This window comes from Nocardioides sp. Z38_18 (genome assembly GCF_058215695.1).
In genome coordinates this window covers 342,594-452,668 of sequence record NZ_JBZAJE010000003.1, presented here as the reverse complement: position 1 = coordinate 452,668, position 110,075 = coordinate 342,594, and the positions used below count along the sequence as shown (strand labels likewise).

The 110,075-nt window shown below is 71.1% G+C and carries 111 protein-coding genes, 1 tRNA gene, 1 pseudogene and 1 riboswitch (2 of these 114 cut by a window edge); of the genes and pseudogenes, 29 read left to right on the top strand and 84 right to left on the bottom strand.

Annotated elements, in window-relative coordinates; all coding sequences use genetic code 11:
• A protein-coding gene (locus AC4BGC_RS21450) for an FAD-binding and (Fe-S)-binding domain-containing protein (protein WP_490557586.1) crosses the window boundary here: on the top strand, positions 1 to 1,380 show its 3' portion. The gene continues 1,368 nt to the left of window position 1, outside the view; only the last 1,380 of its 2,748 coding nucleotides appear in the window; its start codon lies beyond the left edge, outside the window; the stop codon is at positions 1,378 to 1,380.
• A gap of 6 nt (positions 1,381 to 1,386) precedes the next feature.
• Here AC4BGC_RS21450 and AC4BGC_RS21445 read toward each other — a convergent pair whose 3' ends face one another.
• From AC4BGC_RS21445 to AC4BGC_RS21370, 16 genes are all read right to left on the bottom strand, one after another.
• A complete protein-coding gene (locus tag AC4BGC_RS21445) occupies positions 1,387 to 1,572 on the bottom strand; it encodes a nuclear transport factor 2 family protein (RefSeq protein ID WP_490557585.1) in 186 nt (61 codons plus the stop codon).
• Positions 1,517 to 3,997 (bottom strand): phenylalanine--tRNA ligase subunit beta, encoded by a 2,481-nt coding sequence (gene pheT, locus AC4BGC_RS21440; protein WP_490557584.1) that lies wholly within the window; start codon positions 3,995 to 3,997, stop codon positions 1,517 to 1,519. The genes AC4BGC_RS21445 and pheT overlap by 56 nt, the downstream gene beginning before the upstream one ends.
• Complete coding sequence (gene pheS / locus AC4BGC_RS21435; RefSeq protein ID WP_490557583.1) at positions 3,994 to 5,100, bottom strand: phenylalanine--tRNA ligase subunit alpha; 1,107 nt, start codon at positions 5,098 to 5,100, stop codon at positions 3,994 to 3,996. The genes pheT and pheS overlap by 4 nt, the downstream gene beginning before the upstream one ends.
• A 112-nt stretch (positions 5,101 to 5,212) precedes the next feature.
• Positions 5,213 to 6,256 carry a sensor histidine kinase gene (locus tag AC4BGC_RS21430; protein ID WP_490557582.1) on the bottom strand — a complete coding sequence of 348 codons (1,044 nt, stop codon included), beginning with the start codon at positions 6,254 to 6,256 and terminating at the stop codon, positions 5,213 to 5,215.
• Between the two features lie 119 nt (positions 6,257 to 6,375).
• Positions 6,376 to 7,407: a phosphatase PAP2 family protein gene (locus AC4BGC_RS21425; protein ID WP_490557581.1), complete on the bottom strand. Its 1,032-nt coding sequence runs from the start codon at positions 7,405 to 7,407 to the stop codon at positions 6,376 to 6,378.
• 87 nt (positions 7,408 to 7,494) lie between these two features.
• Positions 7,495 to 8,343, bottom strand: a complete 849-nt coding sequence (locus AC4BGC_RS21420) for a PIG-L deacetylase family protein (protein ID WP_490557580.1) — start codon at positions 8,341 to 8,343, stop codon at positions 7,495 to 7,497.
• Positions 8,340 to 9,428, bottom strand: a complete 1,089-nt coding sequence (locus tag AC4BGC_RS21415; RefSeq protein ID WP_490557579.1) for a glycosyltransferase family 4 protein — start codon at positions 9,426 to 9,428, stop codon at positions 8,340 to 8,342. Before AC4BGC_RS21415 ends, AC4BGC_RS21420 begins: the two co-directional genes overlap by 4 nt.
• Positions 9,425 to 10,450, bottom strand: coding sequence for a lysylphosphatidylglycerol synthase transmembrane domain-containing protein (locus AC4BGC_RS21410; protein ID WP_490557578.1), 1,026 nt, complete (start codon positions 10,448 to 10,450; stop codon positions 9,425 to 9,427). The genes AC4BGC_RS21415 and AC4BGC_RS21410 overlap by 4 nt, the downstream gene beginning before the upstream one ends.
• 52 nt (positions 10,451 to 10,502) lie before the next feature.
• Positions 10,503 to 13,073: a DUF4153 domain-containing protein gene (locus AC4BGC_RS21405; protein ID WP_490557577.1), complete on the bottom strand. Its 2,571-nt coding sequence runs from the start codon at positions 13,071 to 13,073 to the stop codon at positions 10,503 to 10,505.
• Complete coding sequence (locus AC4BGC_RS21400; RefSeq protein ID WP_490557576.1) at positions 13,073 to 13,780, bottom strand: response regulator transcription factor; 708 nt, start codon at positions 13,778 to 13,780, stop codon at positions 13,073 to 13,075. Before AC4BGC_RS21400 ends, AC4BGC_RS21405 begins: the two co-directional genes overlap by 1 nt.
• Positions 13,781 to 13,889: 109 nt before the next feature.
• Complete coding sequence (locus tag AC4BGC_RS21395; RefSeq protein WP_490557575.1) at positions 13,890 to 14,393, bottom strand: hypothetical protein; 504 nt, start codon at positions 14,391 to 14,393, stop codon at positions 13,890 to 13,892.
• A gap of 389 nt (positions 14,394 to 14,782) precedes the next feature.
• Entirely contained in the window at positions 14,783 to 15,616 is an 834-nt protein-coding gene (locus tag AC4BGC_RS21390) for a TrmH family RNA methyltransferase (RefSeq protein ID WP_490557574.1), read from the bottom strand.
• Between the two features lie 134 nt (positions 15,617 to 15,750).
• Entirely contained in the window at positions 15,751 to 16,134 is a 384-nt protein-coding gene (gene rplT / locus AC4BGC_RS21385; protein WP_490548864.1) for a 50S ribosomal protein L20, read from the bottom strand.
• Between the two features lie 87 nt (positions 16,135 to 16,221).
• Positions 16,222 to 16,416: a 50S ribosomal protein L35 gene (rpmI, locus tag AC4BGC_RS21380; RefSeq protein ID WP_490548863.1), complete on the bottom strand. Its 195-nt coding sequence runs from the start codon at positions 16,414 to 16,416 to the stop codon at positions 16,222 to 16,224.
• A gap of 21 nt (positions 16,417 to 16,437) precedes the next feature.
• Positions 16,438 to 17,139, bottom strand: coding sequence for a translation initiation factor IF-3 (infC, locus tag AC4BGC_RS21375; protein ID WP_490548862.1), 702 nt, complete (start codon positions 17,137 to 17,139; stop codon positions 16,438 to 16,440).
• Positions 17,140 to 17,400: 261 nt separating this feature from the next.
• Entirely contained in the window at positions 17,401 to 17,913 is a 513-nt protein-coding gene (locus tag AC4BGC_RS21370; RefSeq protein ID WP_490557573.1) for an SseB family protein, read from the bottom strand.
• Positions 17,914 to 17,960: 47 nt separating this feature from the next.
• Between AC4BGC_RS21370 and AC4BGC_RS21365 the strand changes: the two genes are divergently transcribed.
• Genes AC4BGC_RS21365 through AC4BGC_RS21355 form a run of 3 tightly spaced genes read left to right on the top strand, consistent with a single transcriptional unit; the run spans position 17,961 to position 20,223 of the window.
• A complete protein-coding gene (locus AC4BGC_RS21365; RefSeq protein ID WP_490557572.1) occupies positions 17,961 to 18,446 on the top strand; it encodes a hypothetical protein in 486 nt (161 codons plus the stop codon).
• Between the two features lie 2 nt (positions 18,447 to 18,448).
• Positions 18,449 to 19,666 (top strand): amino acid deaminase/aldolase, encoded by a 1,218-nt coding sequence (locus AC4BGC_RS21360; protein ID WP_490557571.1) that lies wholly within the window; start codon positions 18,449 to 18,451, stop codon positions 19,664 to 19,666.
• Positions 19,663 to 20,223: a nucleoside/nucleotide kinase family protein gene (locus tag AC4BGC_RS21355; protein WP_490557570.1), complete on the top strand. Its 561-nt coding sequence runs from the start codon at positions 19,663 to 19,665 to the stop codon at positions 20,221 to 20,223. The genes AC4BGC_RS21360 and AC4BGC_RS21355 overlap by 4 nt, the downstream gene beginning before the upstream one ends.
• Positions 20,224 to 20,235: 12 nt before the next feature.
• Here AC4BGC_RS21355 and AC4BGC_RS21350 read toward each other — a convergent pair whose 3' ends face one another.
• The 8 genes and pseudogenes from AC4BGC_RS21350 to ribD form a co-directional block, all read right to left on the bottom strand.
• Positions 20,236 to 20,715, bottom strand: coding sequence for a PH domain-containing protein (locus tag AC4BGC_RS21350; protein WP_490557569.1), 480 nt, complete (start codon positions 20,713 to 20,715; stop codon positions 20,236 to 20,238).
• Positions 20,699 to 21,574: an ATP phosphoribosyltransferase gene (gene hisG, locus AC4BGC_RS21345; protein WP_490548856.1), complete on the bottom strand. Its 876-nt coding sequence runs from the start codon at positions 21,572 to 21,574 to the stop codon at positions 20,699 to 20,701. The genes AC4BGC_RS21350 and hisG overlap by 17 nt, the downstream gene beginning before the upstream one ends.
• A 9-nt stretch (positions 21,575 to 21,583) precedes the next feature.
• On the bottom strand, positions 21,584 to 21,847 hold the full coding sequence (locus AC4BGC_RS21340) for a phosphoribosyl-ATP diphosphatase (RefSeq protein WP_490548855.1): 264 nt from the start codon (positions 21,845 to 21,847) through the stop codon (positions 21,584 to 21,586).
• Between the two features lie 63 nt (positions 21,848 to 21,910).
• Positions 21,911 to 22,348, bottom strand: coding sequence for a hypothetical protein (locus AC4BGC_RS21335; RefSeq protein WP_490557568.1), 438 nt, complete (start codon positions 22,346 to 22,348; stop codon positions 21,911 to 21,913).
• Positions 22,349 to 22,355: 7 nt separating this feature from the next.
• Positions 22,356 to 22,832, bottom strand: coding sequence for a 6,7-dimethyl-8-ribityllumazine synthase (ribH, locus tag AC4BGC_RS21330; protein ID WP_490548853.1), 477 nt, complete (start codon positions 22,830 to 22,832; stop codon positions 22,356 to 22,358).
• Complete coding sequence (locus AC4BGC_RS21325) at positions 22,829 to 24,130, bottom strand: bifunctional 3,4-dihydroxy-2-butanone-4-phosphate synthase/GTP cyclohydrolase II (protein WP_490557567.1); 1,302 nt, start codon at positions 24,128 to 24,130, stop codon at positions 22,829 to 22,831. Before AC4BGC_RS21325 ends, ribH begins: the two co-directional genes overlap by 4 nt.
• The gene (locus AC4BGC_RS21320; protein ID WP_490548851.1) at positions 24,127 to 24,726 is read right to left on the bottom strand and encodes a riboflavin synthase; all 600 of its coding nucleotides are present in this window, start codon (positions 24,724 to 24,726) and stop codon (positions 24,127 to 24,129) included. Before AC4BGC_RS21320 ends, AC4BGC_RS21325 begins: the two co-directional genes overlap by 4 nt.
• Positions 24,727 to 24,877: 151 nt before the next feature.
• Positions 24,878 to 25,873: pseudogene (gene ribD / locus AC4BGC_RS21315) on the bottom strand (bifunctional diaminohydroxyphosphoribosylaminopyrimidine deaminase/5-amino-6-(5-phosphoribosylamino)uracil reductase RibD); the annotation flags it as partial.
• Between the two features lie 73 nt (positions 25,874 to 25,946).
• Positions 25,947 to 26,077, bottom strand: a riboswitch (FMN riboswitch).
• 147 nt (positions 26,078 to 26,224) lie between these two features.
• On the opposite strand from ribD, the gene AC4BGC_RS21310 reads away from it, so the two are divergent.
• The 5 genes from AC4BGC_RS21310 to AC4BGC_RS21290 all read left to right on the top strand — a co-directional run bounded on the left by AC4BGC_RS21310 (position 26,225) and on the right by AC4BGC_RS21290 (position 30,590).
• Positions 26,225 to 26,812: a carboxymuconolactone decarboxylase family protein gene (locus AC4BGC_RS21310; RefSeq protein WP_490557566.1), complete on the top strand. Its 588-nt coding sequence runs from the start codon at positions 26,225 to 26,227 to the stop codon at positions 26,810 to 26,812.
• A gap of 4 nt (positions 26,813 to 26,816) precedes the next feature.
• Complete coding sequence (sigJ, locus tag AC4BGC_RS21305; RefSeq protein WP_490557565.1) at positions 26,817 to 27,704, top strand: RNA polymerase sigma factor SigJ; 888 nt, start codon at positions 26,817 to 26,819, stop codon at positions 27,702 to 27,704.
• A 65-nt stretch (positions 27,705 to 27,769) separates the two neighbouring features.
• Positions 27,770 to 28,081, top strand: coding sequence for a hypothetical protein (locus AC4BGC_RS21300; protein ID WP_490557564.1), 312 nt, complete (start codon positions 27,770 to 27,772; stop codon positions 28,079 to 28,081).
• Complete coding sequence (locus AC4BGC_RS21295) at positions 28,081 to 30,036, top strand: hypothetical protein (RefSeq protein WP_490557563.1); 1,956 nt, start codon at positions 28,081 to 28,083, stop codon at positions 30,034 to 30,036. The genes AC4BGC_RS21300 and AC4BGC_RS21295 overlap by 1 nt, the downstream gene beginning before the upstream one ends.
• Complete coding sequence (locus AC4BGC_RS21290; RefSeq protein WP_490557562.1) at positions 30,033 to 30,590, top strand: hypothetical protein; 558 nt, start codon at positions 30,033 to 30,035, stop codon at positions 30,588 to 30,590. Before AC4BGC_RS21295 ends, AC4BGC_RS21290 begins: the two co-directional genes overlap by 4 nt.
• Here the strand turns inward: AC4BGC_RS21290 and rpe are convergent.
• From rpe to AC4BGC_RS21175, 23 genes are all read right to left on the bottom strand, one after another.
• The gene (gene rpe / locus AC4BGC_RS21285) at positions 30,584 to 31,240 is read right to left on the bottom strand and encodes a ribulose-phosphate 3-epimerase (protein ID WP_490548845.1); all 657 of its coding nucleotides are present in this window, start codon (positions 31,238 to 31,240) and stop codon (positions 30,584 to 30,586) included. The genes AC4BGC_RS21290 and rpe overlap by 7 nt on opposite strands.
• A gap of 13 nt (positions 31,241 to 31,253) precedes the next feature.
• The gene (locus AC4BGC_RS21280) at positions 31,254 to 32,663 is read right to left on the bottom strand and encodes an RsmB/NOP family class I SAM-dependent RNA methyltransferase (protein ID WP_490557561.1); all 1,410 of its coding nucleotides are present in this window, start codon (positions 32,661 to 32,663) and stop codon (positions 31,254 to 31,256) included.
• Positions 32,660 to 33,097 (bottom strand): MmcQ/YjbR family DNA-binding protein, encoded by a 438-nt coding sequence (locus tag AC4BGC_RS21275; protein WP_490557560.1) that lies wholly within the window; start codon positions 33,095 to 33,097, stop codon positions 32,660 to 32,662. The genes AC4BGC_RS21280 and AC4BGC_RS21275 overlap by 4 nt, the downstream gene beginning before the upstream one ends.
• Positions 33,098 to 33,107: 10 nt before the next feature.
• Positions 33,108 to 34,034, bottom strand: coding sequence for a methionyl-tRNA formyltransferase (gene fmt, locus AC4BGC_RS21270; RefSeq protein ID WP_490548842.1), 927 nt, complete (start codon positions 34,032 to 34,034; stop codon positions 33,108 to 33,110).
• Positions 34,034 to 34,579, bottom strand: coding sequence for a peptide deformylase (gene def / locus AC4BGC_RS21265; RefSeq protein WP_490557559.1), 546 nt, complete (start codon positions 34,577 to 34,579; stop codon positions 34,034 to 34,036). Before def ends, fmt begins: the two co-directional genes overlap by 1 nt.
• Positions 34,580 to 34,684: 105 nt before the next feature.
• Positions 34,685 to 36,769 carry a primosomal protein N' gene (locus tag AC4BGC_RS21260; protein ID WP_490557558.1) on the bottom strand — a complete coding sequence of 695 codons (2,085 nt, stop codon included), beginning with the start codon at positions 36,767 to 36,769 and terminating at the stop codon, positions 34,685 to 34,687.
• A gap of 48 nt (positions 36,770 to 36,817) precedes the next feature.
• The gene (locus AC4BGC_RS21255) at positions 36,818 to 38,467 is read right to left on the bottom strand and encodes an alkaline phosphatase family protein (protein ID WP_490557557.1); all 1,650 of its coding nucleotides are present in this window, start codon (positions 38,465 to 38,467) and stop codon (positions 36,818 to 36,820) included.
• A gap of 180 nt (positions 38,468 to 38,647) precedes the next feature.
• Positions 38,648 to 39,850: a methionine adenosyltransferase gene (metK, locus tag AC4BGC_RS21250; protein WP_490548838.1), complete on the bottom strand. Its 1,203-nt coding sequence runs from the start codon at positions 39,848 to 39,850 to the stop codon at positions 38,648 to 38,650.
• Between the two features lie 102 nt (positions 39,851 to 39,952).
• Positions 39,953 to 41,218 (bottom strand): bifunctional phosphopantothenoylcysteine decarboxylase/phosphopantothenate--cysteine ligase CoaBC, encoded by a 1,266-nt coding sequence (gene coaBC, locus AC4BGC_RS21245; protein WP_490557556.1) that lies wholly within the window; start codon positions 41,216 to 41,218, stop codon positions 39,953 to 39,955.
• A 13-nt stretch (positions 41,219 to 41,231) separates the two neighbouring features.
• A complete protein-coding gene (gene rpoZ, locus AC4BGC_RS21240) occupies positions 41,232 to 41,585 on the bottom strand; it encodes a DNA-directed RNA polymerase subunit omega (RefSeq protein WP_490548836.1) in 354 nt (117 codons plus the stop codon).
• 60 nt (positions 41,586 to 41,645) lie between these two features.
• Complete coding sequence (gene gmk / locus AC4BGC_RS21235) at positions 41,646 to 42,218, bottom strand: guanylate kinase (protein WP_490548835.1); 573 nt, start codon at positions 42,216 to 42,218, stop codon at positions 41,646 to 41,648.
• A 22-nt stretch (positions 42,219 to 42,240) separates the two neighbouring features.
• The gene (gene mihF, locus AC4BGC_RS21230) at positions 42,241 to 42,558 is read right to left on the bottom strand and encodes an integration host factor, actinobacterial type (protein ID WP_490548834.1); all 318 of its coding nucleotides are present in this window, start codon (positions 42,556 to 42,558) and stop codon (positions 42,241 to 42,243) included.
• A 235-nt stretch (positions 42,559 to 42,793) separates the two neighbouring features.
• A complete protein-coding gene (locus tag AC4BGC_RS21225) occupies positions 42,794 to 43,213 on the bottom strand; it encodes a hypothetical protein (RefSeq protein ID WP_490557555.1) in 420 nt (139 codons plus the stop codon).
• A gap of 11 nt (positions 43,214 to 43,224) precedes the next feature.
• Positions 43,225 to 44,094 (bottom strand): orotidine-5'-phosphate decarboxylase, encoded by an 870-nt coding sequence (gene pyrF / locus AC4BGC_RS21220; protein WP_490557554.1) that lies wholly within the window; start codon positions 44,092 to 44,094, stop codon positions 43,225 to 43,227.
• Positions 44,091 to 45,176, bottom strand: coding sequence for a quinone-dependent dihydroorotate dehydrogenase (locus AC4BGC_RS21215; RefSeq protein WP_490557553.1), 1,086 nt, complete (start codon positions 45,174 to 45,176; stop codon positions 44,091 to 44,093). The genes pyrF and AC4BGC_RS21215 overlap by 4 nt, the downstream gene beginning before the upstream one ends.
• On the bottom strand, positions 45,173 to 48,475 hold the full coding sequence (gene carB, locus AC4BGC_RS21210; protein ID WP_490557552.1) for a carbamoyl-phosphate synthase large subunit: 3,303 nt from the start codon (positions 48,473 to 48,475) through the stop codon (positions 45,173 to 45,175). Before carB ends, AC4BGC_RS21215 begins: the two co-directional genes overlap by 4 nt.
• Positions 48,475 to 49,689, bottom strand: coding sequence for a glutamine-hydrolyzing carbamoyl-phosphate synthase small subunit (gene carA / locus AC4BGC_RS21205; RefSeq protein WP_490557551.1), 1,215 nt, complete (start codon positions 49,687 to 49,689; stop codon positions 48,475 to 48,477). The genes carB and carA overlap by 1 nt, the downstream gene beginning before the upstream one ends.
• Entirely contained in the window at positions 49,686 to 50,183 is a 498-nt protein-coding gene (locus AC4BGC_RS21200; protein ID WP_490557550.1) for a PH-like domain-containing protein, read from the bottom strand. Before AC4BGC_RS21200 ends, carA begins: the two co-directional genes overlap by 4 nt.
• The gene (locus AC4BGC_RS21195; protein ID WP_490557549.1) at positions 50,184 to 51,473 is read right to left on the bottom strand and encodes a dihydroorotase; all 1,290 of its coding nucleotides are present in this window, start codon (positions 51,471 to 51,473) and stop codon (positions 50,184 to 50,186) included.
• Entirely contained in the window at positions 51,470 to 52,405 is a 936-nt protein-coding gene (locus tag AC4BGC_RS21190) for an aspartate carbamoyltransferase catalytic subunit (RefSeq protein ID WP_490557548.1), read from the bottom strand. The genes AC4BGC_RS21195 and AC4BGC_RS21190 overlap by 4 nt, the downstream gene beginning before the upstream one ends.
• A complete protein-coding gene (pyrR, locus tag AC4BGC_RS21185) occupies positions 52,402 to 53,040 on the bottom strand; it encodes a bifunctional pyr operon transcriptional regulator/uracil phosphoribosyltransferase PyrR (RefSeq protein ID WP_490557547.1) in 639 nt (212 codons plus the stop codon). The genes AC4BGC_RS21190 and pyrR overlap by 4 nt, the downstream gene beginning before the upstream one ends.
• Before the next feature lie 118 nt (positions 53,041 to 53,158).
• Positions 53,159 to 53,311 (bottom strand): hypothetical protein, encoded by a 153-nt coding sequence (locus AC4BGC_RS21180; protein WP_490557546.1) that lies wholly within the window; start codon positions 53,309 to 53,311, stop codon positions 53,159 to 53,161.
• A gap of 130 nt (positions 53,312 to 53,441) precedes the next feature.
• Positions 53,442 to 53,651, bottom strand: a complete 210-nt coding sequence (locus tag AC4BGC_RS21175; RefSeq protein WP_490557545.1) for a cupin domain-containing protein — start codon at positions 53,649 to 53,651, stop codon at positions 53,442 to 53,444.
• A 58-nt stretch (positions 53,652 to 53,709) separates the two neighbouring features.
• Here AC4BGC_RS21175 and AC4BGC_RS21170 point away from each other — a divergent pair, with 58 nt between their 5' ends.
• The 3 genes from AC4BGC_RS21170 to AC4BGC_RS21160 are packed head-to-tail and all read left to right on the top strand — an operon-like array spanning position 53,710 to position 56,039.
• A complete protein-coding gene (locus AC4BGC_RS21170; protein ID WP_490557544.1) occupies positions 53,710 to 54,369 on the top strand; it encodes a TetR/AcrR family transcriptional regulator in 660 nt (219 codons plus the stop codon).
• A gap of 9 nt (positions 54,370 to 54,378) precedes the next feature.
• Complete coding sequence (locus AC4BGC_RS21165) at positions 54,379 to 55,332, top strand: aminotransferase class IV (protein ID WP_490557543.1); 954 nt, start codon at positions 54,379 to 54,381, stop codon at positions 55,330 to 55,332.
• Positions 55,329 to 56,039 (top strand): sulfotransferase-like domain-containing protein, encoded by a 711-nt coding sequence (locus AC4BGC_RS21160; protein WP_490557542.1) that lies wholly within the window; start codon positions 55,329 to 55,331, stop codon positions 56,037 to 56,039. Before AC4BGC_RS21165 ends, AC4BGC_RS21160 begins: the two co-directional genes overlap by 4 nt.
• 28 nt (positions 56,040 to 56,067) lie before the next feature.
• On the opposite strand, the gene AC4BGC_RS21155 is transcribed toward AC4BGC_RS21160, so the two are convergent.
• From AC4BGC_RS21155 to efp, 6 genes are all read right to left on the bottom strand, one after another.
• Complete coding sequence (locus tag AC4BGC_RS21155) at positions 56,068 to 57,420, bottom strand: dihydrolipoyl dehydrogenase family protein (RefSeq protein WP_490557541.1); 1,353 nt, start codon at positions 57,418 to 57,420, stop codon at positions 56,068 to 56,070.
• Between the two features lie 141 nt (positions 57,421 to 57,561).
• Entirely contained in the window at positions 57,562 to 58,188 is a 627-nt protein-coding gene (locus AC4BGC_RS21150; protein ID WP_490557540.1) for a hypothetical protein, read from the bottom strand.
• Between the two features lie 7 nt (positions 58,189 to 58,195).
• Complete coding sequence (locus AC4BGC_RS21145) at positions 58,196 to 59,005, bottom strand: DUF1206 domain-containing protein (RefSeq protein WP_490557539.1); 810 nt, start codon at positions 59,003 to 59,005, stop codon at positions 58,196 to 58,198.
• The gene (locus AC4BGC_RS21140) at positions 59,002 to 60,057 is read right to left on the bottom strand and encodes a GNAT family N-acetyltransferase (RefSeq protein ID WP_490557538.1); all 1,056 of its coding nucleotides are present in this window, start codon (positions 60,055 to 60,057) and stop codon (positions 59,002 to 59,004) included. The genes AC4BGC_RS21145 and AC4BGC_RS21140 overlap by 4 nt, the downstream gene beginning before the upstream one ends.
• Positions 60,058 to 60,082: 25 nt before the next feature.
• A complete protein-coding gene (nusB, locus tag AC4BGC_RS21135) occupies positions 60,083 to 60,487 on the bottom strand; it encodes a transcription antitermination factor NusB (protein ID WP_490557537.1) in 405 nt (134 codons plus the stop codon).
• 13 nt (positions 60,488 to 60,500) lie between these two features.
• Entirely contained in the window at positions 60,501 to 61,064 is a 564-nt protein-coding gene (gene efp, locus AC4BGC_RS21130; RefSeq protein WP_490548815.1) for an elongation factor P, read from the bottom strand.
• Between the two features lie 153 nt (positions 61,065 to 61,217).
• Here efp and AC4BGC_RS21125 point away from each other — a divergent pair, with 153 nt between their 5' ends.
• Positions 61,218 to 62,717, top strand: coding sequence for a family 14 glycosylhydrolase (locus AC4BGC_RS21125; RefSeq protein WP_490557536.1), 1,500 nt, complete (start codon positions 61,218 to 61,220; stop codon positions 62,715 to 62,717).
• Between the two features lie 16 nt (positions 62,718 to 62,733).
• Here the strand turns inward: AC4BGC_RS21125 and AC4BGC_RS21120 are convergent, their stop codons facing one another.
• Positions 62,734 to 63,363, bottom strand: a complete 630-nt coding sequence (locus AC4BGC_RS21120; protein WP_490557535.1) for an FMN-binding negative transcriptional regulator — start codon at positions 63,361 to 63,363, stop codon at positions 62,734 to 62,736.
• 142 nt (positions 63,364 to 63,505) lie between these two features.
• Here AC4BGC_RS21120 and AC4BGC_RS21115 point away from each other — a divergent pair, with 142 nt between their 5' ends.
• Positions 63,506 to 64,180, top strand: a complete 675-nt coding sequence (locus AC4BGC_RS21115) for a histidine phosphatase family protein (protein WP_490557606.1) — start codon at positions 63,506 to 63,508, stop codon at positions 64,178 to 64,180.
• A gap of 21 nt (positions 64,181 to 64,201) precedes the next feature.
• Here AC4BGC_RS21115 and AC4BGC_RS21110 read toward each other — a convergent pair whose 3' ends face one another.
• On the bottom strand, positions 64,202 to 64,867 hold the full coding sequence (locus tag AC4BGC_RS21110; protein ID WP_490557534.1) for a response regulator: 666 nt from the start codon (positions 64,865 to 64,867) through the stop codon (positions 64,202 to 64,204).
• A gap of 148 nt (positions 64,868 to 65,015) precedes the next feature.
• Between AC4BGC_RS21110 and AC4BGC_RS21105 the strand changes: the two genes are divergently transcribed.
• From AC4BGC_RS21105 to AC4BGC_RS21095, 3 genes are read left to right on the top strand one after another with little or no spacing between them, the layout of a single operon-like run.
• A complete protein-coding gene (locus tag AC4BGC_RS21105) occupies positions 65,016 to 65,558 on the top strand; it encodes a hypothetical protein (protein WP_490557533.1) in 543 nt (180 codons plus the stop codon).
• Between the two features lie 12 nt (positions 65,559 to 65,570).
• Positions 65,571 to 66,740, top strand: coding sequence for a sensor histidine kinase (locus tag AC4BGC_RS21100; protein WP_490557532.1), 1,170 nt, complete (start codon positions 65,571 to 65,573; stop codon positions 66,738 to 66,740).
• A gap of 12 nt (positions 66,741 to 66,752) precedes the next feature.
• On the top strand, positions 66,753 to 67,895 hold the full coding sequence (locus AC4BGC_RS21095; protein WP_490557531.1) for a sensor histidine kinase: 1,143 nt from the start codon (positions 66,753 to 66,755) through the stop codon (positions 67,893 to 67,895).
• A 19-nt stretch (positions 67,896 to 67,914) separates the two neighbouring features.
• On the opposite strand, the gene AC4BGC_RS21090 is transcribed toward AC4BGC_RS21095, so the two are convergent.
• Entirely contained in the window at positions 67,915 to 69,177 is a 1,263-nt protein-coding gene (locus tag AC4BGC_RS21090) for an HNH endonuclease signature motif containing protein (RefSeq protein ID WP_490557530.1), read from the bottom strand.
• Between the two features lie 121 nt (positions 69,178 to 69,298).
• Between AC4BGC_RS21090 and AC4BGC_RS21085 the strand changes: the two genes are divergently transcribed.
• The 3 genes from AC4BGC_RS21085 (at position 69,299) to AC4BGC_RS21075 (ending at position 71,778) form a co-directional block, all read left to right on the top strand.
• Complete coding sequence (locus tag AC4BGC_RS21085; RefSeq protein WP_490557605.1) at positions 69,299 to 69,673, top strand: VOC family protein; 375 nt, start codon at positions 69,299 to 69,301, stop codon at positions 69,671 to 69,673.
• Between the two features lie 162 nt (positions 69,674 to 69,835).
• On the top strand, positions 69,836 to 70,201 hold the full coding sequence (locus AC4BGC_RS21080) for a response regulator (RefSeq protein WP_490548807.1): 366 nt from the start codon (positions 69,836 to 69,838) through the stop codon (positions 70,199 to 70,201).
• The gene (locus AC4BGC_RS21075; RefSeq protein WP_490557529.1) at positions 70,198 to 71,778 is read left to right on the top strand and encodes a sensor histidine kinase; all 1,581 of its coding nucleotides are present in this window, start codon (positions 70,198 to 70,200) and stop codon (positions 71,776 to 71,778) included. The genes AC4BGC_RS21080 and AC4BGC_RS21075 overlap by 4 nt, the downstream gene beginning before the upstream one ends.
• Before the next feature lie 4 nt (positions 71,779 to 71,782).
• Here the strand turns inward: AC4BGC_RS21075 and dctP are convergent, their stop codons facing one another.
• Complete coding sequence (gene dctP, locus AC4BGC_RS21070; protein ID WP_490557528.1) at positions 71,783 to 73,264, bottom strand: TRAP transporter substrate-binding protein DctP; 1,482 nt, start codon at positions 73,262 to 73,264, stop codon at positions 71,783 to 71,785.
• A 176-nt stretch (positions 73,265 to 73,440) separates the two neighbouring features.
• On the opposite strand from dctP, the gene AC4BGC_RS21065 reads away from it, so the two are divergent.
• The 3 genes from AC4BGC_RS21065 to AC4BGC_RS21055 all read left to right on the top strand — a co-directional run bounded on the left by AC4BGC_RS21065 (position 73,441) and on the right by AC4BGC_RS21055 (position 76,294).
• Complete coding sequence (locus tag AC4BGC_RS21065; RefSeq protein ID WP_490557527.1) at positions 73,441 to 75,153, top strand: histidine kinase; 1,713 nt, start codon at positions 73,441 to 73,443, stop codon at positions 75,151 to 75,153.
• Between the two features lie 2 nt (positions 75,154 to 75,155).
• Complete coding sequence (locus tag AC4BGC_RS21060) at positions 75,156 to 75,806, top strand: response regulator transcription factor (protein WP_490548803.1); 651 nt, start codon at positions 75,156 to 75,158, stop codon at positions 75,804 to 75,806.
• Positions 75,807 to 76,036: 230 nt separating this feature from the next.
• Positions 76,037 to 76,294, top strand: a complete 258-nt coding sequence (locus AC4BGC_RS21055; protein ID WP_490557526.1) for a hypothetical protein — start codon at positions 76,037 to 76,039, stop codon at positions 76,292 to 76,294.
• A gap of 83 nt (positions 76,295 to 76,377) precedes the next feature.
• On the opposite strand, the gene AC4BGC_RS21050 is transcribed toward AC4BGC_RS21055, so the two are convergent.
• The gene (locus AC4BGC_RS21050) at positions 76,378 to 77,292 is read right to left on the bottom strand and encodes a DUF480 domain-containing protein (RefSeq protein WP_490557525.1); all 915 of its coding nucleotides are present in this window, start codon (positions 77,290 to 77,292) and stop codon (positions 76,378 to 76,380) included.
• Between the two features lie 172 nt (positions 77,293 to 77,464).
• Between AC4BGC_RS21050 and AC4BGC_RS21045 the strand changes: the two genes are divergently transcribed.
• Positions 77,465 to 77,538 (top strand) — tRNA-Gly (locus AC4BGC_RS21045).
• 157 nt (positions 77,539 to 77,695) lie between these two features.
• On the opposite strand, the gene AC4BGC_RS21040 is transcribed toward AC4BGC_RS21045, so the two are convergent.
• From AC4BGC_RS21040 to AC4BGC_RS21025, 4 genes are all read right to left on the bottom strand, one after another.
• Positions 77,696 to 77,965: a thiolase C-terminal domain-containing protein gene (locus tag AC4BGC_RS21040; protein WP_490557524.1), complete on the bottom strand. Its 270-nt coding sequence runs from the start codon at positions 77,963 to 77,965 to the stop codon at positions 77,696 to 77,698.
• 99 nt (positions 77,966 to 78,064) lie between these two features.
• Entirely contained in the window at positions 78,065 to 79,426 is a 1,362-nt protein-coding gene (locus tag AC4BGC_RS21035; RefSeq protein WP_490557523.1) for a Tim44 domain-containing protein, read from the bottom strand.
• Positions 79,427 to 80,019: 593 nt separating this feature from the next.
• Positions 80,020 to 80,340 (bottom strand): PadR family transcriptional regulator, encoded by a 321-nt coding sequence (locus AC4BGC_RS21030; protein ID WP_490557522.1) that lies wholly within the window; start codon positions 80,338 to 80,340, stop codon positions 80,020 to 80,022.
• Positions 80,337 to 81,341 carry a hypothetical protein gene (locus AC4BGC_RS21025; protein ID WP_490557521.1) on the bottom strand — a complete coding sequence of 335 codons (1,005 nt, stop codon included), beginning with the start codon at positions 81,339 to 81,341 and terminating at the stop codon, positions 80,337 to 80,339. The genes AC4BGC_RS21030 and AC4BGC_RS21025 overlap by 4 nt, the downstream gene beginning before the upstream one ends.
• 593 nt (positions 81,342 to 81,934) lie before the next feature.
• Here AC4BGC_RS21025 and AC4BGC_RS21020 point away from each other — a divergent pair.
• Positions 81,935 to 82,744 carry an SGNH/GDSL hydrolase family protein gene (locus tag AC4BGC_RS21020; protein WP_490557520.1) on the top strand — a complete coding sequence of 270 codons (810 nt, stop codon included), beginning with the start codon at positions 81,935 to 81,937 and terminating at the stop codon, positions 82,742 to 82,744.
• Between the two features lie 668 nt (positions 82,745 to 83,412).
• Here AC4BGC_RS21020 and AC4BGC_RS21015 read toward each other — a convergent pair.
• The 4 genes from AC4BGC_RS21015 to AC4BGC_RS21000 are packed head-to-tail and all read right to left on the bottom strand — an operon-like array spanning position 83,413 to position 88,167.
• The gene (locus AC4BGC_RS21015) at positions 83,413 to 84,576 is read right to left on the bottom strand and encodes a lipid-transfer protein (RefSeq protein WP_490557519.1); all 1,164 of its coding nucleotides are present in this window, start codon (positions 84,574 to 84,576) and stop codon (positions 83,413 to 83,415) included.
• Entirely contained in the window at positions 84,573 to 84,965 is a 393-nt protein-coding gene (locus tag AC4BGC_RS21010) for a MaoC family dehydratase (RefSeq protein WP_490557518.1), read from the bottom strand. Before AC4BGC_RS21010 ends, AC4BGC_RS21015 begins: the two co-directional genes overlap by 4 nt.
• The gene (locus tag AC4BGC_RS21005) at positions 84,962 to 85,948 is read right to left on the bottom strand and encodes a bifunctional MaoC family dehydratase N-terminal/OB-fold nucleic acid binding domain-containing protein (RefSeq protein ID WP_490557517.1); all 987 of its coding nucleotides are present in this window, start codon (positions 85,946 to 85,948) and stop codon (positions 84,962 to 84,964) included. The genes AC4BGC_RS21010 and AC4BGC_RS21005 overlap by 4 nt, the downstream gene beginning before the upstream one ends.
• Entirely contained in the window at positions 85,945 to 88,167 is a 2,223-nt protein-coding gene (locus tag AC4BGC_RS21000) for an acyl-CoA dehydrogenase family protein (RefSeq protein WP_490557516.1), read from the bottom strand. The genes AC4BGC_RS21005 and AC4BGC_RS21000 overlap by 4 nt, the downstream gene beginning before the upstream one ends.
• An 81-nt stretch (positions 88,168 to 88,248) precedes the next feature.
• Between AC4BGC_RS21000 and AC4BGC_RS20995 the strand changes: the two genes are divergently transcribed.
• The gene (locus tag AC4BGC_RS20995; RefSeq protein ID WP_490557515.1) at positions 88,249 to 89,211 is read left to right on the top strand and encodes an alpha/beta fold hydrolase; all 963 of its coding nucleotides are present in this window, start codon (positions 88,249 to 88,251) and stop codon (positions 89,209 to 89,211) included.
• Between the two features lie 108 nt (positions 89,212 to 89,319).
• On the opposite strand, the gene AC4BGC_RS20990 is transcribed toward AC4BGC_RS20995, so the two are convergent.
• The gene (locus AC4BGC_RS20990; RefSeq protein ID WP_490557514.1) at positions 89,320 to 90,756 is read right to left on the bottom strand and encodes a WS/DGAT/MGAT family O-acyltransferase; all 1,437 of its coding nucleotides are present in this window, start codon (positions 90,754 to 90,756) and stop codon (positions 89,320 to 89,322) included.
• Positions 90,757 to 90,853: 97 nt separating this feature from the next.
• Between AC4BGC_RS20990 and AC4BGC_RS20985 the strand changes: the two genes are divergently transcribed.
• Positions 90,854 to 92,113 carry an alpha/beta hydrolase fold domain-containing protein gene (locus AC4BGC_RS20985; RefSeq protein WP_490548784.1) on the top strand — a complete coding sequence of 420 codons (1,260 nt, stop codon included), beginning with the start codon at positions 90,854 to 90,856 and terminating at the stop codon, positions 92,111 to 92,113.
• Here AC4BGC_RS20985 and AC4BGC_RS20980 read toward each other — a convergent pair.
• Positions 92,099 to 94,234: an acyl-CoA dehydrogenase family protein gene (locus AC4BGC_RS20980; protein ID WP_490557513.1), complete on the bottom strand. Its 2,136-nt coding sequence runs from the start codon at positions 94,232 to 94,234 to the stop codon at positions 92,099 to 92,101. The genes AC4BGC_RS20985 and AC4BGC_RS20980 overlap by 15 nt on opposite strands.
• A 148-nt stretch (positions 94,235 to 94,382) precedes the next feature.
• Here AC4BGC_RS20980 and AC4BGC_RS20975 point away from each other — a divergent pair, with 148 nt between their 5' ends.
• Positions 94,383 to 95,027, top strand: coding sequence for a class I SAM-dependent methyltransferase (locus AC4BGC_RS20975; protein ID WP_490557604.1), 645 nt, complete (start codon positions 94,383 to 94,385; stop codon positions 95,025 to 95,027).
• Here the strand turns inward: AC4BGC_RS20975 and AC4BGC_RS20970 are convergent.
• From AC4BGC_RS20970 to AC4BGC_RS20960, 3 genes are read right to left on the bottom strand one after another with little or no spacing between them, the layout of a single operon-like run.
• Positions 94,998 to 96,122: a prenyltransferase gene (locus AC4BGC_RS20970; RefSeq protein ID WP_490557512.1), complete on the bottom strand. Its 1,125-nt coding sequence runs from the start codon at positions 96,120 to 96,122 to the stop codon at positions 94,998 to 95,000. The genes AC4BGC_RS20975 and AC4BGC_RS20970 overlap by 30 nt on opposite strands.
• A complete protein-coding gene (locus AC4BGC_RS20965; protein WP_490548781.1) occupies positions 96,119 to 96,841 on the bottom strand; it encodes a class I SAM-dependent methyltransferase in 723 nt (240 codons plus the stop codon). The genes AC4BGC_RS20970 and AC4BGC_RS20965 overlap by 4 nt, the downstream gene beginning before the upstream one ends.
• Entirely contained in the window at positions 96,828 to 98,093 is a 1,266-nt protein-coding gene (locus tag AC4BGC_RS20960; RefSeq protein ID WP_490548780.1) for a glycosyltransferase family 4 protein, read from the bottom strand. Before AC4BGC_RS20960 ends, AC4BGC_RS20965 begins: the two co-directional genes overlap by 14 nt.
• 181 nt (positions 98,094 to 98,274) lie before the next feature.
• Between AC4BGC_RS20960 and AC4BGC_RS20955 the strand changes: the two genes are divergently transcribed.
• The gene (locus tag AC4BGC_RS20955) at positions 98,275 to 98,877 is read left to right on the top strand and encodes a TetR family transcriptional regulator (RefSeq protein ID WP_490548902.1); all 603 of its coding nucleotides are present in this window, start codon (positions 98,275 to 98,277) and stop codon (positions 98,875 to 98,877) included.
• Between the two features lie 127 nt (positions 98,878 to 99,004).
• On the opposite strand, the gene AC4BGC_RS20950 is transcribed toward AC4BGC_RS20955, so the two are convergent.
• The 13 genes from AC4BGC_RS20950 to AC4BGC_RS20890 form a co-directional block, all read right to left on the bottom strand.
• On the bottom strand, positions 99,005 to 99,583 hold the full coding sequence (locus AC4BGC_RS20950; RefSeq protein ID WP_490557511.1) for a DUF6226 family protein: 579 nt from the start codon (positions 99,581 to 99,583) through the stop codon (positions 99,005 to 99,007).
• Positions 99,584 to 99,741: 158 nt separating this feature from the next.
• Positions 99,742 to 100,863, bottom strand: coding sequence for an MFS transporter (locus tag AC4BGC_RS20945; RefSeq protein ID WP_490557510.1), 1,122 nt, complete (start codon positions 100,861 to 100,863; stop codon positions 99,742 to 99,744).
• A gap of 89 nt (positions 100,864 to 100,952) precedes the next feature.
• Complete coding sequence (locus tag AC4BGC_RS20940; protein ID WP_490557509.1) at positions 100,953 to 101,720, bottom strand: glucose 1-dehydrogenase; 768 nt, start codon at positions 101,718 to 101,720, stop codon at positions 100,953 to 100,955.
• Positions 101,717 to 102,640: a 3-oxoacyl-ACP reductase gene (locus AC4BGC_RS20935; RefSeq protein WP_490557508.1), complete on the bottom strand. Its 924-nt coding sequence runs from the start codon at positions 102,638 to 102,640 to the stop codon at positions 101,717 to 101,719. Before AC4BGC_RS20935 ends, AC4BGC_RS20940 begins: the two co-directional genes overlap by 4 nt.
• 4 nt (positions 102,641 to 102,644) lie before the next feature.
• Complete coding sequence (locus tag AC4BGC_RS20930; protein ID WP_490548775.1) at positions 102,645 to 102,842, bottom strand: ferredoxin; 198 nt, start codon at positions 102,840 to 102,842, stop codon at positions 102,645 to 102,647.
• 69 nt (positions 102,843 to 102,911) lie between these two features.
• Positions 102,912 to 103,916, bottom strand: coding sequence for an NAD(P)/FAD-dependent oxidoreductase (locus AC4BGC_RS20925; protein ID WP_490557507.1), 1,005 nt, complete (start codon positions 103,914 to 103,916; stop codon positions 102,912 to 102,914).
• 47 nt (positions 103,917 to 103,963) lie between these two features.
• A complete protein-coding gene (locus tag AC4BGC_RS20920) occupies positions 103,964 to 104,704 on the bottom strand; it encodes a VirB8 family type IV secretion system protein (protein WP_490557506.1) in 741 nt (246 codons plus the stop codon).
• Between the two features lies 1 nt (position 104,705).
• Positions 104,706 to 105,245, bottom strand: coding sequence for an Rv1363c family protein (locus AC4BGC_RS20915; RefSeq protein WP_490548772.1), 540 nt, complete (start codon positions 105,243 to 105,245; stop codon positions 104,706 to 104,708).
• Positions 105,242 to 106,534: an MCE family protein gene (locus AC4BGC_RS20910; RefSeq protein WP_490557505.1), complete on the bottom strand. Its 1,293-nt coding sequence runs from the start codon at positions 106,532 to 106,534 to the stop codon at positions 105,242 to 105,244. Before AC4BGC_RS20910 ends, AC4BGC_RS20915 begins: the two co-directional genes overlap by 4 nt.
• On the bottom strand, positions 106,531 to 107,814 hold the full coding sequence (locus AC4BGC_RS20905) for an MCE family protein (RefSeq protein ID WP_490557504.1): 1,284 nt from the start codon (positions 107,812 to 107,814) through the stop codon (positions 106,531 to 106,533). Before AC4BGC_RS20905 ends, AC4BGC_RS20910 begins: the two co-directional genes overlap by 4 nt.
• 8 nt (positions 107,815 to 107,822) lie before the next feature.
• Positions 107,823 to 109,022: an MCE family protein gene (locus AC4BGC_RS20900; RefSeq protein ID WP_490557503.1), complete on the bottom strand. Its 1,200-nt coding sequence runs from the start codon at positions 109,020 to 109,022 to the stop codon at positions 107,823 to 107,825.
• Positions 109,019 to 109,999, bottom strand: coding sequence for an MCE family protein (locus AC4BGC_RS20895; protein ID WP_490548768.1), 981 nt, complete (start codon positions 109,997 to 109,999; stop codon positions 109,019 to 109,021). Before AC4BGC_RS20895 ends, AC4BGC_RS20900 begins: the two co-directional genes overlap by 4 nt.
• Positions 109,999 to 110,075: the end of an MCE family protein gene (locus AC4BGC_RS20890; RefSeq protein ID WP_490557502.1), read on the bottom strand. 1,003 nt of this gene lie beyond the right edge of the window; only the last 77 of its 1,080 coding nucleotides appear in the window; its start codon lies off the right edge, out of view — the gene reads right to left on this strand; it ends in the stop codon at positions 109,999 to 110,001. The genes AC4BGC_RS20895 and AC4BGC_RS20890 overlap by 1 nt, the downstream gene beginning before the upstream one ends.

The window sequence follows — 110,075 nt, the reverse complement described above, 5'->3', positions numbered from 1 at the left end:
GGCACCGGGCGGATCATGGCGCCCTTCGTGGAGCGGCAGTACGGCGCCGACCTCACCGCGGTGATGCGCGACCTCAAGCGGCTGGTCGACCCGGCGCAGACGCTGAACCCCGGCTCGGTGCTCACCGACGACCCGCGCGGCTGGCTGAGCGACCTCAAGCCCAGCACCCGGGTCGAGGAGGAGGTCGACCGCTGCGTGGAGTGCGGCTTCTGCGAGCCGGTGTGTCCCTCCCGGTCGCTGACCACCACGCCCCGGCAGCGGATCGTGCTGCGCCGGGAGATGGCGCTCGCCGAGGCCCGCGGGGACGACGACCTGGTCCTGGAGCTGCGCCGCGACTTCGAGTACGACGGCATCCAGACCTGTGCGGTGGACGGGATGTGCGCCACCGCCTGCCCGGTGCTGATCAACACCGGCGACCTGGTCCGCCGGTTGCGGGCCGCCACCGAGAGCCCCCGGGAGCGCCGGGCCTGGTCGTTCGCGGCCGGGCACTGGTCCGCGGCCACCCGCGGGGCCGCCGCCGCGCTCACCGTCGCCGACCGGCTCCCGGCCCCGGTGCCGGTGGCGCTCTCCCGGCTCGGTCGCGAGGTCGCCGGTGCCGAGCAGGTGCCGCTCTACGACCCGGGCCTGCCCCGGGGCGGCAGCGCCCGCTCCCCCGGCCCGTCCGCTGCTCCCACCGCATCGCAGGGCGAGCCGGAGGCGGTCCTGTTCGCCGCCTGTGTGGGGACGATGTTCGGCGGCGGGAGCACCGCCGCGCTGCGCCGGGTGTGCGAGCGCGCCGGGGTGGTCCTGCGAACCCCCGACGACCTCGACGGGCTGTGCTGCGGGACCCCGTGGAAGTCCAAGGGCCACCTCGACGGCTACGCCCGGATGGCCGACCGCGTGCGCGCGTCGGTGCTGGCCGCCACCGACGGGGGCCGGCTGCCGGTGATCGCGGACGCCAGCTCGTGCACCGAGGGGCTGGTGCAGATGCTCGCCCCCTCCGGGGTCGAGGTGCGCGACGCCACCGACTTCGTCGCCGACCGGGTGCTGCCCGGCCTGCGGGTCAGCACGCCGGTGCCGGCGGTGGTGGTGCACCCGACCTGCGCGAGCACCGCCCTGGGCAGCACCGACGCGCTCGTGCGGATCGCCGGCTTCCTCTCCGAGGAGGTCGTCGTCCCGGCCAGCTGGGGGTGCTGCGGGTTCGCCGGCGACCGGGGGCTGCTCCACCCCGAGCTCACCGCGTCGGCCACCGCCCCCGAGGCGGCCGAGATCGCCGGACTCGCGACACCGGCCGGGACGGCGTACGTCTCCAGCAACCGGACCTGCGAGCTCGGGATGCACCGCGCCACCGGCCAGGAGTACCGCCATGTCCTCGAGGTCCTCGACGAGGCCACCCGCTGACCCGGCTCAGGCGTCGGGGACCGAGCCGTGGAAGTGCCCGATCCTCCAGTCGTCGTCCCCGCGCACCAGCCACAGCGAGAGCCGGTGGCCGCACCCCAGTGGCTCTCCGAGAGCCTCGCCGGAGTTCGGGAGGAGATCAGGCGCGCCGCTCGGCCCCGTGCCGCTCGACCGCCAGCGCCACCGCTGCGTCACGGGCGGCCGAGGTCTCCGGCTCGGTCAGCGTCCGGTCCGGTGCCCGGAAGCGCAGCGCGAACGCCAGTGACTTGCGGCCCTCACCCACCTGCTGCCCGGTGTAGACGTCGAAGAGACGCACCGACTCGCACAACGTCCCCGCTCCCTCGCGCAGCGTCGCCGCGAGCTCCTCGGCCGGCAGGTCGGCTGCCACCACGAGGGCGACGTCCTCCTTGGCGACCGGGTAGGTCGAGAAGTCGGGCGCGGCCGGTACGACGTCCGCGCGGGACAGCAGCGCCTCCAGGTCCAGCTCGGCGACCGAGGTGCGCGGCGGAACCCCGAAGTCCCGGCACACGTGCGGGTGCAGCTCACCGGCGTGGCCGACCGAGATCTCGCCGACGAGCAGCTCGGCGCAGCGACCCGGGTGCCACGGCGCAACAGCCGCCGACCTCACGGTGAGCTCGAGACCGAGCGCCTCCGCGAGGACCCGCGCGGTCTCGATGACGTCGCTCCAGCCGGCTGCCCGGCCCTTGCCCCACCAGCCACCACGGTCGCGCTCACCGCACACGGCGAACGCGAGGTGGAGCGGCTGGTGCGGGACGGCTCGGTTCAGCGCCTCCCACTCCTGCTCGCTCGGGCGGCGGTCGACAGGCAGGATCGGTGCGCCGCCTCCGCGCGGGAGCGTGACCGGGGACGCCTCGAACAGGGCCAGGTCGTTCGCGCCGCGGCTGACGTTGCGGGCCACGGTGCGCAGCAGCCCGGGCAGCAGCGTCGTGGTCATCAGCGGCTCCTCGCTGCTCAGCGGGTTCGCCAGCCGCAGCGTCGTACGCCGGGCGTCGTCGGCCTCGAGCCCGAGCCGGTCGAGGTCGGCCTCCCCGACGAACGGGAAGTTCAGCACCTCGACGTACCCCTGGCCCGCGAGCGTGCGACCCACGCGGCGGCGCAGGGACTGCTCAACGGTGAGGCCGCGTCCGGGCGGCGCCTGCGGGAGCACGCTGGGGATGTCGTCGTACCCGACGATCCGGGCGACCTCCTCGACGAGGTCGAAGGGGTCGTTGAGGTCGGGACGCCACGGCGGCACCGTCGCGGTCAGCGTGTCCGCCGCCGCCTCGACCTCGCAGCCGACCGCCTCGAGGTTCGCGATCGAGGTGTGCGAGGCGATGTCCATCCCGGTGACGCGGGCAGGCAGGTCGATCGGGATCGTGATCGAGGGCTGCACGGGCGGCTCGCCGACGACGGTCACGCCGTCCTCGATGGTGCCGCCGCCGTACTCCGCAAGCAGCTCGGCGACCCGGTCGGCCGCGGCCTCGCAGATCGTCGGGTCGACGCCGCGCTCGTTGCGCTTGCCGGCCTCCGAGGTCAGCTTGTGGCGCCGGCCGGTGCGGAACATCGAGCGCGCGTCCCAGTGGGCCGCCTCGATCAGCACGCGAGTGGTGGTCTCGGACATCTCCGTGGTCTGGCCGCCCATCACCCCGCCGAGGCCGATGATGCCCGAGTCGTCGGTCACCACCAGGTCCTCCGGTGACAGGGTGCGGTCGTTGCCGTCGAGCGTGGTCAGGTGCTCGCCTTCGGTGGCGCGGCGTACCCGGATCGGGCCGGCGAGCTTGTCGGCGTCGTAGCCGTGGATCGGGCGCCCCAGCTCGAACATCACGTAGTTGGTGACGTCGACGGCCAGGGAGATCGGCCGCTGCCCGACGAGCAGCAGGCGCCGGGCCATCCAGTCCGGGGTCGGCGCGCTCGGGTCGAAGCCGGAGACGGTGCGGGCGACGAAGACCGGGCAGCCCTCGGCGTCGTCGACGACGACCGGGTAGCCGTCCGCGTTCGGCGCCGGGGTCTTCCGGTCGGCGGGGTCGTGGAACGCGACTCCGTGGGCGAGCGCCGCCTCGCGGGCGACGCCGCGCAGCGACAGCGCGTAGGCACGGTCGGGGTTGATCTCGAACTCGATCACCTCCTCGCGCAGCTTCAGCAGCTCGAAGACGTCGTCGCCCGGCTCCCCCGCGTCGGCGGGGAGCACCAGGATGCCGTCGTGGTCGTCGCCGAGGCCGAGCTCGCGGGTGGAGCAGATCATCCCGGCGGAGAGGTGCCCGTAGGTCTTGCGCGCGGAGATCTCGAACCCACCGGGCAGCACGCCGCCCGGGAGCACGACCACCACCAGGTCGCCGGGGGCGAAGTTGTGCGCGCCGCAGACGATCCCCTGGGGCTCACCGGTCCCGTTGGCCGCACCGACGTCCACGGTGCACCAGTTGATGGTCTTGCCGTTCTTCTGCGGCTCGGGCTCCATCGTCAGCACGCGGCCGATCACCAGCGGGCCGGTGATGTCGTGGCCGGGGCGCTCGATCGCCTCGAGCTTGAGGCCGAGCGCGGTCAGCCGAGCGGCGAGCTCGTCGACGGAGACGTCGGCCGGGAGGTCGGCGTACTCGCGGATCCAGGAGACGGGGGCCTTCATGACAGATCCGATCCGAAAGCGTTGGAGAAGCGGACGTCACCCTCGAACATGTCGCGCATGTCGGCGACTCCGTGACGGAACATCAGGGTGCGGTCGATGCCCATGCCGAAGGCGAAGCCGGTGTAGCGCGCCGGGTCGACGCCGCAGGCGGTGAGCACCCGCGGGTTCACCACGCCGCAGCCGCCCCACTCGATCCAGCCCTCGCCCTTGCAGGTGCGGCAGTCCTCCACGGCGGGCGACTGGCCGCGGCACACGAAGCAGCGCAGGTCGACCTCGGCGCTCGGCTCGGTGAACGGGAAGTACGACGGCCGGAACCGGGTCGTGATCCCGGCGCCGAAGATCGACTCGGAGAAGTGGTCCAGCGACCCCTTCAGGTGGGCCATCGTGATCCCGCGGTCGATCACGAGTCCCTCGACCTGGTGGAACATCGGGCTGTGCGTGGCGTCGTACTCGTCGGTGCGGAACACGCGGCCCGGGCAGACGACGTAGATCGGGGGCTCGCGGGTCAGCATCGTGCGCGCCTGCACCGGGGAAGTGTGCGTACGCAGCACCAGGTGGTCCTCGGGCGGGTCGGCCCAGAACGTGTCCTGCATCGTCCGCGCCGGGTGGTCCGGGCCGAGGTTGAGCGCGTCGAAGTTGAGCCACTCGGCCTCGACGAGCGGGCCCTCGGCGACCTCCCAGCCCATCGCCACGAACACGTCGGCGATCCGCTCGGACAGCGTCGTGATCGGGTGCCGGGCGCCCTTGGTGGCCCGGTCCCAGGGCAGCGTGACGTCGACGGCCTCCTCGACGAGCATCCGGGCCTCGGCCTCGGCCTCGAGCTCGGCCTGCTTCTTCGCGAGCGCCTGGTTGACCGCGCCGCGTGCCTGCCCGACCCGGCGGCCGGCGTCCTTGCGCGCCTGCGGGGGCAGCGCCCCGATCTCCCGGTTCGCCAGCGCCAGCGGCGACCGGTCCCCGGCGTGCTCGGTCCGCACCTGCTTGAAGCTCTCGAGGTCGGTGGCCGCGGCGATCGCCGCGAGGGCGCTCTCCCGCATCGCGTCCACCTGCTCCTCCTCCAGCGGGGTCACCTGGACCGGGTCGTACTCGGAGTTGGGGCCCGACATCGTTGCCTCTCGCTGGACTCACACGGAACAGTGCGCCTGCCAGTCTAGGAAGTCGGAGCCCGGACCGGCGAACCGACCGGCCAACCCACCGGCCAGCCGGTACCGCCTGCGGCTAGCTCCGCAGGTCCTCGCAGGGCCAGCGGACCTCGATCCGGGCGCCGCCGGAGTCGGAGTCGGTGATCTCGACCTCGCCGCCGTGGACCCGGACGAGGCCGTTGACGATGTACATCCCCAGGCCGCTGCCCCCGCGGACGCCGTGCTTCCAGAACTTGGTGAACACCCGTGCACGGATGGGCTCGGCGATGCCCTCGCCCTCGTCGTCGACGCGGATCCGCACGCCGGCGAAGGGCTCGGTGATCGCCGAGACGCTGACCTGGACGGTGCCCTCCCCGTGGCGCAGGGCGTTGTCGACGAGGTTGGTCACGACCTGGGTGCACTTGTCGGGGTCCGCGGACACCTGCGGGAGGTCGTCGTCGTACGCCGACTCGATGGTGCGGTGCGTACCGACCCGCAGCGACTCCACGCACCGCTCCACCAGGGCCTGCGGGTCCACCGGCCGGGGGTAGAGCGGGAGCCGCCCGGTGTCGATGCGGGCCACGTCGAGGAGCTCGGTGATCAGCCGGGACAGTCGCTCGGCGTCGGAGTGCACCGTGTGCAGCATCAGCTTCTTCTGCTCGTCGTTGAGCCGGTCCCACTTGCTGAGCAGGGTGGAGACGAACCCCTTGACCCCGGTCAGCGGGGAGCGCAGCTCGTGCGCGACGGTGGCCACCAGGTCGGAGCGGTCCCGGTCCAGCCGGGCCCGCCCGCGACCGGAGCGGATCACCAGGCCGACGCTGCCGACGGGGCCGAACCGGCCCACTCGGTTGATCCGTCCGGTGACCAGGACCTCGACGCCGGCAGAGGTCAACCAGGACTGCTCGGTGAGGCCGACCCGGCTGCCGAGCCCGTCGAAGGGGTTGTTCACGGAGTACCAGTCGTGGCTCTCCTGGTCCTGCAGCGCCATCACGTCGCGGAGGTGCTGACCGGGTTTAGCACTACGGCCGAGCAGCCGCTTCGCGACCGCGTTCACCACGGTGACCACGCCGTCGGCGTCCGCGATCACGACCCCGTCTGGCAGCTGGTCGACGACACTGGCGCTGGGCTCCTCCTGGTCCACGGGCGTCAGCCTAGGGTGCGGGCGCCGTCTCGACGGCCGACGCGCTGCCGCCGAGAAGGCGCTTCTCCCGACCAGCGCTCAACGCACGGGCCTCAACGCACGGGCCTCATCGCACCGGCTCACCGAACGGGAGCAGCCACGGCCCCGCGGTCGGACACCCGGGGCGAGACGGTCCACCGGCCGAGCCGCACGCTGACCCAGGCGATGAGCAGGCCGGCCACGTCGTCGAGGGCGAAGTGCCAGCCCAGGTAGACGGTCGCCACGATCGTGGCGACCAGGTAGACGGCGAGCACGCGGGCGGTGCGGCGCAGGCCGTAGTACGCCGCCATCAGCACGATCACCGCGGTCACGCCCACGTGCAGGCTGGCGAAAGCGGAGACCTGCGCGAAGGCGTCCGGCGCCCCCGGGTCCGCGAGCAGGTGGGCGCGCTGGGCCAGGTAGCGGGCCTGGGTGTCCTGGATCATCGTGTGCGGCAGGCCGGCGAACTCCTGGGGGGCCGACCAGAACGGGCCCAGTGACGGGATCGCGTAGTAGCAGGCGACGCCGAGGATCCACACCCACACCATCGAGGCGACGTAGACAGCGCCCTCACGGAGCCGCTCGGTGAGCACCACCGCGGCGACCAGCGCCACCGAGACCAGCGAGGAGAACGACTCGTAGACGACCATCAGCACGTAGGCGGCAACGTGCTCGCCCAGCAGGTCGTGCAGCAGCACCGCCGGGCTGTGCCCACCGAGCAGCCAGCGGTCCGCGGCCAGGAGCAGGTCGTCGCGGGGCCGGTTGAACACGTCCCAGCTCTTCAGGTTGTGGTAGCACAGGTAGACCAGCTGGTAGGCCAGCAGCAGGCTGCCGGCCCCGGCCAGCCGCAGCCAGGTCCACCGCGCCCGCGCCGCTCCCCAGGCCGCGCGGGGCGTACGCCGTCCGCCGGCGCGACCGGCCCGGACCCAGCCGTCGAGCAGCACCAGCACGACCAGGATCCACAGCAACTCGGCCCCGCGGCCCCAGAAGAAGCCCCCGTGGGGGTCCCGCACCGGGATGCCGACCTGCGCCGAGCGCACCAGGGTGATCGCGGCGAACACGGCGACCACGGCCCACAGCCGCAACATCCACCCCGGCGGCCCACCGAGCGGCGACCCTGCGCTGTGCTGCATCTGCGCCTCCCTGGTCGTTTGTCCTGTCCTGGTCTGGAGGGGTCTGGTCGGGTCTGTCTCGCGGCGCCGTCCGGTGGGCGGCCGGCCTCAGTCGCGTAGCGAGGCGAACACGTCCTCGAGCCGGTCGGGGGCCCGGCGGCCGTGCTCGACGTACCACTCCCGGCCGAAGACCACCCAGAACAGCGGCAGCGGTAGCCGCGCGAACCGGTCGAGCGCCCGGACACCTCCTCCACCCCGCCGCTGCGAGCCGTGTGCCGCGATCGCTGCCCGCTTCTGGCGCAGCGCCCCCCGCACCCCGACCCGGTGGGTGATCGTCCCGGGGTCGGCGAAGACCCGGGTGGTCGCCACCGGCGGGGCGCCGAGCGGGTGGCCGAGCAGGGCGAGCAACCGCAACCCGGTGGAGAACAGCCGCCCCGGGACCGTCGCCTCCAGCACGACCGGCGTCCCCGCCAGCCGAGCAGCGAGCACGCCCACCCGGTGCACCTGGACGTGGTCGGGATGCCCGTAGCCGCCGTTGGGGTCGTAGATCGTGAGCACGTCGGCCTGCTCCTCGTGCAGCACCGCGGCCAGGTCGGCCGCGCACCGGTCGGCGTCGGCGCGGCTGAACGACTCAGGCCCACCCAGCCCATGGTCGGGCCCAGAATCCAGCCCGGAATCCAGCCCAGAATCCAGCCCGGAGTCGGCGTGGCCCAGCCCCACCACCCGGGCACAGCCCAGGATCCGTGCGGAGGTGGCGAGCTCGGTCATCCGTACGCCGGCGAGGGTGTCGCCGGAGCCGTCCCGCTCACCGGCCAGCCCGCGCTCCCCCGCGGTCGCCGTGACCAGGACGACGCGGTGCCCCTGCGCCGCCGCCCGGGCGAGCAGTCCGCCGGTCAGCAGGGCCTCGTCGTCGGGATGGGCGTGGAAGGAGACCATCGTGAATCGCTGCCCGCTCATCGCGACTGCTCCACGCGTGGTGCCGCGCCCCGCGCCTCGGCGTAGACGCGCTCGTGGGTCCCCAGGGACCGCTCCCAGGAGAGGCCGTGCGCGACGGTGCGGTTGTGCTCGGAGATCTCCTGGCGCAGCGGCGCGTCCTCGACGAGGCGGACAAGGGCACGCCCCAGGCCGGTGTCGTCGACGCCGAGCAGCCCGTCGACACCGTCCTCGATGAACTCCACCAGGCCCGTGCCGCGCCGCCCCACGACCGGCAGCCCCACCGCACGTGCCTCGAGCGCAGCCAGTCCGAAGGACTCCAGGACCGCCGGGGCGACGTAGACCTCGGAGTGCGCCAGCTCCTCCAGCACTCCCTCGGGGTCGAGCCGGCCGGTGACCCGCACCCGGTCCGCGACGTGCAGCCGTCGCGCGAGCCGCTCCAGCCCGCGCCGCTGCGGACCGTCCCCGACGACGGTGAGCCGGACCGGTCGGCTGGTCGCCTCGCCGACTGCCGCGAAGACCCGCAGCAGCTCCAAGGGGCGCTTGCGGTGGGCGACCCGCATGGTGCTCACCAGCCGGACCTCCTGGCCCTCGGCCGGCGTGCGCGCGCGGGGTGCGGCGTCGACCGCGTTCGGGATCACCTGTACCCGGGTGCCGACGGGCAGCCGGCGGCGTACCTCGCCCGCCGCCACCCCGCTCACCGCCGTCCAGGTGACTGGCGCCGAGCGCAGCCCGCTCAGTGCCGCGGCCAGCGCCGGGACCGGTCCCATCCCGCTCCACAGCGAGTGCACCGTCACCACCGTGGGCACCCCGCGGCGGGCCAGCACCCCGGCCAGCGGAGCGGTGAACGGTGCGACCACCGAGACGTGGGCGTGCACCAGGTCGAAGTCCTCGGCGCGGACCCGGAGGCCCTGGGCCAGCGACCGCGCCCGGATCACCTGCACCGGTCCGGCGTCCGCGCTGGTCACGGTCTCCGCGGTGCGGGGGCTGGAGGTGAGCACGGTGACGCGGGCACCGTCGAGCGCCTGCTGCAGCGCCAGGCAGGCGACGTGCGCCTCGATGCCGCCGACCACCGGGGGGTAGTGGTCGGTCAGGTGCAGGATCCTCATGCGGCCGCCCCGGCCCGGGAGCGCGTCCCTCGCTGGCACCACAGCCAGCCCGCGAGCATGGCGCCGCCGAGCGGGATCTCCATCACCACCAGGAAGACGCGGCACAGCAGCACCCCGGCCACGGCCTGGACCGGCGAGAGACCGGACCCGACCAGCCAGGCGATGGCGCCCACCTCGGCGACCCCCGCGCCCCCGGGCGTGATCGGGACCAGAGTGCCGAGCCGCTCGATCGCCGCGGCCATCAGCACGACTGTCACCGGGGCCTGGAGACCGACCGCGCGCAGGCTGACGTCGAGCAGCGCCACCTGGGCCGCGATGTAGCCGACGCTGGCGAGGAGCAGCCGCGGTGCCCCGGCGCGGAGCAGCCCGCGGACCCGGGACCAGCACTCCACCGTCTGCTGCCGCAGCCGTCCGAGCACCACGACCCGGCTGCTCGTGCCGGGGCTGAGCCGGCGCAGCGCTGGCACCAGCAGCGCCGCCACCAACAGGGCCACCGCACAGCAGGCGGCCATCGCCCAGACGGTGGTCGGCACCTGCGCGGAGACCAGGACCAGCCCGGCCACCGCCACCAGCGGCAGCACCAGCTTGGTGAGCGCGTCCAGCGCGTTGGTGAGCAGGCAGTACGCCGCGAACGCATGGTTGCTGTGCCCCCACCGGGTCACCATCCGCCAGTTCAGCGCCGTACCGACGGCCCCGCCGAGCGGCACCACGTTGGCCACGGCGCTGCCGCTGAGGTTGAGCAGCAGGCTGCGGGAGACGCCGAGGCCGGGAAGCGCTGCGGAGAGCACCAGGCAGTAGACGGCCAGCCCGCCGAGCCAGATCGTGGTCAGCACGAGGAGCTGCTCGGCAGAGACACCCCGCAGGATCGCGGCGACCTCGCCCCACCCCACGTGGGCGACGCCGTGGGTGGCGGTCCACAGCCCGCCGCAGAGCACCGCCGCCACCAGGAAGGTCCTTCCCAGCAGCCGCGCACACGCACTGCGCCGCGACCTGCGGATCCGAGGCACAGGAGTGATCTCCATCACTTCAGTACAGCAGGGCACGCCTGACCTGCACAGGTGGACCTTCGGCGGGCTACGGGCAGCTCTGCCTGCCGACCGGCGTCCCGGGTCCGGGCAGGACCAGCCTCGCCCACGTGTCGTCGGCCCGGGCCCGGGACAGGTTCCAGCCCTGCCAGGAGTCCTCGGCGGGACGGAACCCCCGGAGCGCGCATGCTGCCTGCTCGGGCGGGAGCTCGGCGAGGGTGGGCACCGCGTCCGCGCTCAGCCCGCGCAGGTAGCCCCAGTCGACCTTGCCGGTGGCCTCGTACCGCTCGAGGTTGTGCCGCGCGATCCACGCGTCCGGGTTGGCGACCGCCAGGCCCAGCAGCATCGCGGCGCCGGAGAGCAGCGCCATCCGGGGCAGCCACCAGCCGCGCAGCCGGATGCCCGCCACCACGACCGCGACCACCACCAGCCCCAGCCAGAGCTCGAACACGTCGACGAGCAGCCGAAGCCGGGTGAAGCCGTAGGCGTCCTGGTAGAGGTCCATCCGGTGCAGCGCGGAGACCACGACCACCAGGGTGAGCAGGCACAGCACCCCCAGCGACCCTCGCAACCACCACTGGTCGGCGGGGGTCGTGCCCGCCTTGCGCGATGCCACCCACACCACCAGCAGGGTGAGCGCGGTGGCGACCGTGAGCTGGCCGAACCCCTGGTGCACGTACTGCGCGTAGGTCAGTCCCGTGACCCGGCGCACGTAGTCGTGCCCGCCGAGGAACGCGGCGGCCTGCGCCGCGAGGAAGAGCACGAACACCGCGTCGACGAGCAGCACCGGCGCCAGCCACTCGAAGCGGTGCTGGGCCGGTCGGCGTACGACGGGAGACTCGACGGCCGGCGGGTTGATGGCGAGGTACGCCGCCGCGAGCACCACCCCGCCGACCGCCACGGTCACGAACACCCGCAGGAGCACGCTGTCCCGCACGTCGGGGACGACCGTGTTGACCCAGTGGCCGAAGATCGCGTCCCCGCTGGCGAACAGGACGCCGAAGACGAGCACGCCCAGCACGGAGAGCGCGACCGTCCTGGCCACGGCCGCGCTGTTGCTGCCGCCGGCGAGGACCCGCATGGTGCGGCCCAGCCAGGGCAGTCCGCGCAGCCCGGCGAACGGCCAGGCGATCGCCGCGAGCACCATCCCCCAGGCCGACCTGGCGCCGGTCACGGCCGCGGTGACCAGCACGACGGAGACCAGGACGCCGAGCGCCGTGAGCCACCCGGCGTCACGGAACGTGGGCAGCAGGGCGAAGCCGGTGGCCAACGCGGCGCACGCCCAGGCGAACGGCGTACGCCGCCGCCGGCTGACCCAGAGCACCACCAGGCCGGAGGCCAGCATCACCAGCGACGCCCCCAGGCCCAGGGCCGCGAACGGGAGCGCGAGCCCGGCGAAGACCCCGATCGCCAGGCAGGCGAGCAGCACCCCGCGCCTCGGCGGCACGCCGCGGTCCGGCCACACCTGGCCGAACAGGGAGTCCAGGACGCCCTCAGGCATCGGACGCGGCGGCAGCGGTCGCACCACTGGCGGGGACGCAGGCCCCGGGGCCGTGGGAGGTGGGGTCATCGTGGGGTTCCTCTCGTGGTTTCCGGGGGGTGCGGTGGGCGTGGCGTGCGCCGGCAGCTCGACGCGGAACCGGGCGCCGGCCTCACCGGCCCCGGGCTCCACCAGCCGGATCTGCCCCCCGTGCAGATGCGTCACCCACCGGGCGATGGCCAGTCCCAGACCGGTCCCGCCACCCAGCGGGTCGTGCAACGTGCCGAACCGCTCGAAGACCCGTTCCCGGTCCTCCGGCGCGATTCCCGATCCCTCGTCCGACACCTCCATGCGCACCAGCTCGCCGACCCGGCTCGCGTGCACCCGCACGGTCGCGCCGGCAGGGCTGTGCCGCACGGCGTTGTCCAGCAGGTTGGCCAGCAGCTGGTGCAGTCGCGAGCGGTCGGCGTGCACGACCAGGTCGGCCGGCTCGACACGTACGTCGAACCGCACCTCTCGCGCCGGGGCACCCGCCTCCCCCACGGCCTCGGCGACCAGCTCGGCCACCGGCACCTCGGTGCGGTCCAGGGGCACCACGCCGGCATCGACGCGGGAGAGGTCGAGGAGGTCGGCGACCAGGTTGCTCAAGCGCTCCGCCTGGCCGAGCGCGACCCGGATCGTGGCCGGGTCGGGCTCGCTGACCCCGTCGTCGAGGTTCTCCAGGACGGCGACGAGCGCCGTCAGCGGCGTACGCAGCTCGTGGGAGACGTTCGCGACCAGGTCGCGGCGCTGCCGGTCGACCCCGGCCAGGTCGGCGGCCATCCGGTTGAAGGCACGCGCCAGCTCCCCCACCTCGTCGTTCGAGGAGGTCTGCACCCGCACGTCGTAGTCGCCGGCGGCCATCCGCCGGGCCGCCTCGGTCATCTGCCGCAGCGGGGAGGTCATCCCCACGGCGAGGAGCTGGGTGACGCCCAGTGCGAGCAGCACCGTCACCGGGATGCTCAGCGCCGCGGGCACCGTCCCTGCGCCCAGGGTCGCCAGGACCGCGGCGACCAGCACGCTGACGGCCACGAGCAGACCGAGCTTCACCTTGATCGAGGTGAGCTGGCGCAGCGGCTCGCGAGGGGCCGGAGCCGACATCAGCAGGCCTCGAGCGCGTACCCGACGCCGTGCACCGTGCGCACCCGCTCCGCGCCGATCTTCGAGCGCAGCGCCTTCACGTGGCTGTCCACCGTGCGGGTGGCGCCGGCACCGCCGTCCCAGCCCCAGACGTCGGCCAGCAGCCGCTCCCGGGTCAGGACCTGGCCCGGCTTGCTGGCCAGGGCGCCGAGCAGGTCGAACTCGGTGGGGGTCAGGTGCAGCTCCACGCCCTGCAGCCAGGTACGCCGGGCGCCGGGGTCGATCCGCAGGGCGCCGACCTCCATGCTCCGGGGCGGGCTCGCCGCTGCCTGGTCCACCAGCTGCTGGGCGCGGCCCACCCTGCGCAGCAGGGCGGCGACCCGGGCGACCAGCTCGCGCATCCGGAACGGCTTGGTCAGGTAGTCGTCGGCCCCGACCCCGAGCCCGACGAGCACGTCGGCCTCGTCGTCGCGGGCGGTGAGCATCAGCACCGGGACGGGACGGCGCTGCTGGATCCGCCGGCACACCTCGAGGCCGTCGAAGCCCGGCAGCATCACGTCGAGCACCACCAGGTCGGGGTGGTGCTCCTCGAAGGCGGCGACCGCGCCAGGGCCGTCGTACGCCGAGACGACACGGTGCCCCTCCGCCCGGAGCCGGTCCCCCACGGCCTGGTTGATCAGCGGCTCGTCCTCGACGACCAGCACGGTCGTGGGGTTCTCCGGGTCCATGTCAGGAGCGTAGGAGCGCCGGTGGTCGGGAGGTGTGCGCGCAACGTGAAGGTTGTGTGCAGATCGCGCGGTCCCGGCCGCCCGGTGATGCGTAGTGGGGCCGGGACGCCTACGGCAGGCGTGCCACGTAGTCGGTGAGCAGCTTGCGGGCGAGGTCCTCGGCGTGCCCGGCTGGGTGACCGTCGTCGTCGGAGCCCACGTTGACGGTGATGGTCACGCGGCCCTTGGCCACACGCAGGTTCACGGACTGGCGCTGCATGGTCCTGCCGTCGAAACCGAAGGAGCCCGAGCGAGAGCTGATGAAGCCCTCCCAACCGTCCAGGGACAGGTCCTCGTTGACGCCGGTACCTCGTTCTCCCGGGATGATGTAGTCGTCCTTCCGAGCCTCCTTGATGGAGTACTTCCCGGCGTAGACGGCGACTGCATCCTTCGCGGTCCGCACATTCCTCTGCGCTGCTCCTGGACTCGCGTGCCGCCACACGTCGATGCTCGCGTCGTCCTCGATGACGGCCTCAGCGGCCGCGCGTTCGAGGTCGGCGCCCTTCGGGCTGCCCGGGAGCTCGAGCGCGAAGCTCACGCTGACGGAGGCACCCTCGTCGCGCTCAGGGCACATCGGGCTGTCCTTCTTCGGGCAGACGATCAGAATCTTCCTGGCCCCCGGAACGTCCGCCCTGGACGGCAGGGTCGCCTTCAGCTCCTGGAGGGTGTAGTCCCTCTCGGTGGCCGGAGCAGCAGACGTCGCCACCGGTTGACTCGGTGATGCCGCCGGAGCTGGCTTGTCCTGGGCGGGGGTTCCTCCACACCCAGCCAGCAGCGTGATCGTGGACAGGGCAGCCGCGACGCGCGCGAGAGTGTTGATGGTCGTCCCACCTTCTTGGTGTAGTTCGCTGACGGGCTGCTGTGCGAGATCGGCGGCGCAGCTGGGATCACGACCAGCCATGGCCCAGGCGCGCGGCCGGGCGGCAGGTTCGAGGACCCTGGACCTGGTGCCGGCGGCGAACGCTAGCGCAGAGCGCGCGCGCTCGCATAGAGGCAGATCGCGGCTGCGGTGGAGAGGTTGAGGCTCTCGGCGCGCCCCAGGATCGGGATCGAGACGCGGTGGTCGGCCAGCGCGGCGAGGTCCTCGGGCAGGCCCCAGGCCTCGTTGCCGAACAGCCAGGCGACCGGCTGCCGGAGCAGGCCGGAGGACTCAGCCTCGAACAGGTCGGTCTCCCCTGCCCCGTCAGCGGCAAGCACGGTGAAGCCCGCTGCCTGCGCGGCACCCACGCACTCGGCGGGGCTCTCGGCCCGGGCGATCGGGAGGTGCCACAGGCTGCCGACGCTCGCCCGGACGGTCTTGTCGTTGTAGGGGTCCACGCTGTTCCCGGCGAGCACCACCCCCCGCGCTCCCGCCGCGTCCGCGGTGCGGATCACGGTGCCGGCGTTGCCCGGGTCTCGTACGTCGGCACAGATCACGAGCGTGGGCGCCTCGACCTCGGGGCTCGGCCCGCTGGCGTCGAGGAGGAGGTCGAGCTCGACGTCGAGGAACCGGCACACCGCCACGATCCCCTGGGGCGTGACCGCTCCGCTCAGGGCGGCGACGGCTCCCTCGTCCGCCTCCCGCCACGGGACCCCGAGGTCGTCGACGGCCTTGCGCAGCGCGGCGTACTGCTCGGTCGCGGCCTCGGTCGCATAGACCTCGACCACCCCGCCGGGCAGGTGCAGCGCCTCGGTGAGCGCCTTGGCCCCCTCGGCGAGGAACAGCCGCTCCTCGGCCCGCGCACTGCGCCGCGTGAGCCGGCGTACCGCCTTGACCCGCCCGCTCTTCGCCGACAGCGGCCGCTCGGGTGGGGTCACTGGGTTGCCTGGGTGGTTGCGTCGGCGGCGGCAGTTTCCCAGGTCATGAACCAAAACTGCCTCTTCACACACGGGGTGGTGTGTGTGAAGAGGCAGTACGGGTTCATAACCTGGGAAACTGGACGAGCGTCAGGTCACGCCGAGACGGGCGCGTTGACGTCCTCGGGCAGGTTGGCCTTGGCGGTCTCGACGAGGGCGACGAAGGCCGGGAGGTCGTTGACGGCCAGGTCGGCCAGGATCTTGCGGTCGACCTCGACACCCGCGGCCTTGAGGCCCTGGATGAAGCGGTTGTAGGTGAGGCCGTTGGCGCGGGCGCCAGCGTTGATCCGCTGGATCCAGAGCTTGCGGAAGTCACCCTTGCGCTTCTTGCGGTCGTTGTAGCTGTAGACCAGCGAGTGGGTGACCTGCTCCTTGGCCTTGCGGTAGAGCCGCGAACGCTGACCCCGGTAGCCGGAGGCGCGCTCGAGGACGACCCGGCGCTTCTTGTGGGCGTTTACTGCCCGCTTGACGCGTGCCATTTCAGTACTCCTTTGAGATTCTTCGTGGTCCGCTGGTCGCGACCACCCGGGTGTGCACCCGGTGTGTCAGGGGGTGAGCGGGGTGACTTACAGGCCGAGCAGCTTCTTGGCGCGCTTCACGTCGGCCTTGGCCACCTCGGCGGTGCCCGACATGCGGCGAGTCACCTTGGAGGACTTCTTCTCGAGGTTGTGGCGCAGGCCCGTCTTCTGGCGACGGATCTTGCCGGAGCCCGTCACGCGGAAGCGCTTCTTCGCACCGGAGTGCGTCTTGTTCTTCGGCATCTGTGTCTATTCCTTTTCTCGTTACGCTTCGATCTCGGGGTCGAGGTTCTCGGAGCGACCGCGCTCCTTCTTCGGAGAGGGAACCGGGTGCGCTGCCTTGATCTCGGCACGCTCCGCCTCCCGCTCGGCCGTGCGCTCGGCAGCTCGTGCGTCGCGCTCGGCCTTCACCTCGGCCTTGGCCTCGGACTTCTTCTTGTGCGGGCCGATCACCATGGTCATGTTGCGGCCGTCCTGCTTGGGCGAGGACTCGACGAAGCCGAGGTCACTCACGTCCTCGGCCAGACGCTGCAGCAACCGGTATCCCAGCTCGGGACGGTGCTGCTCGCGACCGCGGAACATGATCGTGATCTTGACCTTGTCGCCCGAGCGAAGGAACCGTACGACGTGACCCTTCTTGGTCTCGTAGTCGTGCGCGTCGATCTTCGGTCGGAGCTTCATCTCCTTGATGACCGTGTTGGTCTGGTTACGCCGGGCTTCACGGGCCTTCTGGGCGTTCTCGTACTTGAACTTGCCGTAGTCCATGAGCTTGCAGACCGGGGGTCGCCCCATCGGCGCGATCTCGACGAGGTCGAGGTCCGCCTCCTGGGCCAGCCGTAGGGCATCGCTCGTGGAGACGATGCCGACGGTTTCGCCGTTGGGTCCAACGAGCCGGACTTCCGGTACCCGGATCCGATCGTTGATTCGCAGCTCGGTGCTGATGGGTCCTCCTGTGGTGGTCTTCATGGTTGACCCCGGGAGAACATCCGCTGCGGCGCATTTCTGCCCCGACATGGAAGAAGGCTCCCGGCGTGACGCACGGGAGCCTCAGTCGTCGAGCTGATCGGCGACAGGCGTCACCCAACTCGTTGACCAGAACCCGACGACCTGGTGGAGAACGGTCGATGCGGGTGGGAGAAGGCCTCCGCTTGTCAGATCGGCCCCACCCTCACGGGCAGGACTGATCGGTCACAGACAACTCTACTAGGCGGGGCCCGGTAATGCACATCAGCCGAGCACCCAGGCCCAGCCTTCCGCGTCGCGGACCAGCCGGTGGCCCTGGGCCAGGGCGGCGAGCTCCTCGGAGTCGATCACGAACATCACCGGTCCCGCGAGGTCGAGGAGCAGCGCCGACGCCTCGTCCTGGATCGCCGACCGGGCCGCCTCCCGCAACGTCACCGGCACCGGTCGCGGGTCGCTGCCGGGCTGGGTCTGCGCCCAGCGCTGGAGAGGCTGGGTCCCGGTGAACCCGAGCAGCGCCGTGCGTCCGTCGCGGCCGGTGATCAGCACCGCGGCCATGTCGCTGGTCTTGTCGTGGGCCAGGCCCTGCTCGTCGTACTCGACCTCGCCGAGCACGGCCACCACGGGGACGAGCACCCGCGAGTCCTGCAGCACCGCCAGCGTGGCGAGGTGCTGCTCGGCGCCCGGCGCCGCGTCGTACGCCGCCAGGGCGGAGGTGACCTCGGGGGCGGGGCGGCCGTCGTCGCCGGCGAAGCCCGGATCGGGAATGGTGCGCATCATCGCGATCCTGCCAGACCGATCGCTCGCCGATTCCGTAGGCTGGGGCCATGCCCCTGGCCACCGACGTCACCGTGGACTCCACCACCTGGGCCGCGCTCGCCCTCGTGCTGACCTTCCTCGGCGCCGCCCTCTCCTGGGTCGCCTGGCGCCGTCGCGGCGTCGCGGCCGGCCTGCGCGGCCTGGCCTGGACCCTGCTGCCCGTCGCGGCCTGGCTCACCGGCACCCTGAAGCTGGCCGCGAACATCGCCAACGACGTCGTCAACTGGGCCACCCGGCTGGTGTTCTCCCCCACCGTGTGGGCCGGCATCTCCGTGGCCGGCGTCGCCGTGGTGCTGTGGCTCGTCTCCGGCCTGCTGCGCTCCCGCGGCGTCGGGACCCGCGCACCCGCGAGGAGCGTGCCCGAGGCCAAGGCCGGGCCGGCAGCAGTCGAGAAGGCCCCCGCGAAGCGCGCACCCAAGCGCGGCAAGGCCGCCGACGACGACATCGAGGGCATGGACGACATCGAGGCCATCCTGAAGCGGCACGGCATCTAGCCGTGCCCCGTGGAGCCTTCGGCAGCGACGCTGCCCGCACGCAGCTTGCCCGACGCCTGGACGCCGCGGTCGCCCACCTCGAGGACCCCTCGACCCCGATGGTCGTGATCGACCTCGACGCGTTCGACGCCAACGCCGCAGACCTGGGCCGTCGCGCCGCCGGCAAGCCGGTGCGGGTGGCATCGAAGTCGCTGCGGATCCCGGCGCTGGTCGAGCGCGCCCTGGCCCGCCCCGAGTTCAGCGGGGTGCTCGCCTACACCTTGCGCGAGGCCCTGTGGCTGGTGCGCGAGGGATTCACCGACGACGTGGTGATGGGCTACCCCTCGGTCGACCGCGGCGCCCTCCGGACGCTCCTGGCCGACCCCCGGGCGCGCGCGACGATCACCCTGATGGTCGACGACCCCGCCCACCTGTCCCTGATCGAGGCCTGCGGGGACGCCCGAGGCGTGCGGGTCGCGATCGACATCGACGCCGGGCTGCGGCTCGGGCCCTCCCACGTCGGGCCGAAGCGCTCCCCCCTCCACGACGCCGGCGAGGTGGCTGCGTTCGCCGAGCAGGTGGTCCGGCGCGGCTTCGCGCTCGTCGGGGTGATGACCTACGAGGGCCAGGTGGCCGGCGTACCCGACGCCGTGCCCACGCAGAAGGCGCGCTCGCTCGTCGTACGCCGGCTCAAGTCTGCCTCGATCACGCAGCTGGCCGACCGCAGGCGCACGATCGCCGACGCCCTCGCCGACCTGGCCGAGCTCGAGTTCTGGAACGCGGGCGGCTCCGGCAGCGTGGAGACGACCGTGGCCGACCCCGTGGTCACCGAGGTCGCCGCCGGGTCCGGGCTGCTCGTGCCGGGCCTCTTCGACCACTACGCGAGCTTCGACCCCCGCCCCGCGGCCTTCTTCGGCGTCCAGGTCGTACGCCGCCCCGCCGCCGGTGTGGCCACGGTCGCAGGCGGCGGCTTCGTCGCGAGCGGGGCCACCGGCAAGGACCGCGCCCCGCTGCCCTGGGCACCACCCGGCCTGGCGCTGACCGGCCTCGAGGGCGCCGGTGAGGTGCAGACGCCGCTGATCGGGAAGGGAGCCGGGCTGCTGCAGATCGGCGACTGGGTGTGGTTCCGGCACGCGAAGTCCGGTGAGCTTGCCGAGCACACGAACACCGTGCACCTGCTCAGCGGTGACTCGTTCGTCGATCGCGTGCCCTCCTACCGGGGCCTCGGCCTGGCCTGGTGAGCACCGGCCCGACCCCCGCGTCCGACGCGGCTGCCGTGGTGGACCTGGCGCTGGCCCGGCCGGCGACCCTGGGCGCCGGGCGGCTGGTGTGCATCGACGGTCCCGCCGGCTCGGGCAAGACCACCCTCGCGGCCGCCGTGGGCGCGCTGACCGGCTGCCCGGTGGTCCACATGGACGACCTCTACCCCGGCTGGTCCGGCCTCGCCGAGGTCGAGACCCAGCTCGACGGGCTGCTCACCCCGCTCTCCGCAGGCGCGACCGGCCGCTACCGTCGCTACGACTGGGTCGCGGGCCGGTTCGCCGAGACCGTGGCCGTGGAGCCGGGACCGCTGCTGGTGCTCGAGGGCGTCGGGAGCGGAGCCTCCCGGTTCGGGGCGCTGGTCACCGTGCTGGCCTGGGTGGAGGCGCCGCACGACATGCGCCTGGAGCGGGGCCTGGCACGTGACGGCGAGGCCTTCGCGCCCCACTGGGAGCAGTGGGCCCGCGACGAGGCGCTGGTGTTCGCCCGGGAGCGGACCCGGGAGCGTGCCGACCTGGTCCTCGACGGGACCCGGTGACGGTTCGTCCGCTCAGGAGGGGGCGGTGCCGGGGGTGTTCGCCTCCACGGTCGCCCGGATCTCGCGCACTGCCCTGCGCGCCCGCTCACCGTCGGAGCCCTGCACCCCGACCATGGACACGGTGGTGCCGTCGGAGAGATCGATCGTCCCCCACGGCGCTCCCCGGCGCATCGACACCGAGATCACCTGCGACCACTCGTAGTGGCGCTTGCGGAAGCCGTTGACCACGGTCAGCCCCTCGGCGGTGGCCGTCACCCGTGAGCGCACCAGCGCGAACCAGCAGCCGAACAGCAGCATGCCCAGGACCACGAGGGTGCCGCGCTGGAAGGGGGTGAACTGGGAGCGGGTGTCCTCGGGGAGGAAGACCCACACCGCACCGACCAGGACGAGCAGCAGCACGCCCAGCGCCCACACCGCGATGCGGACCCCGAGGGGCCGCCACGTGTGCGGCAGGCTGGGGGCCGTCGTCTCCCGCTCAGAGCCGGCAGGCATGGATGTCGGTCAGCAGGATCGCGCGCGCGCCGACCCGGTAGAGGTCGTCCATCAGCTTCTGGGCCCCGTCGCGCGGCACCATCGCCCGGACGGCAACCCAGCCCTCGCGATGCAACGGCGACATCGTCGGGCCCTCCAGGCCCGGGGTCAGGGCGACGGCCGCCTCGACCGAGGCCTGGGGGCAGTCGTAGTCCATCATCACGTAGGTCCGCGCCACCAGGACGCCGTCGAGCCGCCGCTTGAAGACCTCGAAGCCGGTCGGCTCCGGCGCGTCGGCGCGGGTGATCAGCACCGCCTCGGAGTCGAGGATCACCTCGCCGACGATCTCGAGCCCGGCCGCCTTCAGGGTGCTCCCGGTCTCCACGACGTCGGCGATCACGTCGGCCACGCCGAGCTGGATGCTGGTCTCCACGGCGCCGTCGAGGCGGATCACCTCGATGCCGCTGGTGTCGATGCTCATCTGCTCGAGGTAGCGGCGCACCACTCCGACGTACGACGTGGCGATGCGCTTGCCGGCGAGGTCTTCCAGCGAGGACAGCGTGCCGGGACGCGCGGCGAACCGGAACCGTGAGCGGCCGAACCCGAGCTGGCGGGCCTCGTGGGCCTTGGCGCCGGAGTCGAGCAGCAGGTCACGGCCGGTGATGCCGATGTCCAGGGTCCCCGCGCCGACGTACAGCGCGATGTCGCGCGGGCGCAGGTAGAAGAACTCCACGCCGTTGGCGGGGTCGAGCAGGCTCAGCTCCTTGGAGTCCGTGCGCTGGCGGTAGCCGGCTTCGCGCAGGATCTCGGAGGCGGCCGTGGACAGCGAGCCCTTGTTGGGGATCGCGATCTTCAGCAGTGGTGCAGGGGTGTCGCTCATGGGGTCCTCTTACAGGTGGGCGTAGACGTCGTCGAGGGAGATTCCGGCGGCGAGCATCAGCACCTGTGCGTGGTAGAGCAGCTGGCTGATCTCCTCGGCCGCCCGCTCATGGCCCTCGAACTCGGCCGCCATCCAGGACTCGGCTGCCTCCTCGACCAGCTTCTTGCCGATCGTGTGCACCCCGGCGTCGAGCGCCGCGACCGTCCCGGAACCCTCGGGGCGGGTCGCCGCCTTCTCGCTCAGCTCGGCCCAGAGCCCCTCGAACGTCTTCACGCGCCCAGCCTATGTGCAAGGCGACCGCGGCAGGCAGCCGCCCGTGGCCCGGGCCGCTGCACCCTACGCCCGGCCCAGCTGCGGGAAGGCCTCGCGGAGCGCGCGGTACTGCGCGGTGTCGAGGTACGACGGGTTGCTGCCGGCCGGCATCCGGATCACCTCGAGGGTCATCAGGGTGGGCTCGGCGAGGATCTCGTCCCTGGCGACGAACGGCTCCAGCGGCTCGAGGCGCACCGGCATCGCGAGGTCCTCCCCGCGCTCCACGGGACCGGTGGTGCGGCCGGTCGCATAGATCCCCGCGGGGTGCTCGCGGTCACTGCCGCTGACCCACAGCAGCACCGGCTGGCCGGCGCGGATCAGCTCGGCGCGGTACGACGGACGCACGCACCGGCTGGTGATGGTGCTGAACCGGGTCCGCAGCACCTCGCCGACCTGCAGGCTGGCCGGGCTGGCCTTCACCAGCCAGGCGCCCAGGGAGCTCTCGGAGACAGCGGGGGCCATGCTGGTCTCAGCCGGCGATCTCGCGCAGGGTGCGCGCGGTGAGCAGCGCCGCGGAGGTGGCCTCGTAGCCCTTGCTCTCGCTGCTGCCCTCCAGCCCGGCCCGGTCGAGTGCCTGCTGCTCGGTGTCGCAGGTGAGCAGCCCGAAGCCGATCGGCACGCCGGTGTCCAGCGCGATCCGGTTCAGGCCGTCGGTCGCGGCCGAGCAGACGAACTCGAAGTGCGGAGTGCCGCCACGGATCACGACGCCCAGGGTGACCACGGCGTCGTACCCCTGCCGGGCGAGGGCCTGGGCCACCACGGGGAGCTCGAAGGACCCGGGCACCCGGACCACCGTGGACTCGCCGACCCGGTAGCGCTCCAGCGCCTCCCGGGCACCGGCGAGGAGACCGTCCATCACCTGCTCGTGCCAGCTCGCCGCCACCACGGCCACCCGGAGGTCGCTGCAGTCGACGGGGACGTCGGCGGGGCTGCCGTCGCCGCTCATGACAGCACCGTCTTCCCCGGCAGGCCGAGCGCCTCGGGGTCGAACCCGTCGAGGCCGTCGAGCTGGTGGCCCATCCGGTCGCGCTTGGTCAACAGGTAGGCGAGGTTGTGGTCGTTGGGCCGGGGCGTGAGCGCCACCCGCTCCGCGACCGCGATCCCGTAGGACTCCAGTCCGGAGGTCTTGGCGGGGTTGTTCGTCAGCAGGCGCACGGACCCCACACCGAGGTCACGCAGGATCTGGGTGGCGGTCCCGTAGTGCCGCGCGTCGGCCGGGAGCCCGAGGTCGAGGTTGGCGTCGACGGTGTCCCGCCCGCCGTCCTGGAGCTCGTAGGCCTGCAGCTTGGCGAGCAGGCCGATGCCACGGCCCTCGTGGCCGCGCAGGTAGATCACCACCCCCCTGCCCTCCTTGACAATCAGCTCCATCGCCTCCTCGAGCTGCGGGCCGCAGTCGCAGCGCTCGGAGCCGAAGACGTCGCCGGTGAGGCACTCGCTGTGCACCCGGGTCAGCACCGGCTCGCCTCCGCGGAGGTCCTCGGGGTCGCCGTACACCAGCGCGACGTGCTCGGAGTCGTCGATCGTGATCCGGTAGCCGAACGCGGTGAACGCACCGTGGCGCGTGGGCAGCGCGGTCTTCGCCAGCCGCTCGACGTGGCTCTCGTGCCGGCGGCGGTAGTGCACCATCTGCTCGATCGAGATCATCTTCAGCCCGTGCTCGTCGCAGAACTCGCGCAGCTCGGGAGCCCGCTTCATCGTCCCGTCGTCGTTGACGACCTCGACCAGCACGCCCGCCGGGGTCAGCCCGGCCATCTTGGCGAGGTCCACGGCCGCCTCGGTGTGCCCACGACGGACCAGCACCCCGCCCTCGGTGTAGCGCAGCGGGAACACGTGGCCCGGCCGGGTGAGCTCCCAGGGCTCGGTCGCGGAGTCGGCCAGGACCCGCGCGGTGTGCGCCCGGTCCGCGGCCGAGATGCCGGTGCTGACGCCGTCGCGCGCGTCCACCGAGAGGGTGTACGCCGTGCGGAGCTTGTCCTTGTTGTGCGGCGTCATCAGCGGGATCTCCAGCCGGTCGAGCATCCGGCCCGGCATCGGCACGCAGATGACTCCGCTGGAGTGCCGGATCGTGAACGCCATCAGCTCCGGCGTCGCCTTGGAGGCGGCGAAGATGATGTCGCCCTCGTTCTCGCGGTCCTCGTCGTCGACCACGACCACGGCCTGTCCGGCGGCGATCGACGCGATCGCCTCCTCCACCGTGTCGAGGCGGATCTGGGCCTGCTCGTGGGCCCGTTGGTTCTCAGTCACTGCTTCACCATCTTCTCGACGTACTTCGCGATCACGTCCACCTCGAGGTTGACGACATCGCCGGGTTGCTTGAAGCCCAGGGTGGTGCGGGCCAGGGTCTCGGGGATCAGGCTGACCGTGAAGCTCGCGGTGGTCGAGCTCGTCGAAACCTCCACCACCGTCAGCGAGATCCCGTCGACGGTGATCGACCCCTTGTCGACGAGGTAGCGGTCCAGCCCCTCGGGGAGCGATACCTCGACCAGCTCCCAGTGCTCGCTGGGGGTACGCCGCAGCACGGTCCCGGTGCCGTCGACGTGGCCCTGCACGATGTGCCCGCCGAGCCGGGTGGCCGGCGTGACCGCGCGCTCGAGGTTCACCCGGGCACCGGGGGCCAGCGAGCCAAGGGAGGTCTTCGCCAGGGTCTCGTGCATCACGTCGGCGGTGAACGAGTCGTCCTCACGGGTGGCCACGGTGAGGCAACAACCGTTGACCGAGATCGAGTCCCCGAGCGCGGCGTCGCCGGTGACCAGGGGGCCGTGCACGGTGAGCCGGATCGCGTCGCCCTGGTCCTCCAGGGCGGCCACGGTGCCGAGCTCCTCCACGATGCCGGTGAACATGTCAGCGTCCTTCCTCGGGGGCGCCGCGACCCAACAAATGTTGGGTTGTGACGTCCTGATCGGTCGTTTCGGCGTTCGGATCCAACATTTGTGGGGCGGGGCCGCTCACCCGCCCGCTCATCGTGATCCGCACGTTGGTCTCGGCGCCGGTGCCGATCGTGGCCACGTCGGTGATCGAGAACCGGCGGGCGTCGGCGATCGTGGTGATGCCGAGGTCCGCGACGGCCGGGGTGCCGGCGCCGAGCAGGGCGGGGGCGAGGTAGGCCACCACCTCGTCGACCAGGCCGGCCTCGAGGAAGGCTGCGGCCAGGGTGGGCCCGCCCTCGAGGAACACGTGCTGCCGGTCGCGGGCGTGCAGCAGCTCGAGTGCCTCCCGCGGGTCGCGGGTCGCCAGCACGACGGTCTCGGCGCGGTCGTTGAGCACCCGTCGCTGCGGGTCGACGGGCCGCAGGCCCATCACCGCGCGCAGCGGCTGGTGCGGCAGGAGGTCGTCGTACTCGTCGCGCACGGTGAGCTCGGGGTCGTCCTGCTCCACGGTCCCGGTGCCGACGAGCATCACGTCGCACTCCGCGCGCAGGCGGTGGCTGTCGACCCGCGCGGCGCGCGAGGTGATCCACCGGCTCGACCCGTCGGCCGCGGCGCTGCGGCCGTCCAGCGTGCTCGCGAACTTCCAGGTGACGAACGGGCGGTGGTGCTCCATCGCGAACGTCCAGGCGCGGTTGAGCGCACGCGCCTCGTGCTCCATCAGGCCGTACTCCACCGAGATGCCGGCCTCGACCAGCGCCGCCTCGCCACCGGCCGCGACCTCGTTCGGGTCCGGCTGCGCGAAGACCACGCGGGAGACCCCGGCCTCGATCAGGGCGCGCGAGCAGGGGCCCGTGCGACCGGTGTGGTTGCACGGCTCCAGGGTCACCACGGCGGTCGCGCCGCGGGCCTGGGGGCCGGCCTCGGCCAGCGCGGCCGCCTCCGCGTGCGGCGTACCGGCACCGCGGTGGTAGCCCTCTGCAACAACTTGCGAGGACCCGGCCGCGTCGCTGCTGAGCAGCACGCAGCCGACCCGCGGGTTGGGTCCGTGGGGTACGCCGGGAGTGCTCGCCAGCTCCAGCGCGCGACGCATCGCGTGCTGCTCCGCCGGGGAGAATCCCATCGCCTGACTGTCCTCACTGGTCCTTGCGGGCACCGGGGGACCTCAGACGGCTCGCGGCGTCGCCGCGGGCCTCCTGCGTGCACTTCTCATCCGGACTTTGACCGTCGGTCCAGGAGTTCCACCTGGTCAACCGATCGCCGTGAGGCCACCGGGTCGCGGACTGTCACCGCCGGTGCGGAGTTTCACCGCCCCCAGAGCACGCGAGTCTTCACTCGTCGGGGCCAAGTCTGCCACAGCGGCCGGGGGCCGGCTCCGGTGACCTCGCTCACCCGATGTCACATCCCCGGCAGCGGCCGGGTCCACCCATAAAGCCCAGCAGACCCAGGAAAGCCAGCAGACCCAGGAGATGCCATGACCACCGACGCACCCATGACCACCACCACCAACCGCGCGCGGTTGCCCCTCGAGCACCCCGGCAGCGGGCTCGCCCGGCTGCTCCGCTTCTGGACCCGCCGCAGCTACGGCCAGGAGATGGAGCCGATGCTCGCGCTGCTGCACCACCGCAGGGTGACGACGGCGGTCGCCCGCTTCGAGCTACGGGTCGCGAAGTGGTCCGCCCTCGACGACGGGCTCAAGGACCTCGCCTGCCTCGCCGTGGCCTCGCAGATCGGCTGCAGCTGGTGCATCGACTTCGGCTACTACCTCTCGCACGGCAACGGCACCGACGCCGCGAAGCTGGAGCAGGTCGCGGACTGGCGCTCCAGCACCGTCTACACCCCGCTGGAGCGCAGGGTCCTGGAGTACGCCGAGTCGATGACCGCCACTCCCCCGCAGGTGACCGACGAGATGGTCGCCGGCCTGCGCAGCGAGCTGACCGACGCCCAGCTGGTCGAGCTGACTGAGATCATCTCGGTGGAGAACCTCCGCTCGCGGACCAACTCCGCCCTGGGCTTGACCAGCCAGGGGTTCAAGAGCCAGTGCGACCTTCCTCAGAGGTGAGCCGATGACCAGCGATCCGGTGCCCACGGACGCGGCGTCGCTGTTCGAGCAGCACCGCCCGGTGCTGGTCGGCGCGGCGTACCGCATCCTCGGCAGCCACGTCGAGGCCGAGGACGTCGTCCAGGAGGCGTGGATCCGCTGGTCCCGGGTCGAGCACCGGGACGTCGCGGAGCCCCGCGCCTACCTGCTCACCGTCACCAGCCGGCTCGCCCTGAACCGGGTCCGCGACCTGGCCACCCGGCGGGAGAGCTACGTCGGGCCGTGGCTGCCCGAGCCGGTCGCCAGCGAGCCGGACCCACGCGTCGACGGCGCCGCGGCAGCGCAGCTCGCCGACGAGGTGTCCATGGCGATGCTGATCGTGCTCGAGTCGCTGAGCCCGCTCGAGCGGGCCGCGTTCGTGCTCACCGAGGTGTTCGCGATGCCTGCTGCCGAGGTGGGCCGGGCGCTCGACCGGAGTCCCGCGGCGGTCCGCCAGCTCGTCCACCGCGCGCGCTCGCACGTGGCCGCACGCCAGCCCCGCCAGGTCGTCTCCGGGGACCGGCACCGCGAGGTCACCGAGCGGTTCCTCGCCGCCGCGGCGGGCGGTGACGTGCCCGAGCTGCTGGAGCTCCTGGCCCCCGACGTCGTCCTGGTCACCGACGGTGGCGGCAGGAGGACGTCGGCGCTCCGGCCGATCCAGGGCGCCGACAAGGTGCTGCGCTTCCTCGCCGGGGTGCTCTCCAAGCCGGAGAGCGCGGGCGCCGAGTTCGCCCTGCGACCGGTCAACGGCGAGCTCGCGATCGTGGTGACGCTGGACGGCGAGCTCGACGGGGTCTACTTCGTGACCGTGCAGGACGACCGGATCACCACGCTGCACGGCATCCGCAACCCGGAGAAGCTCGGCGCCATGTGACCCGTCTTCGCGGCGCCGGGCGCTGATAGCCTCGGCGCGTCGGAGCCGGTACGACGGGGGGCCGCATGGGGGAGACCGCTGAGCCGAAGGTGCCCAACCCCTATCTGGGCGCGATCCGCGCGGCTCGCGGGCGCAGCACCGGCCCCGCGCAGACGCTGGACACAGCGCTGGACGCCGCCGTGGCCGCGATGGAGTCCGGGGCCTGGGTGGGCGGACGCGCCGACAGCTTCGCCGGGAGCCTGTCCGGCTGGCGCTCCACCGCCCGGCATGCGTCGAGCGGCGCGCTGCAGGAGTTCGACGACGCGATCGCCGCGCAGCCGGAGATGGTCGAGCGCAACGCGTGGCAGGTCCGCTGGCGCAACCTCGGACCGATCTGATGGCCGAGGTCTCCATCGACATCGACGCCCTGGCCGACCTCGTCTCGAGCCTCGGTTCGGCGAAGGCCGACCTGGCAGGTGCCTCCGGCTCGATCCGGGGGAACCTGACCGGCGTCTGGCTCTCCACGGGTCCGCTCTCGCCGGTGGACGCGCTCGAGGGCGAGATCAGCTCGGCCGTGCGCGACCTCAACCGCCGGCTCGCGCTGGCGCGGATCATCCAGCAGAGCACGCCGGGGATGTCGGTGGTCACCTTCGACGACTCCGTGCTCTCCACCGCCAGCGACACCGAGGTACGCCGCCGGGTGGACCGGGCGATGGAGCTGCTGGAGGTCGACGACGACGACTACAGCATGCGCGACGTCGACCAGGAGCTGGTCGACCTGCTCGTGGAGAACTCGCTGGACCCCTATTTCGCCAAGCTGCTGGCCGAGCGGCTCTCTCCCGAGGGGCTCGACCGCTACCTCAACGTGGTGAACCAGAAGCGCCAGAACATGTTCTCCGAGGGCGAGGAGGCCACCAAGGACTTCGACGCGCGCTACGAGCAGCTGCTCCGCGGCCTCGGCGAGACGCTCAGCCTGGCCAGCAGGGGCACTGGCGAGGTCGGCGTACCCGCGATGACCGCCACCTGGACCGAGTTCGTCGACGCGCACGGGGGGATGCGCACCGGCAGCATCAAGCGGCTCAGCCTGGTCTTCGGCCGCGGCCAGTGGTCCGACGAGTTCATCACCGGCATCTACCGCTCCATGCGCGAGATCGAGGGCGACGACGGTCCCGAGGTCTGGGCCAGCATGGACCTGGTCTTCGACCCCGACCTGGAGCGCTCGCCGGGCGCACGGATCATCGACGACCCGATGTATGGCGTCTTCAAGGCGATGCAGCACAACCCCGGGGCCGTCCGCGAGCTGTTCACCACCGGTGACACCACCGAGGTCGACATCAGCGACGACGACAGCGTCGCGGTCAACAAGGAGCTCTTCGACTTCCTGCGACACCGCAGCGGGATGAGCGACGACGCCGCCGAGGCGTTCATGAACGCGATGGCGTCCGCGATCGGGAGCCCGCCGGTGGAGGGCACCACCGCGTTCCAGCCGCTGCTGGCCAACGACCTGAAGAACATCGGGGACGCGCTCCAGCACGAGGCCGACGTGGCCGCCGAGGAGGCGGGCCCGCTGTGGAAGCAGATCGGGCACGGCCTGCTCGACGTCCTCGGGATGATCCCGGTGATCGGCGAACCCGTCGACTTCGTCAACGGCGTCTGGTACTACGCCGACGGCGACGTGATCAACGGGTCCCTCTCGATGGGTGCCCTGATCCCCTTCGCCGGCTGGGCGGCCACCGGCGGCAAGTGGACCAGGCACGCCCTCGGCGCCGAGGAGGTCGCCCGACTCACCCGGCTGGCCGAGAACGGTGAGAACATCCGCATCTTCGCCAAGGACGGCAGGCTCCTCGACAGCGCCGCGGACCTGCGGCTGCCGGAGAGCTTCGCCGCCGACCGGTTCCTCTCCCCCGACGAGCTCGCGCGCTGGAGCGGCAGCCGCGAGTTCATGCGCAAGGTGATCGCGGGCAACCGGTTCAACCACTTCCTCAACCCGCGCTACCGCTACAACGAGATCCCGCTGACCACCGGCAACCAGCGGCCGTTCCGCCTCGACAGCTACACCCCCGGCGACGTGATCGTGTCGCGGAAGCTGACCCAGTTCGGGGAGATCAGCGAGCAGACGGCGAAGAGCTACATCGACGAGTTCGTGCGCAAGTACCCGGCCGGCACCCGGATCGCCGACACCCCCAAGACGCGTGAGCTCGGGATCAACGGTCGTCCCCTCGACGGCGACATGATCCTGGAGATACCTCCCCAGGCCGGTGGCAGGATCCCCCGCGAGATCATCGAGTACGCCGAGGACCGCGACATCTTCATCCGTGACCTCAACGGGCACTTCTACACCCAGGCCCCGTGACCCCACCCATGACCGATCCGGAGAACGAGGAGACCATGCAGCACCTGTACGGCTGGAAGTGGAATCCCCGCAAGCAGCGGGTCGTCGACGAGCTGACCGAGGACCAGGCGAGGGCCACCTTCGAGACCGGTCCGCAGCTCGGCGTGATCGCCCTGCCCGAGTCCGGTGAGGTCCCGGCGTACACCCTCGAGCTGAGCGCGGGCGCCGAGGACGTCGTGGTCACGAGGTTCACCGAGGGAGGATCCGTCGCCGCACGGCTGCACTACCGGGTGCTGCCCGACGACCCGGCCGCGCTCTTCCTCTCCGACGTCAGTGAGTGGCTCTATCCCGACGACACGGGCTTCCACAGCATGAGCAGGGCGCAGGCCTACCGCTCCTACGCGTTCGGTCCCGACGGGACCGCGGAGGTGCGCAGCCGCCTCGCGGGCGCGGAGGCCGAGACGGTCGAGCAGCTCAGCGACGTCGACGTCTCCGACCACCGGGTGGACCGGCTCACCTGGGGCGACTGGGACCGGGTTGGGCTGCACCAGCCGAGCGGCCCGCAGGCTCAGTGAGCGGAGGCCCGCTCGCGCAGCTGGGCGACCATCGCGTCGGGGTCCTCGGCCGAGTAGACGGCTGACCCGGCGACGAACACGTCGGCGCCGGCCTCGGCGCAGCGCTCGATCGTCTCCAGCGAGACGCCGCCGTCGACCTGGAGCCAGACCTCGAGGCCGGCGGCGGAGATCAGCTCACGCGCGCGCCGGATCTTCGGCAGGCACAGGTCCAGGAACTTCTGGCCGCCGAACCCCGGCTCCACGGTCATCAGCAGGAGCATGTCGAGCTCGCCGAGCATGTCCGCGAACGGCTCCACCGGGGTGGCCGGCTTGAGCGCCATCGAGGCACGGGCCCCCTTGGCGCGCAGCTCCCGGGCGAGGCGAACCGGGGCCGCTGCGGCCTCGGCGTGGAAGGTGACCGAGCCGGCTCCCGCCTCGGCGTACGCCGGCGCCCACCGGTCGGGGTCCTCGATCATCAGGTGCGCGTCCAGCGGCAGGTCGGTCGCCTTGGCCAGGCTCTCGAAGACCGGCAGCCCGAGAGTCAGGTTGGGCACGAAGTGGTTGTCCATCACGTCCACGTGCACCCAGTCGGCGCTCGGGATCCGCGCGACCTCGTCGGCGAGGCGGGACAGGTCGGCGTTCAGGATGCTCGGGGTGATCTGGATGCTCATGGTGGCTCCGATCCTAGGTGCGGCGCAGCAGCGCCATGAACATCGCATCGGTGCCGTGCCGGTGCGGCCACAGCTGGACCGCGCCCGGCAGGTGGGCCGACTCCGCGTCGGTGGCCTCCGGCACCAGCGACAGGGCGTCCTCGAGCCGGGCGTCGTCACGCTGCCCGAGCACCGACCGGGCCACCGCGGCGGTCTCCTCGACCACCGGTGAGCAGGTGGCGTAGAGGACGACGCCGCCGGGCCGCACTGAGTCCAGCGCGCTGGTGAGCAGTGCAGTCTGGAGGGGCGCCAGGTCCTCGACGTCGGCGCGGGTACGCCGCCAGCGACTCTCCGGACGGCGGCGCAGGGCGCCGAGCCCGGAGCAGGGCGCGTCGACCAGGACCCGGTCGAAGGTGGCCGGCGACCAGGGCGGCACGAGGCCGTCCCCGGTGACCACGTCGCCCGGGGTCAGCCGCATCGCCTGGGCGACGAGCTTGGCCCGGTGCGGGGCCCGCTCGTTGGCCAGCAGCCGGGCGCCTCGTTCGTCGGCCAGGGCTGCCAGCAGCACCGCCTTGCCACCCGGCCCGGCGCACAGGTCCAGCCAGTGCTCGTCGCGGCCCTGGACGCCGGCCCTGGCCAGGGCGAGGGCGACCAGCTGCGACCCGGCGTCCTGCACCCCGGCCCGCCCCTCACGGACAGCAGGTATCTCCCCCGGGTCGCCGGAGTCCAGCGTCACCCCGAGCGGGGAGATGGACGGCTCCTGCGAGCCCGCCGCCGCGAGCTCCTCGACCGTGGAGAGTCCCGGTCGCGCGGCCAGGGTCACCAGCGGCCGCTCGTTGTCGGCGCGCAGCAGGTCCTCGAGCTCGTCGGGCCGGTCCAGCGCGGTCGCCAGGGCAGCCACGATCCACTCCGGGTGGGAGTGCCGCACCGCCGGGGACGCGTCCAGGAGGTCCATCCAGGACTCGAGGTCGTGACCGGCCAGCTTGCGCATCACCGCGTTGGTGAACCCGGCGGGCTTGTGGCCGATGCGCGCACGCACCAGCTCCACGGTGCTGGTCACCGCGGCGTGGTCGGGCACGCGCATCCCGAGCAGCTGGTGGGCGCCGAGGCGCAGCGCGTCGCGCACGGCCGGGTCGGGAGCGCGACCGGCCAGGTGGTCGATCACCGCGTCGTAGCTGCCCAGCCCGCGCAGCGTGCCGCCCACGAGCTCGGTGGTGAAGGCTGCGTCGCGTCCGGTGATCTCGCGCTCGCGGAGCACCTGCGGCAGCACCAGGTTGGCGTAGGCGTCGTCCTCACGCACGGCCACCAGCACGTCGTACGCCGCCAGCCGGGAAGCGTCCACCTTCGGCTTGTCCGGGAGCCTCTTGCCCTGGGCCGTCTTCTTCTCCTGGGCCCTGCCGGGAGCCGGCTTGCCGGGCGTGCGCTTGCCTGGGGTGCCGCTCATGCCAGGAACTCGCGGACCAGCTTCTTGGGAGCCGTCGCCAGCCAGGCATCGGTGATGACCTCGGCGAGCTCGTCCCGGGTGATCTCCCCGAGACGGGACTGTTGCACCAGCACTGCGTTGTTCCCCTTGAAGTGGTCGATGGTGAAGAACGGCCCGGCGGCCTCGACGAGCGCGTCCTTGTCGTCCGGGTTCGCGGTGCGGATCACGAGGAGGTCGTCGTACTCCGCACCCGTCGCCGGGTCGATGGCCGACCGGTGCGGCTTGCGGTAGAGCACGAACCCGCGGCCCTTGTCGCCCTTCTCCCGCAGCGGCACCAGCCACGTGGGGACGTCGCCCCAGGAGGTGCCGAACCAGGTCTGTGGCAGGCCGCGGCAGATCTCGTCGACGTCCTCGGGCCGGGCCGGTGGCGACGGGGTGGACGACTGGCTTGGCATGGCGCCGACGCTACCCGCCGAGCCGGGCACCGGACTCCAGCCGGACACCGCGCGCCCAGTCGGCGGCGTCCATCTCCTTCTTCCCGAACGGCTTGACCCGGCCGAGCCGGACCGGCTCGGTGCCGGTGCCCACGAACACGGCGTTCTTGGTGACCTCGAGACGACCCGGCTCGAGCAGGTCGCGGTCGACGTGGAGCACGGGGCCGAGCTTGATCCGCTCCCCCTCGAACGTCGACCAGGCGCCCGGCGCCGGGGTCATCGCCCGGACCCGGCGGTCCACCGCGACGGCCGGCTCGGACCAGTCGACCTCCGCGTCCTCGACGGTGATCTTCGGGGCGAAGCTGATCCAGTCCTCGGGCTGCTCACGCGCCTCCAGGGTGCCGTCCTCGATGCCGTCAAGGGTCTGCACCAGCAGGCCGGCACCGCCCTCGGCGAGGCGGTCGAGGAGGTCGCCGGCGGTGTCCTCGGGACGGATCGTCTGGGTCATCAGCCCGAAGGTGGGACCGGCGTCGAGCTCCTTGACGATCCGGAAGGTGGTGGCCCCGGTGACCTCGTCACCGGCCCAGATGGCGTGCTGCACCGGCGCCGCGCCGCGCCAGGAGGGCAGCACCGAGAAGTGCAGGTTGACCCAGCCGTGCTCCGGGATGTCCAGCGCGGACTGCGGGAGCAGCGCGCCGTACGCGACCACCGGGCAGCAGTCGGGTCGCAGCGCCCGCAGCTCCTCCTGGAAGGCGGGGTCGCGCGGGTGCTCCGGCTTCAGGACGGGGACTCCGAGCTCGGCCGCCCGCAGCCCGACCGGGGAGGCGACCAGCTTGCGCCCGCGGCCGGCCGGGGCGTCGGGCCGGGTGACGACGCCGACGAGCTCGTGCCGGCTGGCTGCCACCGCCTCCAGCGCGGGTACGGCGACCTCGGGGGTGCCGGCGAAGACGACCCGCACTAGATGCCGAGCCCGTTGGTGGCGTGCGGCGAGAACTTCACCTGCGGCGCGTTGGCGCCGAACCACTCCGCCTCGCGGATGAACCGCATCGCCTCGCGCCGGGCCTCCCGGTCGAGGCGGTCCACGAAGATGATGCCGTCGAGGTGGTCGGTCTCGTGCTGGATCGCCCGCGCGAGCATCTCGCTGCCCTCGACGACCACCGGCTCGCCGTGCATGTCGAAGCCGTGGGCGACGACCGAGAGGGCCCGCTTGCAGTCGATGGTGAGCCCGGGGATCGACAGGCATCCCTCGGGGCCGTCCTGGATCTCCTCGGAGAGCCGCAGCTGCGGGTTCACCAGGTGGCCGAGCTCGCCGTCCACGTTCCAGGTGAACACCCGCAGCCCGACGCCGAGCTGGGGCGCGGCGAGTCCGGCCCCCGGCGCCTCGAGCATGGTGTCGGTGAGGTCCGCGACCAGGGTCCGCAGCTCCTTGTCGAAGTCGACGACCGGCTGCGCGGGAGTGCGCAGCACGGGGTCACCGAAAAGACGGATGGGTCTGATGGACACGCGTGCTCCTCTGCTGGTGGGTCGGCGGCAAGTCTAGGAGCGGCGGGGTCACAGGTCAGCCCGGGCCGTCGCCCGACCGTCCCCGTGGCAGGCCCGGCCGGGCCCTCAGCCGAGCTCGGCGGGGTCGACCTCGACCCGCACGTGGGCCAGCTTGCGGGTGGAGCGCTGCGCCTGGAGGGCTCCGAGGGCGGCCGAGAGCGCGGGTCCGGCGCTCCTGGGGACCCGCACCACGTAGCGCACCGCGGCCTCGTCGCCGGCGCCGATGGGCAGGTCCCGCACGGAGTCCCTGGTGCCCGGCACCGGCACCGGGCCCAGCACCTCAGCCCCCGGTGGCAGCTGCAGGGCGGCCACGGCCTGCTCGAGGTCGTCGGGCTCCCCGGTGATCGTGGCGACCCGCGACGCCGGCGGCAGGTGGGCGGACTGTCGCTCCTCGATCTCGCGCCGGGCCAGGCCACCCGGGTCCCACCGCAGCAGGGCCTGCAGCCCCGGGTGGGAGGACTCTCCGATCGCGAGCACGCGGCCCCCCTCGCTCGCCGGGCGCACCAGGGCGGCGGCGTTGGCCCAGCGGCGCACCGCCTCCTCGGTCGCCCGCAGGTCCGAGCGCGCCAGCAGCAGCCAGGTGTCCATCAGCACGACGGCCTCGTAGCCGCCCGGCGCGATCGGCTCGGCGCCCGGGGTCGCGACCACGATCGCGGGCGTGCTCTCCACCTCCGCCAGGACGCGGTCCCCCGAGGACGAGACGCGGACCGGCACCCCCGGGATCGCCCGGCCGAGCTCCTCCGCGGTGCGGGCGTCCCCCAGGACGGGCGCACGCAGCCCGTGTCCCCCGCACTCGCCGCAGCGCCAGGCCGGCACGGCCGTTGCGCACCAGGCGCACTCGGGTGGTCGCGCGGGCCCACGCAGCCGGAGCGGGCCGTGGCACGCCGGGCACAGCGCCGGAGTGCGACAGCGGTCGCAGGACAGCCTGGTCGCGTAGCCCGCGCGTGGGGTCTGCACGAGCACCGGCCCCCGGCGCACCGACTCCCGCAGCAGGGTGAGTGCCTCGCTGGGCAGCCTGGCCGAGCGCGCTCCCGGGTCGCGGGCGAGGTCGTGCTCGGAGTCGCCGGTCAGGCCCACCGAGATGCGGCGGCGTACGACGTCGCGCGGCGCCACCACCTCGGTGGCCCACCCGGTGCGCAGGAGGTACTCCGCCTCCACGCTGCGCGCGTGCGCCGCCAGGATCGCGGCGGCCCCCGTCTCCTGAGCACGCATGAGCAGCACCTCACGAACGTGCGGGTACGGCGCCCGCGGCTCCTCGTGGAGGTCGTCCCCGTCGTCCCAGACCGCCACCAGCCCGAGGTCCTGCACCGGCGCGAACGCAGCGGCGCGGGTGCCGATGACGACCCGGACCGCCCCGCGGCGGATCGCGAGGAACGCGCGGTAGCGCTTGGCCGGTCCGGAGTCGGCCGCCAGCACGACGTGTCTCCCCGCGCCCAGGCGCGCGGTCAGTGCGGCGTCGAGACGGTCCACGTCGCGGCGGTCCGGCAGGCACACCAGCGCCCCGCGGCCCGCGGCCGCCGTCAGCGCGACGGACTCGGCGAGCAGCTCGGCCCAGTCGTCGCCGGGCACGACCGTCCACACCACCCGGGGGGACCGGCCCTGCGCCAGCGCCTCCAGGACCCCGGCGGCCTCGGGGTAGTGCGCGGTCAGCTCCGGCCGCGGCTCGACGCTGACCGGGGGTGCCGGCTCGGAGGTCTCCTTCTCCACGGTCGCGTGCCGGGGCGGCACCGCGAGGCGGAGCACGTCGGAGCGGGTCCCGGCGTACCGCTTGGCGACGGCACCGGTGAGCGCGGCGACGTCGGGGCTGAGCACCGGTTCGGCACCGACGACGCGGCGCAGGGGCTGCAGCCGACCGGTGTGCTCGGTGGTGGCGGCGCGCTCGATCACGAACCCGTCGACGTCCTGGCCCGCGAACCTCACCTTGACCCGCACCCCGGGCTGGGCGACGGCGGACATCGTCTCGGGCACGGCGTAGTCGAAGGGCCGGTCGAGGTGGGCGAGTGCCACGTCGACCAGGACCCGGGCGACCGGGTCCACCGCGGCCACCGGGACCGGCTTGCGCTCCTTGGGCGGCTTGGCCTTGCGAGCGACCGCCTTGACCCGTTCAGGCGCCGGGAGCAGCGCCGGCTGCTCCTCGTCTCCTGTGGTCACACGCGCATGCTTTCACCCGGGAGTGACAGGTGCCGCGCACCCCGGCGCTCAGCGCTTCGGCAGCTCGTAGGCCCGGCCGTCGAGGCGGTGCGTGGGCTTGATCTTCATCGCCTTGAGGATCGTCGGCACGATGTCGACCGACCGGACGCCACCCTTGAGGTCCTTGGACCCCACGTTGGCCCCGGCGAAGAGGATCGGGATCTGCTGGGAGCGGCGCTGGATGCCGCCGTGGTCGCCCTTGACCGAGTACGTCGTGTCGTCGACCAGCGTGGCGATCACGTCGGCGCCGTGGTCGGCCGCGGTGGTGTTCAGCAGCTCCTGAGCCTTGCTCTTGAACCAGGCCCGCTCCCCCTTCGAGGGCATCCGGTCCCAGCGCACCGGGGTCACCCGGTCGAAGTGGCCCCCGTGCCGCTTCCACACCGCGGAGACGCCCGGCATCTTCGCCATCACGGCCGCGGCCTGCTTGACCTTCGCCGGGGACTGGTCCTTCAGCCAGGCGCGGACCATCGAGTCGGAGTAGGTCATCGCCACGTTGCCGGTGGCCACCAGCGGCTTCAGAGCGTCCTGCGGGTCGAGGTACTCGTCGTTCTCCAGGCTGCCGTAGTACCAGTTGTAGTAGCCCTGGCCGGCGGCGTCCTTGCCGTGGAAGTGCCGGCCGGGGACCGAGCCGTGGTCGGAGGTCAGCACGACCAGGGTGTCCTCGATCTCGCCGGTGCTGCGCAGGTGGCTCATGATCTTGCCGACCTGCTGGTCGGCGACCTGGGTGGACGCGTCCATGTGCGTCATCGGGACGGGGCCGCCCGGGTCGTCCATGGCGCCCCACATGTGCGCCGCCTTGTCCACGCCCGGGAGCGTGACGAACACGCCGCTCCACTTGCGCTCGTTCTTCATCGTGGCGATCGCCGCGTCGGCCGCCCACACGTCCCCGCCCTGGTGGGCCGGGTCGGTGCCGACCGTGTACCGGTCCCCGTCCAGGGGGTACATCCAGGCCGGCGAGACGTCGGTGTCGTACTTCAGCGAGGACGGCGAGTTGACGTAGAAGCGGCCGCACTCGGGGGCGGAGAGGTAGGCGGGCACACCGATGCCGGCGGGGCCGCGCCAGTTGTTCGCCGCCGCGCCGTCGCAGTTGTAGGACCGGCCCGAGAACGTGATCGTCCTGTCCGCGTGCGCGCCGCCGAGTCCCCAGGCGGCGTACGACTTCGGGCTGATCGCGACCACGGTGGAGCCGGGGCGCTTGGCGTGGAGGTACTCCGCGAGCTTCGGGTAGCCCGCGTGCTCCTGCAGCGGGAAGATCTCCTTCTCGGAGAAGTTGCTGGTCAGCCACATGTTGCCGGGTCTGTCCGGGTTGTCGGGGAGCACCCCGTCGACGTCGCGGTAGCCCTCGTCGGCCCAACCCATGTTCTTGGGCAGCGCCCCGGTGGTGATCACGTTGTGGGTGACCACGGTGACCGCACCGAGGTGCCCGAGGTAGGAGTTCGGCGCGTCCGCGCCGGTGCGCATCAACGCCTGCACGTTGCGCATCTTGTACTTCTCGACGATCTCGCGGTTCAGCCCGTCGACCACGATGACGACCACCTTGGTCGGGGTGTGCGCCTTCGGCGGCAACTTCCTCGTGGCCGTCGCGCCCGGAGCGGAGAGTCCCACCAGGGCCAGCGACACGGCCAGCAGGGTGGGCAGGACGAGACGGGACCGACGCATGCGGGACCTCCGGGGTGACGAGGCCGGGTACCCGGCGCTCGATGCCCGCGAAACTAGCACCGCGCGGGTGCGGAGAGATATAGCGCGCGCGGGTCCGGTTTCCCGGGTTCTAGACCTGGGAAACCGGCGGGCCCAACCCGAGGCAGCCCGAGGAACCCGAAGCCAGCCCGGGCAGCAGGCTCAGGCGCCCGCGGCGGCCTTGAGCTTCTCGGCGCGGTCGGTGCGCTCCCAGGTGAAGTCGTCGAGCTCGCGTCCGAAGTGCCCGTAGGCAGCGGTCTGGGCGTAGATCGGCCGGAGCAGGTCGAGGTCGCGGATGATCGCGGCGGGCCGCAGGTCGAAGACCTCGAGCACGGCCTTCTGGATGACCTCGTCGGAGACGATGCCGGTGCCGAAGGTCTGCACGAAGACGCCCACGGGCTGCGCCTTGCCGATCGCGTAGGCGACCTGGACCTCGGCGCGACGGGCCAGACCGGCGGCGACGATGTTCTTGGCCACCCAGCGCATGGCGTACGCCGCGGAGCGGTCCACCTTGGACGGGTCCTTGCCGGAGAACGCCCCGCCACCGTGACGGGCCATGCCGCCGTAGGTGTCCACGATGATCTTGCGGCCGGTCAGGCCGGCGTCACCCATCGGTCCCCCGACGACGAACACGCCGGTCGGGTTGACGAGCAGGCGGTAGTCCTCGGAGGGGATCTCGAAGCCGGCGAGCACGTGGTCGATCACGTGCTCCTTGACGTCGGCCTCCAGCCGCTCCAGGGTCACGTCGTCCGCGTGCTGGGTGGAGAGCACCACGGTGTCCACCCGGACCGGGCGGTCGTTCTCGTCGTACTCGATGGTGACCTGGGTCTTGCCGTCCGGGCGCAGGTAGCCCAGCGTGCCGTCCTTGCGGACCTCGGTGAGCCGCTCGGCGAGGCGGTGCGCGATGGTGATCGGCAGCGGCATCAGCTCGGGGGTGTCGTCGGAGGCGTAGCCGAACATCAGCCCCTGGTCGCCCGCACCCTGCTTGTCGAGCTCGTCGGAGGACTCGCTCACCCTTGACTCGTGGCCGTGGTCCACGCCGGCGGCGATGTCGGCGGACTGGCCGCCGATGGCGACCTGCACGCCGCAGGACTTGCCGTCGAAGCCCTTGACGGAGGAGTCGTAGCCGATCTCCAGGATCTTCTTGCGGACCAGGTCGGCGACCGGCGCGTAGGCGTTGGTGCGCACCTCGCCCGCCACCACGACCAGTCCGGTGGTCAGCATGGTCTCCACCGCCACGCGGAGGTTCGCGGTGTCCGAGTCGTTCGCGAGCAGGTAGTCCAGGACCGTGTCGCTGATCGCGTCGGCGATCTTGTCCGGGTGACCTTCGGTCACGGACTCGGATGTGAACAGTCGTCCGGTCACTTCAAACTCCTACGCGGTGGGGTGCACGACTCGTGGCAGCCGATCGTGCCGCTTCTCGGCGGGCCGAGCCTAACTGACCGTCTCACGGCTCAGACACCCGTCTCACTGGGTGTCGGACGACTCCGTGGACGGGCGCAGGTCCGCTACCCGGTCCCAGATCACGTGGGCCAGCGCTGCCTTCGACCCGAGCGGGACGGTGACCGCGCTCCCGTCGGCGGCGAGCACGACCGCCTCGTTGTCGGTCGACCCGAACACCGCTCCCCCGCCCACGTCATTGACGACCAGCAGGTCGCACCCCTTGCGGGCGAGCTTGGCGCGTGCGTGCTCCATCACGCTGCCGCTCTCGTCGCCGGTCTCGGCGGCGAAGCCGACCACGACGATGTGCTCGTTGGGCCGCTCCGAGGCGAGGTGGGCCAGGATGTCGGGATTCTGGGTCAGCCGGATCTCCGGTGCTGTGCCGTCCTCGGACTTCTTGATCTTCGAGGTGCTGCTGCTCTCGGGACGGAAGTCGGCGGGCGCTGCCGCCATCACCACGGCGTCCGCGGCCGACGCGGCTTCGAGGACCTGGTCCCGCAGCTGGGCCGTGGTCTCCACCCGGACCACCTTCACCCCGGCGGGGTCGGGCAGGCTCACGTTGGCCGCGACCAGGGTGACCTCGGCCCCGCGGGCGGCCGCGGTGCGGGCGAGGGCGTATCCCTGCAGTCCCGAGGACCGGTTGCCGATGAACCGGACCGGGTCGAGGTACTCGCGGGTGCCGCCTGCCGAGACCACGACCCGCATCCCGGCCAGGTCCTGGACCGGCGCTCCCTGCTGCCGCCCAGGACGAGCCAGCAGGTCGGTGGCCACCCAGAAGATCTCGCCCGGGTCCGGCAGTCGGCCCTTGCCCGTGTCGGCGCCGGTGAGCCGGCCCTCGGCGGGCTCGATCACGACTGCGCCACGGGAGCGGAGCGTGGCCACGTTGGCCTGGGTAGCGGCGTGCTCCCACATCTCGGTGTGCATCGCCGGGGCGAAGACCACCGGGCAGCGGGCGGTGAGCAAGGTGTTGGTGAGCAGGTCGTCGGCCAGGCCGTGCGCGGCCTTGGCGAGCAGGTCGGCGGTCGCCGGAGCCACCACGACCAGGTCGGCCGACTGGCCGATCCGCACGTGGGGCACCTCGTGGACGTCGGCCCACACCGTGGTGCTGACCGGCTTGCCGGACAGCGCGGCCCAGGTGGGCGCCCCGACGAACTCCAGGGCCGAGGCGGTGGGTACGACGGTGACGTCGTGGCCGGACTCGGTGAGCCGGCGCAGCAGCTCGCAGGCCTTGTACGCAGCAATCCCGCCGCTCACGCCGAGGACGACGCGAGGGCGGGACACAGCGTGTTCCACGCGGGGCTGCTTGCTACTCGCTGGCCGGGTCGGCCGCGGGTGCCTGCGGAGCGGGCACGGATGCGGCGAGCGCCTCGGCGGCAGCCTCGTCGGGGTCGATGTCCTCACAGGTGAGCAGGTCGGCGTTGATCTCGCGAAGCGCGATGGACAGCGGCTTCTCCTGCACGTGGGTGTCCACGAGCGGGCCGACGTACTCGAGCAGGCCCTCGCCGAGCTGGGAGTAGTACGCGTTGATCTGACGTGCACGCTTGGCGCTGTAGAGCACCAGCTTGTACTTGGAGTCGGTCTTGGTCAGCAGGTCGTCGATCGGGGGGTTGGTGATCCCCTCGGCGACGGGGGCAACTGGCTGGGCACCGGACAAGCTCATCGAGCCTCACTAACGAAGAGGTGGTTCTGCGCAGACGCGCCAAGGCAACTTGGCGGGCGGTCACGATCCGGGATGGACCCCGGACTGCATCAACTCTACCAATTCCTCGCCTGCAGCGTGAATCTTGCGGTTGACGATGGTGACGTCGAACTCCGACTCGGCCGCCAGCTCCGCCCGTGCGCTCTCCAGGCGACGCTCCCGCTCGGCCTCGTCCTCGGTGCCGCGGCCGACCAGGCGGCGCACCAGCTCCTCCCAGGAAGGGGGCGCCAGGAAGACGAACAGTGCCTCGGGCATCCGCTCGCGCACCTGCCGGGCACCCTGGAGGTCGATCTCCAGCAGGGCCGGCCGGCCGGCGGCGACGGCCTCCTCGACCGGTCGTCGCGGGGTGCCGTAACGGGCGCCGCGGTGGACCACGGCCCACTCCAGCAGCTCGTCGTCCTCGACCATCCGGTCGAACTCGGCGTCGGTGACGAAGTGGTAGTGCACGCCGTCCTGCTCGCCGGGACGCCGGCGCCGGGTCGTCGCGGAGACCGAGATCCAGATCTCGGGGTGGTGCTCGCGAACCCAGGCGGTGAGCGTGCCCTTGCCCACCGCGGTGGGTCCCGCGAGGACGGTGAGCCGGGAGGCAGTCACCAGCAGGTCCAGGTCGGCGCGATCACTCGGAGGAGAACTCCTCGACCAGTGCCGCGACCTGCTTGACGCCGAGGCCGCGCACCCGGCGGGACTCGGAGATCTTCAGCTTCTCCATCACCTGCTGGGCGCGGACCTTGCCGATGCCGGGCATGGACTGGAGGAGCTCCTTGACCCGCATCTTGCCGATGACCTCGTTGGTGCCGGCCTCCTCGACGACCTCGGCGATGGTGGCACCGGAGTGCTTGAGGCGGTTCTTGACCTCGGCGCGCTCCCGTCGGGAAGCTGCTGCCTTGTCGAGAGCAGCCTGGCGCTGCTCGGGGGTGAGGGGCGGCAAGGCCACTGCGGTTTCCTCGACTTCCTGCTCGACTGCTTCGAGCGGGTGGGACACGACTGGGTGAAAAAGTGGGAATGTGCTTGGGGGAAAGGATGCCCGGATCTCTCGGACACCCGGCAATCTAGTCACGGCCCGCCGGACCCTGCAACGCGAGGGGCCTCTGGTCGGGCTGGGTCGAGATCAACGTCACCACGCGCGTGCATCTGCACGGTCCTCGGCGGTGCCGCGGACCCGCTGGGCGTCACTGCCCCAGGTTGATCTTGCAGACGTCGCGGGCCTGGGTCTCGATCCCCTTCGAGGCCGCGACGACGTCCTCGGTGCCGATCTGGTCGGCGGCGGCCGCGATCGCCTTCTGGTCGGCCGCGCCGAGCCCGGCCGGGGGCTTGCCGTCCACGAAGTCCGCGGGCTCCACCCCGGCGTCCTCCAGGGCGTCGTCGAGCCCTTCCAGCGCACCGAGGAAGACCTGCCACTCGTCGGTGAGGTCGTCCGGGGAGCTCTCGGCGAGGTCGCGCCACATCGGCAGTCCCTCGAGGAGGCCGGTCGGCGACCCCGAGGCCAGCAGCTCCGCGATCTGCTTGCGGTCGGACTCCAGAGCACCGCAGTAGTCCTGGCCGCCACAGCCCACGAGCGGGAGCAGCAGGGCCAGGAGGACCGTAGCCACCCGGGAACGCCTCACCGACCGTCCCGCAGGGCGATGAAGGCGTCCAGCGAGCGTCCCGCGGCCGCGACCAGCGACGCCCCGTCCGGGCCGGCGCCGAGGATCTCCCGCGAGCTCGAGGGCAGCACCAGGTCGATCACGTCGCCGAAGATGCGGCGTACGTCGTCGACCGTGCCGCCCTGCGCGCCGATGCCCGGCACCAACAGGGGCCCGTTGATCGCCAGGTCCTCGGCGGTGTCCTGGATCGTCGCCCCCACGACAGCCCCGAAGGACCCGAGCGTGCCCGCCGCCGCGTTGAGGCCGCGGAGCTCGTCGAGGACGGTGCCGGCGACGCTGGCTCCGGCCTCGGTGCGGGCGCGCTGGAACGCAGGCGCCTCCGGGTTGGAGGTCAGCGCCAGGACGAAGACCCCGGTGCCGTGCTCGCGCGCCGTCTCGATCATCGGGGCGAGGCTGCCGAAGCCGAGATAGGGCGTCGCCGTGATCGCATCGACCGCCATCGGAGACCGGGGGTCGAGGTAGGCGTCTGCATAGGCCTGGGCGGTGGAGCCGATGTCTCCGCGCTTCACGTCGAGCACCACCAGCGCGCCGGCCTCCCGGCAGGTCTCGACCACCCGCTCGAGGACGCCGATCCCCCGTGCGCCGAACCGCTCGAAGAAGGCCGACTGTGGCTTGATCGCGGCCACCCGGGGCGCGAGCTCCTCGGCGGCGCGGAGGGCGAACTTCTCCAGGCCGTTGACCGAGTCGGTCAGGCCCCAGGCGTCCAGCAGGCCGACGTGGGGGTCGATCCCCACGCACAGCGGTCCGCGGCCGTCCATCGCCTCCTGGAGGCGGGCACCGAAGGGCACGGGCGCCTGCTGGTCCTGCGCCGGACGGGTACCGGTCATGGCTGCTCCCCCACTGCTCTGGTTGCCTGCATCCTCGCCGAGATCTGCGCGTTCGTCCTCGAGGGCCACCAGGGTCCTTCGTAGACGAACCCGGTGTAGGCCTGCACCAGGTCGGCCCCGGCGGCCAGTCGGTCCAGGGCGTCCTCGGCCGAGCTGATGCCGCCGACGCCGATCAGCGCCAGCCGGTCGCCGACCCGGCCCCGCAGCAGCCGGATCACCTCGTCGGCCCGTGCGCGCAGCGGTGGTCCCGAGAGGCCACCGGCCCCGGCGGCCTCCACCTCGGCGGGGGTGGAGGCCAGGCCCGCGCGCGAGATGGTGGTGTTGGTCGCCACGATCCCGTCGAGGCCGAGCTCGAGCGCCAGGTCCGCCACCGCGAGCACGTCCTCGTCGCTGAGGTCGGGCGCGATCTTCACCAGGAGCGGCACGTGCCCCGGCGACACGTCGTCGCTGCGGCGGCGTACGGCGCTCAGCAGCGGCTCGAGCCGGGCCACGGCCTGCAGGTCGCGCAGGCCCGGGGTGTTCGGGGAGGAGACGTTGACCACGAGGTAGTCGGCGAACGGCGCGAGCAGCGTGGTGCTCTTCTCGTAGTCGGCGATCGCCGCGTCCTCGGGCACCACCTTGGTCTTGCCGATGTTGATCCCCAGGGGAACGCTCCCGCTGCGGCCGGTGCGGTCCAGGCGGCGCGAGGCGAGCCTGCGTGCGACCTCCTCGGCGCCCTGGTTGTTGAAGCCCATCCGGTTGACGATGGCCCTGTCGGCCGGCAGCCGCGCCAGTCGCGGCCGCGGGTTCCCGGGCTGCGGCTCGCCGGTCACCGTGCCGATCTCGACGAACCCGAAGCCCAGGTCGGCCAGGGCGTCGAATCCCTCGCCGTTCTTGTCGAACCCGGCGGCGAGCCCGAGCAGCCCGGGGAACTGCAGTCCCATCACCGTGTGGGTCCCGGGTGCCCAACCCCGGCGCGCCCGGGCGCCGACCACGCGGGTCAGCGGCCGGGCGGCCCGGATGGCTCGGAAGGCGACGTGGTGCGCGGACTCGGGGTCGGTCCTGGTCAGCACCCGGTCGAAGAGCTGCCGGTACAGGCTCACCGAGCCCAGTCCTGCAGGGAGCGGACCCCGATGTCGGAGGCCCGCATCGCCTCGATGCCCTGCACGGCGGCACCCAGACCCTGCACGGTGGTGATGCACGGGATGTTCCTGGTGATCGCCGCGGTGCGGATCTCGTAGCCGTCCAACCGCGGCGAGCCGCCACTGGTGCTGCCGTGGGGCGTGTTCACGACCAGGTCGACCTCACCGTCGAGGATCCGGCCGACGATCGTCTTCTCGCCGTCCTCGGCGTCACCCTCGCTGTGCTTGCGCACCACGCTCGCCGAGACGCCGTTGCGCCGCAGCACCTCGGCCGTCCCCACGGTGGCCAGGATCTCGTAGCCCATGTCCGCGAGCCGCTTGATCGGGAAGATCATGCTGCGCTTGTCGCGGTTGGCCACCGAGACGAACACCCGTCCGGTCAGCGGCAGGGAGCCGTACGCCGCCGTCTGGGCCTTCGCGAAGGCCTTGCCGAAGTCGGCGTCGAAGCCCATCACCTCGCCGGTCGAGCGCATCTCCGGGCCGAGGATCGCGTCCACGTTCTTGCCCTCGGTCGTCTTGAACCGGTTGAAGGGCATCACGGCCTCCTTGACCGCGATCGGGGCGTCGCCGGGCAGGTCGCCGCCATCCCCGGTGGCGGCCAGGACGCCTTCGGCACGCAGGTCGGCGATGGTCTCGCCGAGCATGATCCGCGCCGCCGCCTTGGCCAGCGGGCGGGCGGTCGCCTTGGACACGAACGGCACCGTGCGGCTCGCCCGCGGGTTGGCCTCGAGCACGTAGAGCACGTCGGAGCCCAGTGCGAACTGGATGTTCAGCAGCCCGAGGACGCCGACACCGCGGGCGATCCCCTCGGTGGCCTCGCGGATCCGAGCGATCTCCTCCCTGCCCAGCGTGATCGGCGGGAGCGCGCAGGAGGAGTCGCCGGAGTGGATGCCGGCCTCCTCGATGTGCTCCATCACGCCGCCGAGGTAGAGGTCGGTGCCGTCGAAGAGTGCGTCGACGTCGATCTCCACCGCGTCGTCGATGAACCGGTCGACGAGCACCGGGTGCTCGGGGCTGATCTCGGTCGCGCGCTGGATGTAGCCGCTCAGCGACTCGTCGTCGTACACGATCTCCATGCCGCGACCGCCCAGGACGTACGACGGCCGCACCAGCACCGGGTACCCGATCGTGGCGGCGATCTGCTGCGCCTCGGGGAACGAGGTCGCCATCCCGTGCTTGGGAGCTGGCAGGCCGGCCTCGGCGAGGACCCGGCCGAACGCGCCGCGCTCCTCCGCGAGGTGGATCGCGGCCGGCGGGGTGCCGACGATCTTCACGCCGGCGTCCTCCAGCCCCTGGGCCAGGGCGAGCGGGGTCTGCCCGCCGAGCTGGCAGATCACGCCAGCGATCGGGCCCGCCTTGGACTCGGCGTGCACGATCTCGAGCACGTCCTCGAGGGTGAGCGGCTCGAAGTACAGCCGGTCGGAGGTGTCGTAGTCGGTGGAGACCGTCTCGGGGTTGCAGTTGACCATCACGGTCTCGTAGCCGGCCTCGTGCAGCGCGAGGCTGGCGTGCACGCACGAGTAGTCGAACTCGATGCCCTGACCGATCCGGTTGGGCCCGGAGCCCAGGATGATCACCGCCGGCTTCTCGCGCGGGGCCACCTCGGTCTCCTCGTCGTAGGAGCTGTAGTGGTACGGCGTCTTCGCGGCGAACTCGGCGGCGCAGGTGTCCACGGTCTTGTAGACGGGGCGTACGCCGAGCGCGTGCCGCACCCCGCGGACCACGTCTTCCTTCATGTCGCGGATCTTGCCGAGCTGGCCGTCGGAGAACCCGTGCCGCTTGGCCCGGCGCAGGAGCGCGGGCGTGAGCTCCTCGGCGGCGATGATCTCCTGGGCGATCTCGTTGATCAGGCACAGCTGGTCGACGAACCACGGGTCGATGCCGGTGGCGTCGTGCACCTCCTGGGCCGTCGCCCCGGCGCGCAGCGCGTCCATCACCACGCGCAGCCGGCCGTCGTGCGGCCTGCTGGCCTGCTCGAGCAGGGTGTCCTTGTCGAGCTCGACCAGCCGGTGGCTCCAGTCGAAGACCGCCTTGCCGACGCCCGAGGTCGGGGCCTCCAGCGAGCGCAGCGCCTTCTGCAGCGCCTCGGTGAAGTTGCGCCCGATCGCCATCGCCTCGCCGACCGACTTCATGTGCGTGGTCAGCGTGGGGTCGGCGGCAGGGAACTTCTCGAACGCGAACCGCGGGACCTTGACCACGACGTAGTCCAGGGTCGGCTCGAAGCTGGCCGGGGTCTCCTTGGTGATGTCGTTGGGGATCTCGTCCAGGGTGTAGCCGATCGCGACCTTGGCGGCGATCTTCGCGATCGGGAAGCCGGTGGCCTTCGAGGCCAGCGCGCTGGAGCGCGAGACCCGCGGGTTCATCTCGATCACGACGACCCGGCCGTCGGCGGGGTTGACCGCGAACTGGATGTTGCAGCCCCCGGTGTCGACACCCACCGAGCGGATGATCCCGATGGAGAGGTCGCGCAGGTACTGGTACTCGCGGTCGGTCAGCGTCATCGCGGGTGCCACGGTGATCGAGTCACCGGTGTGCACGCCCATCGGGTCGAGGTTCTCGATGGAGCACACGATCACCACGTTGTCGGCGGTGTCGCGCATCACCTCGAGCTCGTACTCCTTCCAGCCGATGATCGACTCCTCCAGGAGCACCTCGGTGGTCGGGCTGGCGGCCAGGCCCGCACCCGCGATCCGGTCCAGGTCCTCCGCGTTGTAGGCCATCCCGGAGCCGGTGCCACCCATGGTGAAGCTCGGGCGCACCACCATCGGCCAGCCGAGGTCCTTGGACGCCTCGACGCACTCCTCGAGGGTGTGGCACACCACCGAGCGGGCCACCTCGCCGCCGAGCTCCTCGACGATCTTCTTGAACGACTCGCGGTTCTCGCCGCGGTTGATCGCCTCGATGGAGGCGCCGATCAGCTCCACGCCGTACTTCTCCAGGACGCCGAGCCGGTCGAGGTCCATCGCGGTGTTCAGTGCGGTCTGGCCGCCCAGCGTGGCGAGCAGCGCGTCGGGGCGCTCCTTCTCGATCACCTTCTCGACGTACTCCGCGTTGATCGGCTCCACGTAGGTCGCGTCGGCGAACTCGGGGTCGGTCATGATCGTGGCCGGGTTTGAGTTCACCAGGATGACCCGCAGGCCCTCCTCGCGCAGCACCCGGCAGGCCTGGGTGCCGGAGTAGTCGAACTCGGCTGCCTGCCCGATCACGATCGGCCCGGAGCCGATCACGAGCACGCTCTTGATGTCCTCGCGCTTCGGCATCAGATGGAACCTTCCGGTGAAGTGGTCTCGACTGAGCTCGACCGACTAGTGGGTGAGCTCGACTGGCTAGTGGGTGAGCTCGACCGACTGGTGGTTGCGGTCATCAGGTCGGTGAACCTGTCGAAGAGGTACGCCGCGTCGTGCGGGCCGGCTGCTGCCTCGGGGTGGTACTGGACCGAGAAGCTCTTCAGGTTGCCCTCGGCGTCGCGCAGCTCGAGGCCCTCGACTACGTCGTCGTTGAGGCACACGTGGCTCACCGTGGCCGTCCCGTAGGGGGTCTCGGTCGACCCGTCGAGCGGGGCGTCGACGGCGAAGCCGTGGTTGTGGGCGGTGACCTCGACCTTGCCGGTGGTGCGGTCCATCACCGGCTGATTGATCCCGCGGTGGCCGTACTTGAGCTTGAAGGTGCCGAAGCCGAGCGCCCGGCCGAAGAGCTGGTTGCCGAAGCAGATCCCGAAGTAGGGCAGCCCCGCCTCCAGCGCCCCCTGGAGCAGCGCGATCTGGTGGGTCGTCGCGGCCGGGTCACCGGGGCCGTTGGAGAAGAACAGTCCGTCCGGGCCGGACTCCCCGACCGCCTGCACGTCCTCGAGGGTGGAGGTCGCCGGCAGCACGTGGACCTCGATGCCGCGCTCTGCCATCATCCGCGGGGTGTTCGACTTGATGCCCAGGTCGACCGCCGCGACGGTGAACCGCTTCTCGCCGATCGCCGGGACCACGTAGGCCTCCTTCGTGGAGACCTCGCCGGCGAGCTCGCTGCCGGCCATCTCACCCGACTCGCGGACCCTGGCGAGCAACGACTCGACGTCGGAGGTCGCCGAGGAGATGCCCACCCGCATCGCCCCGCGCTCGCGCAGGTGGCGGGTCAGGGCGCGGGTGTCGATCCCGCTGATCCCGACGACCCCCTGCTCGCGCAGCTCGTCGTCGAGCGAGCGCGTGGAGCGCCAGTTGGACGGGACGCGCGCGGGGTCGCGGACGACGTACCCGCTGACCCAGATGCGGCGCGACTCGATGTCCTCGTCGTTCATGCCGGTGTTGCCGATGTGCGGGCTGGTCATCACCACGACCTGCCGGTGGTACGACGGGTCGGTGAGCGTCTCCTGGTAGCCGGTCATCCCGGTGGAGAACACCGCCTCGCCGAAGGTCTCGCCGGTGGCCCCGTAGGACTCGCCCCGGAACACCCGTCCGTCCTCGAGAACGAGGATCGCGTCGCTCATGCTTCTCCCTTTTCCTGGCCAGCGTGCTGGCCCTGCGCTGACTTGCGTGTCATCTTCGAGATCGTGCGCACCCACCGGTCGGCGTCGGGTGCGGTGCGTGCCTTGTCGGCCTTGCCTGACTTGCCTGCCTTGCCGGCCTCCAGCCGGAAGCCGGTGCGCCACTGCTGCTCACCGTGCTCCCACCGGACGACCAGCAGCGCGTCGCTGCCGGTGCCGTCGAACTCCCCCGCCGAGGTGGCGCCGCGCAGGGCCGCGGCCGGGATCCGGAAGGACCCGGCCATCCGGACCACGTCGAGGGCCTCCTCGGACAGGTGCAGCCGCGAGGAGCTCTTCGCCGAGAGCGTCTTGCCGACGACCTTCTCGCCGGACGCGGTGAGCGTGCCGAGGTAGCGCGCCGGGGACTGCAGCTTGTGCGGCGGGAGGTCCGCCATCTTGGGCACCGGGACCAGGTCGGGCAGCCCGTCGGTGCGCGGGCGCCTGCGGAACAGCCCCATTCAGACCAGGCTCCCGTCGAGGACGGTGGGGACTCCGCGCAGCACCGTGGCGACGACGGCGCCGGTGAGCTTGCGCTCGTGCCACGGGTTGTTGCGCGACAGCGAGGCCGAGGTCGTGCCGTCGACCACCATGACGGCGGCCGGGTCGACCAGGGTGACGTTGGCCGGCTGGCCGACGCCCAGCGTGCCGCCGTGGCCCTCGAGCCCGGCGATCCGGGCGGGGTTCTGCGACATCACCCGGGCCACGTCTGCCCACGACATCGCCCCGGAGGCGACCATCACGTCGCTGACCACCGACAGGGCGGTCTCGAGGCCGAGCATCCCGAAGGCGGCGTCGACGAACGCGTGCTGCTTGTCGTGCCGGGCGTGCGGCGCGTGGTCGGTGGCGACCGCGTCGATGGTGCCGTCGGCGAGCGCCTCGCGCAGCGCGGCGACGTCCTCGTCGGGGCGCAGCGGCGGGTTCACCTTGTAGACGGGGTCGTAGCCGGTGAGCAGGTCGGCGGTCAGCATCAGGTGGTGCGGGGTGACCTCGGCGGTCACGTCGATCCCCTGGGCCTTGGCCCAGCGGAGCACCTCGACCGAGCCGGCGGTCGAGACGTGGGCGACGTGCACCCGGCTGTTGGTGTGCCGCGCGAGCATCACGTCGCGGGCCACGATGGTCTCCTCGGCGATCCCGGGCCACCCGGGCAGCCCGAGGCGGCCGGAGAGCTCACCTTCGTGGCAGCAGGCGGTGGGCCCGGCGAGGTCGGGGTCCTGCGAGTGCTGGGAGACGACGCCGCCGAACGCGCGGACGTACTCCAGCGCACGCCGCATCACCCGCGGGTCGTGCACGCACTTGCCGTCGTCGGAGAACACCCGCACCCTGGCGCGCGACCGCGCCATCAGCCCCAGCTCGGCGAGCTCCTCCCCGGCGAGGCCGCGGGTCACCGCGCCGACCGGCTGCACGTCGACCAGCCCGGCAGCGCGACCGAGGTCGAGGATGCGCTCGGCGGCCTCGGCGGTGTCGGTCACCGGCGAGGTGTTGGCCATCGCCAGCACGGCGGTGAACCCGCCCAGCGCGGCCGCCCTCGACCCGGTGAGCACGGTCTCGGCGTCCTCGCGACCCGGCTCGCGCAGGTGGGTGTGCAGGTCGACCAGTCCGGGCAGTGCGACCAGGCCTTCGGCGTCGATGACTCGAGCGCCCTCGGGCTCCTCGGCGACGAGGACCCCGTCCGCGACGTACAGGTCCTGGGGCTGCTCGCCCAGCGGCGCGGCCCCCTTGATGATCAGTGCCTGCGTAGGGGTACTCACGCCGCACTCCCTTCTCCTGCGAGCAGGTGGTAGAGCACCGACATCCGGATCGCGACGCCGGCCGAGACCTGGTCGAGCACCGCGGACTGCGCGGCGTCGGCCGCGTCGGCGGCGATCTCGAGCCCGCGGTTCATCGGGCCGGGGTGACAGATCGGCGCGTCCGGCTTGAGCACGGCGAGCCGGTCGCGGGTGAGGCCGTATCCCACGGTGTACTCCCGCGCGCTGGGGAAGTAGGCGCCGTGCATCCGCTCGCGCTGGACGCGGAGCATCATCACCGCGTCGGCCTCGGGCAGCACCGGGTCGAGGTCGTAGGTGGTCGCGAAGCCGGCGTCCTTCGACCAGGCGGTGACTCCTGCCGGCATCAGGGTCGGCGGGGCCACCACGGTCAGACGGGCACCGAGCTTGGTCAGCAGCAGCACGTTGCTGCGGAAGACCCGGCTGTGGGTGACGTCGCCGACGATCACCACGTGCTGGTCCTCCAGGGTCCCGAGCCGGCGGCGCAGGGTGTAGGCGTCGAGCAGCGCCTGGGTGGGGTGCTCGTGCATCCCGTCACCGGCGTTGATCACCACGGCGTCGGTCCACTGGCTCACCTGCTGCGCGGCACCGCTGGCGCCGTGCCGGATGACGAGGCCGTCGACCCCCATCGCGGCGACCGTGAGCACCGTGTCGCGCAGGCTCTCGCCCTTGCTCACGCTCGATCCCTTGCCGGAGACGTTGATGACGTCCGCGGAGAGCCACTTGCCGGCGATCTCGAAGGAGGAGCGGGTGCGGGTCGAGTCCTCGAAGAACAGGTTGACCACGGTCCGGCCACGGAGCGCGGGCAGCTTCTTGACCGAGCGGCGCTGCACGTCGTGCATCTCGGCCGCGGTGTCGAACAGGGCCTCGACGTCGGCCACGCTGAGGTCGTCGATGGAGAGCAGGTGCTTGTTCATGCGGGCAGTCCCCCCTCGTCGGCCCCGGCCTCCGGGGTCACCACCTGCCCCGCCATCGGGGCGATCCGGACCTCGTCGTACCCGTCGGACTCCTCGAGGCGGACCATCACCCGCTCGCTGCGCGAGCTGGGCAGGTTCTTGCCGACGTGGTCGGCGCGGATCGGGAGCTCGCGGTGCCCGCGGTCCACGAGTACGGCGAGCCGCACCGTCGCGGGCCTGCCGAGGTCGTTCATCGCGTCGAGCGCGGCGCGGACCGTGCGGCCGGAGAAGAGCACGTCGTCCACGAGCACGACGACCTTGCCGTCCACGCCGCCGGGAGGCATCCGGGTGTGGTGCGGCTCGCGCGCCGGGTGCCTGCGCAGGTCGTCGCGGTACATCGTGATGTCCAGTGTGCCGAGCGGGACCTCGGCGCCCTCGACCTTCGCGATCCGCTCGGCGATGCGCCGCGCGAGGTGGACGCCACGCGTGGGGATGCCGAGGAGGACGAGATCGTCGAGACCCTTGTTGCGCTCGAGGATCTCGTGCGAGATGCGGGTCAGGGCCCGGGAGATGTCACGGGCGTCGAGGACGGTTCGTCCATCGGGGACAGCGTCTGTGGTTGCTGTAGGTACAGGTGCGGGTCGGGCAGGAGCCATCGCGCCGGACCTCCTTCTCCGCCTCACAGGACGGCTCGTTAAAGGATGTCGATCGGGACCGAGACTAGCAGCCCGTCCGGGCACCTCCGGACGCGACTCGGCCTGGTGGCGGGCCGGACTACTCCGGGAGCGGCGGCCCGAGGACCTCGAGCCCGTAGCGGGGCGCGACCTCGTTCCAGCGGCCGATCTCCTCCTCCATGGAACGCCCCTCTCCCGGCGCCGGGATCTCCATCCTGGTGGCCGGCAACCCCACCTCGTCGTAGAGCCCCATCAGGCCTCCGGGAGCGGTGAGGCTCAGGAAGCGGGCCGGCCCGTCGCCCCGGATCCGGAAGGCGTGCGGCGTCCCCAGCGGCAGGTGCAGGAAGGACCCACCGGTGAGGTGGTGCGTCTCCTCGCCCGCGCTACTCGATCTCTCCCGCGAGGACGAACAGCGCCTCGGCCTCCTGGGTGTGCCGGTGCAGTGGCGTCGCGATCCCCGGTGGCTGGGTCACCAGTGACATCGCGTAGCCCCCGCCGGTCTCCCCCGCACTGACCAGGTGCTCGAACAGCGATCCCATGGCCCAGGTGCCGGGCCCGTCTCCTGCGGCGTGCACCACGACGCTGTCGCCCATGGCTGCTCCCAAGGTTGATCCGAACTGACTTCGGACGAATATTGCTACGGTAGGCCGCGTGACCGCACCCGTCAACGGCCCCCGTCGCTACCGCTCCCCGCGGCGCGAGGAGCAGGCAGCCGCGACCCGCCGTGCCGTGCTGCTGGCCGCGCGGGACCTGTTCACCGAGCGCGGCTACCCGGAGACCACGGTCGCCGACGTGGCGCGCCGGGCCGGGGTCTCGGTGGACACGCTCTACGCGAGCGTGGGACGCAAGCCGCAGCTGCTGCTGGCCGTCCACGACATGGTGCTGGGCAGCTCCGAGGAGCCGGTCCCCGCCGAGCAGCGCGACTACGTGCGCGCGGTCCGGTCCGCGGTCGGCGCCCGGGCCAAGCTGACGACGTACGCCGAGGCGCTCGGCCGGCTCTTCCCCGACACCGTCCCGCTCGCGGAGTCCCTGCGGGTGGCCGCCCAGGGCGACGCCGAGTGCCGCAAGGTCTGGGAGGGCCTCAACGAGCGCCGGGCCACCAACATGCTGGCGCTCGCACGCGACCTGCGGGCGACCGGGGAGCTCCGCGAGGACCTCACCGACGACCAGGTCGCCCACCTCGTGTGGACCACGAACAGCCCGGAGTTCTACCTGCTCACCACCGCCCGTGGCCGCTCACCGCAGGACTACGTCGCCACGGTCACCGATCTGTGGTGTCGCACGCTGCTCGCGGAGCCGCCCGCCTCCTAGGGTGCTCGCATGACATCGGGCAGCACCACCACGGGCAGCACCACCACCGGCACGCAGCACTCCTCAGACGACCCGCGCAACGCCTCGATCCTGATCTGGGTCAACGGGGAGCTGCTCCCCCGCGAACGCGCGGTGGTCTCGGTCTTCGACTCCGGGTTCGTCCTCGGCGACGGCGTCTGGGAGGGGCTGCGGGTCGCCTCGGGCCACCCCGCCTTCCTCGACCAGCACCTCGACCGGCTCGAGGAGGGCGCCCGGGCGCTGATGCTCGATCTCGGGATGAGCCGCGAGGAGCTGACCGAGGCGATCTACGCGACGCTGCGGGCCAACGAGATGACCGACGGCGTGCACGTGCGGCTGATGGTGACGCGCGGGGTGAAGTCGACGCCGTACCAGGACCCGAGGGTGACCATCGGACCCGCGACCGTGGTGATCATCGCCGAGCACAAGGAGCCCCTGCCGGCCACCGTCACCGAGGGGATCACCCTGTTCACCACCCACGTCCGCCGGGCCACGCCGGACACGCTGGACCCCAAGCTGAACGCGCACAGCAAGCTGAACGACATCCAGGCGTGCATCCAGGCCTACACGGCGGGGGCGGACGAGGCGCTGATGCTCGATCCGCAGGGGTTCGTGGCCACGTGCAACAGCACTCACTTCTTCATCGTCACCCGGGCCGGGGAGGTGTGGACCTCCGACGGCCGGTTCTGCCTGGCCGGGATCACCCGCGCGAACGTGCTCGAGGTCTGCCGGGGCAACGACATCCCCGCGCGGGAGACCACGTTCAGCCTCACCGACGTCTACAACGCCGCGGAGGCGTTCGTGACCGGGACCTTCGCCGGGGTGGTCCCGGTGCGCACCGTCGACGGCCGCACGATCGGCTCGAGGCAGCGCGGGCCGGTCGTGGAGCGGCTGCAGTCGCTCTACAAGGAGCACGTGGCCGCCGACGTGGGGTCGCGCGGATGACCGTCCGGGTGGCCATGTGGAGTGGGCCCAGAAATATTTCAACGGCCATGATGAGGGCGTGGGAGAACCGCCCGGACACCGTGGTCGTGGACGAGCCGTTCTACGCCGAGTACCTCGTCCGGACGGGCCTCGAGCACCCCGGCCGCGACGAGGTGATCGCGTCACAGCCGACCGAGGCCGACGAGGTCATCAGGTTGCTCACCACCGACGACTCCGCACCGGTGCACTACACCAAGCACATGACCCACCACCTCCCAGCGGACCTCGACCTGGGCTGGGTGGGCCACTTCCGCAACGTCCTGCTGATCCGGGATCCGGCCGAGGTGGTGGCCTCCTACGTCCGGTCGCGCGAGTCGTGCGAGCCCGAGGACATCGGCCTGCTCCAGCAGCTGCCGCTGCTCGCGGCGCTGCCTGAGGACTCACCGGTGATCGACGCGGGCGACTTCCTGCGCGACCCCGAGCGGCACCTGCGGTGGCTGTGCGACTGGCTCGGGATCGACTTCACCGACCGGATGCTGTCCTGGCCGGCGGGCCCGCGCGAGTCGGACGGCGTCTGGGCGCCCCACTGGTACGACGCGGTCCTCGCCTCCACCGGCTTCGAGCCGTGGCGCCCACGCGAGCTCCGGCTCAGCGACCACGACGCCGCGGTCGCCGAGGCCTGCCGCCCGGCGTACGACGAGCTCCGCGCCCGGCGACTGGTGCTCTGACGGCGCCCCGGGTGTGTGCGCGGACCCGTCAGGACAGGTCCGCGAGCGCGCTCTCGACCGCGCGGTGGAACGTCGGGTAGGCGTAGATCATCGACCGCAACGTGTCCGTCGGGACCTCCGCGTGCACCGCGGTGGTGAGCATCCCGAGGATCTCCCCGCCGCTGGGCCCGACCGCAGTGGCACCGACGAGGACGCCGCGGTCGGCGTCCTCGACGAGCTTGATCAGGCCGTGGGTGCGGGCGATCCAGCCGCGCGTGGACGAGGCGAGGTCGGTGAGTCCGACCCGCACCTCGAGCCCGGCGGCGCGCGCCTGCTTCTCCGTCATCCCGACCGAGCCGACCTCGGGGTCGGTGAAGGTGACGTGCGGCAGCGCCCGGTAGTCGGCGGCGGGACCGTCCTGGCCGAGGATGTCGCGCACCAGGATCGCGGACTGGTACATCGACACGTGCGTGAACGCACCGTGGCCCACGACGTCGCCGAGCGCCCACAGCCCGTCCGCGGCACGCAGCCGCTCGTCCACCTCGATCGTCCGTGCGGCCGGGTCGAGGCCGACCGTCTCCAGGCCGAGGTCGGCGAGGTTGGGCCGGCGACCGGCCGCGACCAGCAGCTGCTCCGCGTCGATCTCCCGGTCCTCGAGCACGACCCGGAAGCGCCCGTCGTCGTGGGAGACCGAGCTGATGCTCACCCCGGTGAGCACCTCGATGCCCTCGTCGGCGAAGACGTCGGCGAGCAGCCTGCTCGACTCCGGCTCCTCCGGCCCCAGGATTCGCTCCCCCACCTCGAGCACCGTGACCCGGACGCCGAACCGGCCCAGCGCCTGGGCGAGCTCGGCGCCGATGGGGCCGCCGCCGATGACGGCCAGGGAGCCGGGCAGTGACTCGATCCGGAGGATGTCGCGGTTTGTCCAGTACGGCGTCTCGGCGAGGCCCTCGATCGGCGGAGCCGCGGGCGAGGTACCGGGGTTGAGCACCACCCCGGTCGCAGCCTCGTAGACGTCGTCTCCCACCTGCACGGTGCGGGGGCCGACCAGCCTCCCGCGGCCCCGGACGAAGGTGACTCCGGCCGCGACGAGCCGGTCGACGGCGACCTTGTCGTTCCAGTCGTCGGTGGCCTCGTCACGGATCCTGGCGTGGACCTCGCCCCAGTCGGGGCGCACGTCGGCCTCTCCGGCGAGTCCCTCGACGCGTCGCGCCTCCGCGAGCACGTCGGCGGCCCGGACGATCATCTTGCTCGGGATGCAGCCGTAGTACGGGCACTCACCCCCGACCAGCCGCTCCTCGACCGCGACCACGGAGAGACCGGCCTTGGCCAGCGCAGTCGCCGTCGCCTCCCCACCCGGCCCCAGCCCGATGACCACCACGTCACATGTGTTCTTCGCCATCGCCACAGTCTCCCCCTTCCAGCGACGAGCCGCATACGCGCGGACACTAGTTCGGGATCGCCTCGTCGAGGGTGGTGCAAACCGGTGCGAGACCGGCACCCGGCTCGAACTTCTGTCCGCGCGTGTGCGAGGAGGAGCCGCTCAGCTACTCGACGAACCCACGTCGATCGTCGTGACCAGATCCGTGACCGAGGGGCGCTGGGGCGTGGAGCCGAAGCCGAAGCGGGGCTCGGGGCACACAGGGGCGAGGTCGCCGAGGTCGGCTCCGTGCCACGTGCCGCGGAGGCCGGTGACCCGGTGGAGGTCGGTGGCGCCGTAGAACTCGCGGCGGCGGTTGCCCGCCGTACCCCTGGTGCGTACGCCGCGCAGCAGCAACCGGGCCACGGGGTCGGTCACCCGCGCCCACGCCGGAGCCGTGGCCACGCGGGCCGGCACCAGTCGCAGCAGTCGGCCAAGCGACGTCCGGCTGCCCACGCGCAGGGTGAGGTCGAGGCCCGGTGCCGCCATGTGCCAGGAACGGTCACCGACCTCGGCGCTCACCGGCCCGGTCACGACGCGGTCGAAGTGGTAGGTCGCGGAGACGAAGTCCGCGACCTCCTCGTCTGGGGCGAGCAGGACCCGGGTGCCGTCGGGCTCGGCGAGCATCACGTCGGTGAAGCTGCCCAGCGGCGAGTCGCGCCAGTGGCCGACCACGACGCGTACGCCGCTCGTCGAGCCGGCGCCGGCGATCACGCCGGTGAACCGGTGCCGGCCCCTGCCCAGCGCCACCAGTGCCTCAGCGGTCGAGGTGGCGGGCCTGGGCGAAGCAGAACACGCCGAAGCAGCCGATGCCGAGACCGATCGCGACGAGCAGGTAGGGGCCGAACGGCTGCTCGAGCACCTTCAGCAGCGCCGCGTCGAGCCCACCGGACTCCTTGGGGTCGTGGGTGATCCCCGCGTAGCAGAACAGCCCGCCAACGATGGCGAAGGCGATCCCCTTGGCGATGTGGCCGACCTTGCCCAGCAGCAGGTAGGCCGCTCCGCTGTAGCCCAGCTTGCCCTCGGTCTCGAGCCGCTCCGCGAACTTCTCCGTCCAGCCCTGCCAGGCCAGCACCACGGCGTACCCGATCACGGCGAGGCCGACCGCGCCCACGATCCAGGGCCCGGCGGGGAGCCCCATCAGCCTGGCGGTGATCCCCTTGGAGCCGTCACCCGAGCCGCCGGACCCGATCGCGACCCGTACGGCGCTCACGCCGAGGACCACGAAGACGCATGCCTTGCCCGCGGAGACCGCCCGTTTGCGGACCCGGTCGAAGCCGTCCTCGTCGCGGTGGCCGAAGACCGCCTCGAGGAGGCGCCAGGCGACGAGCAGGAACATGCCCGCAGCGATCGCCCAGACCATCGTCTGGCCGAACGGCTTGCTGGCCAGCTCCTGCAGCGCACCCTGGGTGCTGGCCTGCTCCTCGCGGTCGCCGAGGGCGAGCTGGACGGCGATCCAGGCGATCAGCAGGTGCACGACTCCGTAGGCCACCAGGCCGGCCCGGACGGCGTGGTCGAGCCAGTCGCTCTGCTCGGCCTCGCGGCCCATCACCCCCGCGTCGGTCATGAGAAGTCGAGATCCTTGAACCACGACTCCAGGACGTAGCTGGTCTTCCAGCCCATCGAGGCGTAGAGGCCGTCGGCACCGGTCGGTGAGTCCGAGTCGACCTCGAGCCCGACCCGGTCGCGACCCCGGCGAGCGGCGTCGGCGATCACGGCGTGCAGCAGGGCCTTGGCCACCCCGCGCCCGCGGGCGTCGCGGTGCACGCCGATGTACTCGACGTAGCTGCCCTCGTGGCCCTCGGCGTTCTCCGGGAGCACCGTCCCCACGAGCGCCCCCGCGGCCAGCGGCTGGCCGTCGTCACCCTCGACGAACGCCAGCCACCAGTGGTCCCAGCGGTGGCCGGGGTCCTCGCGCAGGCGCTGGAGGAACTCCGGGAAGCTCTCCCGGTAGGAGTTGAAGTGGTCCTCGAAGGAGGACTCCAGCATCTCGTGCACCAGCTGGAGGTCACTGGCGACCGGGAGGCCGTTCTCGTGGGAGGCGACCCGCCGCAGGGTCACGCCCTCCCGCGGCCCGGGCAGCGACGTCGCTTCCTCGGGCACCACGGGGCGGGTCATCTGCGGCCACGTACGGCGCTTGGAGTACCCCGCGTCCGCCAGCCACTGCTGCTGCAGGGTGTCGTCCGCGAACGGGCTCGCGTCGAGGCGGGTGCCGTCGACCTCGCGCAGCTTGGAGATCTCCTCGGCCTGCTCCTCGGCCCACTTGTAGAGCGCCCCGGCGAGGGCGGTGGCCTCCTCGAGGGAGCGGTCGACGTACAGCGCGACCATGGTGCGGCCCGCAGCCCGGTCGTGTACGACGACCCAGGCGCCCGGGCGTCCGTCGGGGCTGATCGCCAGCAGCTGCCGGCGCGTCCAGGACGCCGGCCCGGCGACCTCGGACTCGATCGCCTCGCGGTCCACCGAGGACGACCCCGTGTGGGCGAGTCGGTCGGCGCCGCGCAGGGCGACCAGGACCTCGAGGTCCTCCAGGAGCGGGACCCGAGCGGTCCAGCCCTCGGGGAACCCGTCGGGAGTGGTGATCGCTGCGTCGGGGACGGGAGGCTTCGTGTCGGGGGTCACCCGGCCATCCTGCCGGAACCGGCCGTCACCGGGCGAGGGTGTCGCTGTCGCGGACGATGTTGCCGAGCACGCCGTTGACGAACGAAGGCGACTCGTCCGTGGACAGGTCGCGCACCAGGTTCAGTGCCTCGGAGACCGCCACGGCGGCGGGCACGTCGTCGACGTACAGGACCTCGAAGGTCGCCAGCCTGAGCACGTTGCGGTCCACCGCCGGCATCCGGTCCAGCGTCCAGCCCTGCGCGTAGCCGGCGATCACCTCGTCTAGCCGGGCGCGGTGCTCGGTGACACCCTGCACCAGCTCGACGGTGTACTCGTTGACCGCTCCTGCCTCCGCCTGCTCCTGCAGCGCCTCCACCGTGGAGCGGTTGCGCATCTCCGAGGCGAAGAGGACGTCCAGCGCCCTCTTGCGGGCCTTCGAACGCGCGCTCATTCCGCGGACCCCATCAGCTGCTGACGCGGCCCAGGTAGGACGAGTCGCGCGTGTCCACCTTGATCTTCTCGCCGGTGGTGATGAACAGCGGCACCGAGATCTGGTGGCCGGTCTCCAGCGTCGCCGGCTTGGTGCCGCCGGTGGACCGGTCGCCCTGCAGGCCCGGCTCGGTGTACTGCACCTCGAGCTCGACCGAGGCCGGGAGCTCGATGTACAGGACCTCGCCCTCGTTGGTGGCGACCAGGGCCTCCTGGTTCTCCAGCAGGAAGTTGGTGGCGTCGCCGACGACCTCCGGGGAGACCTCCAGCTGCTCGTAGGTGCCGGTGTCCATGAACACGAACGAGGTGCCGTCGTTGTAGAGGTACTGCATCGTCCGCTTGTCGACGCTGGCCACCTCGACCTTGACGTCGGCGTTGAAGGTGCGGTCGACGGTCTTGCCCGAGCTGATGCTCCGCAGCTTGCTGCGCACGACCGCGCCGCCCTTGCCGGGCTTGTGGTGCTGGAACCACATGACCTGCCAGAGCTGGCCGTCGAGCTTGAGCACCATGCCGTTCTTCAGGTCGTTCGTCGTTGCCATGCGGGTATCTCGCACCTTCGGGGGGTCGGGGGCTGGTGAGCGGCTGCTGAGAGTAGCTGGGGCCCGACCTGGTCGGGCACAACGTCTGAGTCTAACCGGCGAGGGGCCCGGCGACCTCTGGCGACTCCCGGCGAGTGGTGGCAGCATGCGGAGATGGGCTCGTGGACCAGGAAGTTCGCCGCACCGACCATCGCACTGGCCAGCTCGCTGGCCGTCTCCCTGGCTGTCTCGGCCACGCTGTGGGCGGTGCCCGCGGCGGCGGCCGACGCCCCGCGGCCCCCGGGCCCGGTGGCACGCGGCAACCCTGACTTCAGCGCCAACGTGATGGCGCCGCTCAAGGTGACCGACTGGGCCGACTTCCGCAGCGACCTGGCCTCGGTCAAGGCGTACGGCGTGGACGCGGTCAGCGTCGACGTCTGGTGGGGCGACGTCGAGGGACGGTCCGACAACCGGTTCGACTGGAGCTACTACGACCGCGTGTTCTCGACGATCACCGCCGCGGGCCTCGACATCGCGCCGATCTTCTCCTTCCACCAGTGCGGCGGCAACGTCGGCGACGACTACACCAGCCTGCTGCCGGGCTGGCTGTGGAAGAAGTACGCCGGCCGCACCCTCGACGGGGTCCGCATCGGGCCCAAGGGGCTCCAGCACCGCAGCGAGCAGGGCAACTGGTCGGCCGAGACGGTGCAGGGCTGGGCGGACCGGCTGGTGGCCGGTGAGTACCGCGACTTCACCAAGGCGTTCACCCGTCGCTTCGCGAAGAAGTTCGGCCGCGACATCACCGAGATCAACGTCTCGCTCGGCCCCTCGGGCGAGCTGCGGTACCCGTCGTACAACAGCCACGACACGGGCACCGGCTACCCGACCCGCGGCGGCCTGCAGTCCTACTCCCCGCTCGCGGTCCGGGACCTCCAGGCGTGGGCGATCGACCGCTACCGCTCGCTGCGAGGCGTCAACCGGGCCTGGGGCACCGAGTACCGCTCGGTCCGACAGATCCGGCCGCCGGCCGACGCGGACGCGTTCTTCGAGACCGGCGCCTACCGCAGCACGCGCTACGGCACCGACTTCGTGGACTGGTACAACGGCTCGCTGGGCGCCCACGGCAAGCGGATGCTGACCACCGTGATCAAGGCGCTGGGCGGGAAGTTCCGCCACGCCGACATCGGCTACAAGGTGCCCGGCATCCACTGGCAGATGGGCGCGGGCTCGCCGTACCCGCGAGCCACCGAGGTGACCACCGGCCTGATCCAGACCAGCGTGGACGAGTCCGCCTGGCGCACCGGTCACGGCTACGCCCGGATCATCGAGCTCGGCTCCCGCCCGATCGCCCGCCGGCACGTGGTGATGCACTTCACCGCGCTGGAGATGGGCGACAACGACCCCGGCGACGTCGACACCGCCAGCGGGCTGCGCCCCCACTCCCTGGCGAAGACCCTGGTCGGCTGGATCGGCGACTACGCCCACCGGGTGGGCACCGACCTCAAGGGCGAGAACGCCCTCAGCGGTGGGGTCCAGTACGACTTCGGCTGGGACCAGATCAACGACGCCTTCGAGACCTGGGGCTACCTCGGGCTGACCGTGCTCCGGATGGGCGACGTGGCCGAGGGCACCGGCGCCACTCGCTACGCGCAGTTCATCGACGACTACCGCTGACCGCTGCCGGGCTGGTTCAGTCCTCGGCCAGGGTCTCGCGCACCTGCGCGGCCACCACCGCGGCGTCGGGCGCCGGCTCCTCGGCCAGCCCGCGCACCACACCCTCACGGTCGGCGACGGAGCGGTTCTGGCTGAGCTTGGCCTTGGCGTCGACGGACTCGACCATCACCTCCACCCCGACGATCCCCCGCAGCTGCCCCTGGACGTAGGTGTCCGGGGCGTCGCTGACCTGCCAGGCCTCCTCGCGGTGCTGCTCGTGCGCGCGGGTGAGCACGGTGACGGCCTCCAGCAGCCACTCCGGCTCGTGGTGGATCCGGGCCCGCCCGCGGAGCTGCACCGCGGAGTAGTTCCAGGTCGGGACCACCCGGCCGTGCTCGGCCTTGGCGGCGTACCAGGACGGCGACACGTAGGCCTGCGCCCCGCGGCAGACCAGCAGCACCGGCGCGTCCTCCTCGACCTGTTGCCAGTGCCGGTTCGCGCGGGCGAAGTGCGCGATCACGCGATCCCCCTCCCAGACCACGGGCAGCAGGGTGGCGAGCGGGTACCCGTCGGCTCCCACGGACACCAGCTCGGCCGAGCCGATGCCGGCCACGAAGGCCCGGATCTCCGCCTCGTCCTCGACACGGTTGAACGGTGGCACGTACATGCACCAAGGCTAGGCCGCGCCGCCCCGCCCCGCCGTACGACGCCGACCGGGCACGAACGTCCCGCCGTACGACGCCGACCGGGCACGAACGTCCCGCCGTACGACGCCGAGCGGGCAACCATAGGATCCTCGGGTGCGTCTCATGCTGATCCGTCATGGCCAGACCCCCAACAACGTCACCGGTGCCCTCGACACCGGGTTCCCGGGAGCGGGACTCACCGCGCTCGGGCAGCTCCAGGCCGAGGCCGTGCCCGAGGCCCTCGCACGCGAGACCATCCACGGCGTCTACGCCTCACCGCTGCAGCGGACCCAGCTGACCGCCGCGCCGCTCGCAGCCGCGCGAGGCCTGCGGGTCGGCGTCACCGACGGACTCGAGGAGGTCTCGGCAGGCGACCTGGAGATGCGCAACGACCGCGAGGCCGTGCACGCGTACGTCGATTGCCTGGCCGCGTGGATGATGGGCGGCCTCGACCGCCGGATGCCGGGCGGCGAGACCGGGCACGACTTCCTCGCCCGCTACGCCAACGCCATCCGTGACATCGGCGAATCCCACGGACCCGACGACACCGTCGCGGTGTTCTCGCACGGCGCCGCCATCCGGACGTTCTCCGTGCTGGCGGCGGCGCTCGAGCGCGAGGTCGCGGTCGAGCTGAGCATCCTGAACACCGGCATGGGTATCCTCCGAGGGCAGCCCGGTGACACCTGGGCACTGGAGGGCTGGGTGAGCCACCCGGTGGGAGGGCCGCACCTCGCCGATGCGCAAGCCACCCACGACGTCACCGGCGAGAGCGCCGAGGAAGTGGCGCTCGAAGGCTGAGCCTTCCGCCGTACAGCACCGCTACGCGCCGCCGCGCCCCACGAAGCCCGTCTCATACGAGACCACCACCGCCTGGACCCGGTCGCGCACGCCCAGCTTGGACAGGATGCGGGCGACGTGCGTCTTCACCGTGGACTCCGCCACCACCATGTCGGCGGCGATCTCCGCGTTGGAGAGTCCGCGGGTGATCAGCCGGAGCACGTCGAGCTCGCGCTCGGTGAGCTGCTCCAGCTGGGGCGGGATGCCGGGGGCGGCCACCGGCTCGGCGAACCGCTCCACCAGCCGCTGGGTGATCGAGGGCTCGATGAGGGAGTCGCCGGTGGCGGCCGCGCGCACCGCGGCGATCAAGCGTGAGGAGGGCGCGTCCTTGAGCAGGAAGCCGGCGGCGCCGGCGCGCAGCGCGCGGTAGATGTACTCGTTCTGGTCGAACGTCGTGAGCACGACGATCGTCGGTGGGTCCGGCTGCTGGAGGATCTGCTCGGTGGCGGCCAGACCGTCGAGCTCGGGCATCCGGATGTCCATCAGCACGACCTCGGGCTTCACCAGCGACGCCTGACGGATCGCCTCGTGGCCGTTGTCGGCCTCAGCCACGACCTCGATGTCGCCCTCGGCTTCCAGGATCACCCGGAAGCCGGTGCGCACGAGCTCCTGGTCATCGGCGATGAGGACCCTGATCACGTGCCTCATTGTGCCGACCTTCGAGCGCCAGCGGGTCCCCCTTGAGGATGACGTCGCGCTCCAGGTTCATCCCTGCTGTGGACGCGGGCTACCCACTCGCCTTGCGACTGTGAGGTCACCGGGGTCAGTCAGACGCCGCAATCGGAAGGAACCAGAGATGGACAACATCCTCAAGGGCATCCGGCCCCTCGACTACGTGCTGACGGCCGTGATGGTCGCCCTGGCCGTCCTGATCGGGCTCGAGAACGTCCTCGCGGGACCCGACTACGAGATCGCGCACCCGCTCGACTCCCAGTCGGTGCTGATGATCCCAGTCTTCGTGCTGGCGGCGCTGCCGATCCTGTGGCGCCGCCGCAACGTCCTCGCCGTGATCGGCGTCTCGTTCGTCGTGACCGCCGCGAGCATCCCGATGTTCGGGTGGGTCACCCGCTGCGGGTGGGCGTTGCCGCTGTCGTTCGCGCTGGCGTACGCCGTCGCCCGCTTCGCCGGGAGCAGGCAGAACCACCTGATCGGCCTGGTCGGCATCCTGGCGCTCCAGATCGTCACGCTGGTCAGGGACGCCTCGACGGACGGCTTGAACGCGCTGCCGCTCTCGCTGCCGCTCGCCGCGGTCTTCTACGGCATCGGGTACCTCGTCGAATCCCGCTCCCGCAAGCAGCACGACGCGCCTAGTGTGGACACCGAGCGCGTCCACGCCTGAAGGGGCCGAACGATGAGCGAGGGCTTCAACGGGATCTTCCGGGGGGTCCGTCCCGTCGACTGGGTGCTTGCGGGGGCACTCACCGCGGTCGCGACCGGACTGATGGTGGTGAACATCCACTTCACGGACGCGGGTGTGACCGCAGCCGTCGCCGACGGAACCATGGTCCACGAGCTCAGCTCTCAGTCGTGGGCCATGGTGCCGGTGCTCGCTCTCGCGACGGTCCCGGTGCTGTGGTGGCGGCGCAACGTCATCGCGGTCACCGCGATCGCGCTGGTCGTGATGGTGCTCCACGACGTGGTCTTCGGCTGGGTGACCAGGTGCGGCGCCGGGCTCCCGCTGGCGTTCGTGCTCGCCTACCTCGGTGCAGTGACCCTGCAGCGCACGCAGGCAGCGGTGTCGCTGGGCCTGTGCACGCTGCTGACGGCGGCGGTCCTGGCCCGTGACGCCACCACCGGCTTCGAGCCGATGGGGCTCGCGGTCTTGATCCTGGTGATCGTCTTCGTGGTCGGTCGCGCCGTACGGCACCGCACGGCCATGAGCACGGAGCTCCGGGCCCGGACCGTGGAGCTCCAGCGGTTGCGCGACGAGCGGGTCGCGCTGGAGCTCACGAGTGACCGGGTCCGACTCTCCCGCCAGCTCGACGGGCTGCTGCAGGAACGGCTCAGCCAGCTCACCGCCGCGGCGGACTCGGGCCAGGACCTCGACCCGGTCAGCGCCAGGGTCCTGCTGGAGTCCATCGAGAGCGACAGCCGCGCCACCCTCGAAGGGATGCGCGAGATCGTCGGTCTCCTGCGGGGAGGCGACGTCGCGCTGGCTCCTGCTCCCACCGTCGCCCACCTCGATGCGCTGCTCGCCCGGCACACCGGCTCCGACTCGCATCTGACGGTCACCGGAGACCCGCGGTCGCTGCCCGCGACGGTCGAGCTCTCGGCGTACCGGATCGTCGAGCACCTCGTCGAGGTCCTCTCCGATCAGAAGGGCTCCCCCATCGAGGTCAATGTCCGCTTCGACGACGACGCCCTCGAGATCCGGGTCATCGGACCGGTCAACAGGACGGCCGACGTCAAGACCGCAGTGACGCGGGCACGCGAGCGTGCCAAGTTCCTGGGCGGCTCGCTCGACATCAAGGTCAGCCGAGGGCGGGCCCGCGCGGTGGCGCAGCTCCCGATGCCGGGATAGCGACGGCCGCGCATGGTCAGGGTCGAACGCGTCGCCATCGCCGTGGGAGTGCTCCTCCTGGTGGCGTTGCCGACCGCGCTCGACGGGTGGCCGACCACGCTGCGCGGCAACCTGTTCCTGGTCCTGTTCCTGGCGTCGGGACTCGCACTGACGTGGTGGCGGACCCAGCCGCGCGTCGCCTCCGTGATGTCCCTCGGTCTGCTCCTGGCGGCAGTCGCCCTCGGCACCCACCAGTCCCCCGACTCAGGGATCGTCATCTACTCGCTGGCCTTCGCCGTGCTCGCGCTCGGCTGGTCGGGACGCGCCGCCTGGCTGGTCGGCCTGTGCGCGGTTGCCTACCTCGTGCCCTTCTACTACCTGTCCGAGGGGGGTAGCTGGGTGTCGGCACTGATGTTCTCGGTGCCGCCGTACGTCGCCGGCACCGTGCTGCGGCTCCGCAAGGAGACCGCCGACCAGCTCGCGGTGCGCGCCAAGGAGCTCGAGGACGAGCAGCAGCTCTTCGCCGAGATCGCCCTGCGCCACGAGCGCGCGAGGATCGCCAGCGAGCTGCACGACATCGTCGGCCACGCGATCAGCGTGATGGTGATCCAGGCTGCCGCCGGGCAACGCCTGATCGACACCGATCCGGCGGGCGCCAAGCAGGCGTTCGCAGCGATTGCGGAGTCAGCGCGACAGGGCACCCAGGACCTCGAACGACTCATCGAGCTCCTCGGCGGGACCCCCGACGGCGCTGTCGGCGCTGACGGGGGACCCGACCTCTCGCTCGTCGACGAGGTGGTCACCCGCGCCGGCCGCAGCGGCCTGAACGTCACCTGCCGCTTCGAGGGCGACCGCGACCGGGTCCCTCCTCCGGTCGCGCACCTCGCCTTCCGCGTGGTCCAGGAGAGCGTGACCAACGCTCTGCGGTACGCGCCCGGAGCGGACGTCCGCATCGTCATCAGCGTCGACGACGCCGAGCCCGGACTCGCCATCCGGGTCGAGAACGACGCCGTGCCAGATCACGAGGCCTCCCTCTCCGGCACCGGCCGAGGGCTGGTCGGCCTGCGCGAACGCGTCCAGACGCTCGGTGGTCATTTCACCGCCGGGGCGACCGGCGCGGGCGGGTGGGCGGTCGAGGCGCGGCTCACCGGGGATGTGGGAGTGCGGACCGAGTAGAGGTCATGGAAGCGTCGGCCTACGTCCGCCGGTGGAAGCTGACCTTGCCGTCGGGGTGCCGGGCGACCCGGTAGCGCCGGTCGTGGATCCGACGGTGGTGGTGCCCGCACAGCAGCCGGCCATGCTCGACGTCGGTGGGTCCCCCTTCGGCGTACGCGATGTCGTGGTGTGCGTGGCACATCGAGGGCGGCTTGTCGCAGTCGGTGGCCGTGCAGCCACCGTCCCGGATGCCCATCACGACCCGTTGAGCCTCGGTGTGGAAGCGGCGCTTGCGGCCGACGTCGAGCACCTGGCTCTTGCCGCCCAGAACGACAGGGATGACGCCGGCGCCGCAGGCCAGCCGCCGGGCCTCGGCCGCGGAGATCCGGCCGCCGGTGTCCAGGGTGCACACGCCCGCAGCGTCCAGGGCTCCGGTGAGCTGGTCGAGGGTCATCGTGACCACGATCGTCGCGGTGGTCCCACCCGCTTTGGGCAGCCATTTCCCCGGGATCGCCTCGAGCAGCTGGCAGAACGCGACGCCGGTGCGGACCGACGTAGGCAGGTCGGGGTCGATGTCGGTGTCGGTCGAGCGCACCGGGTTGGTCAGCGACCAGAGGAACTTCTTCAGGATCTGTCCTTGCAGCGCTGGGATCCGGAACTTCCCGTGGCACACGCCCTGGTCGTCCTCGCGCAGCTCCAGTGACGTACGCCGCGCGGCGGCCGCTTCCTCGGCCTCGAGCTGCTCGCCGAGGTAGCGGTCGGCCAGCTCTGGTGCGACGACCTCGAACAGGTGCCGCCCCAGGAGCCGCAGCTCGCGGGCGTCGTGGTGTGCGGCCAGCCCGACCAGGTGCTCCTCGGCCTGCCGTCGCTGGTCGGCGTCGACGGCGAACTCACCACTGCGGGGCAGCTGCTCCAGCGACTTCACGATCGCCCGCCCCTGGTCCTCGTTGACTGCACCTCTGGACATCGCCGCGGCGAGCACGTCGTGCTCCTCGAGCGCCTTGGCGAGCTTGAGGTCCGAGCGGCAGGCGATCCGGGTCTGGCGGGTGGTGACGGCCAGCCAGTCCCCTGCCGAGGCAGCGCCCTGATCGGTGGTGGCGCCGGCCCTGTCGGCTTCGGCCAGCACCTGCAACCGCATCGCCGCGAGCTGCGCCTCGGCCCGCGCCAGGTCGGTGAGCGTCTGCCGCTGCTCCTCGGGACTCATCGTCGAGGTCGGCAGATCGACCAGCTGATCCAGCCGCCCGCGCAGCCGCCCGGCGAAGTCGCAGACCGGGTGCGACCGGTCCATCAGCTGGCTGCTCATGAGTCAATCCAAGCAGCGACCACTGACAGTTTCTGGCCGAGAATCCCCTTGCTCTACAAGGGAATCGAAGGCCTTATGGCGGCTGCGATGAGTCCTCGTGGCGGATGAAGTCCGCACTGTCATGACTGCACTCTTTTCGAAGCTACAGACAGTCACGATTCCGGTGACTGATCAGGAACGGACCAAGGCGCTGTTCGAGGAGCTCGGCTTCCGCACGACGATGGACGCGGAGCTGCAGCCCGGCTTCCGGTGGATAGAGCTCGCTTTCCCCGACCCAGGGGGTACGACGCTCTCCCTGGTCCCCGCCGGCGACGAGCTGCCGGCGGGGATCGACACCGGCATCCGTCTCCTCACCCCGGACGCCAAGGCCGCGCACACCCTCCTCGCCACCAAGGGCCTGGACGTCGGCGAGTTGCTGGACTGGGATTCAGCCCCGCTGATGTTCAGCTTCCGCGACCCCGACGGCAACCGCTTCTACGTCAACGAGAACGGCTGAGCGCGCTGTGGCCGGTCGCCGACCTGCACCGCATCTGCGCGATCCAGCCAACCATCCTTTCGCGTAACCTCCACAGTGGGTGCTGGCCCGCCGATGCGAGGTCCTCGGTCTTGTGCGGCTGACCACGATGCGGCCGCATGTGGAAGGGGACACGATGAGCCCATGGTGCGTCGCGTGCTCGTGGTCGACGACCACGACGACGTCCGGGCCGCGATCGTGATGCTGCTGACGGCGGAAGGTTTCGCCGTCGTCGGGGAGGCCGCGGACGCCGAGCAGGCACTGACAGTGGCCCGCCGCGAGCGACCGGGGGTCGTGCTGCTCGACATCAGGCTGCCCGGCCCGGACGGGTTCGCCGTGGCCCGAGAGCTCAGCTGCCTCAGTCCGGCGCCCACAGTCGTGCTGATGTCGAGCCGCGAGGCCGGGGTCTACGGCCCGGAGCTCGAGCGGTCGTCCGCCAAGGGGTTCATCACGAAGAGCGACCTGTCGGGCGCCACCCTGAGGCGAGTGCTCGGCGATGTGGTCGCGTGAGGACTGTTCGTCTGGCCGTGGTGGCGGCGGCGGTGACGCTCGGGGTGACGTCCGTTGCCGTCGGGTACGGCTGGCGCCAGCCCCTGTTGTGGGGGCCCGACCTGGTGGTCGGCCTCGTGTGGTGCGCCGTGGGCCTGAGGTTCTGGAACCGTCGACCGATGGTCGCCGCGCTGGCGCTGGGCGTCGGGACGACCTGGTTCGTCAGCAGCTTTGCCCCAGCCACCGTCTTTTGGCACAGGGGGTTGCTCATCCACCTCCTGCTCGGCCTGGCGTTCGTCAAGCGGGGTCGTCTGTTGATCGGGACCGTGGCGCTCGTCTACCTGTGCTCGCTCACCCCGCTGGTCTGGCGCGGCGAGCGCGCGACGATCGTCCTCGCATGCGTGCTCCTCGCTCTCGTCGCGGGCCTCGGCAGCGGGCCCGCCCGGCCGGCCCTGGCCCGCGCGGCACAGTCGTGCCTGGTCGTGACCTGCCTGGTACTGGTGGCCAGTGCACTGATCCGGCTCGCTGCGCCAGAACCGGGTGGCGGTGCACTCCCGACGCTCCTCGCCTACGAGGCCACGTTGGTCGTGGTGGCCGTGGTTCTCATCGCCGCCGAAAGCACCGCCGACTCCGACTCCGTGGCTGACCGTGTACTCGAGCTGAACGACGGTCCGGCCTCCTCCCTGAGGGACGCGCTGGCCGAGGTGCTCGAGGACCCGGAACTCCAGGTCGGCTACTGGCGTGACCACATTCGGGGCTACACCGATCTTGAGGGTCGCGAGGTGGTGCCGCCGTCACCGGCGACCGGCCGCGACTCGCTGCACATCCAAGCCAACGGCAGGCCGGTCGCACTCGTGGTGCACGATGCCGCGCTGCGCGGTGACCCCCGGCTCGCTGCGGCCGTTGGGGTCGCCACCCGGCTGACCACCGCGAACGCGGACCTCCGCGCGCGAGTCAGCCAGCGCCGCGAGGAGTTGGCCGCGTCGCGACGACGGCTCGTGCAGACCGCCGACGAGGAGCGAGCCGATCTGGCATCGCTGCTGCGGATCGGACCTCGAGCCCGCCTCACCGGGCTTCTCGGCACGCTGCGCAGCATCCCGGATCCGCCCTCCGACGTGGCCACTGCGACGGCCCACGTGGCCGAGACCCTCGAAGACCTCGGCCGGTGGGAGCAGGGCCTGCATCCTCGGGACCTGGAGAAGGGTCTGGGTCCGGCGCTCGAGTGCCTGGCCGCCGCCAGCCAGATCCCGGTGACCATCGCCGAATCCGGCGGACGCGCGTCCCCGGCTGTGGAGACCGCGATCTTCTACACCTGCGCCGAGGCCCTGGCCAACGTCACCAAGCACTCCTTCGCCACGCGCGCGACCATCATCATCGCGTCCGACGGAGATCTGCTCACCTTCGAGGTGATCGACGACGGGACTGGAGGGGCGGACCCGGATGCGGGGACCGGGCTCCGGGGTGCGCGCGATCGGATCGAGGCGTTCGGGGGCACGCTGAGGGTGACCAGCGCGACCGGAGGCGGCACCACACTCAGCGGCGAGGTGCCGCTGAGTCCGGATGGCCGTCCCGGATCCTCGGAGGACCCTGCTTCCTGATGGGTCACTCGATCTTGGTGAACGGACGACCTCCGAAGATCGCCTCAACGAACATCTCGGCCTTGGGATTCGTCAGATCCTGGAGGTCGGAGAGCCGCAGCCCGTCTGCGTCGATCTCCCAGGTGCCCGCGAGTGTCCCGGAGCAGTTGGTCTCGAAGCGCACCTCCAGCCGAGTCTCGGTCGAGGAGTAGCTGCCCACGCAAGGTGGGAACGATGCTCCCGGTGGGGGCTTCTCGGTGTAGGCACCCTGGTCCAGGGTGAACGTGAGGACACCGACGTACTCCTGCGCAGTGGTCTTGTCGAGCCCGGTCTCCATGAGCGTTTTCAGGCTGTTGTCGCGACGGTAGGTCCCGTCCGGGATCACGTTCTCGCCGTCCGGCACCGTGGGGCTGGCCTCCTCTGCTTCGACCCCGCCGCAGGCAACCGGGCGTTCATCCTCGCCCACGGTGACGGACTTCTTGAGCTTCGTGATCGTCTCGATCATCTGTGCTGTGGGTGGATCCGCCTGGAGTTGGTCGTAGACCGGCCGGGACTCCCTCAGCCACGCCTTGACTGCGCTGGGCGGCGCCAGGACGGTCTTGAAGCCGGCGTCGCAGAACTCGGCGGCCGCTTCCGCGTCCGTGGGCATCTCTTCGATCGCCCAGCTGCGGGTGGCCACGGCCGCATCCTCGAGGGCCTCACGCTGGCCGTCGCTCAGGTCGGCCAGGACGCCCGAGTTCACGACCAGGGACTGCACCTTCGGGTACAAGGTGACGTTCGCGGTGCCGACTGAGTGCCGGGGCAGATGCTGCGCGTGGTCGAACGACGACTCCACGGCGGTGATCGACCCGTTCGCGACCGCGGCAGCGAAGTCGGTGCCGGGCCCTGCGGCATCAGTGGGCTGGGCACCGAATGCCCTCAGGATCGAGTAGCTGAGTTCGGATTTCGGCGCCCGGATCGCTCGTCCGTCCAGGTCGTCTGGCTCGAGCGTCGGATCCGCGAAGGAGAACGGGTGGCGCAGCGACTCGGGCACCAGCGCCAAGCCCGTCACCCCGGCCTTCGCCAGCCCGGCCAGCATCTCCTCGGCGACGTCATCCGCCACCACTGTGGCGACCAGTGCACTGGAGTCGACCAGGAGGGGTGCGTGCAGGGCCTGCAACGTGGAGACGCCCTCGGTGTCCCAGGCCCGGGCTGGGATCATGCCCAGATCCAGCTTGCCCGAGGTGACCTGGCGGGCGACCTTCTGGTCCCAGTCCGCCTGGTTCGGGCCAGCCGCACGCCAGACTGGCTTGACGACGACGCTGCCGCCGGACGCCTCGGCGACCTGTCGCGCGAACTCTTTGATCAGAGTGCCTGCCGGCCGGTCCTCGGTGTCATCGGTGCCGATGGTGAGGGTGACCGGGGGTGTCGAGCCGCCCGCCTTGCTGACCTCGTCGTTGCTGCATCCGCTGGCTGCCGTGACAGTGGCGAGGAGGATGGCCGTCGCGGCGATCGAGAGTCTGGTCATGGCCGGGCCTTTCGTGGGGGTGTCGCTCGACCGTAGGCCGGGTGCCGCCCGCTCCACATCGCGGCGGACCCGGTATTCGCGTCCGTGCGATGTGTGGCTGTCCACTATCGCCTGACGCGGTCGCGCTGGCCGATACTGCTCTTGTGTGTGTCGTCGGCGGTCCCGCGGGACGGACCTTGTGCACGTCGGCTGTTCTGCTCGTCGGGGTCGGCACAGTCACCGCCCAGCTGGCCCACAACAACGACCTCGTGACCACGCACGCCGCCGTGCGCCCCGCGGCGGCCGCGCTCCAGCTGGTCGCGTCACTGGCGTTGGTCGGCGCGGGTCTCGTCGTCTGGTTCGGCCAGGAACGCGGATCTGTCGGACCGGCGACTCTCGGCGCCGCCGTCGCCTTCATGGCGCCCGTGTGGGTCGGGTGGCAGGACGCTCCAGCGCTGCTCCGCAGCGCCGGCGTGGTCCTCTCTCCGCTCCTACTCCCTTGTCTCATCGACGTCGCGGTCGGGTTCCCGGACCGCGGGAACCGCGACGCCCTGCACAAATGGCTGGTGAGGTCGGGCTACGCGGTCACGAGCGTGTACGTCGTCGTCAGGGCCGCGGTCTACGACCCGTTCCTCGACCCCAGGTGCTGGGCGTACTGCCTGGACAGCACCTTCCTCGTAGACGCCGCACCGGGTTTCGTCGGCGCGCTCGATCTCCTGTGGCGCGTGGCAGCGGCGCTCCTGGCCGCCCTGCTCCTGCTGGTGTCCTGGCGCGTCCTGGCGCGCTCGACCGCGAACAGGTCGCTGATCTGGCCGGTCGTGACTGCTGCGACTCTCGCTGCGGTGACCCAAGCCGCCCGCTCCGTGCTCTCAACCGCTCCCGAAGACCCCCGCCTCGAGCCGCTCCAGACGCTTTTCCTCGTAGAAGCCGTCTCGCTGGTCGCCCTCGCCGCCGCGCTGGCCTGGGCCACGTGGCGTCGCGAACAGCGACGTGCCGCAGCGATGAGCCGGCTGGCCGAGGTGGCGAGCGAGGCAGCCGGCATCGACTCGCTGACGGACGCGCTGGCCGCAGCCGCGGGGCGCCCCGACCTCGAGCTCGCGTACTGGCTCCCCACGGCAGGACGGCATGTGGACGCCAATGGCCAGCTGCTGGCTGATGCGCCTATGGCGGGTGACGTGTCGGTGCTCCGCGGGGAGACGCCAATTGCGCTGATCAGAGGCGGTGGCCAAACCACATCCACAGCACTGCTGTCGGAGGCGTTGGGACCGGCGGCACGGCTGGCGTTTGACAACGAGCGCCTCAGGGCTGAGGAGATGTACCACGTCCGACGGATCGCGGACTCACGTGCACGAATCGTGGCGGCAGCGGACCGGGCCCGTCGCGAGCTGGAGCGTGACCTGCACGACGGCGCCCAGCAGCGCCTGCTGGCGGTCATGTACTCGCTGCAGACGGCTGCGACCGCTGCGCGCGGTCGCGGGGACCTCGCGCACATCGCGGCTCTGGACGAGGCGGTGGACGAGTGCCGGTCAGCACTCGCCGAGCTGCGCGACCTCGCGCACGGCACCTTCCCCGCCATCATCGACACCGCAGGGCTCGCCCTTGCCCTCGCCGATCTCGCCGACCGCGCGGATGTGGTCCTCACCGTGGAGGACCAGATGACTCCGGCCCTGCCTGCACCCGTCGCCCATACGGTCTACCTCGCTGTGGTCTGGGCCCTGGGTGCAGTCGCCAACGGTGGTGGTGTTGGGCCGCTGCGAGTCAGGCTCGAACTCGCCGGCGAACTCCTCGTCGTGACGATCGAGGGCGCGCCTCCCGGTGAGTACGTTCGGATCTCCGACCGGGTGAGCGCCCTGGGTGGTCAGCTGCATGCCGACGACGGACTACTGAGGATGGAGATCCCATGCGACTAGTTGTGGCCGAGGACACGATGCTGACCCGGGAGGGCATCGTCCACCTCCTGCAGGAGGCCGGGCACGAGGTCGTGGGGCAAGCGGGTGACGCCGTCGAACTCCTCCACCAGGTCGATCAGCAGCAGCCGGACGCGGTCATCGTGGACATCCGGATGCCGCCCACCCACACCGACGAGGGCCTGGTCGCCGCCCAGCAGATTCTCGATCGGCACGCGTCCGTGGCCGTCCTGGTGCTGTCGCAGTACGTCGAACCGGCGTACGCCCTGAAACTTCTCCAGGAGCGGCCGGAACGGGTCGGCTACCTGCTCAAGGAAAGGGTGTTCGACGTCGTCGTGCTCATCGACGCCCTCCGTCGGCTCCAGGACGGCGAGAGCGTGGTTGACCCAAGCATTGTGAGCCGGTTGATGGGGCGCCCTCGTGCTGACGACCCGGTTGCCCAGCTCAGCGAGCGAGAGCGCGAGATCCTGGCCTGCGTCGCCGAAGGGCTGTCCAACCAGGGCATCGCCGCGCGCCTGTACATCGCGGAGCGCACAGTGGAAGCGCACATCACGCGGACATTCCAGAAGCTCGGACTGGTCGATGTCGTCGATGCCCACCGTCGTGTGCTCGCGACGCTGCTGTACCTGAGATCCGACCAGCGACCAGACGGTTAGTCCGGCGTTGACCGGATGCCAACGCCACTGCACAGCAGGGCTGTTCCAAGCTGTGAACGCCTGGATGAGCCAGGACATCAGGCACTCGGGTCATTTCCTGGGGGGTTCGCTGCTGGTCACGTAAGGACGAGGCCCCTTGGCCCACGTATTTCCTCCGCCTGTCGGCCCCCCAAACGCACGCTCATGGCGATAGGCAGGCAGTTGCATCTTCCCTCTGCGATCCTTTCGATGTGCCCATCGTTGAGTTGCCCCGCGGCCAAGGATGCCTTGACCTAAAACCCACCGACGGCGGCTACGTGTCCAGCATCAGGTGTCGGAAGCCGGACGGAACCATCACGTGGGAAGCGCTTCCGCCCGAGGGCGACAACGATGCCTGGACCCACGTTTCGGTGGACGGCGTGACCGTGGCCGCCTCCTCGTGGTCGTGCTGGTTGCTGACGTTCGACGCGGCGACAGGTGAGGAGATCGAGCGCATCTTCACCAACTGAGCGCCCGCTCCTGTCGCCTGAGCATCGCCTGCAGCACTCACGTTCTGAAGAGTGCGTCACACCCCCGCGGATGACCAAGACCCTCAGCTTGCGTGCTGCTGAACGACGTTGAGCACGTTGCCATCGGGAGCACGGACGAAGAAGCGAGTCACGCCCCATGCCTCGGTTGTCAGGGGATGCACGATCTCGTACCCGCGCTCCTGTGCTTGGCGGTAGGCGGCTTCGACGTCGTCAACCATGACCGAGACGACGGGGTCCACGGGCGCGGTGGCATCGCTGGTCATCACCTGGAGCGTCACCCTGGATACCGGCGACGTGTGGCGGGCCACCCAGCCCAGGTTGAACTCCTCTTCGGCTAACCCGAGGTAGTCGCTGTAGAAGCTCCTGGAGGCGGGGAGGTCGGGTACGTGGAGGTCGGCGATGATCTGCGTGACGTGGATGCGCGACGGGTCGGCACTCCCAGCTGGGTCGATTTCGCCTGAGGTGTGCTCCGGCGCGGCGCCCAGGAGGTGGATCCAACGCGGATCCTGCTGGCCGGACGTGCGCTCGAGTTCGCACACCAGCGGTTGCGGGCGGCTCGCCATTCGGCGCAGGCACTCCTCGACCTGGCCCCGGTCAGCGAACCCGTGCAATCGCTCGGTGCGGGTGCGCAGCTCACCCGGCGCCTGCGCGCCGCGGAGCAGCAGGACCGTAAGCAGCGCTCTCTCGTCGGGCTCGAGGGCGAGATGCTCGTCGAGGATCTGGTGGTACTTGAGTGTTCGGCGCCCGGTGTCGGACCACACGATCCGCAGCAGCCCGCGCTCCTTAAGCGACTTCGCGGTCCGCTCGACGATCTGCTGGTCGAGGTCGGTGACGGGGTCGCGGCTGCTCGTCTGGTTGCACGCCGACACCAGTGCCTTTGCGGAGAGGGGATAGGTGGCGGGCACGGTCGTCTGCTTCTCCAGCAGGCTGCCGAGGATGCGCTGGTCAGTCGCATCGAGGACCGGGAGTTCTCTCACGTCACGACCTTAGATCTGCCTTGGCAAGATTGCGGATCGAAGAGCGTCTTTTCACCATGATCACGACGCTTCATGTGGCGGGAAGCTCTGGAGTCGGAGTCACCCTGGCGCCCGGGTGCTGCTGGAGGGGGTTCATACTACGAACGCGTCAGGCTCGTCAGAGACTGGCTTCGCGGACGTGGTGTAGTTGCAGCACGCTTCCCTTCCAGGGAAGGAGTCGAGGTTCAAATCCTCGCGTCCGCTCCATGTTCCAAAGCCGGAGCGCAGTAGCCGCCGTGTACGTCCTCACCGACCCGGGCCGGGGTTGTGGGTTTGCATTGCACAGTCTTTCCACCGCGAATGCTCTACGAGGCCTCATCCGAAAGCGACTTCCAGCGCGCTCACAACGCACCCTCTCGCGCACCTACCGACCCAGAACCAGCCCGCTCGTCGGCACCCCGGTCCCCGCGGTCACCAGCACGTGGTGGGCGTAGTCGACCTGGTTGACCGACGTACCCCGCACCTGGCGCACGCCCTCGGCGATGCCGTTCATCCCGTGGATGTAGTCCTCGCCGAGCTGGCCGCCGTGGGTGTTCAGCGGCAGGCGGCCGCCGAGCTCGATCGCTCCCCCGGCGATGAAGTCCGGGGCCTCGCCGTCGCGATGTCCTGGGGCCGGAGACCGGACTGGCGCCACAGCTCGGGGGTGGTGACGACCAGGGCGAGCACGGCGAGCGCCGAGGAAGTGGCCCACGACAACTGAGCGCCGAGCGGTCATCGACCGCCCGGAGCCGGCTCAGGTCGAGCGCTCGACCGCCGACACCGTCCAGCCCCTCGAGGCCGCGTCGTCCAGGCGCACGGTGAACAGGAACGGCACCGTCCGCTCCGCGCGCGGGTCCCCGGAGACGACCTCCTCGGTCCCGCGGTCGACCTCGTAGTAGATGCCGTGGGCCGCGACCGCGACCTTGAACGCGATCGGCTCGCGCGAGACGAGCTCGCGGACCTCGATGCTGCGGACCGTGGCCGATCGCAGCACGGTGCGGTGGGGCGTGCGGATCGCGGTGAAGTCGAGGCTGCCGTCGTTGATCGCCCACTCCTCGAGGAACTGGTTGATCGCCACTTCGAGCACCGACTTGTCGAAGCGTGCGTCGACCAGGCTGAGGTCGCGGGCGGCGTCGTCGGCAGCGTCGGCCCACGAGATGTTCGTCATGGACAGCACGTCGCTGATCCCTGGTCCGGACGTGCGCTCGGCGACCTCGAGCAGTGCGTCGCGGCCCACCGCCTTCTGGTTCCAGACGTCGGTCTCGATGTCGTCGGTGAGGTGGTGGCTTCCGTCCTCGGCCTGCTCGATCCCGGTGACGACCCATTCGCCGCCCTGGTTCTTGCGCAGCGTCCAGTACTCCACCGGTCGCACCGAGCGGTCCTTGCGGGTCAGCCGCTCCCCGGTACGGCGGTCCACGACGTAGTCGTCAAGCGTCGCCGTGATCCGGAAGGTGACCGTGTCATCGGTCTCCCCGGCGCGGTTGGCCACGTTGACCAGCTCCACGCGCGGGCCGTCGAGGATGTCGACGACGTTGACCTGACCGCGCGCGGCGTACGCGCGCAGCTGCTCGGACCACTTGCCGTAGACAACCGGCGCCAGGATCTGGCGGAGCGTGGCCTCGTCGCGGTTGGTCCAGGCTCGCTGAGCGGTCACGTAGAGGTCGACGGCACGCCGTTGGAGGGCCTCGGTGTCGAAGGATTCGTCGGTGTCGGCCAGGGCGGCGACCTGCGCACCCACGGCGTTGGCACGAGCGCGCGCCGTCTTGTCGGAGCGGTGGGCGACGCGGTCGCTCGTGGTGTTCATGGTCCGCTTGTCGTGCCGTCGCTGGGACCGACTCCTGAGCATCAGGAAGACCACGAGCAGCAGGATGAGGACGAGCAAGCCGGAGCCGCCACCGCTCCCGAGGAAGAAGAACCCGGTCCCGCTACCGCGGCCGAGACCACCGCCGCCGCCCCTGAAGCCCCCGCCGCCACCGAAGCCGTGGCCGCCACCGCCACCCCGCGCGAACGCAGCAGTCGGTGCGAGCAGCAACGGCACGCTGACCAGCGCGAGCGCCCAGCCGAAGAATGCGGCCAGTCGGCGTAGCCGGGTGCGGAGAACAGATCGGGAGCTCATTGCGGGGCCTTCCCGGACATGGTGGACGTCGCCGCGCTCGGGTGGCGCTCAGAGCTTGCGTCCTGGATTCAGGTCCGGACTACATGGTCCCTCGCCTGACCAAGTCGCGGAACCCCGGCTCCTAGCTGCCCGCACCAGCTCGCTTCTTGGGTCCCCGGACTACCGGCGGTCACCAGCACGCGCTGGGCATCGTCGACCTGTTTGATAGACGCGCCGCGCGAAGGCTGATAGCTCCCGTCGCGCGGTAGACGGCAAGCGGCGGCGAACGCCGGACCCCGATTTCGGTTGATCAGGCCTTCGACGGCAGTCCCCACGAAAGTGAGGCAAGGCAAATCCCCGCGTCTATCCACCCAGAATGCAGCGACACGTTCCGTCGTCGAGTGCGTTCGGGCGACGCTGTCCACCGCGCAGTGTTGCCAGCCGCCTGCGAGTCGACCCGTCCCGAATGGAGCCTCCGGACGGGCGATCCCGGCCGCCGGTAGGGGCGCAGCGTGAAGAGGCGTACGAGCACCGCTGTGGGGTTCCTCGACGGACTGCTCGACCGGGTCGTTTCGGGGATCTCATGTCGACACCCCGCACCCAGGGGTCACCTTTCAGCCCGCGCGGCCGACTGTCTCCACCGCCTCCATGAACGTTTGCCACTGCGTGCCAAGTTCCTCGAGTTGCGTGCGTCCTGCGGCCGTGAGTTCGTAGACCTTGCGGGCCGGGCCCGACTCGCTCTGCTCCCACTGAGCCACGATCGCTCCCTCGTCCTGGAGGCGTACGAGCACGGGGTAGAGCTGCGCGCCCTTGATCGGCTGTAGTCCCGCAGCCACAAGAGCCTGCGAGATGCCGTACCCATGTCGCGGCGCGACCGCGAGCGCGCTCAGGATGAGCATCGGCAACGAGGCTCGCTGCCAGGCGGCCAGGCTCACTGCCCCTTCGCCCACGGTCGGTCGCCCCACCTGACGATCGGGGCGATGGCCCCGGCGAGCAGGAAGGCCACGGCCACCGGGATCGACATGACTCCCCAGCTCTGGTTCACGATCATGAGTGCCCCGATGGCCAGCGGAGCGCCCGTGCCGGCCACCGTGGACAGCCACCAGCGTCGCTTCCGCGCGGTGCGGTCTGCCGTGGCCACTTCGCGGGCCAGGGTCAGCGGGTGGCCGAACTCCGCAAAGGCCGCCGTCTTCCCCGTCACCAGCGACTGCTCGATCTCGGCGACGTGACCTCGGGCGGTGGTGCCCGGCACCAGATGAGCCCGCAGGCTTCCCCGGAAGCGACGCAGCCACTCGGCGTCGTCCCAGCCCTCTTGGGATTCCCGCTGGGTCATCCGACTCGAGGCCACGAGCGCAGCGACGCCCGGAGCAAGCATCCCCAAAGCCAGGAGTGGCATCGGCACGTCGCTCGCCGCGATGTGGCCGGCGCCCAGGCTCGCTGCGGAGGCGATGCCTGCGAGTGCGGCCGCGCCGGAGGCGATCAGCACTCCAACCGCCGCGGCCGAACGACCGGCAGCGAACAGCGCTCGACTGACGACCCAACCCACAAAGACGATCAGCACGCCGCCGGCGACCAGAACCAACGCGATGTCGATGTCGACCGACCAGCCCTCACGGACGATCAGGAGCAGCACTGCGACGATGCCGGCCCCCATCAAGGTGTTGCCGACCTCCCGCAGCACTGGCCGCAGGCCACCACCCAGGGATGCGCGTACCTCCTCGTCCACAGTCGCAAGCTCGGCAGCGTCTTCTGCCGCGAGCACATCGGCGTCTCCGAAGAGCTCGGCCGCAGGTACCTCCGCTTCGCGCACCGCGCTGAGCAGCTCATGCTCGCGCTGCTCGAGGGCATACGCCGGAACGTGCTTGTCCGCGATCGACATCCGGTAGCGCGCCACCCACCCCTGGTCCCTCACAGGCCATGCCGTCGTGTCCTTCATTGGGGCCCCCGGCGTGTATCTAGATCGAATATGTACCTAGATACAACCACGGCAGCCATACTCACGCAAGTTTCGCCGCCGCGGTTCGGTCGTGCGCGACTCAGGTTCGACTTACCGCCGCGATCGGGCGAATCTTCACCAACAGTTGGGCGTGCGCTGAGCCAGCCTGCCCGAGGAGGGCCGCCCGAGACGTTGCTCGGGCGGCCTGTAGGCGGCTGGAGCTCAGCCCTTCCCGAGAGTGCTGCCAGCCTTGGACTTGGAGCCCTTGGATGACGACGGAGACGCGAGCGCCTTGCCCGCCTTCGAGAGAGCGCCCTTGCTTGGCTTGCCCATTGCAACCACCTCCTTCCTGCCGACAGGAATACAGGAGGGGTCCGACACATCCACGGATTGAGGTCATCGGCGGCCACTCACGCCGGAAGTGAGTCAATCCACCGCGAGCTGGACGCACTGATCTGCTGAGGAGCGGTCGCTGGGTAGCGACAACTGGCACCAACCGTGACGGCCAGCGCCCATGTGCACTCGGTGCACAACTGGAGTTGAGTGCGAAAATGCGCTCGCTTTCGGACTTGTCCGGGGCGCATAGTAACGAAATGAAGGTGCAGATAAGTTCGGCCATCCTCGGCTTGCTGTTGGCCGCAAGCATCGCTGGATGTAGCGGCGGCGATGAGACTCCGACTGACGCGACGTCGGCGGCTGCTGAAGACGATCTACGCCTTGTCGTCATCGGGGACTCCATTGCCATGAACAACCCTCAGGACTGCGCAGGATGCGACGGCTTCGTCCAGCAGTACGCCGACGCAGCACAGACCGCGCTGGGAGAGAACGTCATCGTCACCAACTTGGCCGAGCGCACCAACCTCACGCTCCCCGAACTGGTCGAGGAACTGCCAGAACTGTCGGACGACCTTGCCGGCGCCGACCTGATACTGGTGGGGATCGCCCACAACAGCTTCGAGCTCAACGCCGACAAGCCCTGTGGCGCTTCGCTTGTCGACGACAACCCCGACTGGTCGGCAGTCACACCAGCTTGTGGGCGGCGCGCCGCGGCCGGCTTCGCAGACGACTTCAATGAGTTGTTCACGAAAGTGGCAGCGCTACGCGAGGGGCAACCGACCGTGCTGCGTGCACTGAACCGCTACGACGACTGGCGCGGAAGCGAAGGAGTCGCGGCCGCCGACACTGATCGGGCAAAAAGCTTGGTCGACAACTGGAACCGCGTGCTCTGCGACGCCGCGGCCCTGCACGGGTTCGGCTGCGTGGATCTGCACGCAGCGATGAACGGCCCCAACGGAACCACCTCCGCGATGCGACTGCTCTCTGATGGCGTGCACCCCAACCAAGACGGCCACGACGCTATTGCGGCCGCCCTCATCCGGGACGGATTTGCACCCTTGCGTTAGATGTCGGCGTCCAACGCGTAAGCAAGCTGTGGAAGACACGGATTCGGATAGTCAACACCCGCATCCGCGGCTGGGGGCCGGTTCGGAAGGTCGGGCCAACGCCGCTGCATAGCGAGAGCGTTCGCGGGGTACGGCTGAGCGCGAACATCCTCATCCTGCCGTGATCCGCGCGGTCGCGCTGATGACCGAATATCCAGTCGCGCCGTGAGACCCTCCGACTGTGTCGGACTACCGCTGGCAGGCTGTTGAGGCTGCTCGCCCCACCCTGGTAGACGCGTTCAGTGCCGATGGAGTCAGCAGGGTCGAGTACGTCGCGGCATTCCCAGACCAACAGCCATTCGCGGTGTGGCTTGGTACCGCCCCGGATTCCGAAGCCCAAAGGCTGCCTGCATCCCCGGCGGTCCACGGGTAGTGCACGATGTTCTCCATACGTGCGGATTCCAGTCGCAAGACCTCACGGGACTCAAGGTCGTCGTTCAGTCCTAGGAGGCAGTAGATCGCGACTACGCAGGGAACTGCTCTACGCGCTTCGCTGACGGCCGCATCTAATGGCTCCTACCTTCAACCGAGCCGCGCGGTCCAAGAGGGTGCGTCACACCGCCGCGAATGCGCCCACGGACCATCCGGGAGCGACTCTCGTCCCGCACGCTCCCACCACCGCGCGCGAACTACCGGCCCAGCACCAGCCCGGACGTCGGCACCCCGGTCCCGGCCGTCACCAGCACGTGGTGGGCGTCGTCGACCTGGTTGACCGACGTACCGCGCACCTGGCGCACCGCCTCGGCGATGCCGTTCATCCCGTGGATGTAGGCCTCGCCCAGCTGGCCGCCGTGGGTGTTCAGGGGCAGCCGGCCGCCGACCTCGATCGCGCCCCCGGCGATGAAGTCCGGGGCCTCGCCACGGCCGCAGAAGCCGAGCTCTTCGAGCTGCATCAGCACGTACGGCGTGAAGTGGTCGTAGAGCACCGCTGTCGCGATGTCAGCCGGGGACAGGCCCGACTGGCGCCACAGCTCGCGCCCGACGACACCCATCTCGGGGACGCCGATGTCCTCGCGGTAGTACGACGTCATCACGAACTGGTCAGCGGCACTCCCCTGCGCCGCGGCGAGGATCGAGACCGGCGTCTGCTTCAGCGAGGCGGCTCGTTCGGGTGTGGTGACCACGATCGCCACGGCGCCGTCGCTCTCCTGGCAGCAGTCGAGCAGGCGCAGCGGGTCCGCGATCATCCGCGAGGACTGGTGGTCCTCCAGCGTGATCGGGCGGCCGAAGAAGAACGCGTCCGGGTTCGTCGCCGCGTGCTTGCGGTCGGCCACCGCCACCGCGCCGAAGTCCTCGGAGGTGGCGCCGTACTCGTGCATGTAGCGGCGCGCCTGCATCGCCACCGTCGCGGCCGGCGTGGACAGCCCGTGCGGGTAGGTCCAGGCGTTGTCGAGGCCGTTGGTGTTCACCTGCGCAGCCGCCCAGTTCTGCACCTGGCCGAACCGCTGCCCCGAGCGCTCGTTGAACCCGCGGTAGCAGACCACCACCTCCGCGACACCGGTCGCTACCGCCATCGCCGCCTGCTGCACGGTGGCGCAGGCCGCTCCCCCGCCGTAGTTGATCCGGCTGAAGAACCGCAGGTCGCCCATCCCGAGCTCGCGGGCCAGTGCGATCTCCGAGCTGTTGTCCATCGTGAACGTGACCAGCCCGTCCACCTCCGTCGGGCTCAGTCCCGCGTCGGCCAGCGCGGCCAGCGTTGCCTCGCAGGACAGCTGGAGCTCCGAGCGCCCCGACTCCTTGGAGAACTCAGTGGCACCGATCCCGGCGATGGCCGCCTTGCCGGAGAGGCTCATCGGGAGACCACCACCTGGGCGTTGACGTGGTTGCCCAGCGAGACCGCACCGACCACGTCGATCGTCAGGGTTCCCTCGTCGACGGCGGAGACCGTGCCGGAGAACCGCACCGTGTCATAGGGGTACGCCGGGGCGCCGAGCCGCAACGCACAGGACTTGATCACGAACTCGGGTCCGATCTCCGCACGCGCCCACTCGCCCACATAGCGCTGCACCAGCCCGGTGGTGGTGAGGATGTTGAGGAAGATGTCCTTCGAGCCACGCTGGATCGCGAGGTCGCGGTCGTGGTGCACGTCCTGGAAGTCTCTGGTGGCCAGGGCCGTGGAGACGACCAGGGTCGGGGTCACGGGAAGCTCCCAGACCGGCAGCTCGGTGTCCAGCTCGGTCATCGGGCCACCCTCCAGGTCGGCAGCGTCGTCTCGTCGTCGAGCCGGTCGAAGTCGACCACCACTGCATCTCCGATCGCGAGCTCCTCGGGCGCGTCTGTAACGGTGGCGACCATCCGGACCCCTTCCTCGAGCTCGACCAGCGCGATCGTCAGCGGCACCTCGCGGCCGGGCAGCTTCGGCGCGTGATGGACCAGGAACGAGAAGATCGTGCCGCGGCCCGACGCCACGACGTACCCCCGGTCGGCGACGTGGCACGAGGGGCACATCGGCCCGGGCGGGTGCCGCAGCAGCCCGCAGACGTTGCACGACTGGATCCGCAGCTCGCCCTTGGCGGTGCCCTCCCAGAAGAACTCCGTGTCCCGGTTGCGCACCGGCCGGGTGATCTGGGAGCGGTCGGGTTCCTGGGGTCTCGACTGATCGCTCGCTGCGCTCGCTGCTCGACCGCCAGAAGACTGATCGCTCGCTGCTCGACCAGCGGCATGTGGCTTGAACTTCAGCACCCGGAACAGCATCGTCGCGACCAGCTCCCGGTCCTCCCCGGAGCCGACCCACCAGCTGTTCACCGTGGTGACGAAGTACCCCTCGCCGACGCCGGTCTTCTTCGGGCCGACCACCGACTCCAGCCGGGTGGTGATCGCGACCTGCTCTCCCTCGCGCAGGTAGCGCTCGTAGGTCTGGTCGCAGTTGGTCCCGAGCACCGAGGTGAACCCGGCGCGGTCCAGCATCTGCATGGTGCCGTGCAGCGGGTCGCCCTCGGGGCGGGTCGGGTCCAGGCCGTACATCGTCCACACCTGCGCCATCGCCGGCGGCGCCACACCCTGGGTGAACCGCTCGTCGGTCTCCCCGATCGCCTCGAGCCAGTTGTTGATCATCGGCTGGTTGACCGGGTCCCGGGCGAGCCGGGGCTCGGTCTCGCCGAGGGCCTTGAGTCGTTCGGCCTCGGCCATGATCCAGTCGTGGCTGCCGACCGGCGAGTCACTCATCGAGGCACCTTCGGCAGGCCGAGGCCGAACATCGCGATCAGCTCGCGCTGCACCTCGTTGACGCCGCCGCCGAAGGTGAGCACGAGGTTGCGCTTGGAGGTCGCGTCCAGGTATTCCGCCAGCTCCGCGGTCTCCGGGTCCGCCGGGTCGCCGTACGCCGTGACCACCCGCTCCAGCGCGAGACCGAGCGACTGCACCTCGTCGGAGGCGAAGACCTTGGACGCCGACGCGTCGGCCACCGCCTCCCGGCCGCTCGCCCCAGAACCGGCGACCTGCCAGTTGAGCAGCTCGTTGACCCGGAACGCCGCGGTCGCACGAGCGAGGGTGTCGCGTACGACGGGCAGCGACAGCAGCGGCGTACCGGAGGCGTCGGTGCGCTCCCGCGCCCAGGCGACGACCATGTCGCGCAGCCCCTCGATGCGCCCGGCCGGACCGAGCATCACGCGCTCGTGGTTGAGCTGGGTGGTGATCAGCCGCCACCCCTCGTTCACCTCGCCCACGACCATGTCGGCCGGCACCCGCACGTCGTTGAAGTAGGTCGCGTTGGTGTGGTGGGAGTGGTCGGAGGTGATGATCGGCGTCCAGGAGTAGCCGGGGTCCCGGGTGTCCACGATCAGCACGGTGATGCCCTTGTGCTTGGGGGCGTCGGGATCGGTGCGCGCCGCCAGCCACACGTAGTCGGCCGCGTGCCCGCCCGTGGTCCACATCTTCTGCCCGTTGACCACGTAGTGGTCGCCGTCGAGCCGGGCCGTGGTGCGCAGCGACGCGAGGTCGGTGCCGGCGTCGGGCTCGGAGTACCCGATCGCGAAGTGCACGTCGCCGGCGAGGATCCGGTGCAAGAACAGGTCCTTCTGCTTCTGGGTGCCGAACGCCTGCAGCGTCGGGCCGACGGTCTGCAGCGTCACCGAGGGCAGGTGTACGTCGGCCCGGCTGGCCTCGTTGGCGAAGATCTGCTGCTCGATGCCGCCGAGCCCCTTGCCGCCGTACTCCACCGGCCAGCCGACGCCCATCCAGCCGTCCTCGCCCATCTGGCGGATCGTGCGGTGGTAGGCCTCGCCGTGCCGGTCGGTCATCATCTCGCGCCGCGCCTCGGGCGGGACCAGGCCGGAGAAGTAGGCGCGGACCTCCTCCTTGAAAGCCCGCTGCTCGGGGCTCAGCTCGGCACCGGCGCCGGCGGTGGGCTGCTGCGCCGGCACCAGGGCCAGCGCGGCCTCGGTGCCGCCGAGCAGGCGGGCGATGTCCTTGACCCAGGCGAAGTAGCGGTGCAGCGGGTAGGTCTCGTCGACCCCCATCCCGCCGTGCAGGTGGTGGCAGGTCTGCAGTGCGGCGGGTGCCCGGTCGCAGAACCAGAACGCGCCCACGCCGAGGTCGTCGGCGGTCGGCTCACCGGCCACGACCCGGCGGGTCACCTCCTCGGCGGCCAGGGAGACCATCCGGGAGGTCACGTAGACGTCGGCGATCTGCATCGCCACGCCCTGGAACTCCGCGAGCTTGCGGCCGAACTGCACCCGCTCCTTGACGTAGCCCGCGGTCAGGTCGCGGGCTCCCGCGAGCAGGCCCTCGCCGTGCAGCAGCAGGCCGGCGACCACATGCTCGCGCAGCGACGCGGCCGCGCCGGCACCCAGCACCCCCAGCACCGGCGCCGCGTCGAAGACGTAGGTCGCCTCGGTCGTCCCGCGCGAGCCGGGGGTCTCGGTCCGGGTGACGCCGTCGGCGTCCGGGTCGACGAGCACGACGACCGCCTCGCCGCCCTCGGCGGTCGCGGTGACCATCAGCACCGTGGTGGTCTCCGGGAGGTCGCCGTACGCCGGCACGGCGAGCTTGCGACCGGTGAGGCGCTCGCCCTCGAGCCGGGTGGCGGGCCGCTCGGGCAACGCGACCCCGACCTCGTTGAGCGCCGGCGCGACCAGCAGCTCACCGGCGGCGATCCGCGGGATGAACGCCTCCTGCTGCTCCGGCGTACCGGACGCCTTCAGCGTCAGCAGGCCGGCGACGAGGGTCTCGCGGAAGGGCAGGTCCAGGGCGCGGGCACCCACCTCGCGCACCAGCACCGCCAGCTCGCCGAGACCCAGCCCCTCGCCGCCGTGGGCCTCGGGCGCGGCCAGACCGAGCAGGCCGGCCTCCGCGCACGCGGCCCAGCTCGCCCCGGTCTCCTCGGGGCCCTTCTCGACCACGTCGGTGAGCACGGATCGGATCTCGTCGGCGACCTCGTCGCTCATCTGGGCCCCTAACACGACAGAAACTGTAACCTGTTCTAGTCTAGGGACTGCCCGGACAACCGCAACCACGAGGACACCCCCATGGCCCGACTCGGCCAGTGTCTCCCCCGCCCCTTCAGCTCCCTGGCCGCTTCCGTGGGCGGTGCCCTGCGTGACCAGGTCGACGAGTTCGTCACCATCCCCCAGGTGGACATCCCCCAGGGCGCGTGGCTGGACCTGCCGCGCCGGGGACGCACCTGGGTCACCGACCTCGCCGGCCCGCCGGGGGCACCGGCGATCGTGCTGCTGCACGCGGTCGGGTGCACCGGGATGCTGACGTGGTTCCCCGTGGTGAACGAGCTCGCGAAGCAGTACCGCGTGGTCGTCTTCGACCAGCGCTGGCACGGACGCGGGATCATCTCCGAGAAGTTCTCGGTCCACGACTGCGCCGACGACGTGGCCGCCGTGATCACCGAGCTCGGGCTGCACCGGCCGATGGTGGCGGGGTACTCGATGGGCTCGGTGATCGCCCAGCGCGTGTGGCGCCAGCACCCGGAGCTGGTCGGCGGCCTGATCCTCGCCGCCACCACCGACCGGTTCCGCACCAACGGACGCGAGACCGCCTTCCACGCCGGCATGGAGGTCTCCATGGGCTCCCTGCGCGCCCTCGCCAAGTCCCGTGTGGTGCGCTCGGCGGCCAGGAGCACCGCCGAGGCCCTGGACATCGGCCCCACGGTCACCGGCCAGTGGGCCCTGAACGAGTGGCGCAGCACCACCCCCTGGGCGATGGCGCAGGCCGTGGCGGCACTGGGTCGGCACCACTCCACCCCCTGGCTGAAGCGGATCGACGTACCCACCGCGGTCGTCATCCCGGCGCACGACCACGTCATCCCCGCCGAGCGGCAGCGCGCGCTCGCGGCACTGATCCCCGGCGCCACCGTCCACGAGGCCCCCTGCGGCCACGCCGGCTGCGTGCTCCAGGCGGACAAGTTCGTGCCCGTCTTCGTGGAGGCGGTCGAGGGTGTCGCCGCGCGGATGCGGGACCGCGAGCGCGTCGAGGCCTGACGGCCGACCGGCTGGCTCGGGGGCCCTTTCCCACGCAATTGCTGGGAAAGTGCAGCCTGAGCGTCAAGTGCACTGACTTTTGCCAGCAATTGCGGGAACAGCGCGGGACTAGCCCGCAGCCTTCTTCCCCGCGGTCTTCTTTGCCTTCTTCTTCGGCTGTACGGCGGCGTACAGGTCGTCGAGCTCCTGGGGGAACTTCTCGGTCAGCTTCCAGGGCTGGGGCACCAGCTCGCGGCAGCCGATCGCGCCGACGTGCATGTGCTTCTCGCTCGACATCACGGTGATGTTCAGGCCGGCGCCGTGCATGATCGGGCCGAGCGGGTAGAGCCCCTCGATCCGGGCGCCCATGAAGTACAGCGGCACCGGCGGGCCGGGGACGTTGGAGATCACCAGGTTGTGGATCACCGGGCCGGAGTCGGCCAGTCGCAGCGAGGAGACCATCCGCACCGCGAGGCCGAAGGTCCGCGGCGCCGCGAACTCCGCCCAGTCCTGCAGGGTGTCGGCCGGGATCGCCTTGTGGTGCTCCTTGGCGTTGCTGTTGGCCGCCGAGACGACCTTGAGCCGTTCCAGCGGATCCGCGATGTCGGTGCCCAGCCGGGAGAAGATCGTGGAGACCTTGTTGCTACCCCCGCTCTTCCTCGACTCCTCGCGCACGGAGACCGGCACCGTGGCGAGCAGCGAGGTCTCCGGCAGCTCGTCGCGCTCCTCGAGGTAGCGACGCAGCGCCCCACCGGAGACGGCGATCACCACGTCGTTGACGGTGGCGCCCTCGACGGCGTTCTTGATCTCCTTGATCTTCGTCAGCGACATGTCCTGCAGGGCGATCGTGCGGTGCCCGGTGATGGTGCCGTTGAACGAGGTGCGCGGCGCCGTCAGGGGTGCGGCCATCGCCGTACCACTGCGGGCGCGGTCGATGGTGCGGGTCAGCAGCCCGGCGGTCGGCGCCACCATCTTGGCCGCCGCGACCGGCTTGGTGAGGTTGGTGAGCACCCCGCGGGCGAGCAGCTCGGCATCGCTCGGCGTGCGGGGCTGCCTGGTCCCCTCGGCCGACTCCAGCGGCGGCGCCTCCGGCTCCAGGCTGCACATGTAGGAGATCGCGTTGGCGCCCGAGACCCCGTCGACCGTGGAGTGGTGCATCTTGGTGAACACCGCGATCTTGCCCGACTCGAGCCCCTCGATGACGAAGAACTCCCACAGCGGCCGGGAGCGGTCCAGCGGGATCCCCGCGATGTGCCCGCAGAGCTCGGCGAGCTCGCGCTCACCGCCGGGGCCCGGGACCGCCATCCGGTGCATGTGCCGGTCGATGTCGAAGTCGTCGTCGTGGACCCACACGGGGTGGTCGATGCCGAGCGGGACCTGCTTGAGCTTGCGGTGGAACATCGGTACGTCGGTGATCCGGCGCTCCAGCTCGTCCTTGAACGTCTCGTAGTCGTAGCCGCCGGCGATCGTCTCCGGGTCGAGCAGGATCACCCCGCAGACGTGCAGCAGCTGGGAGGAGGTCTCCAGGTAGAGGAAGCTTGCATCGAGTCCGCTGAGACGTTCCATGCGCGGAGTGTAGGACCGATCTGGAACACGTTCTAGTTGCTGTCCGCGTCGGGCTTCTCACACCACCTGACCCGCGACCCGCCAGTAACCTGCAAGCATGTCCTTTCGCCGTCGTCAGCTCGTCACCGCGCTCCTTGCCGCCAACGCCATCCGCCCGATCAACGGCCGCGCCACGATGATCCCGTCGTTCTTCGCCGGCTGGATGGCCAGCGAGCTCGCTCCCCAACTGCTGCTTGCCACGGCCGCGGACACCGCCGCCGAGCTGACCGTACGCCGCAACCGACCCGGCCACCCCAGCCGATCCGGGCTCGCGCTCGCCGCCGTCGCGGGCGCCGGACTGACCTACCTCGCGGTGAACGCCAACCGCTCCGCGAACCACGTGGAGAGCACCCTGCGCGACGGCCTCGGCGACGACTACCTCGATGACCTCGAGGAGCCGCCCAGTACCGAGGACCTCAAGACCCGGGTCCGCGAGGTGGCCCGGCCGTTCAAGATGGCCAGGCCGGGCGTGGAGGTGATCCGCGACGTCAACTACACCGCCGGGGGCAAGCGCGCGCGGCTGGACATCTACCGGGCCAAGGACACCGACCTCAGCAAGGCCCCCGTGCTTGTGCAGGTGCACGGCGGCGCCTGGACGATCGGCACCAAGGAGCAGCAGGGCCTGCTGCTGATGAACCGGATGGCCGAGCACGGCTGGGTCTGCGTGGCGATGAACTACCGGCTCGCCCCCAAGCACCCGTGGCCGGCCCAGATCATCGACGTCAAGAAGGCGATCGCGTGGACGCGGGAGCACATCGCCTCCTACGGCGGCGACCCCGACTACCTGGTGATCACCGGCGGGAGCGCCGGCGGCCACCTCGCCGCCCTGGCGGCGCTCACCCCCGGCGACCCGGAGTTCCAGCCCGGCTTCGAGGCCGCCGACACCAGCGTCGCGGGCTGCGTGCCGTTCTACGGCGTCTACGACATGGGCGGGATCACCGAGGAGAAGCACGCGGTGATGCTGCGCGACCTGTTCCTGGCCCCCCGGGTGTTCAAGAAGGACCCGGTCAAGGACCGCGCGGAGTTCGTGAACGCCTCACCCCTGGCCCACGTCTCGGCCGACGCACCGGACTTCTTCGTGCTCCACGGCACCAACGACTCACTCGTCGACGTCCGGCAGGCACGCTCCTTCGTGGCCAAGCTCAAGGAGCGCTCCGAGGCGACGGTGACCTACGCCGAGTTTCCCGGCGCCCAGCACGCATTCGAGGTGTTCGGGTCGATCCGCAGCCACCACGTGATCCGGGCCGTGGAGCGCTGGCTCCAGCACCACCGTGCGGCGTACCTGCGCCAGGACCCGCAGACCTCAGCCGCGGGGTAGCCCGAGGATCCGCTCCCCGGCCACGTTGCGCAGCACCTGGGTGGTGCCGCCGGCGATGGACAGGCAGCGGGTCAGCAGCAGCTGGTGCACCGCCTCGCGGGAGAGGTCGTCGCCGCTGAAGACGCGGTCGCCGAGCAGCTCCACGACGAGCTCCGCGGAGTCCTGGCGGCTGCGTACGCCGACCAGCTTGGCCACGCTCGACTCCGGCCCGGGCCCCTGCCCCGCGATGGAGCGCAGCGTCGCGCGGGCACCGAGCAGCGCGACCACGGTCGCCCAGGCCACGGTCCGGCCGATCTCGACGCGGTGCTCACCTGCCTCCGGTGCGTCCTCGCCGGACGCGAGCAGCCCAACGGCCCGCTCGACGGACTCCGAGAGCCGCGCCCCCGCCATCGCCACGCGCTCGTTGGCCAGGGTGGTCCGGGCCAGCTTCCAGCCGCCGTCGACCTCCCCGACCACGCAGTCGTCGGGGACGAAGACCTCCTCGAGGAAGACCTCGTTGAACATCTCCTCGCCGGTCAGCTCGCGCAGCGGCCGGATGTCGATCCCCCCGCTGGCCATGTCGAGCAGGAAGTAGGTGATGCCGGCGTGCTGCTTGCCCTCCGTGCTGGTCCGCGCCAGGCAGATCCCCCACTGCGCCTCCCGCGCCAACGAGGTCCACACCTTCTGCCCGGTGAGCAGCCACCCGGGGCCCCGCGCGTCGGTCGAGACCCGCACCGCCCGGGTCCGCAACGCAGCCAGGTCCGAGCCGGCACCGGGCTCGCTGAACAGCTGGCACCAGCTGATCTCGCCGCGCAGCGTGGGCCCGACGAAGCGCTCGCGCTGCTCCTCGGTGCCGTGGGCCAGGATCGTGGGTGCGGCCCAGCCGCCGATCTTCAGGTCGGGGCGCACCACCCCGGCGCGCGCCAGCTCCTCGTCGATGACCAGCTGCTGCACCGGGTCCGCGCCGAGCCCGTGGGGCGCGGGCCAGTGCGGCGTCAGGTAGCCACTCTCGGCGAGCGCAGCCCGCTGCTCCCCCGCCTCCAGGCCCGCGATCCGCAGCACCTGCTCGCGGACCTCGGCCCGGAACGCGTCGCTCTCCCCCAGGTCGATGTTCAGGCTACGGCGCACGTCGCTCGCCGCGAGGTCGGCCAGCCGGGCGGCGTACGCACTCGTGGGTCCGAGCAGGCTGCGCAGCGCGACCGCCCGCCGCAGGTAGAGGTGCGCGTCGTGCTCGTAGGTGAACCCGATCCCACCGAGGACCTGGATGCACGACTTCGCCACCGACACCGCCCCGTCGAGGCACACCGTCCCGGCGACCAGCGCCGCGAACTCGTGCTGCTCGGGGTCCTCGGTCGCGGCCCGGGCCACGTCCCAGGCGGCAGCGGTCACCGACTCGCTCTCCTCGAGCATCTCCGCGCACAGGTGCTTGATCGCCTGGAAGGCACCGATCTTTTGGCCGAACTGCTCCCGCAGCCCGGCGTACTCCACGGCCATGTCCAGGCACCACCGGGCGATCCCGGAGGCCTCGGCCGCCGCGAAGGTCAGCAGCAGTCGTCGTACGCCGGCCGCGTCGACCGGGACCTCCACGAGATCGGCGACCGGGACGTCGTGGAGCTCGACGGCACCGACCGTGCGGGACAGGTCGGGCGTCGTGCCCGGGTGCACCGTGAGCGCGGAGACCGGCACCACGAACCACCGCTCCCCCGCACCCACCAGCACATGCGTGCTCGTCGGGGCATCGGCTACGACCGCGATGCTCCCGTCGAGGCGGTCGTCGCGGATCGTGAGGGTGGGCCGCAGCCCGATGCCGACAGTGATCTCGCCCGTGGCGATGCCGGAGCGCAGCTCCGAGTCGTCGACGAGCAGCCCGGCGACCGTCGTGGACAGCAGCCCGCCGGGCACCAGCCCGTGTGCGGCGGCCTCGAGCGCCACGGCCTGGTCGAGCAGGGAGCCGCCACCACCGGCCGGCTCCGGCAGCGCGATCGCGCTGAGCCCCATCTCGGCCGCCCTGCCCGACCACTCTCCCAGCGCCTCGGCGGAGCCGCCCCCGGACCGCACCGCCTCGGTGGTGGACTGCCCCTTCGCCCAGGCGAGCAGCGAGCCGGCCAGCTCGACGTGGTCGTCATCGATGCCGATGGGCACGGGAACTCCTCGGTAGTCATTTGAGCCTGTCGAAACCAGACGCCGGTCGAGCTCGTCGAAACCCCACCCAAACTAGAACGTGTTCCAATCATGCCATGGGCTGGCCGGCCCCGACCAGCACGCTGGCTAGGCTGCGGCCGTGACCCAGATGCCCGCCGACCTGCTCGTCCGTGCCCGCGAGGCCAAGGGGTTCATGCCCGCCGACGAGGGCGCGTTCCTGTTCGAGACCGCCGCCAAGCACCTCACCGAAGGACCGGCTCTCGAGGTCGGGACCTACTGCGGCAAGTCGGCGGTCTACCTCGGGGCCGCGGCTCGCGAGGCCGGCAGCGTGGTCTTCACCCTCGACCACCACCGCGGGTCCGAGGAGAACCAGGCCGGCTGGGAGCACCACGACGCCACCCTCGTCGACCCCGAGCTCGGCCTGATGGACACGTTGCCGGTCTTCCGCCGCACGATCGCCCTCGCCGGGCTCGAGGACGAGGTGGTCGCGGTCGTCGGCCGGTCCACCACCGTCGCCGCCCACTGGCGTACGCCGCTCGCGCTGCTGTTCATCGACGGAGGGCACGCCGAGGAGCACGCGCAGAACGACTACTCCGGGTTCGCCCACTGGGTGCAGCCCGGCGGCGTGCTGGTGATCCACGACGTCTTCGAGCGTCCCGAGGACGGCGGCCAGGCGCCGTACCACGTGTGGCAGCGCGCCGTGGCGAGCGGCGCCTTCGAGCCCGTCGCGACCGTCGGCTCGATGCGGGTGCTGCGCCGCAGCTCAGGCGCGGCCGGAGAGCACGTCGGCTGAGGCCTTCGTGCAACCGCACTCCAGGCCGATCTCCCGGAAGTGCGCAGCCAGCGTGTCGCCGCGCATGATCCCGGAGGCGGGCGAGGTGCGGGAGAGCTCGTCGGCGGCCAGGATCACCGCGGCCGCCGTGTAGGTGGTCTGCTCGGCGGGCCAGAACACCTCGTCGGGGTAGACGTAGCCGGTCCAGTAGCTGCCGTTCTCGTGACGCAGGTGCTGCATCTCGGCGAAGAGCTGCAGGGCACGCTCGTGGTCGTCGAGGGAGTCCAGCGCCATCACCAGCTCGCAGGTCTCCGCACCGGTCACCCACGGGTTGGTGTCGACGCAGCGGATCCCGAGGCCCGGCACGACGAAGTCGTCCCAGCGCGTCGCGATCAGCTCATGACCCGCCTGGCCGCGGACGGCCCCACCGAGCACCGGGTAGTACCAGTCCATCGAGAAGGAGGACTTGTCCAGGAACCGGTCCCGGTGCTCGCGCAGCGCGTGTCCGAGCCGCCCACCGGCGATCTCCCACTCCGGCTGCGGCTCACCGACCAACTCCGCGAGGGCGACCCCCGCACGCAGCGACTGGTAGATGCTCGAGGAGCCCGCGAGCAGGGCCTCCCGGTTGACCGAGGCAGGGCCGTGCTCGTCCCACTCCTGCGACCAGGCGATGCCACCGAAGGGCAGCTGCATCCCGACCACGAAGTCCAGGCCACGGCGTACGACGGGCCACAGCCGGTCCACGAACCCGCGGTCACCGCGCAGCATCCAGTGGTGCCAGAGCCCCACCGCGAGGTAGGCGCACATGTTGGTCTCGCCGCTCGCGTCCTCGACCTCGCCGGCGACGATCTTCATCGGCCAGGAGCCGTCGTCGCGCTGGGTGCGCCGGCACCAGTCGTAGGCCGCCTCTGCCGCTTCGACCTCACCGGCGACCAGCATCGCCATCCCCGCCTCGACGTGGTTCCACACGTCGACGTGCTCTCCCGTGGTCCACGGGACCGCACCGTCGGGCTCCTGCATCCCGGCGATCGAGGCTGCCGTCACCGCGACCTGGGCGCTGGTCAGCACTCCCGGGACGGACGGGATGTCGTGGGGCGCGGTCGTGCTGCCCGTCATGCCGGCTTTCGCAGGTAGAGCACCATGCTCTTGCCGATCAGCGGGTTGAGCACCTTCTCGGCACCGCGGGTCAGCGTGCTCCACCGCGGCGTCTTCATGATGTCCCACACCAGCACCTGGTGGTAGGCCTTCACCAGCGGGTTCTGGTCGTTGGTAACGCCGACCGCGCACTTGATCCACCAGTACGGCGAGTGCAGGCCGTGGGCGTGGTCCTTGCCCTCGAAGATCATCCCGGCGTTGACGAGCTTGCCGATCAGCTCCTTGTCGGAGTAGATCCGGATGTGTCCGCCCGGCACGTTGTGGTAGTCGTCAGAGAGCTTCCAGCACACCATCTCCGGGAGCCACCGCGGCACCGTGATCGCCATCGTGCCGCCGGGCCGCAGCACCCGGACGAGCTCCTCGATCGCCTGGATGTCGGCGGGGATGTGCTCGAGCACCTCGGAGGCCACGACGCGGTCGAACTCACCGTCGGCGAAGGGCAGCGCGAGCGCGTCCCCCTCCTTGATGTCGGCCTCGGCGCCCTCGGGGACCTCGCCGGCCTCCTTCATCGCGCCGAACAGCTCGAGCACGTTCGCGAGCTCGTCGGCGTCCTGGTCGAAGGCGACCACGTCGGCGCCGCGGCGATACATCTCGAACGCGTGCCGGCCGGCACCGCAGCCCATGTCGATGACGCGGTCACCGGGCTTCAGGCCCAGGCGTTGGAAGTCAACGGTCAGCACGGGTGGGCTCCTCATCGGTCGTGGGGTTGGTGGTGGTGATGACCTCGTCGTACGCCGCGGCCGTGGCCTCGGCCACCGCACGCCAGCTGAACGTCTCGAGGACCCGGCGGCGACCCGCTGCGCCCATCCGCGCGCGGCGCTCCGGGTCGTCGAGCATCGCAGCGATCGCGCGCTCGAGCTCGCCGACGTCGCCGGGGGTGACCAGGTCGGCGCACTCGCCGTCGGGGCCCACCACCTCGGGGATGGCGCCGGCGCGGCTGACCACCAGGGGTGTCTCGCAGGCCATCAGCTCGGCGGTCGGCAGCGAGAAGCCCTCGTAGAGCGAGGGCACGCAGGCGACCTCGGCCGAGCCCATCACCTCGACGAGCTCGCTGTCGCTGATGCCGCTGACGAACGTGACGTGGTCGGCGATGCCGAGCTGGTCGATCAGCTTCTCGGTGCGCCCGCCCGGTGTCGGGCGGGTGACCAGCAGCAGCTGGACCTCGCGCTCGGTGCGCAGCTTGGCGAACGCCTCCAGCAGGGTGGCGATCCCCTTCATCGGGGCGTCGGCGCTGGCCATGGCCACGATCCGGCCCGGGACCCGCGGCTTGGTCGGCGGCACGAACACCTCGTCGACCCCGAGCGGGATCACCTGCAGGTTCGCCGGGTCCACCCCGAAGTCGGTGATGATGTCGCGGCGGCTGGACTCCGAGACGGTCAGGATCTTGCCGACCGAGCGAGCCACCTTGCCCTGCATCTTCAAGAAGCCGTACCAGCGGCGCAGGGTCAGCTTCTTGCGCCGCGTCGGGGCCGCCTCGATGTCGATGCGCCGGTCGAAGGTGATCGGGTGGTGGATGCTCGTGATCAGCGGGAGCCCCATCTTCGCGATGTCGAGCATTCCGTAGCCGAGGACCTGGTTGTCGTGGACGATGTCGAAGTCGTCGAGCCGGTCGCGGAGCAGTCGGGCGGCCCGCTTGGAGAACGTCTTCGGCTCCGGGAAGCCGGCCGTCCACATCGTCAGCACCTCCTCCACGTCGATCAGGTCGCGGATCTCCGACGGCTTCGGCGTACGGAACGGGTCCGGTTCGCGGTAGAGGTCCAGGCTGGGCACCTTGGTCAGGCCCACCCCCGGGTCGAGCTCGGGGTAGGGCTGACCCGAGAAGACCTCGACGGTGTGCCCGAGTGCGGTCAGCTCACGGCTGAGGTGGCGGATGTAGACGCCCTGGCCGCCACAGTGTGGCTTGCTGCGGTAGGACAAGAGTGCAATGCGCAAGAGGCGCCTTCCTGGAGCTGCCAACGAAGAGCGATCCCGGACTGGGACCGACCTGCTGGTACTGAAACGTGTTTCTATTATGCCGGAACCCACTGGTAGCCTTGGACTGCAGGTCCGAAGCACAAGCCTCCGGACGATCACCACGAGAATCGGCCCCCGGGAGGTTGAGATCTTGGCCACCGTGAGCTCGCTGACCTATGACGACCTTGGGTCAGCCGCGCAGCGAGACCGCAGACGCCGCATTCTTGACGCCACTGTGGCACTGGCGTCCAAGGGCGGCTTCGACGCCGTCCAGATGCGGGCCGTCGCCGAGCACGCCGACGTGGCACTCGGGACGCTCTACCGCTACTTCCCCTCGAAGATCCACCTGCTCGTCTCCGCGCTCGCGCGGCAGTTCGAAGAGACCGAGGCCAACCTCGGTCGCAAGCCCATCCCCGGCGACACCCCGGCCGACCGGGTCACCCACGTGCTCACCCGGGCCACCCGTGGCCTGCAGCGCGAGCCCCACCTGACCGAGGCGCTCACCCGGGCGTTCATGTTCGCCGACTCCTCGGTCGCTGGCGAGATCCACGTCGTCGGACTGCGGCTGACCTCGATGCTGAACCGGGCGCTCCAGGGCGACCAGTACGTCGAGGGCGCCCACCCCACCGACCGCGAGATCGCCGTGGCCCGCGTGATCAGCGACGTCTGGCTCGCCTCCCTGGTCGCCTGGGTCACCGGCCGGATCACCGCCGAGCAGGTCACCGAGCACCTCGAGACCGCCGTCGAGCTCATCCTCCGCTGACACCTCGCCGACCGGGCACAAACGTCTCGCCGTAGCCGCCGACCGGGCACAAACGTCACGTCGTACGGCGTCGACCGGGCAGAAACGTCACCTCGTACGGCGTCGACCGGGCAGAAACGCCCGGCTCTCAGCGCACCCGCCACGGTCTCCAGTGCACCGAAAATGCGTCTCCGCGTACGTCGGCACTCGCCGTCGTGTCGTGGCGATCCCCCGACTCGTAGCCCTGCTCCATCCATGGGCCGTGGTGCAACAGGTCGCCAGGACGCGCCACATGGGGTCGGCGGAACTCGTGGAACCCGCCGACGGCGAGGGCGACTAGCTCGTCGAGCTGCTCGATCATGGAGTCGGCATTCTGGTCGCACGCGTCGCAGAAGCAGTCGGGGATCGGCTCAGCCACGGCTGAACCCACGGCGACGACAGCCTGGACACCCCCCTCGAACGAGGCCCTGCCCAGCAGCAGGCTGGCGCGCCCGGGGCCGTCAGGCTCGATGGCAAAGCTGCTCTCAAGTGGTCCGGTCACCGCGAGGAGCCGCTGCCGCTCCGGCATCGTTGTCGTTCTCCTCCGACACTCGAGCTTCGTGACCAAGGTCGCGGGAAGACGGTCCAACGCCTGGCCGAACGGTGCCGTGACGGCGGCCAGGTCCCGCGACACCCGCGAGTACGCGTCGTCGTCTGGAGCGTCGTCGCTGAACCGGATCGCTGGCATCGCGACACCCTAGGCTCGGTCGAGACATTTGTGCCCGGTCGGCGCACACCAGCGGGACACATTTGCCCGCTCGGCGAGCTACAGCGGGACGCAATCGTAGAGCTCATCTTCCGCTGACACCCCGCCGACCCGGGGCCTTGGGCCGCGACCGAAGCGGGTCAGGCTGCGAGGTTGGCTGGTGGCCGTCTCAACGGTACGAGCAGCAGGCTGCCGGCGACAGGCAGTGCCGAGACGAGAAGGAACGCGGTCGGGATGGTGGTCGCGGCGGCGACCAACCCCAGGAGCAGGGGGCCGGCACCGAGTCCGAGGTCGATGAAGATGCTGGTGGTCGCCGCTGCGCTGCCGCGCTCGTGTGCCGGAACGCTGCTGAACACGGCAGCGAAGATCGCAGGGGTGAGAAATGCACTCGCACCTGCCAGGGCGATGGTGCCCGTGATGAGTCCGACCGGCGTGCTGATTGCTCCTACCACCAGCAGGCCGGCGCCAGCCACCCCCAGCGCGACTGCGGCCAGACGCAGTGGCGGGACCCGGTCCGGCAGGCTGGCGAACGAAAGTCGCAACACGACGACGGTGGTACCGAAGACCAGGAGCACCACGCTCCATGCCTCGATCCCGACTTCGCGTGCTTGCAGAACCGTGAAGGCGAGAAAGCCGGACGTGGTCGCAACGCCGCTGAACAGCGCGGCGCCGGGAACGAGCGCGCTGCGCTGCAGCAGCGCGCTGGGCGCGGTGACAGGTGCGGTTGCGGGTCGGGTTTCCGGCACTTGAGTCGCGGCGGTGGCGGCGAGCGCCGCGAGGACCGCCGCCCCGGCCCAGACCAGGTGGAACCCTCTCCAGTGCAGCAGCCCTTGACCGATCAGCGGCCCGGCCGCGAGACCGACGTAGAGCGCCAGGGAGTTCAAGCTGAGCGCCTCGCCGGCACGCCCCGGGGGTGCCAGGTCGGCAAGGGCGGCGAAGCCAGCGACGAAGTAGAGCGCCTCCGCCGCTCCCAGCAGTGCCCTGAGCGCGACCAGCGCGACGACGGAGGTGACCAGGTAGTGACCGAGGATCCCGATCGCGAACAGGGTCGAGCCACCGACCAGCATCTTCCGCCGGCCACGCCGGTCGCTCCAGCGACCCGCGTACGGTCGAAGCAACAGGGTCGTGGCGCTGAACGATCCCATCGCGATGCCGACACCGGCTTCTTCTGCCCCGAGCGGTCCGGTGGCGAACAATGGTGTGACCGCGATGAGCATCCCGGTCGCGGTGAAGTAGGCAAGGTCGGAGATCGTCAGCGCCACGAACGCCGGCGTCATCAGTCGCGCCGAAGACGACCTGCCCATATCGGTGACGCTACCGCTCGAATCACCGCGGAACAGCCTGTGCCCGGTCAGCCGCCGAAGGCGTGGGTGGCGGTGGCGCCGCCGTCGATGGCGAGCTCGGCGCCGGTGACGAAGCTGGACTCGTCGCTGGCCAGGTAGACGTAGGCGGGGGCGATGTCCGCGGGGGTCCCGACGCGCTTGAGGGCGACCTTGCCGGCGCCGAACTCCATCGCCGCGTCGCCGCCGTGGATCCGGGTCATCGGGGTGTCGATCATCCCGGGGTGCACCGAGTTGACCCGGATCCCCTTGGGCCCGAGCTCCATCGCGGCCGACTTGGTCATCCCGCGGATGGCGAACTTCGTCGCGGCGTACGCCGTGCAGAACGCCATCCCGGCCAGCCCCTCGATCGAGGAGGCGTTGATGATCGAGCCGCCACCGCCCTTGCGCATCGTGCGGGTCACCGACTTCATCCCCAGGAAGCACCCGAGCTGGTTGACCCGGAACAGCAGCTCGAACTCCTCGGCCGGCATCTTCTCGACCTCGCCGAAGCGCAGGATGCCGGCGTTGTTGACCAGCACGTTGACCGGCCCGAACCGCTCGTTGGCCTCCTCGACCAGGGCCGTCCAGCTCGCCTCGTCGCTGACGTCGTGACGGCGGAAGTACGCCGATCCGGGGAACTTCGCGCACAGCTCCTCGGCAAGCGCGGTCCCCGCCTCCTCGGCGATGTCGGCGATCACGACCTGGGCGCCCTCCTCGACGAAGGCCTGCGCGATCGCAGCGCCCTGCCCCTGGGCGGCACCGGTCACGATGGCGCGTTTGCCGGCGAGTCTGCTCATCGACGTTCCTTGGGTTGAAGGGTCATCACGGAGTCGGCAGCGAAGCCGACGGCGGGGTCGCGCTCGGCGAAGTAGCCGCCGAGGTCGGAGTCGAGCCCGGCGAGGTCCCACACCTCCCCGGAGGCGTCGAAGCGCTGCTCGACCACCGGGGCGGCGAGCAGGGCCACCATGCCGCCGTACACGACGAAGACCTGCCCGGTGATCCGCGCCGAGGCCGGCGAGGCCAGGTAGGCCACGAGCGGGGCGACGTGCTCCGGGGAGTAGGGGTCCACCGAGCGCCCGGACTCGTCCTCACCAAAGACCTGCGCGGTCATCGCCGTGCGCGCCCGGGGACAGATCGCGTTGGCGCGGACCCCGACCCTGGACAGCCCACGGGCGGTGGAGAGCGTGAGCGCGGTGATCCCGGCCTTGGCCGCCGCGTAGTTCGCCTGCCCCGGCGACCCGGTCAGGAACGCCTCCGACGCGGTGTTCACCACTGCCCCGTCGACCGGCTCCCCGGTCTCCTTGAACCGGCCGCGCCAGTACGACGCTGCGTTGCGCGAGAGCAGGAAGTGCCCGCGCAGGTGCACGTTCAGGACGAGGTCGAAGTCCTCGTCGGTCATGTTGAACAGCATCTTGTCGCGGGTGATCCCGGCGTTGTTCACCACGACGTCGAGGCGGCCCAGCTTCTCGGTGGCGGCCTGCATCATCGCGTCGGCGGTGGCCCGCTCGGCGACGTCGCCGGCCACGACGAGCGCCTCGACCCCGAGGCCGCGGATCTCCTCGGCGGCCTCCTCGGCCGCGCCGGGCAGGTCGTTGAGCACCACGTCGGCGCCGGCTCGCGCCAGGGCGAGGGCCTCGGCTCGGCCGAGGCCGGCGCCGGCGCCGGTGACGACCGCGACGCGGCCCTCGAGGGACAGCGGGTCGTTGGAGGTGGGCACCCGTCTACTCCTCGACCAGGCTCAGGGCCGACTTGGGGCACGATGCGACGGCCTGCTCGACCATCGCGAGGTCCTCGTCGCTGACATTCTCCTGGAGGACCTGGAGGTAGTCGTCGTCGTCGACCTCGAAGTGCGTCGGGGCCAGTGCCTCGCACATGGCGTTGGCCTCGCAGAGGTCGAAGTCGACCTTGATCTTCCTCATGGTTGCTCCGTTCGGGGTGGTCGGCTGGCTGGCGGTCTGGCTGACTGGTCGTCTTGGTGGTGCGGCGCGCTAGGAGCCCTCGCTGGAGTGCCCGGGGAACACGTGGGCGTCGGGGTCCACGAGCACGGCGGCGTTGTTCACCGCGGTGGCCACCTCCCCGAACCCGACGGCGATCAGGCGCACCTTGCCGTCGTACTCGGTGATGTCCCCGGCGGCGAAGACGCGCTCGAGGTTGGTGCGCATCGCGGTGTCGACCTTGATGTGGCGCTTGTCGAACTCCAGCCCCCATTCCTTCATCGCGCTGAGGTCGGCGATGAAGCCGAGGGCGGCGACGACGCTCTGCGCGGGGCGCACGAGCACCTCCCCCTCGGTGGTGGTGATCTCGACGCTGTCCACGTGGTGCTCCCCGCGCAGCGCGGTCACCTGGGCCTTGGTGATCACCTCGGTGCTGCCGGCGAGTACGGCGTCCACGGTGGCCTGGTGCGCGCGGAACTGGTCGCGCCGGTGCACCAGCGTGATCGAGGCGGCGATCGGCTCGAGGTGGTGGGCCCAGTCGAAGGCGCTGTCGCCGCCCCCGACGATCACCACGTCGCGTCCGGCGTACTCCGCGAACGACGGCACGAAGAACACCAGGCCGCGGTCCTCCCAGCCGTCCCCGGCGGGCAGTGGCCGCGGGGTGAACTTCCCGATGCCGGCGGTGATGATCACGACCTTGGCGCGTACGACGGTCCCGTCGTCGAGCCGCATCGTCGCGTGCTCGTCGCCCGCCTCCAGCGTCGTGGCGGTGCGGCCGAGCAGGTAGGTCGGCTTCGCGCTCGCGGCCTGCTCGACGAGCTGCTCGACCAGCTCACGGCCCTTGATGCTGACGAAGCCCGCGACGTCGAGGATCGCCTTCTCGGGGTACAGCGCAGACACCTGCCCACCCAGCTCGGGGAGCGAGTCGACGAGCGTCACGCTCATCCCTCGGAAGCCGGCGTAGTAGGCGCCGAAGAGGCCTGCGGGACCGGCGCCGACGATGAGCAGGTCGGTGTCCACCTCGCGTGTTGCCGCGGGACCCCCCACTCCCTCGACCATGGGCACGACCTTTCCGAGGCAAGAAAACTGGAACGTGTTCTAATTTATCAGAACGCGTCCATCTTGGACACGCGCCAGTCTCCCCCGGCGCGGGTCAATGTCACCCGTACCCGATTCTGGTCGACTCGCTGGTTTGCCGAGCCCTTGGCGGTGGTCACCTGGTTGACGAACACCAGCGCCTCGACCTTCGTGCTGCTGGCGGAGAGGACCGAGGTCGCCACCACGCTCGCGGTGAGCTTGACCTGGTTCTTGACCGTCTGGGCCTTCACGCCGTCCATCGCCTTGACGTACTCGTTGCGGAAGGTGGGCGCCATCACCGCCTGCGCGGCCTTCATGTCGGCATCGAGCGTCTTCCAGTCGTAGCCGAGCACCTTCTCGGTCAGCGACGTGGCCGCCGCCATCCCCGCGTCGCGGGCCTGGCTGGAGGTGATCACCCCGTCCGGCGCGGCACCGTCGCCGGGGTTCTCGGCGGCGTACCACGCGTAGCCGGCGACGCCGGCGAGCACGAGGCACAGCGCGACCAGGATGCCGGTGAGCCGCCCGCTGGCCAGGAACGAGGGCTTGTCCGGATCGGTCGGGGGGATGGAGTCGAGGTCGTCGCCCTCCCGGCTCTCCTCGGCGACCGGCGGAGCCGGGGGCGCAGCGGCCTCCTCGTGCCCCGAGGACTCGGTGGAGCCGGTGGAGTCGGTGAGGTCGCTCTGGCAGTAGCGGCACTTGAGGGCCGCAGCCTTGATCGTCTCCGCGCAGTAGGGGCACTGCTTCTCGGCACTCTTGACAAGGTCGACCATGTCAGCCCACGAACTGCAGGGTCGAGGTGAGCCAGGCGTCGCCCTTGCGCGCCATGGACAGCTTGAGCCGGTAGTACCTCGGCTGTTGCTCACCCTTGGTGGACTTGTTGGTCACCTTGGAGTCCGCTGCCACGAAGACCACCGCGTTGTCCTCGTCGATGTCGCCGATGCCCACCTCGATCACCTTTCCGCTCGAGGTCGCCTGCGACTGCTGGGCGGAGGCCTTCAGGGTCACCTGGGCGGCTTCGTACTGCTCCTTGAACTCACCCGTCGCACCTGCGAGCACCTTCTCGATCAGCGGATCCATGTTCTTGTGGTCGATGGTCAGGAACGCCTCGGTCTCCTTGGTCGCGGCCGCGGTCACCTCGCGGTGCAGCCGCGACAGCGCCTCGGCGCGGGAGTCGCCCGGGGTCGCAGCCGCGCCTTCGCGGAACAGCACGACGGAGGCGGCCACCAGCGCCAGGGCGACGAGGAACAGCACGATGTTGACTCCCCGCCGTGACCTGCCTGCCCGCTGGGGGCGCTCGGCAAGTTCAGTCACTCGTCATTCACCGGTCCTGTCAGCATCCACTTCCACGCGTCGTCCCCGAACACTGTACGCAGACCACCGCCGTTGTGGACCCTCACTTTTGTTCCGTTGCCCGCGTCGGCCTCCCCGGTGCCCACGTCGTACGGCGAGACCCGGTAGCTCTGGCCTGCCGAGCTCCCCGAACCGAAGCTGGGCGCGAAGTTGACGCCTCGCTGGTTGATCGGGGAGCCGCCGGTGTACCCGGGTTGGGCTCTCGGGTCCTTGCAGCTGGCCATGAAGATCTCCTTGTCCGTCAGGTCCAGGGCAGATCGCCACTTGCCCCTGGGGAGGAAGCCCTGGGTGCAGGCCGGCACGTCGTAGTTCAGCTGCAGGTTGATGTGGCCGTAGCCGTCCCCGGGCGTGCCGGTGAAGCCCGACGAGATCACGCGAGGGAAGGTCACCAGGGTCTGCTCCAGGGCCGGGATGTTGGTCGTGAGCACCTGGTTCACCGTGACGAGGTTGGACAGGAACACCGGCAGCGTGGGCTCGAGACCCTTGAGCAACGAGTCCACCTCGCGCACCGCCGGGGCACCCCCCTGGATCACGTTGCGGAGGTCCTTGTCGGAGGTGCGCAGCGTCCCGGTGAGATCGGCGAGATCCTTCGCGAACGACTTGATGTCGCCCTCGTGGTCCGCCTGGGTCTGGAGCACGGTCTGCCCGGTCCGGAGGAGCGCGATCGTCTCGTCCTTGTTGGCGTCGGCCGCGTCGACGAACTCGGTCCCGGAGTCCACCATGCGCTGCAGCGGGTTGGCGGTGTTGCGGAACATGTTGCCGAGCTCGGAGATCACCGTGGTCAGGTCGGTGCGGTTCACCGACCCCACCAGGTCGTCGAGCTCGGTGAGCAGCACCTCTTCGCTCTTGGGCAGGCTGCTGGCGTCACCCCGGACGGTGTCCCCCTGACCCAGGTAGGGGCCGGCGTTCTCGGCCGGCTCGAAGTCGAGGTACTGCTCCCCCACCGCAGACAGGTTGTGCACGTGGATCGTGGTGTCCTTGGGGATCTTGACCTTGTCCTTGATCGCGAGGTCCACGCGGATGCCGTTCGGGATCACATCGACCCGGGAGACCTTGCCGACCTTCACTCCCCGGTAGGTCACCTCGCTGCCGGTGAACAGCCCGCCCGATCCCGGCAGGGTGGCGCTCATCGTGAACCCCCGCCCCAGGAGCTTGTCCACGATCCCCAGGAAGCTGCCCGCGACATAGACCACGCCGACGGCGCTGAGCACCACGAAGGCGATCAGCCGGATCTTGACGCCGCGGGTCATCGCGTGCCACCTCCCCCGAGCAGGCCACCGAGGAGGCCGCCGGTCGGCGGCTTGCCACCGTCGCCCGTGCCGTCTCCGGAGCCGGTGAGGCCGGGGATGGACAGCTTGGGGGCCGCGGGCGGCTTCCGGCTCTCCCGGGTGGCAGCGGGGCAGAAGCCCAGGTAGCCGGCGAGGCCGGGGGTGGCCTGGCAGAGCAGGTTCTTCAGGGGAGGACTCAGGGCCTCGCAGACCGCCGGGATCACGGCGGCCTCGGGCAGTGCGCCCGCGCAGAGGTTGAGCACGTCCGGCAGGCCCTCGCCGGGTGACCGGATGATCTTGTTCAGGTCGATGTCGAGGTGGAACAGCGCGTTGGCGTAGTCGCCACGGGCGATGTTGGCCGCCTGCTCGGGGAACGGGAAGCTGGCCATCATCGACAGGCCCTTGGGCAGTCCGTCGCCGGCCTCGGCCAGCTTGGTCAGCGTGGGCTCGAGGTGCCGCAGGGTGGCCACGATGTTCTCGGTGCTGGCGTCGAGCACCCGGGTGCCGACGACACCGAGCTGGTCGAGCTGACGCAGCATCGTCATCAGGCCCTTGTGCTGGCGGTTCAGCACCTTCAGGGCCGGCCCCATCGCGTCGATGGCCTCCCCGATGGTCTCGCGCTCCTTGACCAGGGTGGCACTGAGCCGGTCGATGGAGTCCATCGCCTTGATGATGTCGCCGCGCTGGTCGTCGAGCGCACCGACCATCCGCTCGAGGTTGCCGAGCAGGTGCCGGGCCTGGTCCTGCCGCCCGTTGAGCATGTTGTTCAGCTCCACGCTGATGGTCTTGAGCTGCCCGATGCCGCCACCGCTGAGCACCATGGACAGGGCGCCGAGCACCTCCTCGACCTCGGGGTTGCGGCCAGTGCGGGACAGCGGGATGAAGTCCCCTGCCGAGAGCCGCTTGCTGCTGGCCGCCGATTTCTCCGGCTCGAGCAGGGCGATGTACTTCTCGCCGAGCAGGCTGGTCTGGCGTACGTCGACCTGGACGTTCTCCGGGAGGTCGACGTCCTTGCGGACCAGGAACTTGACCCGGGCGTGCCATCCGGAGCGCTCCACCTCGGTCACCTGACCGACCACGACGTCGTCGACCATCACCGCGGTGCGCGGGACGACGTTGAGGGCGTCCTCGAAGTCGGCGGTCACGGGATAGGCCTCGTCCTCGCTGACCGCGTTGCCCGGGAGCGGCAGGTCGTAGGCCCCGTCGAACTTGCACCCGGTGGCCACCAGCAGGGTCACGAGCAGCCCGACAATCCCTGACACGATGCGCCTCATCGGTTCCCTGCCTTCAACGCGCCGAGGAGACCTTCGAGCGAGGTCACCGGGGCGGTGCCCCCGAGCTTGAGCTGGGGCGGCTGGAAGTCCGCCGGGTTGTTGCCGATCTGGTCGAGAGCCGGCTTGAGGATCGTCTTGAGCAGGTCGCAGCCGAGCTCGGCCTGGGCCGCAGTGAGCACCTTGGTCAGCGCCGAGGTCTTCACGAGGTCGCAGATCACGTTGTCGAGGCTGGCGACCGTGGGCCCGAACTGCACCCGCGACCCCTGGGTGCCCGACTTGGAGTCCCAGCCGAGTGCGAGGTTGCCCAGCCCGAGGGCGCTCAGCCCCGCGGCGGTGTTCAGGGACTCCTTCTGCTTGGCGAGGACCCCCACGATGTCGGTCAGCTGCTCGATGTCCTTCTGCAGCAGGGTCTTGTTGTCGCGGACGAAGGTCCTCACGATGCCGACGGCGCGCGAGAGCGCGGCCAGCGCCTCGCGCAGGTTGCCCTGCTCGTCGGCGAGCTGGGTCGAGACCGAGGTCAGGTCCCCCATGAAGGCATCGACGAACCGGTCGTTGGCCGCGAGGGTGTTGGTGAACTGCGACATGTTCTTGACCGAGTCGAACAGCGGCCCGGAGTTGTCCCCGAAGGTCTGGACGGCCGCCGAGAGGTTGAGCAGCGTCTCGTTGCCCAGCGTGCCGTTGCCCTTCAGCGCCTTGCTGCCGGCGGTGAGCAGGTCGTCGAGCGCACCGTTCTTGTTGGCCCCGTTGGGCCCGAGCGCCTGGGTCAGGTCCGAGAGGCTCTGGTAGATCTGGTCGAGCTCGACCGGCGTCCCCGTCTCCTCGAGGGCGATCTTGGCGTCGTCCTGCAGCACCGGGCCGCCGGAGTACGCCGGGGCGATCTGCACGAACCGGTCGGCGGTCAGCGTGGGGGTGATGATCGCCGCCTTGGCGTCGGCCGGCAGCTTGTACTCGTCGTCGTACTCCATCGCGACCCGGACCCGGTCGCCCTCGGGGACCACGGCTGTGACGGTGCCGATCCGCACGCCCATCACGCGGAGCTCGGAGCCCTTGTAGATGCTCACGGTGCGGTCGAAGTAGGCGCTGACCTTCCGCGGCTCCGAGCCACCCGGCAGGACGAGGAAGGTGACCGCGACCAGGACGACCACGGCAGCGATGGCCACCGAGCGGGAGCCGAGACGGTTCATGATCGAGGTCATTTCGGCCGCTTCCCCAGCGTGAACTCGCCGGCCGCGAGACCGGCGAAGTTGGGCACGTAGGCATCGAACCAGGGGCCGGTGCCGACGATGTTGATCAGGATCGAGGCGTAGGGACCGAGGTTCTTGATGGTCTCGTCGAGCTGCTTCCTGCGCTCCTGCAGGAACTTCATCGCGGTGTTCACCTCGGTCAGGGCCGAGTTGATCTGGGCCTGGTTGTCGGTGGCGACCCCGCGCAGCGTCACCGCGAGCTGCCTGGCGTTGACCAGCAGGCTGCGGATGGCGTCGCGCCGGGAGATCAGCTCCTTGAAGACGAGGTCGCCCTCCTTCATCAACGTGACCAGGTCGCCGCGGCGCTCCGCGAGCAGCTTGGTGACGCGGTCAGCGCGCGTCAGGAGCTGCTCGATGGCCTCGTCGCGGCTCGCGATCGCCTGGGAGATGCGTGAGAGGCCGGTGAACGTCGACTGGATGTGCGGGCTGGCGGCGTTGAGGGTGTCGCCGATGGTGCTCAGCGCGGTGGAGAGCTGGGCGGTGTCGATGTCCTCGGTGCGGGTGGTCAGCTCGGACAGGGTGGAGACGATGTCGTAGCTGGAGTCGGTCCGTGAGGTGGGGATCGTCTCCCCCGCGCGCATCTCCCCGGAGCCGACCGGCGTGACCTCGAGGTACTTCTCCCCGAGGAGGTTGAGCACCTCCACGGCGGCCCGGGTCTTCTTGCCGAGGGTGGCGCCCTTGACGTCGAAGTCCACGGTCACGCGGTCCTCGGAGATGTGCAGGGCGTTGACCCGGCCGACCTTGACCCCGGCCACCTGCACCATGTTGCCCTTGCGCAGCCCGCTCGCGTCCTTGAGCTGCACGTGGTAGTCGACCCCTGCGAATCCGGGGAACTTCTGCAGGTTGAACGCGGCAGCCATGGTCACGAAGAGCACGACCATGCTGATCGCACCCAGCCTGAGGATCTTGGCATCACTACGGCGGGCCATCAGTCGCTGCACCTCGGGTGCGGGCTGTAGAAGGAGATGCCGGTCAGCGCCTTCTGGATCGGCTCCAGCAGCTTGT

Excerpts from the sequence above, each read along its gene's own strand:
- AC4BGC_RS21090 (WP_490557530.1), bottom strand. The coding sequence starts at position 69,177 with ATGAGCAGCCAGCTGATGGACCGGTCGCACCCGGTCTGCGACTTCGCC.
- AC4BGC_RS21100 (WP_490557532.1), top strand. The coding sequence starts at position 65,571 with ATGAGCGAGGGCTTCAACGGGATCTTCCGGGGGGTCCGTCCCGTCGAC.
- AC4BGC_RS20985 (WP_490548784.1), top strand. The coding sequence starts at position 90,854 with ATGTCCTTTCGCCGTCGTCAGCTCGTCACCGCGCTCCTTGCCGCCAAC.
- AC4BGC_RS21105 (WP_490557533.1), top strand. The coding sequence starts at position 65,016 with ATGGACAACATCCTCAAGGGCATCCGGCCCCTCGACTACGTGCTGACG.
- dctP (WP_490557528.1), bottom strand. The coding sequence starts at position 73,264 with ATGACCAGACTCTCGATCGCCGCGACGGCCATCCTCCTCGCCACTGTC.
- AC4BGC_RS20970 (WP_490557512.1), bottom strand. The coding sequence starts at position 96,122 with ATGACGGGCAGCACGACCGCGCCCCACGACATCCCGTCCGTCCCGGGA.
- hisG (WP_490548856.1), bottom strand. The coding sequence starts at position 21,574 with ATGAGCGACACCCCTGCACCACTGCTGAAGATCGCGATCCCCAACAAG.
- carA (WP_490557551.1), bottom strand. The coding sequence starts at position 49,689 with ATGAGCGACGCGATCCTCGTTCTCGAGGACGGACGGGTGTTCCGGGGC.
- AC4BGC_RS21125 (WP_490557536.1), top strand. The coding sequence starts at position 61,218 with ATGGGCTCGTGGACCAGGAAGTTCGCCGCACCGACCATCGCACTGGCC.
- AC4BGC_RS20940 (WP_490557509.1), bottom strand. The coding sequence starts at position 101,720 with ATGAGCAGACTCGCCGGCAAACGCGCCATCGTGACCGGTGCCGCCCAG.
- AC4BGC_RS20900 (WP_490557503.1), bottom strand. The coding sequence starts at position 109,022 with ATGACCTCGATCATGAACCGTCTCGGCTCCCGCTCGGTGGCCATCGCT.
- AC4BGC_RS21275 (WP_490557560.1), bottom strand. The coding sequence starts at position 33,097 with ATGCCAAGCCAGTCGTCCACCCCGTCGCCACCGGCCCGGCCCGAGGAC.
- pyrR (WP_490557547.1), bottom strand. The coding sequence starts at position 53,040 with ATGGCTCCTGCCCGACCCGCACCTGTACCTACAGCAACCACAGACGCT.
- carB (WP_490557552.1), bottom strand. The coding sequence starts at position 48,475 with ATGCCGAAGCGCGAGGACATCAAGAGCGTGCTCGTGATCGGCTCCGGG.
- AC4BGC_RS21395 (WP_490557575.1), bottom strand. The coding sequence starts at position 14,393 with ATGTGCCCTGAGCGCGACGAGGGTGCCTCCGTCAGCGTGAGCTTCGCG.
- AC4BGC_RS21410 (WP_490557578.1), bottom strand. The coding sequence starts at position 10,450 with ATGGAGATCACTCCTGTGCCTCGGATCCGCAGGTCGCGGCGCAGTGCG.
- AC4BGC_RS21420 (WP_490557580.1), bottom strand. The coding sequence starts at position 8,343 with ATGAGCGGGCAGCGATTCACGATGGTCTCCTTCCACGCCCATCCCGAC.
- AC4BGC_RS20995 (WP_490557515.1), top strand. The coding sequence starts at position 88,249 with ATGGCCCGACTCGGCCAGTGTCTCCCCCGCCCCTTCAGCTCCCTGGCC.
- AC4BGC_RS21405 (WP_490557577.1), bottom strand. The coding sequence starts at position 13,073 with ATGTCGGCTCCGGCCCCTCGCGAGCCGCTGCGCCAGCTCACCTCGATC.
- AC4BGC_RS20895 (WP_490548768.1), bottom strand. The coding sequence starts at position 109,999 with ATGGCCCGCCGTAGTGATGCCAAGATCCTCAGGCTGGGTGCGATCAGC.
- AC4BGC_RS21035 (WP_490557523.1), bottom strand. The coding sequence starts at position 79,426 with ATGAGCTCCCGATCTGTTCTCCGCACCCGGCTACGCCGACTGGCCGCA.
- AC4BGC_RS21365 (WP_490557572.1), top strand. The coding sequence starts at position 17,961 with ATGCCCCTGGCCACCGACGTCACCGTGGACTCCACCACCTGGGCCGCG.
- AC4BGC_RS21175 (WP_490557545.1), bottom strand. The coding sequence starts at position 53,651 with ATGGGCGACAGCGTCGTGGTGCACGCCGCAGGAGACGGGCCCGGCACC.
- AC4BGC_RS21200 (WP_490557550.1), bottom strand. The coding sequence starts at position 50,183 with ATGGGGCTGTTCCGCAGGCGCCCGCGCACCGACGGGCTGCCCGACCTG.
- AC4BGC_RS21000 (WP_490557516.1), bottom strand. The coding sequence starts at position 88,167 with ATGAGCGACGAGGTCGCCGACGAGATCCGATCCGTGCTCACCGACGTG.
- AC4BGC_RS21280 (WP_490557561.1), bottom strand. The coding sequence starts at position 32,663 with ATGAGCGGCACCCCAGGCAAGCGCACGCCCGGCAAGCCGGCTCCCGGC.
- AC4BGC_RS21080 (WP_490548807.1), top strand. The coding sequence starts at position 69,836 with ATGGTGCGTCGCGTGCTCGTGGTCGACGACCACGACGACGTCCGGGCC.
- AC4BGC_RS20950 (WP_490557511.1), bottom strand. The coding sequence starts at position 99,583 with ATGCCAGCGATCCGGTTCAGCGACGACGCTCCAGACGACGACGCGTAC.
- AC4BGC_RS21350 (WP_490557569.1), bottom strand. The coding sequence starts at position 20,715 with ATGCCTGCCGGCTCTGAGCGGGAGACGACGGCCCCCAGCCTGCCGCAC.
- AC4BGC_RS21310 (WP_490557566.1), top strand. The coding sequence starts at position 26,225 with ATGACCACCGACGCACCCATGACCACCACCACCAACCGCGCGCGGTTG.
- AC4BGC_RS20910 (WP_490557505.1), bottom strand. The coding sequence starts at position 106,534 with ATGACCCGCGGCGTCAAGATCCGGCTGATCGCCTTCGTGGTGCTCAGC.
- AC4BGC_RS21190 (WP_490557548.1), bottom strand. The coding sequence starts at position 52,405 with ATGAACAAGCACCTGCTCTCCATCGACGACCTCAGCGTGGCCGACGTC.
- AC4BGC_RS21400 (WP_490557576.1), bottom strand. The coding sequence starts at position 13,780 with ATGGACCCGGAGAACCCCACGACCGTGCTGGTCGTCGAGGACGAGCCG.
- AC4BGC_RS21110 (WP_490557534.1), bottom strand. The coding sequence starts at position 64,867 with ATGAGGCACGTGATCAGGGTCCTCATCGCCGATGACCAGGAGCTCGTG.
- infC (WP_490548862.1), bottom strand. The coding sequence starts at position 17,139 with ATGAAGACCACCACAGGAGGACCCATCAGCACCGAGCTGCGAATCAAC.
- AC4BGC_RS21095 (WP_490557531.1), top strand. The coding sequence starts at position 66,753 with ATGGTCAGGGTCGAACGCGTCGCCATCGCCGTGGGAGTGCTCCTCCTG.
- AC4BGC_RS21255 (WP_490557557.1), bottom strand. The coding sequence starts at position 38,467 with ATGCGTCGGTCCCGTCTCGTCCTGCCCACCCTGCTGGCCGTGTCGCTG.
- pheT (WP_490557584.1), bottom strand. The coding sequence starts at position 3,997 with ATGAAGGCCCCCGTCTCCTGGATCCGCGAGTACGCCGACCTCCCGGCC.
- AC4BGC_RS21335 (WP_490557568.1), bottom strand. The coding sequence starts at position 22,348 with ATGGCCCCCGCTGTCTCCGAGAGCTCCCTGGGCGCCTGGCTGGTGAAG.
- AC4BGC_RS21015 (WP_490557519.1), bottom strand. The coding sequence starts at position 84,576 with ATGAGCCTCTCCGGCAAGGCGGCCATCGCCGGGATCGGTGCCACTGAG.
- AC4BGC_RS21160 (WP_490557542.1), top strand. The coding sequence starts at position 55,329 with ATGACCGTCCGGGTGGCCATGTGGAGTGGGCCCAGAAATATTTCAACG.
- AC4BGC_RS21005 (WP_490557517.1), bottom strand. The coding sequence starts at position 85,948 with ATGAGTGACTCGCCGGTCGGCAGCCACGACTGGATCATGGCCGAGGCC.
- AC4BGC_RS21145 (WP_490557539.1), bottom strand. The coding sequence starts at position 59,005 with ATGACCGACGCGGGGGTGATGGGCCGCGAGGCCGAGCAGAGCGACTGG.
- AC4BGC_RS20990 (WP_490557514.1), bottom strand. The coding sequence starts at position 90,756 with ATGGAACGTCTCAGCGGACTCGATGCAAGCTTCCTCTACCTGGAGACC.
- AC4BGC_RS20925 (WP_490557507.1), bottom strand. The coding sequence starts at position 103,916 with ATGGTCGAGGGAGTGGGGGGTCCCGCGGCAACACGCGAGGTGGACACC.
- AC4BGC_RS20920 (WP_490557506.1), bottom strand. The coding sequence starts at position 104,704 with ATGGTCGACCTTGTCAAGAGTGCCGAGAAGCAGTGCCCCTACTGCGCG.
- AC4BGC_RS21120 (WP_490557535.1), bottom strand. The coding sequence starts at position 63,363 with ATGTACGTGCCACCGTTCAACCGTGTCGAGGACGAGGCGGAGATCCGG.
- AC4BGC_RS21165 (WP_490557543.1), top strand. The coding sequence starts at position 54,379 with ATGACATCGGGCAGCACCACCACGGGCAGCACCACCACCGGCACGCAG.
- pheS (WP_490557583.1), bottom strand. The coding sequence starts at position 5,100 with ATGTCGGGCCCCAACTCCGAGTACGACCCGGTCCAGGTGACCCCGCTG.
- sigJ (WP_490557565.1), top strand. The coding sequence starts at position 26,817 with ATGACCAGCGATCCGGTGCCCACGGACGCGGCGTCGCTGTTCGAGCAG.
- AC4BGC_RS21415 (WP_490557579.1), bottom strand. The coding sequence starts at position 9,428 with ATGAGGATCCTGCACCTGACCGACCACTACCCCCCGGTGGTCGGCGGC.
- efp (WP_490548815.1), bottom strand. The coding sequence starts at position 61,064 with ATGGCAACGACGAACGACCTGAAGAACGGCATGGTGCTCAAGCTCGAC.
- AC4BGC_RS21155 (WP_490557541.1), bottom strand. The coding sequence starts at position 57,420 with ATGGCGAAGAACACATGTGACGTGGTGGTCATCGGGCTGGGGCCGGGT.
- AC4BGC_RS21295 (WP_490557563.1), top strand. The coding sequence starts at position 28,081 with ATGGCCGAGGTCTCCATCGACATCGACGCCCTGGCCGACCTCGTCTCG.
- AC4BGC_RS21320 (WP_490548851.1), bottom strand. The coding sequence starts at position 24,726 with ATGTTCACCGGCATCGTGGAGGAGCTCGGCACCGTGGCCGCCCTGGAG.
- AC4BGC_RS20975 (WP_490557604.1), top strand. The coding sequence starts at position 94,383 with ATGCCCGCCGACCTGCTCGTCCGTGCCCGCGAGGCCAAGGGGTTCATG.
- AC4BGC_RS21020 (WP_490557520.1), top strand. The coding sequence starts at position 81,935 with ATGAAGGTGCAGATAAGTTCGGCCATCCTCGGCTTGCTGTTGGCCGCA.
- rplT (WP_490548864.1), bottom strand. The coding sequence starts at position 16,134 with ATGGCACGCGTCAAGCGGGCAGTAAACGCCCACAAGAAGCGCCGGGTC.
- nusB (WP_490557537.1), bottom strand. The coding sequence starts at position 60,487 with ATGAGCGCGCGTTCGAAGGCCCGCAAGAGGGCGCTGGACGTCCTCTTC.
- AC4BGC_RS21425 (WP_490557581.1), bottom strand. The coding sequence starts at position 7,407 with ATGCAGCACAGCGCAGGGTCGCCGCTCGGTGGGCCGCCGGGGTGGATG.
- AC4BGC_RS21010 (WP_490557518.1), bottom strand. The coding sequence starts at position 84,965 with ATGACCGAGCTGGACACCGAGCTGCCGGTCTGGGAGCTTCCCGTGACC.
- AC4BGC_RS20930 (WP_490548775.1), bottom strand. The coding sequence starts at position 102,842 with ATGAGGAAGATCAAGGTCGACTTCGACCTCTGCGAGGCCAACGCCATG.
- rpe (WP_490548845.1), bottom strand. The coding sequence starts at position 31,240 with ATGAGCATCCAGATCACCCCGAGCATCCTGAACGCCGACCTGTCCCGC.
- AC4BGC_RS21085 (WP_490557605.1), top strand. The coding sequence starts at position 69,299 with ATGACTGCACTCTTTTCGAAGCTACAGACAGTCACGATTCCGGTGACT.
- rpmI (WP_490548863.1), bottom strand. The coding sequence starts at position 16,416 with ATGCCGAAGAACAAGACGCACTCCGGTGCGAAGAAGCGCTTCCGCGTG.
- AC4BGC_RS21300 (WP_490557564.1), top strand. The coding sequence starts at position 27,770 with ATGGGGGAGACCGCTGAGCCGAAGGTGCCCAACCCCTATCTGGGCGCG.
- AC4BGC_RS21180 (WP_490557546.1), bottom strand. The coding sequence starts at position 53,311 with ATGGGGCTCTACGACGAGGTGGGGTTGCCGGCCACCAGGATGGAGATC.
- rpoZ (WP_490548836.1), bottom strand. The coding sequence starts at position 41,585 with ATGAGCTTGTCCGGTGCCCAGCCAGTTGCCCCCGTCGCCGAGGGGATC.
- AC4BGC_RS21115 (WP_490557606.1), top strand. The coding sequence starts at position 63,506 with ATGCTGATCCGTCATGGCCAGACCCCCAACAACGTCACCGGTGCCCTC.
- pyrF (WP_490557554.1), bottom strand. The coding sequence starts at position 44,094 with ATGACCGGTACCCGTCCGGCGCAGGACCAGCAGGCGCCCGTGCCCTTC.
- ribH (WP_490548853.1), bottom strand. The coding sequence starts at position 22,832 with ATGAGCGGCGACGGCAGCCCCGCCGACGTCCCCGTCGACTGCAGCGAC.
- AC4BGC_RS21025 (WP_490557521.1), bottom strand. The coding sequence starts at position 81,341 with ATGAAGGACACGACGGCATGGCCTGTGAGGGACCAGGGGTGGGTGGCG.
- AC4BGC_RS21370 (WP_490557573.1), bottom strand. The coding sequence starts at position 17,913 with ATGATGCGCACCATTCCCGATCCGGGCTTCGCCGGCGACGACGGCCGC.